95 protein-coding genes (1 of these 95 cut by a window edge) are annotated in these 107,755 nt (G+C 61.6%); 24 read left to right on the top strand and 71 right to left on the bottom strand.

Annotated features, from left to right (window positions below):
* Nucleotides 1–212, top strand: the 3' end of a protein-coding gene (locus EKH80_RS04045; RefSeq protein WP_158628740.1) for a sensor histidine kinase. It extends 610 nt beyond the left edge of the window; 212 of the gene's 822 nt are visible here — the last part of the coding sequence; its start codon lies beyond the left edge, outside the window; the stop codon is at nucleotides 210–212.
* An 88-nt stretch (nucleotides 213–300) separates the two neighbouring features.
* Here EKH80_RS04045 and EKH80_RS04050 read toward each other — a convergent pair whose 3' ends face one another.
* Genes EKH80_RS04050 through EKH80_RS04060 form a run of 3 tightly spaced genes read right to left on the bottom strand, consistent with a single transcriptional unit; the run spans nucleotide 301 to nucleotide 1,944 of the window.
* Complete coding sequence (locus EKH80_RS04050) at nucleotides 301–930, bottom strand: hydrolase (protein ID WP_126683436.1); 630 nt, start codon at nucleotides 928–930, stop codon at nucleotides 301–303.
* A gap of 47 nt (nucleotides 931–977) precedes the next feature.
* Nucleotides 978–1,409, bottom strand: coding sequence for an OsmC family protein (locus tag EKH80_RS04055; RefSeq protein WP_126683437.1), 432 nt, complete (start codon nucleotides 1,407–1,409; stop codon nucleotides 978–980).
* A 16-nt stretch (nucleotides 1,410–1,425) separates the two neighbouring features.
* A complete protein-coding gene (locus tag EKH80_RS04060) occupies nucleotides 1,426–1,944 on the bottom strand; it encodes a Dps family protein (RefSeq protein WP_126683438.1) in 519 nt (172 codons plus the stop codon).
* Between the two features lie 209 nt (nucleotides 1,945–2,153).
* Here EKH80_RS04060 and EKH80_RS04065 point away from each other — a divergent pair, with 209 nt between their 5' ends.
* From EKH80_RS04065 to EKH80_RS04085, 5 genes are read left to right on the top strand one after another with little or no spacing between them, the layout of a single operon-like run.
* A complete protein-coding gene (locus EKH80_RS04065) occupies nucleotides 2,154–4,304 on the top strand; it encodes an FUSC family protein (protein ID WP_126683439.1) in 2,151 nt (716 codons plus the stop codon).
* Nucleotides 4,301–5,794, top strand: a complete 1,494-nt coding sequence (locus EKH80_RS04070; protein WP_126683440.1) for an efflux transporter outer membrane subunit — start codon at nucleotides 4,301–4,303, stop codon at nucleotides 5,792–5,794. Before EKH80_RS04065 ends, EKH80_RS04070 begins: the two co-directional genes overlap by 4 nt.
* Nucleotides 5,784–5,990, top strand: a complete 207-nt coding sequence (locus EKH80_RS04075) for a DUF1656 domain-containing protein (RefSeq protein WP_126683441.1) — start codon at nucleotides 5,784–5,786, stop codon at nucleotides 5,988–5,990. The genes EKH80_RS04070 and EKH80_RS04075 overlap by 11 nt, the downstream gene beginning before the upstream one ends.
* Before the next feature lie 21 nt (nucleotides 5,991–6,011).
* A complete protein-coding gene (locus EKH80_RS04080; protein ID WP_126683442.1) occupies nucleotides 6,012–6,974 on the top strand; it encodes an HlyD family secretion protein in 963 nt (320 codons plus the stop codon).
* 19 nt (nucleotides 6,975–6,993) lie between these two features.
* Nucleotides 6,994–8,118, top strand: coding sequence for an XdhC family protein (locus EKH80_RS04085; protein WP_126683443.1), 1,125 nt, complete (start codon nucleotides 6,994–6,996; stop codon nucleotides 8,116–8,118).
* A gap of 1 nt (nucleotide 8,119) precedes the next feature.
* On the opposite strand, the gene EKH80_RS04090 is transcribed toward EKH80_RS04085, so the two are convergent.
* The 4 genes from EKH80_RS04090 to EKH80_RS04105 all read right to left on the bottom strand — a co-directional run bounded on the left by EKH80_RS04090 (nucleotide 8,120) and on the right by EKH80_RS04105 (nucleotide 12,981).
* The gene (locus EKH80_RS04090; protein ID WP_126683444.1) at nucleotides 8,120–10,360 is read right to left on the bottom strand and encodes a xanthine dehydrogenase family protein molybdopterin-binding subunit; all 2,241 of its coding nucleotides are present in this window, start codon (nucleotides 10,358–10,360) and stop codon (nucleotides 8,120–8,122) included.
* Nucleotides 10,357–10,845 carry a (2Fe-2S)-binding protein gene (locus EKH80_RS04095; protein WP_126683445.1) on the bottom strand — a complete coding sequence of 163 codons (489 nt, stop codon included), beginning with the start codon at nucleotides 10,843–10,845 and terminating at the stop codon, nucleotides 10,357–10,359. Before EKH80_RS04095 ends, EKH80_RS04090 begins: the two co-directional genes overlap by 4 nt.
* On the bottom strand, nucleotides 10,842–12,125 hold the full coding sequence (locus EKH80_RS04100) for a c-type cytochrome (protein WP_230473409.1): 1,284 nt from the start codon (nucleotides 12,123–12,125) through the stop codon (nucleotides 10,842–10,844). Before EKH80_RS04100 ends, EKH80_RS04095 begins: the two co-directional genes overlap by 4 nt.
* A 205-nt stretch (nucleotides 12,126–12,330) precedes the next feature.
* Nucleotides 12,331–12,981, bottom strand: a complete 651-nt coding sequence (locus tag EKH80_RS04105) for a DsbA family oxidoreductase (protein WP_126683446.1) — start codon at nucleotides 12,979–12,981, stop codon at nucleotides 12,331–12,333.
* 105 nt (nucleotides 12,982–13,086) lie between these two features.
* Between EKH80_RS04105 and EKH80_RS04110 the strand changes: the two genes are divergently transcribed.
* Nucleotides 13,087–13,998, top strand: coding sequence for a LysR family transcriptional regulator (locus tag EKH80_RS04110; RefSeq protein ID WP_126683447.1), 912 nt, complete (start codon nucleotides 13,087–13,089; stop codon nucleotides 13,996–13,998).
* 28 nt (nucleotides 13,999–14,026) lie between these two features.
* On the opposite strand, the gene EKH80_RS04115 is transcribed toward EKH80_RS04110, so the two are convergent.
* The 5 genes from EKH80_RS04115 to katG form a co-directional block, all read right to left on the bottom strand.
* Nucleotides 14,027–15,178 (bottom strand): FAD binding domain-containing protein, encoded by a 1,152-nt coding sequence (locus EKH80_RS04115; protein WP_126683448.1) that lies wholly within the window; start codon nucleotides 15,176–15,178, stop codon nucleotides 14,027–14,029.
* 27 nt (nucleotides 15,179–15,205) lie between these two features.
* Nucleotides 15,206–15,562 carry a TraR/DksA family transcriptional regulator gene (locus EKH80_RS04120; protein WP_126683449.1) on the bottom strand — a complete coding sequence of 119 codons (357 nt, stop codon included), beginning with the start codon at nucleotides 15,560–15,562 and terminating at the stop codon, nucleotides 15,206–15,208.
* Nucleotides 15,559–15,828 carry a hypothetical protein gene (locus EKH80_RS04125; protein WP_126683450.1) on the bottom strand — a complete coding sequence of 90 codons (270 nt, stop codon included), beginning with the start codon at nucleotides 15,826–15,828 and terminating at the stop codon, nucleotides 15,559–15,561. Before EKH80_RS04125 ends, EKH80_RS04120 begins: the two co-directional genes overlap by 4 nt.
* A gap of 89 nt (nucleotides 15,829–15,917) precedes the next feature.
* Nucleotides 15,918–16,214, bottom strand: a complete 297-nt coding sequence (locus EKH80_RS04130; RefSeq protein ID WP_126683451.1) for a hypothetical protein — start codon at nucleotides 16,212–16,214, stop codon at nucleotides 15,918–15,920.
* Between the two features lie 59 nt (nucleotides 16,215–16,273).
* A complete protein-coding gene (gene katG, locus EKH80_RS04135) occupies nucleotides 16,274–18,472 on the bottom strand; it encodes a catalase/peroxidase HPI (RefSeq protein ID WP_126683452.1) in 2,199 nt (732 codons plus the stop codon).
* A gap of 404 nt (nucleotides 18,473–18,876) precedes the next feature.
* Between katG and msrB the strand changes: the two genes are divergently transcribed.
* On the top strand, nucleotides 18,877–19,305 hold the full coding sequence (gene msrB, locus EKH80_RS04140) for a peptide-methionine (R)-S-oxide reductase MsrB (RefSeq protein ID WP_126683453.1): 429 nt from the start codon (nucleotides 18,877–18,879) through the stop codon (nucleotides 19,303–19,305).
* Between the two features lie 61 nt (nucleotides 19,306–19,366).
* Here the strand turns inward: msrB and EKH80_RS04145 are convergent, their stop codons facing one another.
* The 6 genes from EKH80_RS04145 to EKH80_RS04170 form a co-directional block, all read right to left on the bottom strand.
* Nucleotides 19,367–20,758: an alginate export family protein gene (locus EKH80_RS04145; protein WP_126683454.1), complete on the bottom strand. Its 1,392-nt coding sequence runs from the start codon at nucleotides 20,756–20,758 to the stop codon at nucleotides 19,367–19,369.
* A gap of 68 nt (nucleotides 20,759–20,826) precedes the next feature.
* Nucleotides 20,827–21,747 carry a glyoxalase gene (locus EKH80_RS04150; RefSeq protein ID WP_126683455.1) on the bottom strand — a complete coding sequence of 307 codons (921 nt, stop codon included), beginning with the start codon at nucleotides 21,745–21,747 and terminating at the stop codon, nucleotides 20,827–20,829.
* An 84-nt stretch (nucleotides 21,748–21,831) separates the two neighbouring features.
* Nucleotides 21,832–23,709, bottom strand: a complete 1,878-nt coding sequence (locus tag EKH80_RS04155) for an amidohydrolase (protein WP_126683456.1) — start codon at nucleotides 23,707–23,709, stop codon at nucleotides 21,832–21,834.
* 13 nt (nucleotides 23,710–23,722) lie between these two features.
* Entirely contained in the window at nucleotides 23,723–24,013 is a 291-nt protein-coding gene (locus EKH80_RS04160; protein WP_126683457.1) for a XapX domain-containing protein, read from the bottom strand.
* 62 nt (nucleotides 24,014–24,075) lie between these two features.
* Nucleotides 24,076–24,729, bottom strand: coding sequence for a hydrolase (locus EKH80_RS04165; RefSeq protein WP_126683458.1), 654 nt, complete (start codon nucleotides 24,727–24,729; stop codon nucleotides 24,076–24,078).
* A gap of 59 nt (nucleotides 24,730–24,788) precedes the next feature.
* A complete protein-coding gene (locus EKH80_RS04170) occupies nucleotides 24,789–25,613 on the bottom strand; it encodes an alpha/beta fold hydrolase (protein ID WP_230473421.1) in 825 nt (274 codons plus the stop codon).
* 428 nt (nucleotides 25,614–26,041) lie between these two features.
* Between EKH80_RS04170 and EKH80_RS04175 the strand changes: the two genes are divergently transcribed.
* The gene (locus EKH80_RS04175) at nucleotides 26,042–26,674 is read left to right on the top strand and encodes a response regulator (protein WP_126683460.1); all 633 of its coding nucleotides are present in this window, start codon (nucleotides 26,042–26,044) and stop codon (nucleotides 26,672–26,674) included.
* 33 nt (nucleotides 26,675–26,707) lie between these two features.
* Here EKH80_RS04175 and EKH80_RS04180 read toward each other — a convergent pair whose 3' ends face one another.
* The 5 genes from EKH80_RS04180 to EKH80_RS04200 all read right to left on the bottom strand — a co-directional run bounded on the left by EKH80_RS04180 (nucleotide 26,708) and on the right by EKH80_RS04200 (nucleotide 31,723).
* Nucleotides 26,708–27,736, bottom strand: a complete 1,029-nt coding sequence (locus tag EKH80_RS04180) for a sterol desaturase family protein (RefSeq protein WP_126683461.1) — start codon at nucleotides 27,734–27,736, stop codon at nucleotides 26,708–26,710.
* Between the two features lie 134 nt (nucleotides 27,737–27,870).
* Nucleotides 27,871–28,788, bottom strand: a complete 918-nt coding sequence (locus EKH80_RS04185) for an alpha/beta hydrolase (RefSeq protein WP_126683462.1) — start codon at nucleotides 28,786–28,788, stop codon at nucleotides 27,871–27,873.
* A complete protein-coding gene (locus tag EKH80_RS04190) occupies nucleotides 28,788–29,438 on the bottom strand; it encodes a 2OG-Fe(II) oxygenase family protein (RefSeq protein WP_126683463.1) in 651 nt (216 codons plus the stop codon). Before EKH80_RS04190 ends, EKH80_RS04185 begins: the two co-directional genes overlap by 1 nt.
* Nucleotides 29,439–29,522: 84 nt before the next feature.
* Nucleotides 29,523–30,446 carry a hypothetical protein gene (locus EKH80_RS04195; protein ID WP_126683464.1) on the bottom strand — a complete coding sequence of 308 codons (924 nt, stop codon included), beginning with the start codon at nucleotides 30,444–30,446 and terminating at the stop codon, nucleotides 29,523–29,525.
* Nucleotides 30,446–31,723 (bottom strand): SAM-dependent methyltransferase, encoded by a 1,278-nt coding sequence (locus EKH80_RS04200; protein WP_230473410.1) that lies wholly within the window; start codon nucleotides 31,721–31,723, stop codon nucleotides 30,446–30,448. Before EKH80_RS04200 ends, EKH80_RS04195 begins: the two co-directional genes overlap by 1 nt.
* Nucleotides 31,724–33,460: 1,737 nt before the next feature.
* Here EKH80_RS04200 and EKH80_RS04205 point away from each other — a divergent pair.
* The 3 genes from EKH80_RS04205 (at nucleotide 33,461) to EKH80_RS04215 (ending at nucleotide 38,879) form a co-directional block, all read left to right on the top strand.
* Complete coding sequence (locus EKH80_RS04205; RefSeq protein WP_126683466.1) at nucleotides 33,461–36,421, top strand: TonB-dependent receptor; 2,961 nt, start codon at nucleotides 33,461–33,463, stop codon at nucleotides 36,419–36,421.
* 65 nt (nucleotides 36,422–36,486) lie between these two features.
* Complete coding sequence (locus tag EKH80_RS04210) at nucleotides 36,487–37,617, top strand: phosphatidylinositol-specific phospholipase C1-like protein (protein ID WP_126683467.1); 1,131 nt, start codon at nucleotides 36,487–36,489, stop codon at nucleotides 37,615–37,617.
* A 5-nt stretch (nucleotides 37,618–37,622) separates the two neighbouring features.
* Nucleotides 37,623–38,879, top strand: coding sequence for a histidine-type phosphatase (locus EKH80_RS04215; protein WP_126683468.1), 1,257 nt, complete (start codon nucleotides 37,623–37,625; stop codon nucleotides 38,877–38,879).
* Between the two features lie 91 nt (nucleotides 38,880–38,970).
* Here EKH80_RS04215 and EKH80_RS04220 read toward each other — a convergent pair whose 3' ends face one another.
* From EKH80_RS04220 to EKH80_RS04330, 23 genes are all read right to left on the bottom strand, one after another.
* A complete protein-coding gene (locus tag EKH80_RS04220) occupies nucleotides 38,971–40,119 on the bottom strand; it encodes an eCIS core domain-containing protein (protein ID WP_126683469.1) in 1,149 nt (382 codons plus the stop codon).
* Between the two features lie 22 nt (nucleotides 40,120–40,141).
* Nucleotides 40,142–40,894: a hypothetical protein gene (locus tag EKH80_RS04225; RefSeq protein WP_126683470.1), complete on the bottom strand. Its 753-nt coding sequence runs from the start codon at nucleotides 40,892–40,894 to the stop codon at nucleotides 40,142–40,144.
* Nucleotides 40,895–40,974: 80 nt separating this feature from the next.
* Entirely contained in the window at nucleotides 40,975–41,646 is a 672-nt protein-coding gene (locus EKH80_RS04230) for a hypothetical protein (protein WP_126683471.1), read from the bottom strand.
* Between the two features lie 178 nt (nucleotides 41,647–41,824).
* Nucleotides 41,825–42,430 (bottom strand): class I SAM-dependent methyltransferase, encoded by a 606-nt coding sequence (locus EKH80_RS04235; RefSeq protein WP_126683472.1) that lies wholly within the window; start codon nucleotides 42,428–42,430, stop codon nucleotides 41,825–41,827.
* Between the two features lie 74 nt (nucleotides 42,431–42,504).
* Nucleotides 42,505–42,702 (bottom strand): hypothetical protein, encoded by a 198-nt coding sequence (locus tag EKH80_RS04240; protein WP_126683473.1) that lies wholly within the window; start codon nucleotides 42,700–42,702, stop codon nucleotides 42,505–42,507.
* Nucleotides 42,699–45,062 carry an Ig domain-containing protein gene (locus EKH80_RS04245; RefSeq protein WP_126683474.1) on the bottom strand — a complete coding sequence of 788 codons (2,364 nt, stop codon included), beginning with the start codon at nucleotides 45,060–45,062 and terminating at the stop codon, nucleotides 42,699–42,701. Before EKH80_RS04245 ends, EKH80_RS04240 begins: the two co-directional genes overlap by 4 nt.
* Entirely contained in the window at nucleotides 45,059–46,420 is a 1,362-nt protein-coding gene (locus tag EKH80_RS04250) for an ATP-binding protein (protein WP_126683475.1), read from the bottom strand. Before EKH80_RS04250 ends, EKH80_RS04245 begins: the two co-directional genes overlap by 4 nt.
* Entirely contained in the window at nucleotides 46,404–48,251 is a 1,848-nt protein-coding gene (locus tag EKH80_RS04255) for a contractile injection system tape measure protein (protein WP_126683476.1), read from the bottom strand. Before EKH80_RS04255 ends, EKH80_RS04250 begins: the two co-directional genes overlap by 17 nt.
* Nucleotides 48,248–50,800, bottom strand: a complete 2,553-nt coding sequence (locus tag EKH80_RS04260; RefSeq protein WP_126683477.1) for a hypothetical protein — start codon at nucleotides 50,798–50,800, stop codon at nucleotides 48,248–48,250. The genes EKH80_RS04255 and EKH80_RS04260 overlap by 4 nt, the downstream gene beginning before the upstream one ends.
* A complete protein-coding gene (locus EKH80_RS04265; protein WP_126683478.1) occupies nucleotides 50,797–51,603 on the bottom strand; it encodes a hypothetical protein in 807 nt (268 codons plus the stop codon). Before EKH80_RS04265 ends, EKH80_RS04260 begins: the two co-directional genes overlap by 4 nt.
* Nucleotides 51,600–55,631, bottom strand: a complete 4,032-nt coding sequence (locus tag EKH80_RS04270) for a baseplate J/gp47 family protein (protein ID WP_126683479.1) — start codon at nucleotides 55,629–55,631, stop codon at nucleotides 51,600–51,602. The genes EKH80_RS04265 and EKH80_RS04270 overlap by 4 nt, the downstream gene beginning before the upstream one ends.
* 13 nt (nucleotides 55,632–55,644) lie before the next feature.
* Nucleotides 55,645–56,055: a GPW/gp25 family protein gene (locus EKH80_RS04275; RefSeq protein ID WP_126683480.1), complete on the bottom strand. Its 411-nt coding sequence runs from the start codon at nucleotides 56,053–56,055 to the stop codon at nucleotides 55,645–55,647.
* A 2-nt stretch (nucleotides 56,056–56,057) separates the two neighbouring features.
* The gene (locus EKH80_RS04280; RefSeq protein ID WP_126683481.1) at nucleotides 56,058–56,357 is read right to left on the bottom strand and encodes a PAAR domain-containing protein; all 300 of its coding nucleotides are present in this window, start codon (nucleotides 56,355–56,357) and stop codon (nucleotides 56,058–56,060) included.
* An 8-nt stretch (nucleotides 56,358–56,365) separates the two neighbouring features.
* Complete coding sequence (gene vgrG / locus EKH80_RS04285) at nucleotides 56,366–58,153, bottom strand: type VI secretion system tip protein VgrG (protein ID WP_126683482.1); 1,788 nt, start codon at nucleotides 58,151–58,153, stop codon at nucleotides 56,366–56,368.
* 3 nt (nucleotides 58,154–58,156) lie between these two features.
* Nucleotides 58,157–58,846, bottom strand: a complete 690-nt coding sequence (locus EKH80_RS04290; protein WP_126683483.1) for a LysM peptidoglycan-binding domain-containing protein — start codon at nucleotides 58,844–58,846, stop codon at nucleotides 58,157–58,159.
* Entirely contained in the window at nucleotides 58,847–59,062 is a 216-nt protein-coding gene (locus EKH80_RS04295; RefSeq protein ID WP_126683484.1) for a DUF5908 family protein, read from the bottom strand.
* A 13-nt stretch (nucleotides 59,063–59,075) separates the two neighbouring features.
* Nucleotides 59,076–59,576, bottom strand: coding sequence for a phage tail protein (locus tag EKH80_RS04300; RefSeq protein ID WP_126683485.1), 501 nt, complete (start codon nucleotides 59,574–59,576; stop codon nucleotides 59,076–59,078).
* Complete coding sequence (locus EKH80_RS04305; protein WP_126683486.1) at nucleotides 59,569–60,027, bottom strand: phage tail protein; 459 nt, start codon at nucleotides 60,025–60,027, stop codon at nucleotides 59,569–59,571. Before EKH80_RS04305 ends, EKH80_RS04300 begins: the two co-directional genes overlap by 8 nt.
* A 65-nt stretch (nucleotides 60,028–60,092) precedes the next feature.
* Entirely contained in the window at nucleotides 60,093–61,664 is a 1,572-nt protein-coding gene (locus EKH80_RS04310; RefSeq protein WP_126683487.1) for a phage tail sheath family protein, read from the bottom strand.
* Nucleotides 61,665–61,685: 21 nt separating this feature from the next.
* Nucleotides 61,686–62,459: a hypothetical protein gene (locus EKH80_RS04315; RefSeq protein ID WP_126683488.1), complete on the bottom strand. Its 774-nt coding sequence runs from the start codon at nucleotides 62,457–62,459 to the stop codon at nucleotides 61,686–61,688.
* Nucleotides 62,460–62,502: 43 nt separating this feature from the next.
* The gene (locus tag EKH80_RS04320; RefSeq protein ID WP_126683489.1) at nucleotides 62,503–63,078 is read right to left on the bottom strand and encodes a Pvc16 family protein; all 576 of its coding nucleotides are present in this window, start codon (nucleotides 63,076–63,078) and stop codon (nucleotides 62,503–62,505) included.
* Nucleotides 63,079–63,433: 355 nt separating this feature from the next.
* Entirely contained in the window at nucleotides 63,434–64,084 is a 651-nt protein-coding gene (locus tag EKH80_RS04325; RefSeq protein ID WP_126683490.1) for a response regulator, read from the bottom strand.
* The gene (locus EKH80_RS04330) at nucleotides 64,081–64,833 is read right to left on the bottom strand and encodes a sensor histidine kinase (protein WP_126683491.1); all 753 of its coding nucleotides are present in this window, start codon (nucleotides 64,831–64,833) and stop codon (nucleotides 64,081–64,083) included. The genes EKH80_RS04325 and EKH80_RS04330 overlap by 4 nt, the downstream gene beginning before the upstream one ends.
* Before the next feature lie 845 nt (nucleotides 64,834–65,678).
* Here EKH80_RS04330 and EKH80_RS04335 point away from each other — a divergent pair.
* Nucleotides 65,679–66,809, top strand: coding sequence for a hypothetical protein (locus tag EKH80_RS04335; RefSeq protein WP_230473411.1), 1,131 nt, complete (start codon nucleotides 65,679–65,681; stop codon nucleotides 66,807–66,809).
* A gap of 166 nt (nucleotides 66,810–66,975) precedes the next feature.
* Here EKH80_RS04335 and EKH80_RS04340 read toward each other — a convergent pair whose 3' ends face one another.
* From EKH80_RS04340 to EKH80_RS04370, 7 genes are all read right to left on the bottom strand, one after another.
* The gene (locus tag EKH80_RS04340) at nucleotides 66,976–67,572 is read right to left on the bottom strand and encodes a chorismate mutase (protein WP_230473412.1); all 597 of its coding nucleotides are present in this window, start codon (nucleotides 67,570–67,572) and stop codon (nucleotides 66,976–66,978) included.
* 26 nt (nucleotides 67,573–67,598) lie between these two features.
* On the bottom strand, nucleotides 67,599–68,411 hold the full coding sequence (locus tag EKH80_RS04345) for a hypothetical protein (protein ID WP_158628741.1): 813 nt from the start codon (nucleotides 68,409–68,411) through the stop codon (nucleotides 67,599–67,601).
* An 85-nt stretch (nucleotides 68,412–68,496) separates the two neighbouring features.
* Nucleotides 68,497–68,763 carry a hypothetical protein gene (locus EKH80_RS04350; protein WP_126683493.1) on the bottom strand — a complete coding sequence of 89 codons (267 nt, stop codon included), beginning with the start codon at nucleotides 68,761–68,763 and terminating at the stop codon, nucleotides 68,497–68,499.
* A 262-nt stretch (nucleotides 68,764–69,025) separates the two neighbouring features.
* Nucleotides 69,026–69,376, bottom strand: a complete 351-nt coding sequence (locus EKH80_RS04355) for a hypothetical protein (RefSeq protein ID WP_126683494.1) — start codon at nucleotides 69,374–69,376, stop codon at nucleotides 69,026–69,028.
* A gap of 14 nt (nucleotides 69,377–69,390) precedes the next feature.
* The gene (locus EKH80_RS04360) at nucleotides 69,391–69,594 is read right to left on the bottom strand and encodes a hypothetical protein (RefSeq protein ID WP_126683495.1); all 204 of its coding nucleotides are present in this window, start codon (nucleotides 69,592–69,594) and stop codon (nucleotides 69,391–69,393) included.
* A gap of 167 nt (nucleotides 69,595–69,761) precedes the next feature.
* Nucleotides 69,762–70,112: a hypothetical protein gene (locus tag EKH80_RS04365; protein ID WP_126683496.1), complete on the bottom strand. Its 351-nt coding sequence runs from the start codon at nucleotides 70,110–70,112 to the stop codon at nucleotides 69,762–69,764.
* Nucleotides 70,113–70,389: 277 nt separating this feature from the next.
* Nucleotides 70,390–71,076, bottom strand: coding sequence for a DUF4410 domain-containing protein (locus EKH80_RS04370; protein ID WP_126683497.1), 687 nt, complete (start codon nucleotides 71,074–71,076; stop codon nucleotides 70,390–70,392).
* A 777-nt stretch (nucleotides 71,077–71,853) separates the two neighbouring features.
* On the opposite strand from EKH80_RS04370, the gene EKH80_RS04375 reads away from it, so the two are divergent.
* Genes EKH80_RS04375 through EKH80_RS04385 form a run of 3 tightly spaced genes read left to right on the top strand, consistent with a single transcriptional unit; the run spans nucleotide 71,854 to nucleotide 77,365 of the window.
* Nucleotides 71,854–73,149: a TolC family protein gene (locus tag EKH80_RS04375; RefSeq protein ID WP_126683498.1), complete on the top strand. Its 1,296-nt coding sequence runs from the start codon at nucleotides 71,854–71,856 to the stop codon at nucleotides 73,147–73,149.
* Nucleotides 73,146–74,234: an efflux RND transporter periplasmic adaptor subunit gene (locus tag EKH80_RS04380; RefSeq protein WP_126683499.1), complete on the top strand. Its 1,089-nt coding sequence runs from the start codon at nucleotides 73,146–73,148 to the stop codon at nucleotides 74,232–74,234. Before EKH80_RS04375 ends, EKH80_RS04380 begins: the two co-directional genes overlap by 4 nt.
* On the top strand, nucleotides 74,234–77,365 hold the full coding sequence (locus EKH80_RS04385) for an efflux RND transporter permease subunit (RefSeq protein ID WP_126683500.1): 3,132 nt from the start codon (nucleotides 74,234–74,236) through the stop codon (nucleotides 77,363–77,365). The genes EKH80_RS04380 and EKH80_RS04385 overlap by 1 nt, the downstream gene beginning before the upstream one ends.
* Nucleotides 77,366–77,594: 229 nt before the next feature.
* Here EKH80_RS04385 and EKH80_RS04390 read toward each other — a convergent pair whose 3' ends face one another.
* A complete protein-coding gene (locus EKH80_RS04390; RefSeq protein WP_126683501.1) occupies nucleotides 77,595–80,891 on the bottom strand; it encodes an ATP-binding protein in 3,297 nt (1,098 codons plus the stop codon).
* A 508-nt stretch (nucleotides 80,892–81,399) separates the two neighbouring features.
* Between EKH80_RS04390 and EKH80_RS04395 the strand changes: the two genes are divergently transcribed.
* Nucleotides 81,400–81,723: a hypothetical protein gene (locus tag EKH80_RS04395; protein WP_126683502.1), complete on the top strand. Its 324-nt coding sequence runs from the start codon at nucleotides 81,400–81,402 to the stop codon at nucleotides 81,721–81,723.
* A gap of 434 nt (nucleotides 81,724–82,157) precedes the next feature.
* On the opposite strand, the gene EKH80_RS04400 is transcribed toward EKH80_RS04395, so the two are convergent.
* The 4 genes from EKH80_RS04400 to EKH80_RS04415 all read right to left on the bottom strand — a co-directional run bounded on the left by EKH80_RS04400 (nucleotide 82,158) and on the right by EKH80_RS04415 (nucleotide 85,949).
* A complete protein-coding gene (locus EKH80_RS04400) occupies nucleotides 82,158–83,399 on the bottom strand; it encodes an ATP-binding protein (protein WP_158628742.1) in 1,242 nt (413 codons plus the stop codon).
* A gap of 76 nt (nucleotides 83,400–83,475) precedes the next feature.
* On the bottom strand, nucleotides 83,476–84,198 hold the full coding sequence (locus EKH80_RS04405) for a response regulator (RefSeq protein ID WP_230473413.1): 723 nt from the start codon (nucleotides 84,196–84,198) through the stop codon (nucleotides 83,476–83,478).
* Between the two features lie 171 nt (nucleotides 84,199–84,369).
* Entirely contained in the window at nucleotides 84,370–84,987 is a 618-nt protein-coding gene (locus EKH80_RS04410) for a LysE family translocator (RefSeq protein ID WP_126683504.1), read from the bottom strand.
* Nucleotides 84,988–85,151: 164 nt separating this feature from the next.
* Nucleotides 85,152–85,949, bottom strand: a complete 798-nt coding sequence (locus tag EKH80_RS04415; protein WP_126683505.1) for an AraC family transcriptional regulator — start codon at nucleotides 85,947–85,949, stop codon at nucleotides 85,152–85,154.
* A 411-nt stretch (nucleotides 85,950–86,360) separates the two neighbouring features.
* Between EKH80_RS04415 and EKH80_RS04420 the strand changes: the two genes are divergently transcribed.
* Nucleotides 86,361–89,390 (top strand): LysM peptidoglycan-binding domain-containing protein, encoded by a 3,030-nt coding sequence (locus EKH80_RS04420; protein WP_126683506.1) that lies wholly within the window; start codon nucleotides 86,361–86,363, stop codon nucleotides 89,388–89,390.
* A 128-nt stretch (nucleotides 89,391–89,518) separates the two neighbouring features.
* On the opposite strand, the gene EKH80_RS04425 is transcribed toward EKH80_RS04420, so the two are convergent.
* The 13 genes from EKH80_RS04425 to EKH80_RS04485 form a co-directional block, all read right to left on the bottom strand.
* Nucleotides 89,519–91,012, bottom strand: a complete 1,494-nt coding sequence (locus tag EKH80_RS04425; RefSeq protein WP_126683507.1) for a hypothetical protein — start codon at nucleotides 91,010–91,012, stop codon at nucleotides 89,519–89,521.
* A gap of 10 nt (nucleotides 91,013–91,022) precedes the next feature.
* The gene (locus tag EKH80_RS04430; protein ID WP_126683508.1) at nucleotides 91,023–91,805 is read right to left on the bottom strand and encodes a type III secretion HpaP family protein; all 783 of its coding nucleotides are present in this window, start codon (nucleotides 91,803–91,805) and stop codon (nucleotides 91,023–91,025) included.
* 13 nt (nucleotides 91,806–91,818) lie between these two features.
* Nucleotides 91,819–92,313, bottom strand: a complete 495-nt coding sequence (locus EKH80_RS04435) for a hypothetical protein (protein WP_126683509.1) — start codon at nucleotides 92,311–92,313, stop codon at nucleotides 91,819–91,821.
* Nucleotides 92,310–93,626: a FliI/YscN family ATPase gene (locus tag EKH80_RS04440; RefSeq protein ID WP_126683555.1), complete on the bottom strand. Its 1,317-nt coding sequence runs from the start codon at nucleotides 93,624–93,626 to the stop codon at nucleotides 92,310–92,312. The genes EKH80_RS04435 and EKH80_RS04440 overlap by 4 nt, the downstream gene beginning before the upstream one ends.
* Nucleotides 93,627–93,645: 19 nt before the next feature.
* Nucleotides 93,646–94,284, bottom strand: a complete 639-nt coding sequence (locus tag EKH80_RS04445) for a FliH/SctL family protein (RefSeq protein ID WP_158628743.1) — start codon at nucleotides 94,282–94,284, stop codon at nucleotides 93,646–93,648.
* Nucleotides 94,281–94,970, bottom strand: a complete 690-nt coding sequence (locus tag EKH80_RS04450; RefSeq protein ID WP_126683511.1) for a hypothetical protein — start codon at nucleotides 94,968–94,970, stop codon at nucleotides 94,281–94,283. The genes EKH80_RS04445 and EKH80_RS04450 overlap by 4 nt, the downstream gene beginning before the upstream one ends.
* The gene (gene sctJ, locus EKH80_RS04455) at nucleotides 94,960–95,745 is read right to left on the bottom strand and encodes a type III secretion system inner membrane ring lipoprotein SctJ (RefSeq protein WP_126683512.1); all 786 of its coding nucleotides are present in this window, start codon (nucleotides 95,743–95,745) and stop codon (nucleotides 94,960–94,962) included. Before sctJ ends, EKH80_RS04450 begins: the two co-directional genes overlap by 11 nt.
* Before the next feature lie 9 nt (nucleotides 95,746–95,754).
* A complete protein-coding gene (locus EKH80_RS04460; protein ID WP_126683513.1) occupies nucleotides 95,755–96,159 on the bottom strand; it encodes a hypothetical protein in 405 nt (134 codons plus the stop codon).
* A gap of 153 nt (nucleotides 96,160–96,312) precedes the next feature.
* Nucleotides 96,313–96,693: a hypothetical protein gene (locus EKH80_RS04465; protein WP_126683514.1), complete on the bottom strand. Its 381-nt coding sequence runs from the start codon at nucleotides 96,691–96,693 to the stop codon at nucleotides 96,313–96,315.
* Nucleotides 96,694–96,788: 95 nt separating this feature from the next.
* Entirely contained in the window at nucleotides 96,789–98,102 is a 1,314-nt protein-coding gene (locus tag EKH80_RS04470) for an FHA domain-containing protein (RefSeq protein WP_158628744.1), read from the bottom strand.
* Nucleotides 98,103–98,124: 22 nt separating this feature from the next.
* Nucleotides 98,125–100,128, bottom strand: coding sequence for a type III secretion system outer membrane ring subunit SctC (sctC, locus tag EKH80_RS04475; RefSeq protein ID WP_126683516.1), 2,004 nt, complete (start codon nucleotides 100,126–100,128; stop codon nucleotides 98,125–98,127).
* A gap of 32 nt (nucleotides 100,129–100,160) precedes the next feature.
* Nucleotides 100,161–102,227 carry a type III secretion system export apparatus subunit SctV gene (gene sctV, locus EKH80_RS04480; protein ID WP_126683517.1) on the bottom strand — a complete coding sequence of 689 codons (2,067 nt, stop codon included), beginning with the start codon at nucleotides 102,225–102,227 and terminating at the stop codon, nucleotides 100,161–100,163.
* A gap of 387 nt (nucleotides 102,228–102,614) precedes the next feature.
* A complete protein-coding gene (locus tag EKH80_RS04485; RefSeq protein WP_126683518.1) occupies nucleotides 102,615–102,953 on the bottom strand; it encodes a FliO/MopB family protein in 339 nt (112 codons plus the stop codon).
* Between the two features lie 208 nt (nucleotides 102,954–103,161).
* Between EKH80_RS04485 and EKH80_RS04490 the strand changes: the two genes are divergently transcribed.
* The 6 genes from EKH80_RS04490 to sctT are packed head-to-tail and all read left to right on the top strand — an operon-like array spanning nucleotide 103,162 to nucleotide 107,593.
* Complete coding sequence (locus EKH80_RS04490) at nucleotides 103,162–104,253, top strand: sensor histidine kinase (protein WP_126683519.1); 1,092 nt, start codon at nucleotides 103,162–103,164, stop codon at nucleotides 104,251–104,253.
* Nucleotides 104,253–104,849, top strand: a complete 597-nt coding sequence (locus tag EKH80_RS04495; RefSeq protein ID WP_126683520.1) for a response regulator transcription factor — start codon at nucleotides 104,253–104,255, stop codon at nucleotides 104,847–104,849. The genes EKH80_RS04490 and EKH80_RS04495 overlap by 1 nt, the downstream gene beginning before the upstream one ends.
* Nucleotides 104,850–104,870: 21 nt before the next feature.
* Nucleotides 104,871–105,863: a hypothetical protein gene (locus EKH80_RS04500; protein ID WP_126683521.1), complete on the top strand. Its 993-nt coding sequence runs from the start codon at nucleotides 104,871–104,873 to the stop codon at nucleotides 105,861–105,863.
* Nucleotides 105,850–106,515 carry a type III secretion system export apparatus subunit SctR gene (gene sctR, locus EKH80_RS04505; RefSeq protein ID WP_126683522.1) on the top strand — a complete coding sequence of 222 codons (666 nt, stop codon included), beginning with the start codon at nucleotides 105,850–105,852 and terminating at the stop codon, nucleotides 106,513–106,515. Before EKH80_RS04500 ends, sctR begins: the two co-directional genes overlap by 14 nt.
* Before the next feature lie 9 nt (nucleotides 106,516–106,524).
* The gene (sctS, locus tag EKH80_RS04510) at nucleotides 106,525–106,791 is read left to right on the top strand and encodes a type III secretion system export apparatus subunit SctS (protein ID WP_126683523.1); all 267 of its coding nucleotides are present in this window, start codon (nucleotides 106,525–106,527) and stop codon (nucleotides 106,789–106,791) included.
* Nucleotides 106,792–106,801: 10 nt separating this feature from the next.
* Nucleotides 106,802–107,593, top strand: coding sequence for a type III secretion system export apparatus subunit SctT (gene sctT, locus EKH80_RS04515; protein ID WP_126683524.1), 792 nt, complete (start codon nucleotides 106,802–106,804; stop codon nucleotides 107,591–107,593).
* Nucleotides 107,594–107,755 lie beyond the last annotated feature (162 nt).

Raw genomic sequence — 107,755 nt, forward strand, 5'->3', positions numbered from 1 at the left:
TGCGGATCCATGTTCGCGACGACGGGCTTGGCATGAGCCGCGCGCCCGCGGATGGGTTCGGCGGGACGATGAATTGGGATATTGCCGGCATGCGGGAGCGTGCCGAGCACATCGGCGCCGAGCTGACAATCGCGTCCGCCGTGGAGTGCGGCACCGAAGTGGTGTTGTCGGTGCCCTCCAGCATCGCTTACCTAAGGAGGCAATGTACCTGACATATCGCCAGGTTTTCTGCCGTATCCGCTCCCTTTGCCTCACCGTCATTCCAGCGAAGGCCGGAACGACCAACAAAGCGAAGTACCGCTAATTCGGCTTGATCATGTCCCGCGCATAAGCCAGGCCGATGCCATACCCGCCGCCGTGCGCCTCGACGATCGCGCGCGCGCCATCGTAGGTCTCGCGCCGAGTCCAGTCGCGCTGCAATTCCAGCAGGACTTGAATCCACGAAGTGAGCGTGGCGCCCGCCGCCTCCATACGCCGCAGGGCCAGCTCGTGGCTCGTCGAGGTCAAGCCTCCGCACGCATCCGCCACCACGAAGACTTCGTACCCGTCCGCTAGGGCGGAGAGTGCGCAAAACGAAACGCAGGCCTCGCTCAGCAACCCCGAAATGAGCAATCGCCGCCGGCCCGTAGCGATGACTGCCTCCTTCGCGGCCGCGTCTTCCCAGACATTCATGTTGCGCCGCTCGATCGGCTTGAGGTCGGGAAGAACCTTTTGTATCGCCGGCATGAGCGGCCCGCTGTACACCTTCGAAGCGGAAGTCGATGCCACTACCGGCAACCCGAATACACCGGCCGTCTTGGCCAGCGCAACGGTGTTTCCCAGCAGCACCTGGCGATCCGCAGAACCGACGCCAAAGGCGAGCCCGGCCTGCTGATCAACCAGTAGCAGCGCGCAATCCTGGGGGGTTAGCAAGGTAGTTGAATGCGGCATGTCTGTTTCTCCTGGTCATGAGGTCTGGTTGGCGCGCCGACGACGCCCTATGCGTCCTGCCTGGACGGCTCGTTCACGCTATTGCCGCGCGCACTGGTGATCTCGACACCTTCGCGCATGGTTCTCGTGACCGGCGTATTGGCCACGATCTCAAGCAGGCGCCGCCATTGGTCATCGCTCAACGACTGGTCGGAATAAAGCAGGCGATGGATGCGCATCCTTCCGGATTCGTCCCGGCTCAAGGATAGATCGGCGCGGAATTCACCCAGCTCCCATCCTTTTTTTTCGGCATACATGCGCAGCGTAATGGCCGTGCAGGAAGCCAGGGCGGCAAGGTAGTAGTCATACGGAGCGGGCCCTTCGCCCTGCCCGCCGCGAGTGACGGGCTCATCCGTCACAAGCTCGAAGGGACCCGTGCGAATGTGGTGCTTGTAGTTCGTGCCGGTCGAAACAATGCTGGCTTTTGCAACGCGGGTCATGGCGCTCCCCTGACTTTCAAGCCGAACGTCCGGATTCGAACAGGAACCATACGCGGCGCTCGGCCTCGTCGATCCAGGTTTCCAGGAGACTGGCCGTGGCGACATCGTGGTATTCGTCGCATAGCGCATGGGTCTCGCGCATGAGCGATGCTACGCGGCCATTATCCTCGCGCAGCTCCGCGAGCATGTCCTCAGGCGTTACAAACTCCGCATCATTGTCGAGCAGGCGTTGCAGCCGGGTGATATGGCCAACCGAACGGATCGTATTGCCGCCCAGCTTGCGAACGCGTTCGGCGATCGGATCCAGCGTCGCGTAGACCTGGTCGGACTGCTCGTCCAGCAACAGATGGTAGTCCCTGAAATAAGGGCCGGACATATGCCAGTGGAAGTTCTTGGTCTTCACATACAGCGCGAAGAAGTCGGCCAGCAGTGCATTGAGCTCGGCAGAAATGTCGCGGCGGGCATCCTCCCCCAGCGAATTGGGGGTCCTGAGCGAAGCCGATAGGCGTTCCTTGGCGTTATTGGATTTTGGCATGGGGTTACCTGGTTCCCGTTGAGAATGGGCGGACTCGGCGACAGGTTAGCGAATACGAACTTTCACCGTCTCCCTCGGCGGAGGGATGGAGATATCGTCCAAAGGCGGGTTTCATCTTCCTTCCGCAGCCGCGACTTTTTTGAACCGACTTCCGTGGATACACAGAGCCGGCATCGGCAAGGCGTGGGCACCCGCAGGATTCCGATTCGATGCAATCGCAAGCACCCATAGCGGTCACCAGGCCATGGCTGGAATACATTCGGCAGTTCCGAGTGGATGGTGGCGCGCGCCTGCTCCACGCCTTCAAGACGGCCATCGCAGTGATCATTGGAACGGGCCTCTGCATGCGGTTGGAATTTCCGCTGCCAAGAACGGCGATGGTGTCCATTGTGATCCTGATGATGCATCAGCAGTCGGGCATGGTGATCGCACGCGGCTTCTACCGCTTCGTCGGCATGGCCGCAGGAAGCGCGTTCGGATTGCTGCTGGTTGCATGCTTTGCGCAGCAGCCATTGCCGTTCTATTTGGCCCTGGCCGGCTGGATTGGCGTCTGCGTCTGGGGGGCTTCCTATTACCGCAATTTCCAATCCTACGGCTACGTACTGGCCGGATACGCCGCAGCCATCATTGTGGCTCCCGCCTGGAGCGACCCCTACGGCAGCTTTGACAACGTCGTCTGCCGATTGAGCGAAGTGATGGTGGGCGTGATCTGTGCCAGCGCCGTCAGTGCACTAGTATTCCCACAGCAGGTTGGCACCGCCCTGCTCAGTGCCGGGGCACAACACGCCAGCGATTTGATCGTCTTCGCACGGCGCATGCTCGGTGAAAAGCTCGCCGAGGAAGATTTGTATGCGCTGCATCTGAAGCTCGTTTCAGACCGGGCTCAAATCGAGGCTTTGCGAAGTGCCGCGGTGTTCGAGGATCCTTCGTTGCGCCTCAGCAACCCGTTGATGGTGCAACTCAATCGGGACTTTCTGGATACGGCGGCAAGCCTCCACTCGCTTCGGCGCGCCCTGCAGCGCAGCGACGAGCAAATACTTTCGAAGGCCGCCGCGCTGGCTTCCGAGGCCGCGGCGCTGCTTTCCGAAAAAAAAGCAGCGGATCCGCTGACTATCGACGAAGCCCGCACCATGCATGGACGCATCGTGCATTTCCTCAAGACAGCATTGCGGAACTTCAGCGGTCTGGCCCATACCCTGCCGGAAGACGGCTCGACCGAAGGGCGGGAGCGCAGCGCCGTGCTGATGCTTTGTTTTGCCATGGAGGACCTTTCGTCCTATCTGCAGGACTTTGTAGCGCTGCATACGTTTTCGTATGCGATGCCGGAACGCAGGAGTGGCGTCCCCAAGGTTGACCGCATTGTCAGCACAGCCAATCACCTGGCGGCCCGCGCGGCGGGCTTGCGCGCGTTTGCTGCCGTCGCGCTGGTGGCGGCGTTCTGGATTGCTTCGGGCTGGACGAGCGGCGCCACCGCCGTAGTGGCGGTGTCCATCACCAGCGCGCTTTTTGCGATCGCTCCCCATCCCGTCATGGCGAGCAGGCAAACCTTGCTTGGCTGCTTGCTCGGTGCAGCGGCTGCATTCGTGTGCAAGTTCCTGCTGCTGCCCGGGATGGACGGTTTTCCACTGCTGGCTTGTACCCTGATGCCGTTCATCATGCTCGGCAGCTATCTGGGCACCCTGCAAAAAACGGCCGTACTTGGCGTCGCGTTCAATATCTATTTCTGTTTTGTCGGCGACTTCACCAATCCCATCACTTATTCGCCTGCCGCCTTCCTGGACCAGGCCTTTTCGCTGCTACTAGGGATCGGAGCCGCTGCGCTGGCGTTTGCCGTGGTCGCCCCCAGCGGCAATGCCTGGGTGAATCGCAGCTACCGCCAACAGATCAGCCGCTTTGCTGCCGGTTTTGTCCTGGGCCGGTCGGGCGAGCGCGATGCCCTGCTCCGCTTTGAAAGCGGCCTGCGCGATTTCGTCCTGCAAATTGCGTCGCAACCGGCACAAGGCGTGGCGGAACGCAAAGACCTTTTGAATTGGACTTTCGCTGTGCTGGAAATGGGTCGGACCGCGATCCAGGTGCGTAGCGCCGCCGACGTTGCATTGCCGTCGCAAGCCTGGCGGATCGATCAGGCCGCATGGCAGCAAGCCATGGCAGCTCTATTCGAACAGGTTACGTCTGCACGACATGCCGCTGCGCTTACCGCGACTCGACAAGCATTGAACGGCATACCGCCCACCGACCCCACCGACAATTCGCCGAGCGCACGGGCCAACCTGCGCATAAGCACATGGTTATGCGCCACGGAATTGCTGCTAATGGATGACACCCAGCCTTTTCATCCTGTCGCACGAGGCGCCGCATGAGGCCTCAGGCGGTGCTCGCGCAGATTTTGAGAGCATGGCTGATCGCAGGCGCGACGGCCATGGCTGCCTGCGCCAATACCGGCGGCATCAGGCCGCAGGCGCGCCTGCTCGATCCTGCCAAAATCGATCAGGGTCTCGCCATCAAGGGAGCCGAGACGAATGCCGCATGGCCTGCGTCGAATTGGTGGCTGGCCTGGCAAGACCCACCATTGGATGCGCTGATCCACCAGGCCCTGGACGACCAACCCGATTTGCAGGCAGCTCAAGCGCGGGTCGACTTGCTGGTGGCGCAGGCCCGAGTTGCCGGCGCAACACAGTTCCCCCAACTGGGCGCACATTCCAATCTGGGGCGTGAACGTTATCCGCGCTACGCCACCCCCTCCCCTCCCGGAGGCTATGCGGTTTGGAGCAATAGCATCGGGGCCTCCCTCAGCTATGACCTGGACCTGTGGGGAGCCGACCGTGCGACGTGGGAAGCTGCGCTGGATGCCGCACAGGCGTCGGTCGCCGATTTGCGCAATGTGCAGCTGACGCTGGAAACGGCCATCGTGCGCAGCTACATCGCACTTTCATTGCAGAGGCAATGGAACGAGATCGATCGCGCCATCCTGGACCAGGCGTTGCGAGCCGAAGACATCGTAAAGCAACGCCTACAAGCCGGCTTGAGCAATCAACGGGAACTCAGCCAGGCCAGGACGCAGGTGGAGATCATTTCGGACGAGCTGGAGCAGACCAACCAGGAGGCGGAGCTGGCGCGCCACGAACTGGCCATCCTGGCCGGAGCCGGGCCTGGGTTCGGCGATACGCTTACGCCCAAGCCAGGAATGCTGGAGACCCGCGTAAAGCTGCCTCCCGCTTTGCCGGCTGAATGGATCGGGCATCGCCCCGACGTCGTGGCACAACGCTGGCGTGTCGAATCAGCTTCGAAGGGCATCAAGGTCGCACGGGCCGCGTTTTACCCCAACATCGATTTGCTGGCGACTGCACAACTTGCGTCGGCTACACGCTTCGGCGGGTTCTTCAACTTTGCGGCCGACAATGCAGCCGGACATCGCTACGGCGTCGCGATTTCGTTGCCGCTGTTTACCGGCGGCAGGCTGCAGGGACAATACGCAGCAGCTGTGGCGCGCTACGACGCAGCGGTGGACGACTACAACCATACTGTCCTCGCCGCGATGCAACAGGTTGCCGACCAGGTGACTTCGATCCAGTCCCTGGAGCAACAGGAGCAGCACGTGAGTCAAGCCGTACTGGAAGCGGAACAGGCGCATCGCCTGGCTGAGCGCGGATACCGCAGCGGCATCACCGAATTCATGGACGTGTTGGCTACGCAAACGACGTTGCTCCGTCAGCAGCAACAACTGGCTCAGATCAAAGCCCGGCATCTGGCGGCATGGGCGTTGCTGATGCAGGCACTGGGCGGCATGGAACGGAACATGGCCATGGCATCGCCTGACCTGCCACCGGAGGAGGCGAGCCGTGCGCGCTGAGCTTTCCTTCCATTCGCTGTTCATTCCTGCTCTGTTGCCGCTTTTTATCGCCAGCAGCCTGCTGTTCGTAGGGATCGACCTGGCTCTGTCGCGACTGGGCTGCTACCGGCTGGTCTGGCATCCGGCCCTGTTTCGGGCGGCTCTTTTCTGCATCGTCTTTTGCGCAGGCAGTCTGCTCTTACGGCCCTGGCATTGACGATACCTACGGAATCCATTCATGACTGCGCACCCCCTGCTCCGCGTCGCCGCAACCCTGGCCACGCTCCTGATCGCAATCACGCTGGGCCATTACCTGTGGCGCGACTACATGGAATCACCTTGGACCCGCGACGGCCGGGTCAAGGCCAATGTGATCAAGGTGGCATCCGATGTCTCGGGACTGGTGACGCAGGTTTTGGTCGCCGACAACCAGCATGTCCACAAGGGCGATACCTTGTTCGTCATCGATCCTGTGCGGTTCCGTGACGCGCTGCTTCAAGCCCAAGCGCAGGTAGCTCGGACGCAGGCGCAAATCGAGCAAGCCAAGGCCCAGCTGGAGCAGCGGCAATCGGAATGGAACATGCGAAAGGAACAGGCCTTGCGCCGCCAGGGGCTGGGCGGTGATGTAATTACGAACGAGGCACGCACGGACTACAACGAGCAGGCCCATCAAGCGTTGGCCGCCTATCATGCAGCCCAAGCTACGCTGCAAGCGGCCAATGCGGACAACCAGGCTGCCGTTGCGGCGCTGCAGACTGCGCAGCTCAACCTGGAACGCAGCCTCGTTCGCGCCCCGGCGGACGGATTCATCACCAATCTCAATCTTTATCCGGGCGACTATACGTCGGCAGGCGCAGCACGCATCGCGATGATCGACGAGCACTCCTTCTGGGTCTATGGCTATTTCGAGGAAACCAAGCTGCCCGGCGTGCGCATCGGTGACCGCGCGCAAATAGAAATGATGGCGGGGCATCTGTCCCTGCAGGGACACGTCGAAAGCATCGCCAGCGGCATCACCGACCGCGACAATCCGGATGGCGCCAACTTGCTGGCTGACGTGAATCCGATCTTTACCTGGGTCCGGCTGGCCCAGCGTGTCCCGGTTCGCATTGCACTGGATGGCGTACCTGAAGGGCTTCATCTGGCAGCAGGTATGACCTGCACCGTCATTCTGCATCCCGCCTCGAAGCATTCGTCTTGAGGCGAACGGATCATTCCCGATGACCACAGCCCAGGAATTCGACGAACTTCACGCCGCGGCCCGTTGCGCCTTGGAATCGCCCCTTGCAAGGCGGGCAGCCATCGCAACCATCACCCGCACCCGCGGATCGACCTTTCGCCGCGCCGGCACGAGCATGCTGGTGGATGAAGACGGCCGCGTCGTTTGTGCGCTGGCCGGCGGTTGCCCGCAACGCGATCTGCTCGTCCGGGCCGAAAGGGTGATGGCGAGCAAACAGGCGGATCTCGTCCACTACAACAAGGACAGCAATCTGGACCTGATGATGGAGGTGGGATGCGGCGGCGAGCTGGAGGTGCTGATCGAACCTTTGACGCAGCGCGACGATATCCGCTTTCTTGCCGAGATCCAGCAGGTGCGCGCATCCCGTTCCAGCGGCGTCATGGCTACCATCTTCACCCATGACGGCACGCCGATCGTGCCAAGACCCTGCCGCTTGATATGGAGCAGTGATCGACTGGTCTGGCGCGATGCTTTGCCGAGCAGGCATCTTGATCCCGTCATCGAGCAAATCGCTGTTGTCGAATCATCGCGCACTGCAGTGCACGAAATTTCCACCCCCGACGGCCGTTTCGACGTCCTGCTGCAGCCGCTGGTTCCACAGCATCGATTGGCCATCATCGGCGTCAACGACGAATCCATCCTGCTGGCCAGGCTCGCCCGCCAGCTGGGCTGGGAGGCCATGCTCGTCGACCACTTGCCCGAACCGCATGATGATCACCTCATTCCCGACAACATCCAGCGGCTGTTTGCCGTTCCGGAAGGGCTATCTTCGATGCTCAGGCCGGACAGGTTTACTTCAGTGGTATTGATGACGCACGCCATCGAACGCGACATCGCCTATTTGCAAGCGCTCGCGCATGAACCCCTGTGCTACCTGGGGGCCCTGGGTTCGCGCCAGCGTGCCGAACGCATGCGCTCTGCCGTCCCCGCAGCGGCAGAGCGCCTGAAGGCGCCGGCCGGCCTGGACATTGGCTCGGAAACACCGCTGGAAATCGCCATGGCCATTGCCAGCGAAATCATCGCCACGCTCAACGCGCGCAAGGGCGGCAGCTTGGCCAGTTCGCAGGGGGAGATTCACACTACGTCCCCTGCTTTGCCGGCCTGAATCACCCGGCAAAAGGCGGATAACGCATCAAAGGCAGACGATGCGATCGCACGCCGGTTGCACGCGCCATGGCATTGACCAGCGCGGCGGCAGTGGGAGCCTGTGCGATTTCCGCAGCCCCGAGAAACGAATCGCCCGGTTGGTCGATGAGAAAGGTCTCGATGACGGCAGGAACCTGGTTGAACCTGAGAATGGGGTACGTGGCCCAATCGACGCTCTTCACGCCGTCCTTGTCGAACAGCACCTCTTCGTGCAGCGTCCAGCTGATCGACTGCACGATGCCGCCCTCAAGCTGGTTGCGCAAGCCATCGGGGTTGACGACCTGCCCGCAGTCGGCCACCGCGACTATGTGCGGAAAACGCACCTCCCGGGTTTCCTCGTCGAAGTGCAGTTCCATCGCCACCGCACAGTAGCCCATGATGTTCTTGTAGCGGGAAAAGGCAAAGCCCACACCGCTGCCCCGCGGAAGGTTTCGCAGGCGCGCGGCCCAGTCGAATTGGTCCCTGGCAAGGGCAATGACGGCTTTCGCCCGCGGATCCTCCAGATGTTGCAGGCGAAAGTCGGTAGCATCTTTGCCGGCAGCCGCGGCAAATTCGTCCATCGCGCTTTCCATCGCCACCACGTTCACGTGGGCCCCCAGCGAGCGCTGGGCCGAGGTACGGAACGGCATCTGCGTGACGAAATGCATGGTGACCTTGAGGCCGGGAATCCGGTACGGCGGAATCGCATTGCGGTCGGCATCACCTTCCGGTTGCGGAATGGGCACGGAGGGCGCCGGCACCATCGGCTTGGCCAATAGCCAGGTCGGCATCAATCGTCCGGGATTGGTGATGCGTTCGTTGTGCGCTGTGCTCCACAGTTCGTAGCGCCAATTGGCCAGGCGCCCGGAGGAGTCGAGCGAAGCATCCAGTTCGGTGACCATCGCCGCGCCGAACGGCTCCCACATCTGTTCCTGATCGCGCATCCACTGCACTCGAACCGGCCTGCCGGGGACATGCGCCGCGATGAGGGCAGCATCTGCCGCGGCATCATCCGCGCCATTGTGCCCGTAGCAACCCGCGCCTTCCACATGGATGCAGCGCACTTTTTCAATCGGCATATCGAGCATGCCCGCCAGACCGGCGCGCAAGGGAAAGACGCCTTGCGTATGCGTCCACACCGTAAGCGTATCGCCGTCCAGATGGGCAATAGCACAGGACGGCCCGATCGAGCCGTGTTGCAGATACTGCTTGGTGGTCGTTGCCTTCACGCGTGGCCCGGTCGCATCCACCACCATCGGCTGATCGGCGTCGAGGAAATCCTGATGCGGAAGCTCCTTCAGGACCTGGTGCAGCTCGTCCGGCGTAAACCATGTGCGTGTGGGGTGCCACTTCGCGCTCTGTTGCAAATCACGCATCGCCAGGATGGCCTGCCATTCGCTGCTTGCGGCCACCGCGAGGTAATTTCCGTCTCGAACCACCGCAACAACACCGGGCATCCTGCGCGTGCCGTCGATGTCAGCTTCTTCGAGCACCGCGCCCCGGCTTGGAGGACGAACAACCCTTGCGTGCAGCATGCCGGGCAGCCGCATGTCCTGCACGTAGGCAGGCCCGCCGGTGACTTTGGCGGGAATATCGACGCGAGGAATGGACTTGCCGATATAGCGGTACCGGGCAGGATCGCTGGGCGGCGAAACAGGGTCGGCATACCGGTGAAGATTGATCCCTTCAACCGCCTGCGCGTAAGTCAGTGTGCGGCCGTCCTGCGCGACGATCGTGCCGTCTTTCAAAGACAGCCGTTCCGCGCTTGTCCCCAGCTTTTTTGCGGCAGCGTCCAGCAGCATTTTCCTTACTTGCGCGGAGGCGTTATAAATCGCCGTGCCGCCATCGGCCATGGTATGACTGCCTGCGGTATAGCCTTCGTTCGGGGTCAATCCCGTATCGGCGGTAACGAAATGAACCGCCTGCAGAGGAACCGCCAGCTGATCGGCTGCAATCTGCCAAAGCGCCGTGCGAACGCCGGTGCCCAGCTCCACCTTGCCGCTATAGACGCTGATTCCCTGCGCGTCGATGCGGATCCACGCGTCCAGCATCGGGTTGGACTTGAGGCTGCCGGGCAGGTTGGGGGCGAGGATCTCGGTGCCCAGGGTGTCCTTCTTGGCAAAAAGCCGGCTCGGCGCGAACAGCGCAAAGGATACGACCAGCACCCCTGTCCGCAGGAACGACCGGCGGCTTTCATCCACGGATTCGTCCGGCAGCTTCATGCGCCTTGCACCTTTTGTCGTGGGGTGATCCGGCCGGATGCCGCCGCGCTGCGAATGGCCGCCAAAATGCGCATATGCGTGCCGCATCGACAAAGGTTCGGGTTCATATGGGCGCGAATTTGCGCTTCGGTAGGCTGCGCGATCTCTTCCAGCAGCGCTTGCGCGCGCATGATCATGCCGGCAATGCAATAGCCGCATTGCACGGCCTGGTGGTCGATGAAGGCCTGCTGCAGCGGCCCGGGCGATTCGGCCGTGCCCAGGCCTTCCACCGTCCTGACATCGCGATCACCCACCGAAGCAATCGGATACAGGCAGGAAAACACCGTGCGATCGCCCACGATCACCGTGCACGCACCACACTGCCCCATGCCGCAGCCGAACTTGGCTGCATTCATTTGCAACTCGTTGCGCAGCACATAAAGCAGCGGAGTGTCAGGCGTTACATCGACCTGATGCAGCTTGCCGTTCACCGTCAGGTTGATCATGGCGAGGATTCCTTACGCAGATTGGCCACGGTCTTGTTTACGTCCGGCCATGCAGGACGCCCTGCTGCGGACACGCGCAAATAGGTCACGACGTCGGCGATTTGCGCATCGGTCAGAACGTCGGCGAACGCGGGCATGTAGGTGGTGACACCGGGTTCGGACGGCCACGGCAGGCCTTGCAGTACGGTCAATACCGCGTTGTGCTCCGAACTGCCATTGAACGCAGAACTGAGAGCGAGGGGTGGCCGCTGCTCATAGGCGGACATCGCCGATCCCGAGCCATGGCACGTCGCACAAGCTGCTTCAAAAACGGTTTTCCCATTGCTCACATGGTTGGCCAGCGCTGCGCTCGCCTCAGGCTGAGCGGCTGCGTTGTGAACGGCCTTGTTCTGAATGGAAAACAAGTAGGCAGCGATGGCTTCGACGTCTTCCCGCGGAACCCGCGACAGGTTCTCAACGACCGGCCGCATCGGACCTGCCGCGGCACCATGCTCGGTGGCGAGCCCGGTGCTCAGATAGGCAACCAATTGCTCCTGTGTCCATGGCTGGGGTGCCCCGAGCAATGCATCGAGCGGTGGCGCACTCCATCCGTCCACTTCGCCTCCGCCCAGATAGTCGCCGCCCTTTTCACCGCCGATCAGGTTCAACGGCGTATGGCAGGAAGAGCAATGCCCGAGTCCTTCGACCAGGTAGCGCCCTCGCTCGACCGGGGAGGCGCCCATGGATGGACGCGGCCCTTCATGCACATAGAGCAGATTCCAGAATGCCAGCATGGGCCGGAATCGCAGGGGAAGCAGCAGCTCGTTGGAGCGCGCCGGCGCGTGGACCGCCCCCCTCGTCATCAGGAACGCGTAGAGCGCTTTCAGATCGTCATCGGTGACATGGGTGTAATGGATGTACGGAAAGGCGGGATAAAGCAATTGCCCATCGCGAGCGACGCCCTCGCGCATGGCACGACGGAACGCCTGCAGCGACCAGTTGCCGATGCCAGTCTCGCGGTCGGGTGTGATGTTGGTGGTATAGAGGGTGCCAAACGGTGTCCTGAGCGGAAGCCCGCCCGCATAACGGGCGCCGGCGGGGCCGGTATGGCACACCACACAGTCCCCCAGCTCAGCTATCCGCTGCCCCTGCGACACCACACCGGCAGTAAGGGGAACATCCGGCTGACTCACCGGCGCCATGGCGGGGTGCCATGCCAGCGCGAAGTACAGGATGGCGCCAAGTACGACGATGCCGGCACTGGCTCCCGCGATTCTTCGTTTCGAGAACATCGACGCCATGCTCTTCACCTGGTTCTGGACGCAGTCGCGGGTAACCGTTCTGGAGTTCCCGCGTCGGATAGCGAGCAGCGCGGGCGGTTACACGCAGAATGGACGCTGCGCGCTCGCGTCATGTTAGGTCCGCGAAGGAGGAGCGTCCTCCCTCATATTTGGTATCGGATGGAACAGCACCCCGCAGTAGGCACCCAAGCGGGCGAAGCTGGCTTTACGGCTCGACCGCTCCGGCGGCTTCGATCGCTTCGCGTAATACGTCGGCAGGCTGCGCTCCGGAGATGCCGATGTCGCCAATGCGAATGCTCGGCACGGAACGCACTCCGTCGGCCATCGCCTGCCGTTGCGCGCGAACCACCTCGTGCTCTCCAGCGTTCGCCTGCAAGTAATGACGCGCTTGCTCGCCGTTGAAGCCGGTCTCGATCGCCAACTCCACCAGCACTTCCAGCGAACCTATATCCCGGCCTTCCGAAAAATAGGCGGCGAAGATCGCCTCGTACAAGGCGTCCACCTGCCTGCTTTCGCCATGCTCTTTCGCATAGGCCATCAGCTGGTGGGCAAGGCGTGTGTTGGGCGTCAGCGCCACGCGGTCGTAGTGAAAGTCCAGGCCGACCAAGCACCCGGCCTGCGTGACCTGGGCATCCATCAGCAGCGACCGATCCCAGCTGCCGAATTTGGCAGTACGGTATTGCTTACGGCTGGTTCCGGACTTGGGCATATGCGGATTGAGTTCGTAGGGAACATAGGCCGTGTTGATCGCTCCGTCGGCGCCGGCCTTTTCAATCGCCATGCGCAGGTGGCGATGGGCTATCCAGCACCAAGGACAGATAAAGTCATAAGTGACGTCAACCTTGATGGAGTGCATGCGGGTATCCTTGAAATGAAGATGACGCCAGCCTAGTCGTCCCGCCGCTACCGTTGAATACGGAAAAAATGCAAGACTTCGTTGCTTTTCCCGCAAAAGGCACCCATGGACAAATTGCTTGCATTGAGAGCGTTCGTGGACGTCGCCGAAACCGGCGGATTTTCCAAGGCGGCACGTCGCATGGGCGTGGCGACCTCCTCGGTGACCCGGCTCCTGGATGCGCTTGAGGAGTCGCTCGGCAGTGCGCTGCTTACTCGCACCACGCGTCAGGTGACGCTCACGGACGCAGGCGTCGCCTATCTCGAGCACGTCGCCCGCATCCTGGACGAGCTGGAGGAAGCCGACGGCAGTGTCACTGACGCGGGCGGCGAGCCCACCGGGCCGTTGCGTGTTTCCTTGCCCGTGACATTCGGCCGCCTTCTGCTCGGGCCGCATATCGCCAGCTTCATGACATCCTACCCACGCGTGTCGCTGGATTTGCTGATGACGGACACCTACGTCGACTTCGTGGCCGACCGCATCGATATCGCCGTTCGCATCGGCCAGCCGGCGAATCAGCCGCAACTCATCGTCAAGCCGCTGACCGAACACCATCGGTTCGTCGTCGCCAGCCACGAATACCTTTCAAGCCACGGCGTACCCAGCGTGCCGGCCGATTTGTCTCGGCATGAATGCCTGCGGTTCTCCTATCAGAAAGGCCGGCAGCACTGGTCGTTCACGGACAAGCGCGGCACGGCACGGGTGGCCGTGAACGGGCGCTTGGCGGTCAATAGCTCGGATATGCTGCGCGAAGCGACATTGAGTGGATTCGGCGTGGCCCTGCTGCCGGAATGGCTGGTCGACGAAGATGTCAGGACCGGTCGCCTACGGCGCATTTTCGAGGCGTATTCGGTCAATCCTTCCGAGCACGTGACCAGCATTTATGCGGCTTACCTCCCCAATCGCCGGCATTCGCGCAAGGTCCAGGTTTTCATCGAGTTCCTGCGCCAGCACCTGAGCCGGCCAGCATTGGCCTGAATCCTTGACGGCGCCTGTTTTGCTGCCGCTATGGATGATGCAACGCGCTTCGGGAAGAGGAGATGTCCATGATCTTGTCACCCATGGCGATGCCCCATTCGGTCATGCGTGTGCCGAGCTGAAGCTGCTCGGCTTCCCATTCGGCAAGGCACTGCTCAATTGTTGCGGCACGCTTGTCCAGCGCCCTCGCCAGCGCTATGGCATTGGTGGCCGCCTTGGCCGTGCTTCCCGCGGTATGCGGCCGCGGGATGAAGGCCGCGTCGCCCAGCAGCACGGCACGGCCGAACACCATCTGCGGAACCTGCAGGTCCAGGATCGCCTGCGCAAAAGGATCCACGGTCCGTTCCAGCAGTTCCTGGAAAGTCGGCGCCAAAAGTTCGCGCGCAGCGGTGCGCAGGGCATGGATGTCGCTGTCTTTCATGGCGCCGGGGGGTAGCGAGAAGGTTCGCTGGCGGCCGTGCCGATCCCGCATGAGCGAGGTCAGTCCCTCCCCCGCGGCTACTTTGCGATACCAGACCCAGTTCCAGCGGCGATGTCCCGGCAGCGTGGATTCGTCCAGTCCCGGGACCAGGTATTCCAGCAGCAGATGATCCGCCCCCTGCTGGAACGCGAAGACCTCCATCAGTTTGTCGCTCGCTGACCCGGATAGCTCCTGCTCCGGCAGCAGGCCCCTGAAGGCTACGTAGCCCGCATACCTGGGGTGGATGTTGTCGATCAGCAGAGCACGCAAGCTGGAACCCGGACCATCGGCGCCAACCAACAGATCGCCCTCTTCCATCCGTCCGCTGGAGAAATGAGCTCGCACCTTTGTGCCGTCCTGCTCAAGCCGCACGAACTCCTCTGAGCGATGTACAACCCCATCGGGCAGGCTGCGGGACATGGTGGCATACAGCATGTTCCACGAAGTCTGTGTCTGCGGCATGTACGAGCGATGGGTGACACGGTCTTCGCGATCGAGGTAGATCCGGTCTCCCGAACGGACGCCCAGCATGTGGCCATGCTCGACTCCCGCAAAGCGGAATGCCGCAATGACGTCGGGCTGAAGCACGATGCCGCCGCCGCGGCTGCTGAGTTCACTGGGTGACCGCTCGAAAACCTGCACTTCCCAGCCAATTGCACGCAATGCAATAGCCGTGAACAGGCCGCCGAGGGAGCCGCCGATGATCAATGCGCGCGGCATGGGAATGCGCCCCCGTCGGAATTCAGTTTACGCTTCGTGCGCGGCATAGATGGCCTCCGGCATCGCCAACAGCCTAGCCCGCGTAATCGGCTCGCCACTCCTGTCCGAAATTCCATAGCTTCCCGTGTCGATCTTTTCGATCGCGCGCTTGATCTTCGCCAGCCGCCTGGTCAAGGCGCTGAGCTGGGCTTCGTTGTTTTCCTCGATGGCGAGGCGTTCCGCACTATCGGCGTCATCGTGTGCTTCGCCGCCCGCTTCCCGCTGCAGATCGGACTGTTCATGGCTCGCGAAATTTGCCATCGACAAAAGCTCATCGCGCATGCCAATCAGTCGATGGCGCTGCGTAGCCAGAAACGCTTTATCGAAATCAGGGTGTTCTTTCATGGACCGGACTCCTTGCGTCCTTTGAACGACGAATGACGGATTCGCCGGCTGGTGGCCACGGGGATGTCTACGCCGAACGAGCGCGCTATTTCGTCCCAAACCAGATCGTCGTGGCCTTCGATCAGGATGTCATAGGCGTTTTTTCCGTCGAATGCCCGTTGATGCAGACACATCCAGCGCGCTGCCTTGCGGCCGTCCCCGAGATGTTCGATGAGCGCCTGCGCGAGCGCGGGATGGCGTTTCTGGAACGCATCGAAGGCATCCATGATCGCCGCATCGCGTTGTAACGTAGCCGCTCGTATGGCAAAGCATGCCTGCTTGATGCCCAACATTGCGTTTCCCATGCGTGACCCCTTCAACCCTGCTCGCGTTCGCTTATGGATCTCAAGAATTCGAGCACTTCCGCAGTTCTCCCCATGGACACCAGCATTTCTGCAGTCAGGTTACCGAGCTGGCAAATCCTGACTTGCCGGTACCAGTTCATCAGCTCATCGGGGCGCGGCTCGATTTCCGCAGCCACCCGCAAAACGGCGGATTCGCCCACCATGCTTGCGCGGAACGGCTCTAGACGGCCGCCGGCAAGAGAGTGCGCGACCTGCTTTTGGAGAAAAAAACCAATGTGCTTCACCAACTCATCTGTTCGAAACGTCATTGCCATATATCCGTTGCGGACCCGTCGGGACGGCCTCCCTGACGGGTCCGCCTAAGCGATCACTCGGTCTCGAATCGATCGAGGTTCATCACCTTCACCCAAGCCACGATGAAATCGCGGATGAATTTCTCATGCGCGTCGTCGCTGGCATAGACTTCGCACAGCGCACGCAACTGCGCATTTGAGCCGAAGATCAAGTCGACCCGCGTGCCGGTCCATTTCCATTCGCCGGTATTACGGTCACGCCCTTCGAACACATCTCCCGCCGCGGACTGCGGCTTCCACACGATGCCCATGTCGAGCAGATGGCGGAAGAAATCATGAGTCAGCGTTTCCGGCACGTGGGTGAAGACACTGCGGGCGTCCCGGCCGGCATCGACATTCAGTACGCGCAGGCCACCGACGAGCACCGTCATCTCCGGCGCAGTCAAGGTCAGCAATTGCGCTTTGTCGATCAACAGCGCCTCGGCCGGGATGGCGCACCCGTCCTTGGTGTAGTTACGGAAGCCGTCGGCAACCGGCTCGAGGGCCGCAAAGGAAGGCACGTCGGTCTGGTCTTGCGAGGCATCCATGCGTCCTGGCTTGAAAGGTACCGTTACGCGATGGCCCGCCTTTGCTGCCGCATGCTCGATAGCGGCGCCGCCCGCCAGCACGATCAAGTCGGCAAGAGAGAGCCCCTTGTTGCCGGACTGCGCGTGATTGAACTCCTCCTGGATCCCTTCGAGGACTTTCAGCACCTTCGCCAACTGTGCGGGCCGGTTGACTGCCCAGTCCTTCTGCGGCGCCAGACGGATGCGCGCGCCGTTGGCGCCGCCGCGTTTGTCCGATCCGCGGAACGTCGAGGCAGACGCCCACGCAGTACCCACCAACTCGGACACGGACAGACCCGAAGCGAGGATCTTCTGCTTGAGCAAGCCAATATCGTTGCCGTCGACGACGAGATGATCGAGCTTCGGGATCGGGTCCTGCCAGATCAATTCTTCAGCCGGCACTTCCGGACCCAGGTAACGCGCGCGCGGCCCCATGTCGCGATGGGTCAACTTGAACCAGGCGCGAGCGAACGCATCGGCGAACTGCTCCGGATGCCGCATGAAATGCTGCGAGATCTTTGCGTAAGCGGGGTCGAAACGCAGCGACAGGTCGGTGGTGAGCATGCTTGGCCGCAGCTTTTTTGAAGGATCGTGAGCGTGCGGAATGGTCGGATCTGCATGTTTGGCGACCCACTGGTGGGCACCGGCGGGACTCTTGCTCAGTTCCCATTCGTTGCCGAACAGGCTCTCGAAAAAGCCCATGCCCCACTTCGTCGGCGTGCCGGTCCAGGTGACCTCCAGGCCGCTGGTGATGGTGTCGGCGCCATTACCGCGGCCGAAACGGTTGTTCCAGCCCAGGCCCTGCTGCGACAGCTGCGCGGCTTCGGGTTCGAGACCCAGGTTGTCGGCGGGACCCGCGCCATGCGTCTTGCCGAAGGTATGACCCCCGGCGATCAGGGCCACGGTTTCCTCGTCGTTCATGGCCATGCGCCCGAAGGTCTCACGAATGTCGTGCGCCGCGGCGATCGGATCCGGATGGCCTTCAGGACCTTCCGGATTGACGTAGATCAGCCCCATTTGCACCGCGGCCAGTGGATTTTCGAGGTTACGCTCACCACTGTGGGTGGTTCCACCCTTGCCGTAGCGTAGGTCGCCGCCGAGCCAAGTCTTCTCGTTGCCCCAATAGACGTCCTGGTCCGGCTCCCACGTATCCTCACGCCCACCGGCGAAGCCAAAGGTCTTCAAACCCATCGTCTCCAGCGCGACGTTGCCGGTGAGGATGAACAAGTCGGCCCAGGAAATCTTCTGGCCGTACTTCTGCTTGATCGGCCAGAGCAGGCGGCGGGCCTTGTCGAGGTTGACGTTGTCCGGCCAGCTATTGAGCGGTGCGAAACGCTGTTGCCCTCGACCGGCTCCACCACGGCCATCGCCGATGCGGTAGGTGCCGGCGCTATGCCAAGCCATGCGTACGAACAAAGGGCCGTAATGGCCGAAGTCCGCGGGCCACCAATCCTGCGAATCCGTCATCAGGTCCGCAAGATCCCTCTTCAGGGCGGACAGATCCAGGCTCTTGAAGGCATCGGCGTAATGGAAACCCTGGTCCATCGGATTGGATTTGCCGGAGTGCTGACTGAGCAGATCCAGGCGCAACTGTTGCGGCCACCAGTCACGGTTGCCCGTGCCGCCGCCGGCGGCATGGCTGAACGGGCACTTTGCTTCGTTTGACATACGCTCTCTTTTGGACATGAACCCATTGCATGACTTGGTGCGCATCAACTGGTCGCAGGGACGATCGGTTCGATTCGCCGAGGCATGACTCGCCATGCTTCGTAGAAGCGCGGTGACTATGGATAGCCGCGCTCATCATCGCAGCAACGAAAATGATGCATTCGTACGCCGCTCCATTCACAGTCATCTGCACGATGCGCGGCCATAGGAGCGTCCGCGTTATCCTCCCACGACAATCCGAACACGGATTCCCCCGTTTGGGTGGAAACGATCTACCCGATTCGGGGAGCAACTTAGGCAGGCTTTGGGGCATCATCAGCCATAGCTGCGAGTAATTTCTGACCGGTTTTGATGCACTCGTAGGGCAACCCCATCTCCCACTGGTTCGTCGCAGAGTTCCCGCCATGACCAAGCTTCGAAAAAACGCGCAAAAGTCTTCGCAGCCCTTTGCCGTCATCCATACCGATGAAGAGTGGCGTGAACGGCTCACTCCGGAGCAATACGAAGTGCTCAGAGGACACGGCACGGAACTGCCTGGCTCATGCGCCCTGCTCTACGAGACGCGACCCGGAGCCTTTACTTGCGCAGGCTGCGGCCAAAAGATTTTCATCGGGGGCAGCAAATTCAACAGCAGAACCGGCTGGCCCAGCTTCAACGAACCGGTTGCCGGCTCGATTGGCACATCGCAGGACCAAAGTTTCGGCATGGAGCGAACCGAGGTCCACTGCAGCCGCTGCGGCGGTCACCTTGGGCATGTTTTCCCCGACGGCCCGCCGCCAACGGGGCTTCGCTACTGCATCAACGGGGTGGCGATGAACTTTGTGCCCGACTAAGGATGGTCCGAAAAAGCCCGTCCCGGTACACACCAGGACTTAAGCTACGCCAGGTCAGGCATCACCAGCCCCAGCGCATTTCGACGCCCAGATAATTCGAATCCTTGCCTCCCGCGCGCCGCAAGACCGGCGCCACGAAGTAGCGGTCGGCTTCCAGGCTGAAGGCCAGATTGCGTGCCGCATTCCAGTTGACCTGCAGCTCCGCGTAGATGCTGCTGCGCCGGCCGGGCTTGCCCGCCGTTCCTGGAACGGGAATATCCGGCTGAACATAGATCGCGTCCTGGAGGGTCTGTCGCCACAACATGCCGAACGAGGCCGTCAGTTTCACGCCATCCCGCGGCACCAGCGCTAGCGACGGCTTGAAGTGGACGAAGTTGGTGTAGCCGGTGTAACCGGACATCGTGACGTAATAGCCGTTCGGGAACAGCGGATTGAAGGTTTCGACCACCCGGCCCGTCAGATTGTGATTGCCCGAGGCCGCATCCAATTGCATACCGATGCGCGGAGTCCAGCCCCATTGCTTGAACGTCCATCCGGCCAGCGACCCGAACGCCCAGGCGTCGACGTTCTTGGCATCGATGCTGCCGCCCTGCTTCACTCCTTCGACATCCCAGTCCAAGGCCTGCGCATTGCCTTTGTAGTGCACGTCCCAGCTCTGTCGTTCCTCATTGCCGGAAGCCGCCAGGAAATGGACGCGATCCTGCCGGAAATCGGAAAAACTGACGCTCACTTCACTGCCGGCCGTGAGGCGCCGCTGCACGCGCACACCACCGAACAACAGGTGTCGATTGCTGAAATCATCGAAAGCCGAAAGGTTCCGGTATTGCACCGGCTGGCTGACGAAGCCCGAGATACGCCATGCACCACGCTCGTAATCGGCCCAGATCGCATCGTAGGCCTGACGGACATTGGGTCCATCGCGCACCGAAATGAAGCGCTGCAGATCGAAGCCCATTTCCTGGCGGCCTATGCGCAGCTTGAACAGGCCGTCACCGAGCTTGCGCTGCGTATCCACAAACGCAAGCCGCAGGTCGAGCCGGTTGGCGTCCACGGACTTGGGGTGATCGAGCCACGGCGCCAGCGCATTTTCCAACTGCACGAACAGCCGGGTGTTGTCGGTGAGATGTGCATCGGCATGTACTTGCAAACGATGCAGGAGGTAATTCTGATGGCCGCCACCCGCAGCACCGAACAAAGGGGGATCAACGCTGACGACACGCTCACGCAGCGTTACGCCAAGCGAGAGATAGCGTTTCGGGTCATGCTTGGAAAAAGCAAGATACTTGAGGGCGTCACCGGGCATCCGGGGCACGCGGGGATCGGCCAGCACCGACCAGTCTTCCTGCCAGCGGAAGAAATCGATGGCGGGTCGTGCGGGTGACGTTTGATTCGCGGCGTCATCCGCCCACGTGGAGAGCGGCCAGCCGGCGGCGCACGCGAGAGCCAAAGGCATGAAGCGTTTCCACTTAGATAAGCTGCGATGCCGATTCATGCCTTTGGTTCACCGAGGATGGTTCGTGCTCAGTGCGCGCCAGGCGCATGAATTTCCGCGATGTAGCCGCCGGGAAATTGCACGATCGCCGCGGACCGCTTATCCGCGGTGTAGGGGGCGACCAGGATCGAAACGCCGGCCGCCTTGGCCTTGCTCAGGGTTTCGTCCAAGTTGGCGACCTCGTAGCCGGTCATTTCACGGCCATACGGGTACGGCAGATGGCCGTCGGTGACCAGTAAGGTGAGCTTGCCGAACCCCGATTCGATGCGAACCCGGCGATAGGTGTCGTTCGGACGCCCGATCTCGACGCCGGGTGCCTGGGCGTCGTCGGAAATCACCTTGCCGTGCGAAAAGGTCAGGAAGCTATGCACCAGCGCGTCGGCACGATTGCGCGACACATAGAGGCGATTTTCCGGCACAGTCTGCAGCGGCTTGTACGATGGCGGCGTGGTGTGCCAGTAGAGCTGCATGTTGACGCCGCCCGGCCATTGAATGACCACGTCGCGACCGATGGGATCGGGGAAGGTGTCGACCAGCACGTCCGCGCCCGCCGCCTGTGCCGAGGCCACGGCAGCGTCGATATCCGTCACCAGGTAACCGGTACGCTCTGCCCCGAACGGATAAGGAACCGGCGTCTTGAAACCGAACACCGACAAGCTGCCGGCGGGCGTCAGCACCAGCTGGGACATGGTCTTGCTCGGTGTGGGCGTCACGGTGAACACGCCCTGCTTGGTCGTCGTCCCGCCAAACGTGGCGACCAGACTGGAAACGAAGCGGTCGAAATCTTCAGCTGCCACGTAAACATGGGTGGTGTCGTACTGCGGAGCCACGGCCACGTTGGCTGAGGGCGTCTCGCCCGCCACCACGGACGTGGCCTGCAGGGTGCACAGACCACCGCCCGCGAAGGCGAGCAGTGCGGCGGAAAAAGCCCATGATGAAAAATTGCGCATGATGATTGGTGTTCCTTGATTCGATACGGGTGCGTGTTGCAATCTGAAAACGATCACGTCGGTCTGCTGGCACTCGCAGCCATGTCATACCGCCCAGCAAGAGCATCCGAGCGCACCCCAGAACGACTTCAGGTCCGACTCGGAAAGCGGCAGCTTGGCCGACCAGGCGCTGATGTGATCATGGTTATGTACGGCGCATCCGCTGCAGCTGCATGCTTGCACCAGGTTCGCTGCAGGTTTCGCATCCTGCCATGCGCCATAGCCGCCGAAGGTACGCACGGGCGACCAGTCGGGCATAGCGGGTGGCACCGAGGTTTGATCGAAGTCCCGGAAGCCGTTGGCGCCGTAGACGACCTTGCCGCCAACGATGGTCATGTCGGAGGTGATGTCGGCGATGTCCTGCTCGGCGCACGCGAAATAGTCGAGGCTCGGCACGATCAGATCCGCCAGCTGGCCGATCTTGATCTGCCCTTTGTTGCCTTCTTCGTTCGAGAACCACGTGACGTACTGGGTCCACATGCGCAAGGCGGTTTCGCGGTCCACGCAATTGTGCTGCGGATACAGCCGCAGGCCGCCGACGGTGCGCCCGGTCACCAGCCAGGACAGCGACACCCACGGGTTATACGACGCCACGCGCGTCGCGTCCGTGCCCGCCGATACCTTTACGCCTTTTTCGAGCATGCGCGCCACCGGCGGAGTCGCCGCCGCCGCGGCCGCACCGTAGCGCTCGACGAAATATTCGCCCTGGTAGGCCATGCGATGTTGCACGGCGATGCCGCCGCCGAGCGCAGCAATGCGATCGATCGAGCGCTCGGAAATGGTTTCGGCGTGATCGAAGAACCAATTGAGGCCTTGCAAGGGAATGTCGCGGTTGACGCGCTCGAATACATTCAACGCGCGATGGATGGTTTCTTCGTAGGTCGCGTGCAGCCGCCAAGGCCAGCGGTTTTCCGCCAGGATGCGCACCACGTCTTCCAGCTCGCCTTCCATCGAACTGGGCAGGTCGGGGCGTGGCTGACGGAAGTCCTCGAAGTCGGCGGCCGAGAACACCAGCATTTCACCGGCGCCATTGTGGCGGAAGTAGTCGTCGCCCTGCTTGTACCTGGAGGTCTTGGTCCAGTTGAGGAAGTCTTCTTTCTCGCCCTTCGGTTTCTGCGTGAACAGGTTGTAGGCGAGCCGAATGGTGAGCTGGCCGTCTTCGGACAGCTTGCGGATCACGGCGTAGTCTTCCGGATAATTCTGGAAGCCGCCGCCCGCGTCGATGGCCCCGGTGACACCCAGGCGATTCAATTCGCGCATGAAGTGCCGGGTGGAGTTGAGCTGGTATTCGAACGGAAGCCGGGGCCCCTTGGCCAGGGTCGAATACAGGATGGCGGCGTTCGGCTTGGCCAGCAGCAAGCCCATGGGATTGCCTGCGCCATCGCGAACGATCTGACCGCCCGGCGGTTCGGGGGTGTCTTTGGTGTAGCCGACGGCGCGCAGCGCCGCTCCATTGAGCAATGCTCGGTCGTACAGATGCAACAGGAACACCGGCGTGTCCGGCGCAACGGCATTCAACTCCTCGATCGTCGGCAAGCGTTTCTCGACGAATTGATGTTCGGTAAAACCGCCCACCACGCGCACCCATTGGGGTGCAGGCGTGATCGCAACCTGCCGGCGCAACATGTCCATCGCATCCGCCAGGGAGCGCACGCCGTCCCAGCGCAGCTCCATATTGAAATTGAGGCCGCCGCGGATGATGTGCAGATGGTTGTCGATCAGCCCGGGAAGCGCACAGCGCCCTTTCAGATCGATCACCCGCGTAGCGGAATCCGCCAGCGGAAGGACCTCGTTGTCGTGGCCGACCGCACTGAAACGGCCGCCCTTGATGGCTACCGCACTGGCAACGGGATTGGCTTTATCAAGCGTAGTGAAACGTCCCCCGCACAGAATCAGGTCGGGAGCTTGGGTGGACGGACTCATGACATCTCCTTTTTTATCCGCGGGTGGCATCTGCGGGCGGCACTTCGAGGCGCGGCGCACTCGGAAGTTTTCCGCTCGGCAGTTCGCCGAACACATGCGGCTTGACCTGCTGGCCTACCCACACCGCTGCGCTGGTTCGTTTGGCCAACGCCTCCTTCAGTAACGGAGGAATCTGTTCGCCGACCAGAATTCCGAGCAGGCCGACCAAGGCGATCACCGGGGGAGCCGGTGATCGCACATGGATAAGGCCGTAAATCACGCCCACCAGCAAACCGGCGGCGAGCGACAAAAGATAGAGCTTCATCAATGCCTCTTCGAATCTGGCCTGACTTGACGGTTCATTCCATCTGTTCCATGCAGCAGGGCTCAACCGCCCTGGGCATGGAACATGGTCTTGGCGTAAGTGATGCCCAAGCCATAGGAGCCGCCATACACTCTGGCGATGCCGGTCGTGCTCTCGTAGGTATCGGTGCGCGCCCAGTCGCGCTGCAGTTCCAGCAGGTATTGCAGCGAGGTCATCGGCCGTGCGCCGGCCTGCACCATGCGGTCCATCGCGCGATCGTGAGCTTCGGCGGAGACGTCACCGCAGGCGTCGGCCACTACGTAGACTTCGAAGCCCTGCTCGATCGCGGACAAGGCCGGCCCTACGATGCAAACCGACGTCCACAAGCCGCCGAGGACCAGGCGTGTCTTGCCGATGGCGTTGACCTGCTTGATCACGGCCTCGTCTTCCCAGGTATTCATGCTGGTGCGGTCGAGCAGCGGCTGACCGGGGAATGCGTCAGTGATTTCCTGGTACATCGGCCCCGAAAAGCTGTTTGCCGCCACGGTGGTAAGTATGGTCGGTACCTTGAAGCCGGCTGCCGCGCGGGCGACCAGGGCAGCGTTGTTGCGCAGCGTGATCGCGTCGATCGAATGCGTGGCGAACGACATCTGCGACTGGTAGTCGATCATGATCAGCGCATGGTCGGCAGGGGTCAGCAGCTTGGAACCGGGAACGGCTTTTGCAGTAATGGTCATGGCAATATCTCGTTGGCGTGGGGAAAATCGCTGGGCGCACTTCAATGCGCCCGCTCGGCTCAAGCTTTGATGAAGGCAAGCAGGTCGTCGTTGAATTGCTGCTGGTGCGTGGCCGTCAGCCCGTGCGAGGCGCCCGGATAAACCTTTAGCGTGGCCTGCTTGACGAGCTTGGCGGTCAGGCGCGAGGAATCGTCGATCGGCACGATCTGGTCGTCGTCGCCGTGCACGACCAGGGTGGGCACTTCGATCTTCTTCAGGTCTTCCGTGAAATCGGTCTCGGAGAACTGCTTGATGCACTCGTACTGCCCCTGGATGCCGCCCATCATTCCCTGCAGCCAGAAGGAGTCGCGAATGCCTTGGGAGACCTTCGCATCGGGACGGTTGGCGCCATAGAACGGTGCAGTCAGATCCTTGTAGAACTGCGAACGGTCGGTGGCGACGCTTTGACGGATACCGTCGAATACGGACATCGGCAGGCCACCGGGGTTGCTCGCCGTCTTCAGCATGATGGGCGGCACCGCCCCGACCAGCACAGCCTTGGCCACACGCCTGTTGCCGTGCCGGCCGATGTAGCGCGCCACCTCGCCACCGCCGGTGGAGTGCCCGACCATGATCATGTCCTTCAGATCGAGCTTTTCGATCAGTTCCGCCAGGTCGTCGGCGTAAGTGTCCATGTCATTGCCGTTCGAAGGCTGACCCGAGCGGCCGTGCCCGCGGCGGTCATGTGCAATCGCGCGATAGCCATGCTGGCTGAGGAACAGCATCTGCCCGTCCCAGGCGTCCGCGCTGAGCGGCCAGCCGTGAGAAAACACCACCGGTTGGCCGGTACCCCAGTCCTTGTAGTAGATCTCGGTTCCGTCTTTGGTCTTGATGTAGTCGTTCATCGGCTGATTCCGGGGCTGAGTAGAAGAAAGTGTCGGGTGGACGGATGACTTGGCTCGCACGGCGGGCGACAATGCCAAGGCCGCGGCCGTCACGGCTGCACCAATGAGCAACGCGCGGCGCCGCTGATCGATATCCAAAGGCGGCTGATCGGTATTCATGTCGAGCTTCGTTTGTTCCCAGGTAGAACTCTTGCCTTGCCCGAAACCGGATGCTGATGCCTGCATGCTCCGCCCCGGACGTCATTGGCGCTTGGTCGTTAGCATTCCATGCGCAAGCAGGTTCACAAACCCTTCGACAAGGTAATAACCACTCACTCCAAAGAGTGAGTGGCATGAAAAGTTGCCCGTGCTGCGTGACTGTGTTTGACTAGTGCCGATTGTGTACACGTCGGAACGGATGCCGACACGACTCTTGGGGTTACGCAGCCATGCTTGAAGAATCGCCTCGCATCCGCGTACTGATGGTCGACGACCATCCTTTGCTGCGTGAGGGCGTGGCCGCTGTACTAGGCTCGCAAGGCGACATGGAATTGGTGGCCGAGGCGGTTAACGGCGATGAAGCCATTGCCCTTTTTCGCAAGCATCAGCCCGACATCACCCTGATGGACCTGCAGATGCAGGGCATGAACGGCTTGGAAGCCATTCGCACGATACTCGGCGAGTTTCCGCATGCGCGGATCATCGTGCTGACGACCTACCAGGGTGACATGCAGGCCACTCGCGCGCTAAAGGCGGGGGCCGTCGGCTATCTGCTCAAGAGCACGGTGCGCAAGGAGCTGCTGGCCACCATTCGCCAGGTTCATGGCGGGCACCGCCACGTACCCAACGAAGTGGCGCGGGTGATTGCCGAGCACGTGGCCGATGACACGCTGAGCATGCGCGAGCTGCAGGTGCTGGGGCATGTCGCAGGCGGTTTTTCGAACAAGCGCATCGCCATGCACATGGGTATTTCGATCGAAACCGTGAAGACCCATGTGAAGAGCATTCTTGCGAAAGTCAACGCCAGGCATCGCACCGAAGCCGTCATCATCGCCATGCGTCGCGGCATCATCGACGCATAAGGCGATGACAAGGTAACCGCGACTGACGGTGAGCTACCTTGTTTGCGGCTGAATGCCAACCTCGGCATGCGCATCCGATTCCTGCTGCATCTGCAACGCCTGTTTAGCCGCTTTGGCGGTGTGATGATTGCCGTCGTGGTTCCAGCCTGGCGGCATGAGCAGGTACAGCAGCTTGTTGCGTAATCCCGGTGCACGCCATACGTCGCGCCCCAGCAACCAGAATTCGCCCAGGTAGGCATCCAGCACGCTGTAGGGCTTTACCGGCCGGGTGATGCCGTATTCGATCCGGACATCCTCGTGCACTTCCATATAGGTGCCGAAGAGACGGTCCCAGATCGGCAGCAGGTTGCAGAAGTTGGTGTCCATGTAGAGCACGTTGCGCGCATGATGAACACGGTGGTGCGAAGGCGTCAGCACGACACGGTAAAACAGGCCCAGCTGCCCCTTCGGCAATACGTTCTCGCCGAGGTGGATCAGCGACCCCCAGAAACTGTCGATGATCACGATCAGCACCAACAGTGGCGGACTCACTCCCAGCAGCATGCAAAGGCTGGTGCGCACGAAGTCGGCATAGACGCCTTCGAGGAAAATGTGCGCAAAGTTCACCGACAGGTTCATCGCCACCGGCGCATGGTGGGTGGAATGCAAGCACCACAGCAAGCGCACCTTGTGCGCAAGGAAGTGATACACGAAGTGAGCCAGCTCCCATACCACGTAGCCATACAACAGTCCGTACCAGGTGAGCCCAGCCTGGAACGGGGCAAAGCGGTTGAACAGGCCGATGCACAAGCCGACCATGGCAATGCTGAGAAAGGAGCCGATGAAACGGTTCAGCACCATCGTCAGCAGCGGAACCTGGTAATCCTCGCGCTTGATACGGCGCAGCACGATGCCGCGCGCGAATTCGAAGACCAGCAACAGCGGGACGATCGGCGCGATCAGGCTGCCGAAGCCGTCTACCGTGGACAGCCGGTGGTAATCGCCGGAGGCGAACATCTGCAGCAAAGGCCCCAGGCCAAAAAAACCCATCAGCTGATCACGGATCCAACCCAAGATATCCACGGCTGCCCTCCCCGGCGGCGCTACTAGGATTGCCTTGTCGGCACGGGGATACTCATCCCCACACCAATTTGTCACGATCTAAATGCGAGTGCAAGTGCAATTGGGCGAGACGGCCAGAGCGCGGCGAAAAGCTGCTAGGGCGCGCCTGCGCGCTCAGCGGGAAAACAGTTGCGCAAGAAGCTGTACCAGGATGGCGCCAACGCCGTCGCATGCGACTCGTGCTCGATGACGCGGCTTGAAAAAAGAAGTCCGTGCAGCGGCTTGCCAGAGGCCAGGCTGATGAACTCGCCAGCCCCCAGCCCCACGAGATTGCGGTAGTAGGAATCGGCGCTGAGCTCGGACTCGCAGACGGTCAAATGCAACCGGCGACCGGAGTGATCGGCCTGGGCGCGCCATTGGGCCTCGTACTGCTCGAAGACCCTTGAAGTGCCGGATCGGATGGCCGGACTGCCCGCACCGATCCGCTGAAAAAGTTCAGAGCGATCGAGCGCTGCATAGATGGAAAAAAGACCGGCGTAGGAATAGCCAAATAGCCCCGCCGTACGGGCCTTGATCCGGTAGCGCCTGGTCAGCTGTGGATGCAGCTCTTTCGTCAGGAAGGCAAGAAACCGGTCAGCCGCGGGATGCTTGAGGTATTGCAGATAAAGCTCAAGCCCGGCTTGATCAAGCATGCCCTGCTCGACCAGGGCTGACATGGCCGCCTCACTGGCGCCTGGCGGGAGCGGCTCGCCGGGAGGAATCAGATCGCGCGCGCGGACGGCAAGTTGGCGACGGGCGTCTTCCCCCACGTAGCCCACACCTACATGTAGGAATGCCTCGATCGGATGGATGGGATCGAATTCCAGCAGGTGAAACACCGCCGTCTGGGGAACGCTTACGTTTCCATCCAGGACATAGATCGCCGGAAAATCGGCATCTGGATGGACCGTGTAGCTCGCCGGAGTGGTTACCCATACGGCGTGACGCGCCCCCGTGTATTTTGAATCCAGCTCAAAATAACGCGTAAAGGGCAGCGAGGCGGTAAACGGCGGTGAAAACTCCAGTAGCTCCATTACCGCTGTTTGAACCTGAATCGGATATCGAATGAGATCCGGGTAGACCCGCTGTCGTTGTCCATGGTGCCGTGCATGAGTTCGCCGCCGCGGAAAATGCACGCCTGGCCATAGGCCATTTGCAGGGGCGCATAATCGCCCCGCCCCACTTCCGATTCGAGATACATGCTGTTGCTACCGGCGACCGCTGTAACCGGCAACCACAGATTGACAAGCTCAGCGCGTTGCCCGTATTCGGAATCGACGTGAAAGCGCAAGATGGATTTTGATCCATGAAAATTGACGCGTGCCGCCGGGGATGGCTGATACCCCTCGATGGGATAGAGCATTTCCTGGACCGGGCCATACAGCAAGCCGCCGAACAAAGCGTGCGCTGCGACTGACAGCGCGTCTTTGAGTTTCTTACTGATCTCCCAGCTGTTTTTCGTGGCTTCATAGTTCGGCACGGGAAGGGTGCCGCCACCGGGATTGAATTGCGGCAGCAAATGCAAGGTCTCCAACTCGTCCGTGCCCAGGTACTCGGACACCAGGGCGCGAAAATCCCACCGCGAGGTGTCGTAGCTGAAAATAAGCCGATTGGGCAAAGTGCATGACCCGATCGCGTAGGTTTCGGCACTTGTAAACAAAACGGTATCGGCCAGCCTGTCCATGCCTGTCCCCCACACTGAAAAAGCTTGGTGAACGATCCGAAGGAACGGGCGCCAGCGCCCGTTCCTTCGCCGGAGCATGCCCTCTCACCGGGTTTCAGAAAGGATGGTGACTTTCTTGACGAGGTCATCGGCAGCCAGCGCGTCCGCCTCCGGATCGCAAGCAATGGTAGAACCTGGCGATGCCACCGCGTGGGCAACGGCGGCAACGATGGCCTCGACCACTTCAACCACCACTTCGGTCACCACTTCCGTAGTCACCTCTGTCGTCACTTCGGTGGTCACTTCCGTCGTGACTTCGGTAGTGACTTCCGTGGTCACTTCAGTGGTGGTCGATGATTGCATCATCATCACCAGCAGCACTTGAATAGTGGGCGGGGTGGGTATGGTGGAGGTGGTTCCCGTGACATTGATCTCCGGCGGCTGGTTGCCTCCTGTCCAGGTCGTGCCGTAGAACGTGAGATCTCCCGAGCTGTCCTTGCTGAATTGCAGGATCATGTTTTGCGGGTTGCCGCCGGTGGTAAACCATGCCAATTGATCGATCTCGGAGCCCTGGGGCGGTGTCTCGCCGGTATAGTCGTAATTGGAGATCGACGAACCCAGGTAGGTCACGCTGGTTCCATTCACGACCATGGTGCCGATCGACTGGGTCCCAGGATTGGGATACACGTTGTAAGTACCGTTCCAAGTCGACAGGCTCTGCGTTGCCGTGCTTGCCGAGCCAAAAAGGTTATTGCTGGTGGGCAAGGGGTCTCCCCCCTGCGCGTAAGTTCCAAGGAAACCGTTCACGCCCGAGCTCTGATAAAAATTCAGGCTGGCGGAACTGGGATTGCCGGACGAAGCGCTCCAACTGACGTTGTTTGCGGTGAACTGCGGCGAGTTGATCGCTATGCCATTGACCGTCACCGATTGGGTGGAGACATCGACGACCACTGGCCCCGGCACGTACGTCGTGCCATCCGGTTGCAGCCAGCTCGTCATGTAGGTTCCGGAATAGTCGATAGTAGCCATTACACGTATACCTCCTTGGTGGCTTGCCGAACGGCCGATGGCGTCGTGGCGTAGCCCTTGTCGATGAGCCATTCCGAAATGTCGCACTCGTAGGCGGCTGGCGACACGTTCCCCTCGTCAAAGGATTGCTTGACGGCGTTGAGCTTGTCCCGATAGTCATGGGCAAGCCTGGGGTCAAGCAGGGCGGCGCCTACAAAGCGAGTCGCTTCCTGCAGCGGATCGCGCTTGAACATCATGCGCGTGACGCCGTGATGCTGAATCAGAAGCTTCCGGCGTTCCTCGGCGCTAAGTCCCGGCCGCGCGTGCACGAAGCCGTTCGGATCGGCGCGGAAAGCGCGTAAGGCATCCGGGGAAAGCATGAGGTCGAGCAGAGTCTGGTAAAGCGCCTCTGATGCGTGACTGTATTTGTAGCCAGGTGGCGCTTGATGTTTCCAGTTGCTGGATCTGGCGCGGGTAGCCAGTTCGGGGTAATTGGCTACATGGCAGATAAGCGGAGAGTTGCGTCCGGGCCCCACCGACTTCAGGCCAAGCTTCTCGCTCATTTCGGGGTCCGCCGCCTCGGTTCTCGCCGCTTCGATGAAAAAGGTCGAAACGCCCGTCACCTTGCGTGCGATGTCCGGATTCCTGTATTCGGCCAGCGTGTGGCGATCGATCACCGGATCTCCTGCGAACACATTGGCAACATAGTTGACGACGATGTGATCGGGGCCGTAGATGTCTTCCAGGTAGTCGAGCAGGACGTTGAACTTGTCATTGACATACCCGCCAAACTTGAAGCCCAGCTCGCCGACGCAACCGACCTGGAAGAGCACGAGGTTGACCGAGGTATCCACGTTTCGGCGACGGATAAGAAAGTCGGTCGCTTCGTAGATCTGCAGCCCGGGGACGCTGGGGTCGACGCCGAGGTCGGCATAGAGGCAGTCTTCCGCCGAAACGGCCGGAAGCATTACCGCATCGTAGCCCTCATCCCGCGCAATCTTTATCGCGTTGTGAGATGGGGTGACGAAGACTCCAGGGTGGCCGTAGAACAGCGCGCAAACATGCTTGCCCGCTCGAACCTCGTCCATGATCCGTTCAATCATCTGGACGTAGGTCATGAGCCGCGCTTTATCGTCGGCGTAATACTGGTAGAGATCGAATGAGTTGGGGTTTTGCTGCCGTATCCAGATGTCCGTCACCGGATCGGACGCGGCATAAAGCACGATGTCCGCCTGACGGATATGTGCCTGCGCCTGCAGGGTGAACTGCCCGACCGCTTTGATGCCGGAACCGATCACGACTAAGCTGCCTTTTTTCTCTGTCATGCCACCGTGCTCCTTGTCGTAGGTGTACAGATCCCCATCGAAGCCGGGGGCACCCAGCTTCGCCTGGTCGAATCGTTCGCTTTCCGCGTCCGGTTAGGGACGTACTCACACCATTGCCACGCTGGCAACCGAATTTTCTTTGCGGGCACTGATGTGCTTAGGCGTGACTGCACATCAAACGTCCGTCCATGATCTTGCATGCCTTCCAGCGCGCCAACTCCCGCAATGGCGCCCTAGGCGCCCCTGCGAGCTTGCCGCACTGCACGTGCTCGCGCCGCTTCGGTTATCCACCACGCGGTATTGCTATCCCAACTTTGTGCCGCCAAGGCTTCAATACGCTTGCATCGTGCATCCTCGACCCCCTCCCGGAGATGTCGGATGAGCACGATCGATTCATGGATCGAACCTTGCACAGCCCACCGGCAACACCGGTGGATTGGCTCGGTGATTCAGGCGATCACAGCTTGAAAGCCACGTCTGCGGATAGGGATCCCCTGTTTGATCCACCACTGTTGCGCCACATCGCTTACCGGGGGCCTAGCCGCGCTGCCGAAAGCAACGCTGTGTCTGGCCGAGCCCGCATATACGCGCTACGCCGCGGGTTCTCCCGCGGCCACGACTGTGCGACTCCTGACCCGCTTGACTCCTCGCCCAAGATTAAGGGCTTGACGCAGGGGGGCTTGCGCTCGTTTGTGACGAATCGATTTTCTCGTATCTGCTCGTTAGTCTTGCGTGAAGGCGGAATGAATGCCCCGACAAATATAGGCATGCATGGGCGTCCGCTTGAACCTTCTTTTCCAAAGCTCGATTCATGGAGCGCGTAGGTAATAAACCCAGCTTTGCGCACGACATCCCAAACCTACGCGCTCGACGCGAAAGCAACGGATGTCGTTTTCATCTGGCTACTCGATACCTTTGTTGCGTGCAACAGGTTGGCCCCTGCGGCCACAGCGACTATCCATGTCACATTCCGATCACATCCTGCTGTCAGCATCTGGGTCGCGCCCCCGAGAGGCCTGACGGCCCTTCGCGCCTTATTGACTTCAATTCAGACGGCGGGCTATGAGCCGTTCGTTGATGAATTCCAAGTCAGTGGGGAAGTTCATCTCACTGGACTTAATGGGCGCAAGTGGGGACTTTAGTAGCAGCCGCGACGAGGTGAGCCAGGCTAAGTGCCATCGCCGTCATGGTTTTTTTTGGAATTTGGGTCGCTTCGCTCGCATGAATGGGAACTGCCGTATCCCAACTCAAGGTTCGATCAACCGCACGCGTGTGAGGATGAGTCTTGCCTGCCCCGCAAAGGGTCAGTGCCCGTCGATCTCGGTAAGGGATCAAGCCAAGAAAAGCGCTTTGCGCGCCCGTGGCAAATGCATTGCCGGCTATTCGCCGCCCGCCTTCGCCGGATACTGATGCACTGAGGGCCACCTCTGCGGCTTCTCAATCAAGCCGGGGCGTGCCTTGACCCGATCCTTTCGCGAACGACCTGCATGCCAGGTCGCGGGTTGGCGTACCCGTCCAGGCCGTCGCCGTCGTTGCATCAGTCTCTGCGTCATCCATGTCTGCAGGGCAGTCCTGCCGGATGGCCGCGCCCTCACCGGATCTACCGAGTGAATCGAGCCGGGCCGATCCGAAGGGATGGCTCGGTCCTGCGCGCACCCATTCCAAAAAACCACGCTTCAAATTTCTTTCAAGATTAGGGAGAACCTCAAGATGTTTCGTGCGAAGAAGTCCCTGTTGTCCTGTTCGATATTCGCTGCCCTGGGCACGCTTGCCATGACGTCGACCGCTTGCGCTGGCGACATCACCGGCGTCATTACCGATCCGGCAAACGGCAAACCCGCGGCCGGCATCGCAGTGCTCAATACGGTCACCGGCCAATCGGTTGAGACCGATGCCTCAGGCCGTTTCCTGATGAACGATCTCCCTGCGGGCCATTACCTGCTGACCGCAACAACCGCCTCCTCGCACGCACTATCGGCCAGCGTCGATGTTCCCAAGCTAGGGACAGTCACCCCTGCTTTCAGCGCCGTGGCTACGCTCAACAAAATTTCGGTGGCCGCCAACCGCTACGACGCCAGCCAGATCCAAATGAATGCGGTCAACACCGTCAACGTCCTGTCGGCCGATGACCTGAAATACACCGCCGTACACAACGTGGCCGAGGCGCTGGCGCTGCTGCCGGGCGTGAATACCTTCAATTCCGGGCAATCGTATTTCGGCGGTATCGACGGCGCGTCGCGCGGCGAAGGCATGTTCACTTCCGTGCGCGGCCTGAATGCCGAATACAACGTCAACCTGATCAACGGCGTGAGCGTGGCGCAAGGCATGCCCTACAGCCGTGGCGTGCAGCTGAGCCTGCTGCCGCCATCGGGCATGCAGACCATCGTGCTCAACAAGACCTCCACGGCCGACATGGATGGTGATGCGATCGGCGGCACCATCGATTTCCGCACTCCCACCGCCTTCGATTTCTCCGCGCCGAGCAGCGGCAGCATCACGGCCAGCGGGCGTATCGAAAGCCGTGCGCGCGACTATGGCGACAACGGCCTGGGCGGCGGCCTGGCCGGCGAATTCCAGACCAAGTTCGGCGACCAGCACCAGGTCGGCCTCTACGCCAGCGCGTATTACCAAAGTCGCAACTACGTCAACAGCGAGGCCGCCGGCGCCACCGCGGCATCCGGCGATGGCGCCTGGGCGTTCGCGCATGCCACCGCTGCCGGCGCCAACGCCGCGGGCTTCGACCCGCAGCGGAACCTGGAAAGCACGGGCATGTACCTGGGCACTTCCTCCGGCTATACCCACCAGTACGGTGGCAATGTCTCGCTGGACTGGAAGCTGGACGATACCCTCACCGCCTATGCGCGCGCCACTTACGCCTACGCGAAGACCGAGCAGAACACCACTTACCTGCAAATCATTCCAAAAAACATTTCGTACGCGCAAATTGGCAATACCGGCGTCTACCAGCCCGTCATCGGCCGTATCCCGATGCGCTTCTGGTACGAGACCAATCCGGAAAAGGCCGATCTGGCCACCTTCCAGGTCGGCGCCGACAAGGTCGTGGGCAGCTGGACCCTTTCGCCCAACCTCTTCTACAGCTTCGGCGACAACGATCGCCCGGATCACGTGGAAATCTCCGCGCGCAACGACGAGTACTCATCCGCCGATTTCCCGTATGGCGCCAGCTCGGTGATGATCTACGGCTCCAACGGGTTCGCCTATCCGCAACTGACGCCGGCCATGAGCGCACAACTGAGCAGCGTTGCCACCATGTACGCACGGCGTGCCGGCGAACTGACCGAAATCTACAGCGGCCAGGAAAAGGGCGGCATCAAGTTCGACGCTCGTGACGATTTTGACTCCGGCGCGCTGGCCTCGGTGCAGATGGGCGTGAAATATTCCACCAGCCATCGCGACTTCAGCAACCGCGACTGGACCACCAGCAAGTACACCGATGGACGCAGCTTCGGTTCGCTGGGCTTGATCGATGGCTATTACTCGTCGGTTTTCCCGGGCATTTACCCCTACCCTTCGCCGAAGATGAGCCAGTCGGCGCTCAAGCGCCTGATTGCCGCCAATGTCGTTCCTGGCGACCTTGACACCTGCAGCAATCTCTACGTCAACAACTGGAATTGCGATACGCAGCGCGCCAACGAAACGGTAAGCGCGGCCTACGCCATGGCGACGTTCAAGTGGGGCAACCTGGAGGTGATACCCGGCATGCGCTTCGAGCATACCGATATCCGCAACACGTTCTGGGTCATCCCCCAGGATGCGCAGGGCAACGAGATTCCCGGCTATTTCGCCAAGAATTACACGCACTACAACGAACCGCTGCCGAGCGTCTTCGTCAATTACCGGCCGAGCGACAACACGGTGTATCGCGGCGGCATCTGGACCAGCTACACGCGCCCGGCCTTCATCCAGCTCGGCGGCGGCTCGCAGATCAGCATCTCGTCCGATGGCGTGACGACGATCAGCGAAGGCAACCCCAACCTCAAGTCGATCTATTCGCTGAACATCGACTTCTCGGGCGAGTGGAGCAACCAGCAGGGCGGCCACGCCATGCTGTCGGGCTTCTACAAGAAGCTGTCCCACTACATCTTTGAATCGGGCGGCAATCCGGTCAACCCGGCAACGGTGGATGCAGGGGCGATTCAGTACGTGCAGCCGAGGAATGGCGGCGATGGCAAGGTCTACGGCGTCGAAGCGGCTGTGCGCCAGAAATTCCAGAACTTGCCCACGCCGTTTGATGGCCTCGGCGTTGCCTTCAATGCCACCGGACAAAGGACCTCCGTGAACCTGGGCATGCCCGGCTTCGAGCACGAGCGCATCCAGAACGCTCCCAATCTGATGGCCAATGCGGAGCTGTTCTATGAAAAGAACGGGCTCTCGATCAACCTCAGCTATCACTACGCCGGCGCCTACATCTCCACTTACGATTATCTTGGCCAAAATGCTGCCTGGGACGATTTGTGGATCCGGCCGGTCACGCGCCTCGACCTGCATGCCGGTTACGCCGTCAACGATCACCTGCAGGTCGACATGTCCATCACCAACCTCACGCAGAACTACTCGTATTGGTCGCATATCGGCAAGAACAGCCTGGTCGCTTCGGATATCGTCGACTCAGGGATGACCACGCTGCTGACGGCGAAGTATTCGTTCTGATCAAAGGTGGAAGGCATGCCCTGCGCGTCGTCGCGCGCGGGGCTTCGATAGCGAGTGACTGGCTCATGCGAACGAATCAACGCTTTGGCGGTGCGAAATCCATTCTGCTGGCATGCCTGCTTGGCTTCTCAGGCTCGGTGCCCGCAGCGGCGACGAGCGAATTGCGGCTAAACCAGCTGCAATACCTGGGCAGCCACAACAGTTATCACGCGGGGCTCGCCCCCAGCGAGGCCGTGATCTGGCAGCGCAAGCACTTCGAGAAGCTGGCGATAGTTGATTACGCGCACCCATCGCTCACCCAACAGCTCGATGACGGCGTGCGGCAAATCGAGCTGGACGTTTATGGCGACAGCAAGGGTGGGCGCTATGCACATCCCGCCATCACGGAGCTGGTTAGCGAGGCGGGATTGCCGTCCGATCCGCCCTTCGCCGATCCGGCCACCATGCTGCGGCCGGGCTACAAGGTGATGCACATCCAGGACCTGGACCAGCGCAGTAATTGCCAACCCTTTACGGCTTGCCTGGCGGAAGTGCGGTCATGGTCGCAGGCGCACCCGACTCATCTGCCGGTCTTCATCCTGGTCGAAACGGTGCGTTCGAGCCTCGACCAGCCCTTCCCCACGGTCAAGACCGAAGCCTATGACGGCCCCGCCCTGGATGCGCTGGATGCGGAAATCCGTTCGGTGTTCAAGCGCAAGGAATACATCAGCCCGGACGACGTGCGCGGTCGCTACGCCACCCTGAACCGGGCCATCCGTGCGCAGGGCTGGCCGACGCTGGCCAGTGTCCGCGGCAAAGTGATCTTTCTGCTGGACCAGCGCTGGGTGGGTCCTGGCTATCTGCAAGGACATTCATCCTTGCGCGGAAGAGTGCTGTTTACCAATGCGGCTCCAGGCAGCGACGACGCGGCCTTTACCGAATTGAACGGCGGCGATGCCGCAAGCATCACACAGCTGGTCAAACAGGGTTATCTCGTTCGCACACGCACGGATGCCGACCTGCAAGAGCCCAGGCGCAACGATACTCGACGTCGCGACAGCATGATGGAAAGCGGCGCGCAGCTGCTCAGCACCGACTACCCTGCTGGAGAGCCGGCGACTTCCGGCTATGCGGTAGGTTTTTCCAATCACCTGCCCGCACGCTGCAATCCGCAAACGGCGCCGGCAGCCTGTCAGAACAGCGAGCTTTCACCGTGAGTCCCATGGCCACTCTACCGATTTCAGGGCGACCGCTTGCTCGTGCCGCCAGCCGATGGCTCGTGCTGATAGCGATGATCCTGCCTGTGTTCCCCGCACAAGCCGATATGCCGTTGCAGCTTGAGCGCGTGGTGCTGCTCTATCGCCATGGCGTGCGCACTCCCTTGCCGGGGGAAATCCAGTTGGACGAGGTGTCCGGCAAGCCATGGCCGACCTGGCGGCAAGCACCCAGTGAATTGACCCCGCACGGCGCAGCCGGCGCACGCTTGATGGGGCAGTATGACCGCCAGCGTCTCGCCGCAGCCGGCTTGTTTTCCGTACACGGCTGCCCTACGCCGTCACAGCTGTCGTTCTGGGCCAACACCGACCAGCGCACCATCGCCAGTGCGCAAGCGCTTGCGCAGGGGTTCGCGCCAGGCTGCCCCATCCAGGTCGGCCATTTGCCGCAGGGAAGCGAAGATCCCTTGTTCCATCCCATGGAGGCAGGCGCCACGGCATGGAACGCGCACGATGCGGTCACTTCCATCCTGGCCAGCACCGGCGAGCCGGATGCCTTGACGGAACCGCATGCCGATGCGCTCCAGTTCATGATGACCGTAATGGGTTGCGATCAACGCCACCATCCGGATTGGTGCGAACCGAGCCATTGGCATGGAACATTGGCGGCACCCACGTCTTCCGAGCGTATGACGCTGAGCGGACCGATTGCCACGACATCCGGCACGGCCGAATCCATCCTCATGGCCTATGCCGAAGGATTCCCCAACCGCGCGGTGGGCTGGGGCCGGATCAAGCCCGGACAGCTTGAATCCCTTTCGCAGCTCCATGCGCTGCTGTTCGATCTCTACGCGCGACCTGACTACATGGCCGAGCGTACCGCCTCGGTGCTCAGCCATCGCATCCTTGGCGTGCTGCAGGACGAGCAAGCGCCACGACTGAACGTATTCGTGGGCAGCGACAACAACATCGTCGCCCTTGCCTCGGTCCTGCATCTGCATTTCAAAATGCCAAGCTACGCGCAAGATGATCCGCCCATTGGCGGAGCGCTGGGCATCGAACTGTGGCGAGAGCCTGGCGGTTCGCAGCGCTACGTGCGCGTCTTTTATCAAGCGCAGAGCCTTCCGCAATTGCGCGCCCTGTCCCACTCACCACCGGCCACGGTGAGCCTGCTTCCTCCGGCGTGCGTCTCGAACAAAAATGGGCTATGCCGGTTTGCGGATATTCTCCCTCTTCTTCAGCGCGCCGAGGCTCGCGCGCGTTAGCAGCGCGTAGGCTGGGATGGCAATCCCAGCATCAGGATGCTGCATGGAAAGCTGGGATTGGCATTCCAGCCTACGTGCTCCCGTATTCCCATCAATCCAGTTTGATCCACCACACGCCGTAGCCGCTGGTTTTCACCCCATCGTGGAAATCGTCCTCATGCTGTCGCCAGGCAGGCCGGGTCTCCTCCACGTCAGACATATTTTTGCTGTTCCCTTGGTTGAAGGCGGGATTCTGGGGAAAAACCCAGTCGTTGTCGTTACCCAGTCCGCCGTTTTGCCGACCAAGCTTGTGTCCGGCATCCCATAGCTTGCCCGAAGCATAGGAGAAATCGGCTTCGGGATTCTCCACTTCAAAGGCGCCTTTGTTTCCTTTTACCGTTTGACTGACTATCTTGGCGCTTTTTCCAGTGGCGTAGTCGAAACGAATGCTGTCAGGCTTGTTAGTACTCGCAGCATTGACGTATTCACGAGTCCCCTGACTTGTTCCCGTTCCGGTATTCAAGTCACTCTTGACCACAAAAAACATATCGCCGCCTAGGAACGATTCTTTTTTTGGCTTTTGCTGGACCACGGCGCCTTGCTCATTCACCACGGGATTATTCAAGCGGCCTTTCTTGAACGAATCGACCAAGTGTTTTTGCGCGTCAGCCTCGGGTAGTTGCTCCAACGAAACCTCCCTCAGCCTCCCGCCTTCCTTTAGCTGAGCAGCGCAAGCCATCGGCCACGCCGTTACTTCCCGCCGCTGCACAGCGCTCCGAGAGGAGGCCAACACACGCGCACCCATGACATCCGCCTCTCGCTCCAGACCGGCGTTGTCATTGAGCGCAACTCCCGCAAGCTGGGCCGTGGGTTTTACCCGCCCCTGCCGCTGCTGCACAACGTGCCAGGCCTCATGCGGCAGGTGCTTTTCCTGCCCCGCCCCAAGATGAATTTCGTTTCCCTGAGCGTAGGCCAAGGCATTCAATTGCGCCGGCTTGGCGGAATTACGATGCACGACGACATCGCCCATATCCATCCCCGACGCAGCCTCGATGCCGGCCCGCAATGGCGAGGGCAAGCCATTTGGCTTGTGCTCCGCTGAGCGATCGGCGCGCAATTGCGCCAGCTGGCGCTGCTGTGCCACCTGGCGGGAGCTTGCATCCACCCGTCGTTGCAGGGGTGAAGTGGCGTGAGAGTCTGCGAAAGATGCCGGTGTTGAATTGGCCATTGTCTGCCGTACAGGCGCCGCTAACTTGCTCATTGCCTTCCCCTTGTCGTGCGCGTCAGTTCAGTCTGATCCACCATGCCCCGCCACCGCTCTCCGCCACGCCTTCGTAGAACGAATCCTCATGCGCCCGCCATAAGGGATGCCTCTTTTCCTCATTGTTCATGTTCTTGTTGTTTCCCTGATTGATGGCCGGATTCTGCGGAAAAACCCAGTCCTTGGCATTGCCAAGCCCACCGTTTTGCCGCCCCAACTTGTGCCCCGCATCCCAATAGTTGCCATTGTCGTAGGCCTTATCGGCTTGGGGATTATCTACGTCGTCTATAACATCGTCGCGCTGTGTCACCGTCGTTTTGGCCACTTTGCCACTCTTACCGGTGGCGTAGTCGAAACTGATGCTTTCGGGTTTCGGGGTGTTGGGCTCGTTGACATACTTGCGCGTCGCCTTGCTGGTGTCCGTTCCGGTATCGAGGTCTTTCTTGGTCACCGTAAAAAGATCGCCATTCGAATACGATTCCTTGTGGGGGCGGCGCTGAACCAAGGCCCCCGCGGCGTTCACCACGGGGTTCTTGACCTGGCCTTTCTTGAACGAATCCGCCAAGTGCTTGTGCTTTTCCTCTTCCGACAGGGTGTCAAGCGGCACCTCCGCAACACCCTCGCCATTGGCCGGCGGGATAGCACCCGCAAGCTGTTGCTGCCCGTCTGGTGGAAGCATGTTGCCCTGCATCTGCGAAAGCTTCTGTCGCTGCGCCACTTGCCTGGCGCTCCCATCGATCCGGCGCTGCATGGGATGCGAGGCACCGCTGCCCATGGCGAATGACGCAGGCTCGGCGCTTGCCTCATGGTGATCGGCGCAGACGCTTTGCTTCATGACGATGCCCTCCCGATGCCCTAGTAGCCCGCCAGCCAGCCAAGCCCACCCAACACGGCGCCTCCGACTAGCGCCCCCGCCGCGACGGGAGCGAGGGCCAAGCCGCCCAGGCCAAGCCCCACCGCGGCTCCCGCGAGGGCGCCAATACCACCGATGGCTCCCAAGGCCTTTGAGCCGGCTCCAGGAAAGCTGCCGGCCGAATTTATTTTCTCTTCGTCATTGACTTCACCCTTGACGGACAGCGGAATCTTCTTGATCCGCTCCTTGTGGACATTTTTGTCGCCACTCAACGACTTCACGATCTCGGCCGCTGCATCATCGCCCATGTCCTGCGTTTCAACTTTGTAGGTCACGTCTTCGCCTACGTTGGCATCTTCCATTTCCTGATTGAAGCCCTGCTCCATCTTTTCCTCCCACTCCCCTTGTTCGAATGCCACGCTCCACGGCCGAACATTGCTGTTATTGCCTACGCCGCCGATCCTTTTCGGGATCATGTGAGCGCTCATGCAGCGCCACGACCAGCCCAGTTCATCCAGGGTTTCATTCACGTCGCTTGCAATCTTGCTGTTGGCATCCTTTCCCCCAGCGCTGAGACTTTTGGGCCAGCTGTGCGCGTCGAATCCGGCCGGCCTTTTCACCGTTTTCGTATAGGTCAGGCATTGAATCGGAGCATCTGCATTGGCGCTGGGCAACGAAGCGGATTTTTGCAGTTGCCTGACGTGCGCCTGTTGTGCCGTCTGCCGGGAGCTTGCGTCCACCCGCCGCTGCAGCAGCGGCGCGGCTTGCACGCCGGCACGTGACGCCGGTGCCGAATGGGGCGTCTCTCGTCTGGTCGGCATGGCTTGCATGGTCATCGCCATTTGGCCCTCCTCAGGCACTTGGGCGCCGCATCAGGATGGAGAAATCATCCGCCACATAACCGGCCACGAGCTCCGCCGCCGGATCGAGCGTTCGGCAAAAAGCCAGAATGTCCAGGGGATCCCGGCCGCACAGCACGTGGGTGGCTTCGAACACATTCGCGTCCAGCAGGTTGAAGGCGATGCCGCGTGTGGCAGCCTCCCACATCTGCCGGATCAGGTTGTAGGGATAGAGCGCATTGCTGTTGCGATAGCTCATCGCACCCGATGCGAGTACATAGTCCACTTCCGGCAGCACCGCATTGAGCATGTCGGCCTGCACGAATCCGGTGCGAGGCAAGTGTCCATGGCGCCGGCGCGCCTCCTCGATGAACTCCGGCATATGATCGACCCCGAGGTAGGCAAGCTCGGTAAATCGCGAATCCAGGAAAGGCTTCAGATCGCCGTAGCCGCAGCCCAGATCCAGCACCTTGCAGCCGCTCATGTCACCGACGCGGCACAGCACGTCGAAACGCAGACGCTGGCTTTCGGGCGTGCGCCAACCCAACGCGCATCGCTTGGGGTCACCGATGCGGCGGCGGTGGAATTGCAGGACAGCAGCCTTTTCAAACAATTCCATCACGCTTGTAGCCCCTCGTGCGATTTGCGACACGCACCCGCGACGGCGTCATGGCCACGCCCGGCCGAATCCCGTTACTTGTCCTTGCCCTTCTTCGGCGGCGGCGTTTTTCCTTTCGGCTTGGCGTCACCCTTGAGCTGCGCGATATGCGCCGCTTCGCTCGCCTGCCTGGGCGTTGCGGCCAGCTTTCGCTGCACCGCGCCCGCACCCTCGCCCTGTCCCGCCGCCGGTTCGGCGGCCATCTTGGTTTGCGTCGGTTTGTTCGTCTTCATGGATTCTCCACCCTTGGTTTGAGCATGTGATAGGCAATCGTGGCGATCAGCGCCACCAACAGCACGCCCAGCAGCGCATTGCCCCGGCGAACCTGCACCAGGGCCGGGTCACCCACCAGCAGCAAGGCCCCCAACCCCAGGAAGGCGATGGCGCCCAGCAACAGACCCAACTGGTAAGGCAGGCCGACCTGCCGGATGCGACAGCTGGACCGGTAGAACGCGAACGCGATCAGCCACAGCAACAACAGCCCTTCGGCGGCCATGCGCAACGGCCAGCGGTAATCGCAGATCCATGCGTTCAACTTTTCCGTGCGCAGGTGGCGCGCCAGGAACATGGCGCGGATGCGCCCCGCGATCATGGGACCGGACTTCTGCCCCATGTCCGGTGCGGCCCAGAAGCCGGTGCCGCCGAAGTTGTCGGAAGCGTAAGCCAGGTTTTCGGTCAGTTCGTATTCGCTGTGGGCGCCGCTGGAAACAATCGGAACCACGCGGTGCAGCAGCATGCGGGTATCCACCTCTTCAAGGCTCTGGTCCTTGTCGATGGTGGAAATCACATCGCGCATGCTGCGTTCGGTGGGCTGCGTCAGCAGCAGCAAATAACGCACCGTAAGATTGGTGTTGCTGAGGTAGCGGGCACTGTCGCCGGCGGCATACTGGCCGCGCGAAGAGGGGGCTTCGGCCTGGCGCACGAATTGGTTCATTTCGGCGACTTGCCAACTCGCATCGGGGGCGGTCAGGTCCGCATCGCGCAGCACGATGTTGAGCACGTATGGGCGGCTACGCTGGCGCAATTCCTTGATCAGCGCCTGGATCTGCTGATCGCGATAGCGAATGAACGCCGGACGCAGCGGATCTTTCGCGTCCGGGATCCGGTCCAGGTAGAGCGTCAGGCCGTTGCCGTAACGCTCGACGCGGGCAAAGCCCGGCACCCAGGCATGGCTGCGCGAGGCCAGGTCGGGAAGCGGCGTGTCGATGAAATCGGCCGCCTCCGTAGCCAATCGCGTGGTGCTGCGCGCAATGTCGTCGTCACCGGCGGTTTTCAGGAATTGCCAATCGTTGTGGTAAATCGTGAAGTCCAGGGCGGTGCGGTGTTGTTGCGCCTCGACGATGAAATCGGTTTGCGGGGAAGCATTCCAGGCCGGCTCGACCAGGTCGCCATTGTCCTTATACCAAAGCGCAAACACGCTGATGCGCGAGAGCAGGCTGAAATCCAGCCGCACCGGCTGGTCCTGGTTGTGCCAGAACGGATAGAAGCCGTAGACCTCGCCGGTGAGCTCGCGTACGCAGCCGCAGCCCTTGCCACTCCATTTGGGTGCCGCCGGATTCAACAGCGAATGCGACTCCATGGCCTTGTCGATCAGCAGGTTGCGCAAGGCCGGACTCATCAGCCATTGCGGCAGCTGTTTCCATGGCAGCGGGTCGCGTGGCAGGTAGTCGTCCTGCTTGGCCAGCTTCGCCCAGTCGGGCGGGCAATCGCTTGCATTGATGGTCGGCGCCGGGCGCCCCTGCTTGCTGGCGGCCGCAACGATCAGTGCCTCGGAGAAGCGGCACAATCGCGTATCGAGCGCTGCAGCGAACAGCTCACGCCCGGGATACTCCACGCCGAGCAAGGGTTCCAGCATGCGTTGGAACTGCGCCTTGGCGTCGTCCTCGATCGCGGCATCGCCTTGCGGGGCGGTGTCGTCGTTCGGATCGCCCTGCCCGTTGTCATCCGCTTCGTCGGCCGGCGCCTCGCCGCCAGCCTTGGCGGCATCCGCGGACATCTGCTTCAGCTCATCGAGGACGTCTTTGTCCTTGAAGATGGCGTCGGAGAGCATGTACGTGTCCATCTCGGACTCCGGTGAAGACGGCGCCGCCAAGGTGTCGGCGAGCGGCAACGTACTCAACGGTTTGGGCGGCAGCGGCGGCTTGGGCGGCGCCGGCTTGGGAGGTACCGGCGGGACTGGACGCACCGGCGGCGCGGGCTGCCAGGGCGCGATGATCGTCAGCCGATAGGTCTGCTGCGCCGTGCAGCCATGGTGATCGCGCACGCTGGCCATGAATACCGCGATATACGGCAAGGAACTCGGCGCTCCGGCCAAGGTGCCGTCGGTGCTGAGCGTAATGCCGGGCGGAAGGCTGCCGGAGTGATAGCTGTATGGCGGCACGCCACCGGTAGCGCGTATGACGTAGTGATACGGCTGGCCGATCGTGCCATCCGGCAATGTCGTCACGCTGCTGCCCAGTTGCAACGGGTCTACGTTGGTGCAGGAAACAGCTCTTGCCGCGCCCGGCGCCATGGCAAGCATCATCAACACTATGCCGCAGCAACGCAGAACGAGTTTACGTAAGCTGCTGCCAGAGAACAGGAACGGCATCATGCTACCGTCCTCCCTTCCTTGCTCAATTCCTTGGCCAGCGCCATGCGCAAATGGGCTGCGCCGACTTGCGCCGTACCGCTGCGCGCGGCCTGCAGCACAGCGAAGCGCAACACGTTTACGATCGCACCGCCCGACAGTACGTGCTGTTCGGCGATCGCCTCGAGGTCGACGTCCGGCGCGAGACGCCCATTCTGCGGCAGCAGGCCGCGCCATAGCCGAAGGCGTTGGTCGGCGTCGGGCATCGGGAAATACACCATCGACTGGAAGCGGCGCGAAAACGCCTCGTCGATGTTGCCGCGCAAATTGCTGGCCAGAATCACCACCCCGGGAAAGTCCTCCACTCGTTGCAACAAATAGGCGATTTCCTGGTTGGCATGCCGGTCGTTGCTGTTCTGCACGGCACTGCGCTTGCCGAACAACGCATCGGCTTCGTCGAAGAACAGCACCCAATGCCGGCTCTGCGCCTGGTCGAACACGCGCGCCAGGTTTTTCTCGGTCTCGCCGATGTACTTGGACACCACCATCGACAGGTCGATGCGATAGACGTCCACGCCGGCGCTTTGGCCCAGCAGTGTCGCGGTCAGCGTCTTGCCCGTTCCTGGCGGTCCATAGAACAGACTGCGATAGCCGGGCTTGACCGCGCGGCCCAGGCCCCAGTCGCGCATCAGTTCGGGCCCTCGATGCATCCAGGTCTGGATCACGCTGATTTCGTCGAACACGTCCGCGGTCAGCACCAGGTCCGACCAGTCGAGGTCGGTGGTGATGCGCTTGGCCGGGAACTGGATGTTGTAGTCGGGCTTGTGCCATACACCGGTCTGCAGGCGTTGCAATGTTTCAGCGCTGACGCTCAGCGCACCGCTGAGTTGCGGCTCGTTGCTGGCGCCTTCGCAGTCCAGGCGCAGGATGTCGCGAGCCATGAAGGGACGCTGCGGATCGAACAGGTCGAACAGCGCGATGCGCCGCGCGAGATCGTCGCCGGCCACCAGGAACGCCGCGGTCTCGCCGGTGGGCAGGAAACCGCCATGGCGCTGCGCCTTCCAGCCGCCGAATTCGGTGAAGCCGCGATCGAGGTTCTGGTTGCGCACGAACAGTAGATCGAGCACGCCGGGCCGCAGGTGCGGCGCCAGGGCCAGCGCCAGCACGGCGCGTTCGGCCGCAAGCAGGCCCTGCTCGTCAATCAGTTGGGCCAGCGCGCTGCCGGGTGGCAAAGACGGCGGCGGCGGCGCTGCGTCAAATCCTTGTGCCTGCTGCTGAAAATGCTGTTCCAGGCGCAGGTTGAGCACCGCTTCCAGCCAGTCGAGCTCCAGGCTCAGAGCCGCTGCATGCAGCGCGTAGCGATCGTCAACGCCAGTCGACATGGATCGCTCCTTTCATCCACGGCAGCTTGATCGTTGCGTAGCTCCAGGGCAGCCGGTCCAGCAGCACGTCGAACGGACCGGGCTGGACTTTCAGGCGCCAGTGTTCGCCCTCGTGCGCTTCGTGCTCGACCAGCCGGCCGATACGCTGCATGAAGGTCTGGCGCAATCCTCGCGCCGTGGTGCTGCCCAGGGCCTTCCAGTGCGCGACCACGGCGGACAGCAGGCTGTCGAGCGTGGGCATGATGTGATCCAGCGGCAGCGCCGGCGGCACCGCTTCGTCGATCGGCACGCCGCACAACAATTTGTTGAGCACCCATTCGTGCTCTTCGCTATCGGCATGGCCGTCGCTGAGATACGCCAGGCAATGCACAGCGCGGTATTGCGCCTCTTCATCCACGAATGCATCGCCTTCGAGCAGGCCAAGCATGCCGAACAATCGCGGCGCGTAATTGGCCAGCAGCACCAGGCCCGCGTTGGCGATGTAGATCGCTTCGTTGTCCGGATGGTCGTCGGCGGGCGATATGGTGCCGTCGCCATTGCGGCTTGTGCGAATGCGCGGTGGTTCAGCCTGCTCGGCCGATACGCGCGAGGGCGACGATGAGGGCCGGCCGCCCGCAAGCAGCGGATCGACCGCAGCCGGTTCTTCGGCCAAGGCTTGCAGGGCCTTTTGCCATACGCCCTGCCAGGCAACATGGTCCTGCGGCACGCGATCGGTTTCACCCAGGTAGGCCAGGCTGTAGTCGAGCAGATAGGTCTGCAAGGGCGAAAGCCCCAGGCCCGCCTCGCGCACGCGAGGATCCATCTGATGCGCAAGGGCGAACTGGCGCAGAGATTCATGCCAGATCGCGCTGAGGATCACTTCTTCCATGGGTTTGCTGGCCGCCGCTTCGCGATGAGCGCTGTCGGCCTCATCGCGCAGTGCCTGCCAGTGCAAGTCGGGTTGCGGGCCCAGCAGGCGCGACTGCACGCCGCGCAGCAAACTGCGCCGCAAGCCCGACGCTCCCCATGCCGGCGCAGCCGCATCCATCAAGATGCCGATCCGGAAGGCCTCGCTTTCACCCAATTGCGCGAGCAGCGTGCCACCCAAGGCAGCCATCAAACGCTGTACACGTGCAATGCCTAAGATACTTCCGCCCTGCCCCCACAAAGCATGCAAGCCAGCTACGCGCCAGGCTTGCCGCACTTGCCCAAGCTGATAGGTGCTGAGGCGTCCTTGCGCGCGCAGCGGTTCCAGCACGCTGCTGTCCAGATCTTCCAGCGCATGCGCCAGCTCGGCATGGCGCAAGGCCAGCAAGGCCTGCAAACCGTGGCATGGCGTGATGTGTCCGAGCCGGCGCAGCGTACGGTCGGCGTGCGGCAAGCGTAGTAGCGCCGGCCAGAGCCGCGGACCCAGGCGCCGCGTCAGGCTGGTCAGCCAATCGGCCATGGCGCCTGCGGCCTGCGGCGCCATCGACCAGTGCAGCCGGCCATGTTCAAGGTAATACAGGAAATGCACCAGCTCCCGATCATCGACGTGGCTTGCCGATGCTCTGGCACGGCCATCGGCCAGATCCTGCTGTTGCAGGCGCTGCAAGGCGATGTCGACCGCCTCCTCCAATCGTCGCCCCCATGCATCGGTGTCGGCGGTCGTAGTCAGATCCCCCAACTCGATCTCCAGTTGATCGATACGCCACACTTCACCGCGTGCGGACAAACGCTCGAACAGCGCATCCAGCACCCGCGCGCCCGGGCCGCGCAGAAACTCGCTCAATCGCTGCTGTTGCGCCAGACCGGCATGGCGGTCATGGCTGCGGCACGACCACTGCAGGGTTTCGATCACATGGCGGCTCATGCGGCGCCCCTCGCGTCATCGGGCCTGACCGCTTCCAGGTGCCGCCACAGCAGCCAGCGCAGCAGGCGCGTCCAGTCCTCCAGGCGGCGCTCTGCCGCGTCGCGCTCGCCGCTCGAGGAAAGCATCGCCGCACAATGCGCCTGCTTGGCATCCAGCCACGCCGCATAGCTGCGTTCGAATCGCAGCAGCGCCGCAGCGTCCAGCCATAAAGTCTGCAAGCGCAAATGGGCGGGCGCGTTCAACGCCAGCGTTTCCATCGCAACGCGGCGGAACGATGCACTGTTTCCGCGCGCGGTCCATGCCGGAAACACGGCCGTCACGCGATAACGGTAGAAGTCATCCGGTATGTCCGGGTCGCTACCACTGAGTGGACGCAGCAAGACATGCTCGACCAGGTGAAAGCCTTCGCATTCGAGCTGCAGCCGGCAGGCGAATTCATGCAGGCAGATCGCTGCCGCTTCCGGCGAAAGGCGCGCAGAGCGTAGCTGCAGGCGCCAGCAAGGCCCCTTGTCGTCACTGGCGAGCCAGACGGCACCCGCATCCATGTGCTTATAACGCTCTGCATGAACTGCACTACGCAACAGCGCGGGAGGCAATGCGCGCAGGTCCAGCTCGGGAAAGTGCAAGGCAAGGACCCGTGCGGCGCCGGCCAAATCCTTGCCCATGCTATCCAGCACCCGCTGGCGGCGTGGACTGAACAGCACGGGCGGCTGCGTTTTCGCCGGGAGCGCGTCTGTGGCGGCAGCAGCATCCGCTTCCGCCGTCAATCCGATTTGCGCCTCGCTCATGGCGGGCAGCAGCAGGCGGCTGTGGTGATATTTGAACGCCAGCAACAGACTTGCCCGCTGCTGCAGTGCCGAGGTATTGCCGCGTCGGCCGAGCGAACGGCGGCTGTAGTCGATAGCGCCATGCCGGTCGCGCGTAAGCGTGGCGATACGTAGCAGCATCAGGCGTTTCTGTTCGAACAGATGCCGGCGCCACGCCTCGGCGCCGAAATACCAGCCGAACGGGCGAATGCTGCCCTGCCAGCACCCCTCGCCGTACAGCGCGAGCAAGTGGTCGAGCACACGCCCGCGCCGCTCCAGCACATCGTCGGCGGAGGCGAACACGTTTTCGCGAATCTGCTCGCGATCCATCGTGTAGAGCACATCGAGCCCGGCGATGTGCTCGTCGCCGAGCACTTGCCAGGCGTAGCTCGCCATCGGTTTGCCGACCATCGTATAGAGCTTGCGCAGATGGTGGGTTTGCGCATCGCCGTGCGCCAGCCATTGCTCCAGTAGCGCCAGGTAGGCATGAAATTGCGCGGCTTCCGCCGCATGGATGGGCGCACCGGTCAGATCGACGCGCTCGCGATAAATGGGCGGCAACTGATGTTGCAGCGATACGTACGCCTCAGGCGGCAGATACTCACCTTGTGGCCGCGCCAACGGCGAGCCGGTCGCGGTGGGCGCGCTGTCGGCGGCGGCGCGGCCATCGGCATTGCGGCGCAGGTCGTCCAGGCGCTGCAGCAAAGCATCCTGCGCGATCCCGATCGGCACGCCGCGTCGCTTGATCTGCCACGCCGCCACCGCTTCCGGCTGGTCCGGCCAGCGCAGGCGCAATACCCAATCATCCCCATGGCGTGGCAAGGCGCCGCCGGAACCATCCAGTCCATGCGCGTCCAGGCTGATGTCGCTGACTTCGAGCACGCCATCGACGCCCAGCGCAATGCGTGCCAGATCACCGAAATACACCCGACTCTCCAGGTCGCGTTCGAGGCTGTCGGTATCGATCCAACCCTGTCGCATGCGTGGGCCGTCCAACGCGTCGGCCAACGATACCGCGCCATCCTGCGCAACCAGGCGAGCCATCAGCGACAGGCGCCGCGGAGCCGCGTCGATGTGCTCGGCGCAGCGCGCCACCAACTCGGCCAGAATCTCCTCCGGCGTGCGCGCACCCTCGATGCTCAAGTTCAATTGCAGCGTGCACCAGCGCGGCTTGAGTACGCTGGGCAAGGCCGCCAGGTCTTCGCCGAGACTGCGCTGCGCCCAATATGCACGCGCCGCCGCAGCGGTAGCCGTTTCCGCGTGCGTGGTAAGCGCTTCCAGGTCCATGCGCCACAGGCCATTGCTGTCCGGCAAGGAGGCATGCACCTGCAGCGCGCCCGGCACGCGGTCGAGCAGCCAGCGCATGTAGTCCATGCTTGTGCAGGGCCGGCACGGCAGGATTTCTTCCGCCGCGCGCAGGCCCAGCCGACGGTAATGGATGCGACCGTCCGGGGCCGCCAGCAGATCCACCAGCGGCTGCTGCGCGCCGAATAGATTCTCGGTCAGCGCATAGCACAGCGCATCCAGCAGGGTGACGCCGGGGTCGTGGTAGTTGAAGTCGGTCCACTGCTCGCCGCTGAGCGCCTGCAGGAAGGTCAGCGCCCGATCGCGCAGGGCCTCGTAGGCAAACGGATCATCGCCGCGATGCCGCGCGATCAGCGCGGGCGAAGGCCCCACTGACGGTTTGGCGGGGTCCGTAGCGGGAGTTGCAATACCCGTGCTGGCATCGATCCGCGCGTTCACCGCTGCCCCTCGTCCATGTGCGGGTCGAACCACAGCTGCGTGACGTGCGCCTTGATCACGATGCCACGGCCATAATCGCAACCGGTGCGTATCTGCAATCGGTACGCGGCATTGCGGCCGCTGCTGCCGCGCCAACGCAATTGCAGGCGGTCGCAGCGACGCGCGTAAAACGCATTGGTGCTGCGGATGCCGCGCTTGCGATTGAGAAAATCGAGTATGCCCAGCGTGGGGTTGTAGGTATTGAGCGCGACTGCGTGCATCAGGGCGAACCTTCCCTTGCCCTGGTGACCGGCACCGGCCGTCAGCTCGAACGCCTGGCAGCCCTCCAGGTCGTCGGTCAGGTCATGCCATTCGCCGTCCGCCGGCAAAGGCTTGGGCGTCGCGCGCGCATAACTGCCGCGCCGCCCCTTGCTGCGCAGCACGCCGTCGACATCGAGGGTGGCTTCGGGTGCGGCAGTGCGGACGCCGATGCGCCCGGCCGGATCGAGACACCACAATGGCGTGGCGGCTTCCGCTTGGGCTTCCTGTGACGGTTCGGTGTTGCTGCGGATCAGCAACTGCCCTTGCGCTCCGCCGAAACCTACCGACCACAAGGGCTGGTCCGGATCCTGGTCGCGAAAGAAACTCAGCAAGGCTTCGTAACCCGCAGCGGCGGACACTTCGAAGCCACGCTCGACCGACTTGCGGAATCCCTCGTCGCTCATGTTGAGCATCGAGTCGATCAGGTCGGCAAAATGCTCCTGCGTCGGCAGCGCGCCGTCGCTGAAGTAGCCTCGCAGCGACTCTCGGTTGCGAATGGTCATGGCGTCCCCTGCCCGGTGGCCGGCGGCGCGCTGCCCAGGATGAAAGTTCCGCCGATTTCAAGCTTGCCCACGCCGGTGGCCTGTACGCCGCGCGTAGATGGCACGCCGATCAATTCGATCAGGTGGCGCGGCGTCGGCAAGACCAGGCTCCAGGGTTGCACGGGGCGAACCTGTCTCACCGCGGCGCCGTCGCGGGCACGCGCCGTATCCAGCAACTGATAAGTGTTGCTGTCGCTACGCACGATATGCAGCAGCGACATGGCACCCACCACTTCGACTTCGTCCAGTTCGCGTAAGCGTGCTTCGATCGCCTCGGCGCGCACGTCCCAATCGAAGTTGGCGCGGCAGCCGTCGGCATGCCATGGCGAGAGGAATTCGACGATGACCTGGTTGATGCGGATCAGCGCCGCGCCCGGGTGCACACCGCGAGCAAGACGCAAAGCGCAGCGCACCTGGATGCGCTCATAGACCGCGTTGCGCACCACGATACGTATGCCGGGCGCGCTGCGTTCGCGCAGATGGGAAGCCATTTCCTCCAGCACCGCCGCGTCGAAACGCGGCGCCTCGGTGCTGTGGAACAACGCGCCCTGGCGCGGCGCGGGCACCACTACCACCAGCGCCCCTCCGGGCTGGCCGGACAGGGCCGCGGTCGGCGCCTCGCCATTGGCGAAGCATTTCACTTTGTACACGGTGGGGAATGCGTCCAGCAGCAGACGTTCGTAATCCCATGGCGTGCTGGCCCGGTTCTTGTGGCGCAAACGCTCGGCACTGCGTACCCGCAGCATGTCGGCCGCTTCCGGCTGGCCCAGCCCGAATGACGGTCCCACCTGCTGGATCGTGCGCAAGCCGCCGATCGGGTGCAGCGGAGTGCGAATGGTGCCCGGCGGCAGCGATGTGCACGGCTCGTTGGCGCGCCGCGGATGCACCCGCCGCGCCGTCACCGCCTGGGTATACACACCGTACAAACCAGCCAGGCGCTCAAGCACGCCATCGGCACTCAGGCGCAGCCAATAGCAACTGCCGGGCAATTGCGGGCAATCGCAGCTCATGCCATCCGGCAGGTCGAGCAAGACGATGCCGCTGCGCAGGAAGCCCAGCGTGCCGTCCGCCAGCGTGCGATCGGTTTCCAGCGTGCGCCAGCCCTTTTCACGCCATACTGCCCACGATAGCTGTGGCAATGCCGCCTGCCAGCATTCCTCTGCACTTTCCGCACGCAGATGGAAATACAAGCTGAGCGCGCCAGCAGGGTTTGAGCCGGACAGCCCCAGGTACAAGTTGCCGTCGTTGAAATAGCGGGGCAGCAACGGCACTCCGTCCATGCCTGGCCGCGCGCGTGGGATGTCGTGGCCGAACGGATGCAGGTGGAACAGTCGCCCCGGTGCTGACGCCTGCGCCATCTGATTGAGCGAAATGCGCTGGCTGGCGAAGTAGTCGAGCGAGATCTGCTCCACCGCAGGAGTGTAGGGTTCCTGCGGCAACGGCACCTTCAGTTTGGCGCGCTTCAAGCGTGCGTTGACGGTCAGCGCTTCCGACAGCAGGCGCGGATACAAGGCATGGCCGAAAGCTGCGCCCGGCGCGCACAGTTCCAGCCTGAAAAAACCGTTGCGGGTGGTGGTGCCGTAGACGAATGGCTCGGGAACGCGCGTCTGGGGACGGTGATAGAGCGCCAGGTCCGTTTCCGGCAACGACAGGGTGACGGTGTCTTGCACGTGGCGCTCGCCGCGGAACAGGCTCATGGAGTCGCCGCTGCCGCCACGCCACTGGCCATCGCGCAGCAGCTCCGGGCGGACCTGGAAGGCCGCCGCCGACCACTCGCCCGGATAGCCGTGATAGCGCGTAGCAAAACCGCCTTCTTCAGCCGGCAGTTGCCCCCAACGCAGGTTTACCCGCAGCGCCCGCAACGGCTTGGCGGCGAGTTCTTCGTTGCCGAACAGGCAATAGGCACCCAAGCCCGGAATCGGTCCGAACGGCATGAACGGCTTGCCCGCATCCAGCCGGCCCAGCTGGTTGTACAGCACTATGTCGCGCACGCCGGTGACCTGGGTGGACAGCACGATGTCATGCAGGATCAACTGCTGCAGCAGGCTATAGGCATACAGCCGCGTGCGGTTCTGCAGAGTAAGCCTCAGCGCCGGCTGCGCCGGCCACATATCGCCGTGAACGGCAGCCTTGCATGGCACGATCGGCGGTTGCTCCTGGCCCACGTGCATCAGCAGTTCGATCGAGCCGCCGAAGCCAAACCCGGCGTCGCTGCGCCGCCGCGCCAACACGTCACCCGGTACCAGCCAGCCGCCGACCACGCTGAACTCGGCGCGCCAGACGCCGCGAAAGACCCGCTCGAAAATCAATCCGCGATCGGGCAAGCCATGGCCTGCCGCATCGCCATCGGCGTGTTCATGCGGATGGATCAGGATCAATGGATCATCGATTTCGACCACCGCCAGGCCATCGTTGCCGAGCAAGCCGGCCGCATGCTTGCGCAAGGCCTCCACATCCAGCGGATGCAATTCCTCGCGGCCGGCAATCAGCCATACCGCGAACAGACGGCCCAGGTTTTGATGGAACTGCCGTATGTCATCTGTTGCCAGGCAACACGCAAGCAGATAACACAAGCGCACATCGCCTGCCGGACGCGGCGCGCGCGACCAGGCGGCATTCGCCCGTTGCTCGACGCTGGCCAAGTCCGATGACAGGCGACGGCTGGGATGATGGCGCGCTTCGCTGCGATCAAGCGCCGCGAACACCCGTCCCAGCCACGCCGCATCGCGTTGCTGTTCATTGCAGCGAAGCAAGCTCGCCAACGCTTCGTCATCGTTGGCAGGGTGCGACAGGCGCAACAAGACTTGCACGCGACGATCGCCTTCCTTCAGCGCCAACATCGGCGAGGCCAGCGCAAAGCCCAGCGTCGCATTCTGCGCATTCGCCGCGGAACCTTTCGCATGGCCGCCGAGCAGCGGCCACCAGGGCGGGTTTTCCGCGTAGGCCGCATCCGGCGGCATCAGCGCAATCGCCTGCGCCATCACCCTGGTCGCATAAGCGAAATCCTTCTCGGGCGAGATCAGTGCATCACGCTCCAGCCTTACGCTGTAAAGTGCCGCCACTGCGCTATCGGTAACCTCCAGCGCCTGCTCGGCGGCAAATTCGATCGCCTTGCCGTCGATGTCCTTGCCGCCGACAAAACAGGCGCCACGCGATACCTGCACCGGCGCGGCAAAACGCGGATCGCGTTCGAAACGCAAATATACCCGCTCATGCGTCGGCGGCCGCGAACGCATGCGCAGCAAGTCGAGGTAATAGAAATCGGTGACGCGCTCGGGAAAGCGGTTGATCACCGTTCGCGATTCCTGATACAGCTGCAATGCAGCCAGCAACAGCCCGGCCGCCGGTTCATGCTTGCCGTTGAGCAGGCTTTGAGGCAATTGCGCCAGAGCCAACGGACGCAGGCGAGAAATCGCCACGCACAAAGCCCCCCACAGACGACGCAACACTTGCGTGCGTTGACTGGCATCCCCTTCGGCGACGACCGCGCCTGCATTGCCTGCATCCACGCGCCATACCGGATGCAACCGCCTGGTTTCTACCTGCTCCATGCCGTAGCAGCGCACTGCTTCCTGCAAGCCATCGCGCAAACCGCTGCCGACGGCCGCCATCATCGCCTGCAGCAGCTGCGTCGCCGTTGGCGTATCGTGCCGGGCAAGCCATTGGCACCAGTCGTCGAAACGGAACAGCAACTGGCGCACTCGCCACCACAGATGGCGTTCGCCGGCCCATGGCCATGCCTGCGCAAAGCCTTCCTGTACGCTCGCCAGCGGGAACGACGCGATTTCGGCCAGCAAGACGCTTTCATCGCGCTTGAGCGCATCGTCCCAACAGCCGGCATCGCTGCCGTCGCGTGTGGCAAAACGCAACTGCGCCGCAAGCCCGAGCGTGAGGCGAATTCGCTCGGCCAGCGTAATCTCGTCCGGCACGATATAGCCGGGCCGGAGTGCGGCGGAGAGGCGTTGATCCTGTTGCGTACCTGCGCTCATGGCATGACCGGATTCAGGCTCGCACCGGATTGGTGGCCTGGTGCAGGTAGAACGGATAGACCAGGTTGTGCCGCGTGTTGGTGCTGCGAATGGTGTAGTCGATCAGGATCTGAAGTCTTCCGTTCATCGCGTCGACCAAGGGGGCATCAATCCGGTTCAGGCTGATGCGCGGCTCATAGAACAGGATCGCCTTGCGGATCGCCTCCTTGATCTGGGTGACGGTCTGCTCGCTGGCTTCCTCGAACACCATGCGCCGCAAGTCGCTGCCGTACTTGGGCAGCATCACCCGTTCGCCCGGGTGCGTAGCCAGCAGGATGCGCAGGCTTTCGGCGATGTCGTCCGCGTCGGCCACCATCACCACCTCTTTGGTCCGCGGGTCGAACCGCGGCGGGAAACTCCACCCACGCCCCAGGAAGCCGGCCATGTTCAACCTCCGATCATGACCGTGGGACAGCCGAGCACGATGCTGCCGCCGTGCGCCGTGGTGTCGCCAATACGCGCGGCCGGCCGCCCGCTGATCATCACCGTGGCCGAGCCTTTGACGATCGAATCCGGCGGGCCGACGCAGGTGGCCATGTCGCCCACCACGGCCGCCGGCAGCTTGCCGATCATCACGGTGGGTACGCACGGCCCGCTGATCGGGCCGCCAACGTGCGGCACCGGCGGTACGCCCGGCGTCACCATCGGGCAAGTGTGCATATCGGTCAGGCGGGCGGCAGGCGGCATCGGATACCTCAATTGATCATGACCATCGCGCCCTTGACCGTGGTCTGTCCGGCGGCGGAAAGCTCGGCGGTGGCCGAGCCCTTGCCGGTGAACCCCACCTGGGCTTCGCATGTGACGTTGAGCCCGGTCGCCTTCAGCTCGGCCTGGGCATTGATGTTGATCGCCGCATTCGCGGTGATCGTTACCCCGCCCTGCGCGGTGAGCTTGATGTCGGACTGGCTGTTCAAGGCTATGCCCGCACTGGACAGCTTGATGCTGTTGTTGTGCTGGTCCTGCACGGTGATGGACTGGTTCTTGTCGTCGAGCACCACCTGGTTCTTGCCCGGCGTGATTACAGTGATGATCTTGTCCTGCTCGTTGAACTCGATCTTGTGCAGGCAGCGTGTGACGATCGCCTTGGTGTTGTTCTGCGCTTCGAGTGTGTAGGGCGGCTTGCGCGAACTGCTGTACAGCGACCCGAGCACCACCGGATGACTGGGATCGCCGTTGAGGTAGGCCAGCAGGACTTCATCGCCGACTTCCGGCAGGAAGAACGCGCCAAACGCATTGGAAGCATAGAACTGCAGCAGCCGCGCCCAGACACCCTGGGTCTGCGCCTGCAGCACCGGCACGTTGACCTGGATGCGCTGCTCACCTTCCGGATCACCGTCGAGCTTGAGCACCACGCCGATCTGCAAGCCGCTCACGCCGGGCAGCAAACCACCGTTGAGCGGCGCAGTGACGTCTTCGCGTTCCACGTGCCAGAACGGCCGCAGGCCGAATTCCACTTCCGTGGTCCAGCTGCCGTTACTGAGGTTGTGCTCAACTGTCGACACGTAGACTGATCCGCTGAAACGCGCGCCGACGCCTTTCGCCTCGATCAGGCTGTCGGGCACCGCACTGGCGTTGCCGCGAAAGCGCATGCGCCCCCGAATGCGCGCCAGGGCGGCCTTCTGTTGCGCGGCCTTGGCCCAGTCGGTCAGGGTCGCCATCGGCTGGGTGGCGCCGGTTTGCAGGATGTAAGTAGCGGGACTGGCTACCTGCGCCAAGGTCGCGCCGCTAAGATTGCCCTGCGCGTTGAGGCTGACGGGGCTGGCCGAACTGCCCTGCACTACCGCCTGTTGCTTGGGATCCCAGGATACCGCCTGCACCGCGGTGTACTGGGTACGTGCATCGATGTCCGCCTCGAACGACATCAAGTCGATACCCCAGGTCGTCGACAGCACCGCCGAGCCGGAGGTCTTGGGCGCTTTCACGCTCACCTTTCCCGCGTCGACGTTGACCAGCAGGCCGTTGGCGTCGGCGCGCGCCAGCATGAAATCCCAGTCGCTGCAGTAGAACTGCACCAGTTCGTCGTACTGGGTGCTGGTGCTGGCCACGTCCGCCGAGAGGCCATGGTTGCCGATCAGGCTGCTGATGATGTCGCTGTCTTTTTGCTGCAAGTAGTTGGCATTGCTGCGTCCGATGGTCATCTTGGCGGCCGCGTCGCGGCATTCGATCACCAGGCGCGAACTGCCATTGCCTTCGATCTTCACGCTATGGCGCACCACGATACCGGTGAACAGCGGCGCCTCGCTGTTGCCGTAACCGGCGTTGATGGTCAGCTCGACGCCAGGCGCAAAGGTGGCCGCGTCACTCAGCTTGAACTGGCCGGTGGGCATGTCGCCGTCGGCGAGCACGATCTCGGCCCAGGAGATGCGGTTGATCGCACGGCGCACGGTAACGGCTACGACTGGCAACGTGGTAAGCGCTGCACCGCCAGCGATGACGCTGACGCGGACGGGACCGTCGGTATTGGCGTTGGGAGAATCGGCCATCGCTCAACCCAGCGGCGGAAAGTGCAGCAACAGGCCCGGCCTGAGCGCGCGGAACGCGTGCAGGCCGTTGAAGCGGGCCACGTCCACGTAATAGCTGCTGTCGCCGTAGATTCGATGGCACAGCAAGGGCAGCGTATCGCCGTCCCTTACCACCACCGCGTGACTCAGGTCCGGCGACGACTGGTTGGCCTCCAGCGCCGCTTCCTGCGTGGATTTATAGCCCTGGAACGACATCGTCGCCTTGGCGCGCAGCGGCGTGCCGTTGGGGCGGAACAAGCTGTATTCGATGTTGAAGGTGGTGAGCCGCCCGAAAAACAGCAGCGTTCCCCACAGAATCTGCACCACATTCGGCTCGTGCTGCTGGCCGTTATAGGTGTACACGACCGCATTCAACAGGTCGAGCTGGTCCTGGACTTCCGCCAGGCTGACGCTGTCCGGAAGCGGCACCACGCCGGTGCCGTCGAATACCGTGGAAAAATCCAGGTTGCCCGGCTGCATGCGCGCGAAGTTTCGTCCGCTGCCGGTATCGCCCATCGGCACGCAGCCGCCGTAGTCAGTCTTACGCGCCATGCTCAGCTCGGATGGGTTGATCAGCAGCGAGATCGATGCGCCATCCGGTGTGGGCGTATCACCGCCGCTGCTGCACGCGGTGATCTTCAGCTGGGATTTGGCGGCGGAAAGGCTGTTTGGCATTCATCGCTCCCGCATCCGCTCGAACTCCGCCGCGATCAACGCTCGCGTGCGCTGGCGTTCCTCGCTGCCGCCCAGCTCGCCTTCGCAGTTGCCGCAATCCTCGCAGTCTTCGTCCTTCGCGGAGGCGGCTTTCGGGTCCTTTTTCTGCAGCACGGACTGCCCGGCATCGTTGTCGATGCTCGACTTGATCACCATCTGGCGAATTTCGATAGTCACGAATCGTATCCCGCTATAGGTCTTGCCTGGTCACCGTCTGATAGGCCAGTTCGATCGTCTCCAACGCCACCTCGTTCTTGGTGGAGTTGAACGTGTCGATCTCCCAGCGCACCGGATAGACGTTGCTGAACGACCAGCCGCGCAAGGGATTGGCCTTTTCATCCAGCAGTTTCACTTCCAGCGTCGCCAACTGGATCTGCACCGACAGGCCGCCCCCCAGCGTGCGCTGGCACCAACCCACCAGGGCGGACTCTTTCGACGCGACCCCCCGCTTGAGCGTAAGTCGCTTTTGCTTCACGCCGGTGGGCAGCTGATGCACGAAGCGGTTTTCGCCGCCTTCGCGCAATTCGTCCACCTCCATGTTCATCTCGATGCCGGCCACTTCCTGGAACGAACTGTCCGGACCCGACGAAGCATCCCCCAGCTTCACGCTGAAGCGGAACGCCGCCGGCAGCGCTGGTGCATAGGGATCGACGTAATTCGGGTCGTCGGGCGGAAACCCCGGATTAGCCATTGGCGATGGTCAGGCCTTCGTGAACGATCTCGATGGTCTCGATCGCCACCTCGTTGCCCTGCGCCTTGAGGTCGGTGCCGGTGATCTTGCTCGGCCAGGCGTTGGCCAGCGTCCACACCATGGTCGGCTTGCCGGATTCGTCCAGCAGGCTGATCGTTACCGGCAGGCGCTTGATCGTGTTCATCTTGATCTTGTTGAACCAGTCCCAGAACTTGTTGTCGCCCTTGAACACGCCCTTCTTCATGGTGACGTTGCTGTATTTCTTCAGCCCCGGCATCTTGATCGTCGAGTAGACCGGGCTGTTGCCGTGGCGATACTCGATCGGCTGCGCCTCGACATCGAGCCCGGACACTTCCTCGAACGACATCACCGCCGAATCCCACTTCACCTCGAAGTAGAACTTGGGCATCGGCCATACGTTTGTTGACTGCTGCGAACCATCGTCTGCCATACGAATACTCCGTCAATGCAAAGGTGGGGCGATACGCGGCGGGCGTCATGCGACGCCCGCGCCGATCACGATTTCTGCATCTGCTGCTGGAAGGTGATCTCGATGAACTCGGCCGGGCGCACCATCGCCACCAGCACGGTGACGCGCAGGATGCCTTCGAGGATGTCGTCCGGGGTCATCGTTTCGCCCAGGCCGCAATGCACGCTGAAGGCGTCGTCCGGCACCGCTCCGGCGAGACCGCCGCGCTTCCAGATGCTGGTGAGGAAGTTCTGGATCATGCTCTTGATGGTGACCCAGGTGTTGGCCACGTTCGGTTCGAACACCAGCGCCTTGGCCGCCAGCTTGCAGGATTCCTCCAGCATGATCATGGTGCGGCGCACGTTGATGTAGCGCCAGTCCAGGCTGTTGCCATCGAGCGTTCTCGCGCCCCAGACCAGCACGCCTTCGCCGATGAAGGTGCGGATCGCGTTGATCGATTTACCCTGCGTGGTGACGTTGAGGTCTTCCTGGTCCACCGCGGAGATGGTCACGGCCGGCGACACCACGCCGGACAGGCTGACGTTGGCCGGAGCCTTCCAAACGCCGCGACTGTTGTCCACCATGGTGTAGATGCCGGCCATCGCGGGACTGGGCACCATCAGGTTGAGCTTGCCCTTGACCAGGTCCATCACCGTGTTGAACAGCGGGCTGATGGTGCTGAGCGTCTTGTTGAGCAGGGCCTTGTTGGCGAGGATCACATCGTCGGTGGGCGCCGGCTGCACCTTGGTCCAATCCTTGGCAATGTCAGCAATCGCCTGGATTTGTTCCTTGTCCTTGAGCGTAGCGCCATCCGGCGCGGTCTCAGGCAGGCCCAGCTCATTACGTAGCAGCAACTGCAGCACGTCGGCGGAGGCGATGTTTTCGTAGCTCAGTTCCTTGTCGCCCACCACGGTGGTATTGAGCCACGGATAATAGGCCGCCGCGAAATTCAGGAAATTGATGCCCAGGCTGTTGCGGAACAGGTCGACCGGATCGCCGCCCGGATCGTTGCGCGGCTTGTCGCCGCCCCAGACATCCAGGATCGCCACGCGATTCTTCATTTTTTCGCCGCAGTGCTGCAGCATGCTCTGCTGCAAGGTATTGCAGTCCGGCTGCTTGAGCAGCACCGCTTCGGGAATCAGCACCATCGTCGGCTCTTGCTCCTTGAGCAGTTCGTCGATGCCGCGGTTGAACTTGTCCGGATCCAGGTCCGACTCGTAGTCCCCGACCGAAACGATGTAGCAAGGTCCTCCCCCGTTCTGGAAGAAATGACGCATGGCGTTGTAAAGCGTGTAGCGACCGCCGTCCTTGCCTGCCGGCTGTTCCAGCACATATTCGGTAGGCTTTTTGTCCTTGCCCGCGGCCTTGAAATCCGCCAGTACCGACGGATCGGTCTTTTCCACGATGTTGAAGTGCGGATTGGGACCGAAGCCGAAGTACTGGTGGTACTCGGCCATCGAGCTGATGCGCCAGGGTTTGAAGGAAAGTGGCTTGCTGCGATTGTCGGCCATCTGAGTATGGCCGATGAATGCGGGTACGGCGGTCGCCACTTCCACCACCGAGTTGGGAAACGCATTCTTCTCGACGATATAGACACCCGGTGTCTTCATTGCACCCATCGCGGGGCTCCTGTCAGTGGATTAACTATGGACAAAAATTTCCGACACGCTGGTCGGTTCGCCGCGCACCGTTTCGCGCCACAAGCGCTGCGGCGTAGCGCCCGGCAATCTCGAAATCAGGACTCGTTCCGGCGCCTCGGTCACGTCGCGCAGCTGAAAGCGCTGTGGCGGCCGCTCACGCAAGGCAATCGGCGTAGTGGAATGCACGGCGAGCGCGGACTGTCCGTTCGGCAGGCGCTCCTCGGCAGGTGCAGTAAATGCCACCTCGCCGCGCTGGTCGACGATCGACAGCGCCCGGCCACGCCAGTCGCCGGTCAGCAGGTATTTCCAGATCGTGCTGCGGCTGTGCATGCACAGTCGATAGGTGCCACCCAGTGACGACGTCCAGGCTTCAAAATCGCCATTGGCGTCGAGCGGCAACGCGATGATGGCCCAGGGGGCGGAGGCGCCGGCAGGTACGGCCAACAATGGTGCAGGCAGCGCGCCGTCATCCTCTACGCCAGCTGGCGAGCTGACCATGCCAGTGTAGAAGGCACACACTGCATCGGTCGATCGCACGTCGAAGCGCAGCTGGCGCGGCTCGTCGCCGTCCATTCGCTCGCTCCAGATTCCCTGCCACTGCGATTCAGGCGCGCTGATCGCCAGGCTGCGCCCATCCGCGCGCAGCAACATGTCGAAGCGTCGCAGAAAAGCCGCGGTTTCAGCATGCGGCTGGAACACCAAATGGTGCGCACCGCCATCGGCAAAATAGTCGTGGCGGACGTCGACGCTAGCAAAGGGGCGATACCGCTGCATGGTCAGCCGCTCCGCTGCATCGTTGCGCGATCCACGGCGATCATCACGGCATGGCCTCGGTTTCAGTCTGGCTGATCACCGGGTCGCGGCTGTGGACGATGTTGCTGTCGAGCGTGATCAGACGCACGCGGAACAGCGCAGACGGCAGGTAACGCCCGCCATGGATGCTCCAGAGACTGTGCATCTCCTGGCTGCTCAGGTTCTCCATGTTCAAGGCCAGGCGTTCCAGGCGCGAGTCCATGCCCGGCGTGTTCTGGTGATCGAACACTACGTTGCCCTGGAAGAAAGCGATCGCCCCGGCAAGAAACTTTAACGCCTCCGGGTAATGACTGCCGCTGAAATTGGCCGCGCACATCACCAGCAGGTTCAGGTAAACCGGCGCTGCGTTCTGGACGTGGCTGTTCGAGGACGCCTGCAGCGCCTTCGCGGAGCGGTGCGCCAGGGTGTCGCGCTCGACCCCGCTGAGAAACAGCACCAGCTTGCCCGTCGCGAGCACCACCGGCGCGCCACCGAGCTCCAGCAGGTTGGACACGACCACGACATCCTCCGCCACATGGAAATTTCTCCGAAAGTGGTCGTTGAGGTGTGCCGCAAGATGCTCAAGTGCCCGATCGATCACTACCCGCCCCTGTCCGTCTCCATGCCCCTGCGCCGCCGTCCCGCTCGCGCCCTGGAAGGCCCAGCAGGCTCAAAGCAGATCCGGAACATTCCGAAGAGGTTCGGTTAGGTTACGCCGCCCCGCCCCCACCCCCTATCAGCAATTTGCTGATATTGACCTCCGCTTTGCTGAGCCGCACAGGCGCAGGCCAAGGCGGCGACAAGGCCGCCGGGATTCATGGCTGTCCAGGGGAAATCCGCGCAAGTGGGTAGGCTGGGATGCCAATCCCAGCATCGCGCGGTTTGCATGCATGGCAATGCTGGGTTTCGCAACCCAGCCTACGCGCAACCGGTTGCCGGTGCGCGACATGCCGCACTCAATCGAGCGCGGCCATGCCCTCTTTGACGGCGTAGCGGGTCAACTCGGCAACGCTACGGATATTGAGCTTGCGAAAGACATGTGACCGGTGTGTTGCAACCGTCTTGGCGCTGATGTGCAGCCGATTGGCTACCTGTTGGGTGGAACAGCCTTCGGCCAGCAGCCGGGTGATTTCCCGCTCGCGCCAGGTCAGCGGCGGAGGCGCCCAGGCCGGATCGCTTCTGCTGGACTCGCGGTACGCGCTCATGATGGGCGCAACCAATTCGGCGCTGAAAAAAATCTGTCCGTTGTACGTATGGCGGATCGCACGCACCAGTTCGTCGTAACAGTTTTCCTTCAGTACATAGCCCGACGCACCCGCTTCCATCGCCATCAACACCTGTCGCGGCTGGGCGCTGGCCGAAAGGCACAGCACTTTGCAAGGCAGCAATTCACTGCGCACGCGCCGGGCCATCTCGATGCCATTCATCAACGGCATGGAGACGTCGGCAATGACCACGTCGGGTGAATATGCCCGGGCAAGGCGCAGCAAGTCCACGCCATGACCGGCATGCCCAAGCAGCTCAATGTCGGGCTCACGCTGCAGCAGCGCCGCCAGCCCCTCGCGCAGCATGAGGTGATCGTCGCCAAGCACCACCCGCACCTTCATCGCGCCGCTTCCCGGCCGGACAGCCGCACGACGCGCCTGCCCGGCCAGCCCTGTTCCGCGAAATGGCCCGGCCAACGCATACACACGTGCACCCCAGCACCCGGGCTGGTGTTCAAAAGGAAGGTCGCATCGACCCGGGCCAGGCGTTCGGGCATCGCGCCAAGGCCAAGGCTGCCGCTGACGCTGTGCCGCTGATAGACCGCCACCGGATCGAAGCCAGGACCGTTATCGCTCACCGTCAGCTCGAAGCCGTTGGCCAGCGCGGTCAAGGCAAGCTCCACGTTCGCACCTGGCGCATGCTTGCAGGTGTTGAGCAACAGTTCCTGCACCGCTTGCAACACCACCATGGCAACCGGCGGCGGCGGCTCGCTGACCGGATCATCGCAATCGATGCCCAGCGCCAGGCCGGTAAAGGAAGAAAGCCGGTGCCCCAGGTGGATCAGCGAGGTACTGAACGACATGGTCTTTTCCACCGCAACGGCGCTACCCCACTCGTCCAGCAGCTGCCGCGTGCCGCGCAACGCCTCGCTCGCCAACGCACGAATGCTGTCGAGCAGACCGGCGTCTGCGCCACCCTGGGCATGCCTGGCCTGATCCAGTTCCAGCAGCGCCAAGGCCATCAATTGCGCAGGACCATCATGCAGCCGCTGCATCAGTCGCGTGGCGATTTGCGCAGTCATCCCTGACGGTGATGCCCGGCGCAAGGGCACAGCTCCCTCGCCGTCGACCATCTTTTGCGTTAGTGACATTCCCCATACCCCCTGTGCCACTGCTGATCTCAACCAGATCGGCGTCTAACCGGGCGCGCTACGCCAGCGCACGCTTTCGCGAGACGAAACGCCACACTGGCACGCCAAGGTATGCAAAACAGGCATGCAAGCATGGGCGTGCCAACCGGCAACGCTTTACATCAGCACAATGACGGCAACCGGCATGCGCACACCGCATTCCATTCGGGCGAACGAGCCGTCGATAACAAAGAAGTGTTGGCCTGCATCCATCGTCCTGGCGTCGAGCGTCGAGCGTTCGGCAATTCCCCCCGGAGATACCGGCGCCCATGTTCGCATTGATGCTCGTCGTGCAGCAACAAAACTTGTGGCACAAATGCGCTACAAGCTTGATGCATCGCAAGTCCATACGGAAAGGAAGGCTTCTTCACAAAGTCATCACGCGAATCCACCTTTGTCCCGCACACCACAGCCGAGGCTACGTTTGATGACGGCGGCCGTTCTTCCGCCATGGTTGCGATGACGGAAGAAGCTCTCTCGCTCGCGGCACAAGAAGTTCGACGTGCGCGCCATTCCCGACGTTTCGCTCTGTCCAGGTAGGGATTGCTGTCGGCATCGCGTCGTCTTGAATGACAGGTAATCCATGCACGGGTGGCACGTGGCTGCACGCATATTGCAAGCGTGCTTCGCCCATCCATGGCGCTGGCATTGCGTGATCGGATTTATCTGCCTGGGGAGACTTGCCAAAACGCGCCGGCGATGGCCAAGGCACCAACGGTGCCCCAGCGTCATCGCCCTGATGCTGGCGACGATGAATTCGGGTAGTCCCCAAGAAAACCAAACGCTAACCATCCAAGGAGAGATGTATGCCATCAAGAATGAGGTTTCGCGTCCGCCACCTGGCCCTCGCCGCTACCGTCTCCGGTCTTTTGACCGCGGCAACCGCATCGCCCACCGTTGCCGCAACTTCGACCAACAACGTCAATGCATGGGCAGCCAAAGCATCGCTGGCTCGTTGGCACGAAACGATCAAGCATCTGCCGCCACCTGCCGAAGGCTGTTTCCATGCCGCCTACCCCAGCGTCATCTGGAGGAAAATCGGCTGCGGCGCAAAGCCCACTTATCGCTCCACCACGCGATGGAAGCGCGTATACACGGCCGACGGGATGAAGATGATTCCCGACACGGCCGGTGGCGGCAACGACTACGCCGCCCAGACCGCCAACACCACCATCTCGGCCGTAGGGAGTTTCCCCCAGGTACAGGGAGTGACGTCCGAGAGCGGAGTCAACGTACCTTTCGGCGGCAGTGAAAGCAACGGCATCATCGGTCTCAACCAATACACGTTGCAATTGAATACCGACATCAACGCATCCTCGGCGGCTTGCGCCAATTTCGGCTATCAAAGCTGCCAGGTGTGGGTGCAATTCATCTATTCCACCAACAACAACGGCAACATCACGCCGGCACAGCCCCAGGTATTCATTCAGAACTGGGTGTTTCCGTCGCAAAACGACTATGCGGCCAGCGGCTGCCCCAATGGCTGGATCGACGCAAGCAATGCCAATGCGGGACAGTATCAATGCTTCGTCAATAGCCAAGGCACCAACGTGCCCGCGGTCGACGCCACCCAGCTTGGCAGCCTGAAACTGTCCGGCACCTCGTCGGCCAACGGAAACGATACGGCCACCTTCACCTACGGTACGGACGCCTATTCCGCGAGCGAACCGGACAGCACCAATGATCTTTCTGCCTGGTGGAGCCAGTCGGAGTTCAACGTCGTCGGCAATGCTGGCGGATCGGAAGCGCAGTTCAACAGTGGATCATCCATCACGGTCAATGTTGCCGTGGAAGATGGCACCACCAACGCACCAAGCTGCCTCTCCAGCGCTGGCACCACGGGAGAAACCAACAACTTGAGTCTCGGCTCGTGCGCAGCGTCACAGGGCTCATCCGACGGTACCGCGCCGTCCATTCAGTTCACGGAATCGAACTGATTGACGAGGATCAATGCAAGGATGACGGGTCGCAAAGTCGGGCAAGAGCCCGGCTTTGCGGCCAGGTAGGCTGGGACGGCAATCCCAACACCAGGATGCCGGGTGGAAGCTGGGATTATCATCCCAGCCTACGCGGAGCCAGACGCGCATAGATACGTGGAATCGATCAAGGCCTGGCAGTAGCACGGCAGAAATCGCCAAAACTGCGCATCAATGCCAGATGATGCAACCCATCGAGCCGGTCGTTGTGTGCAGCCTCGTCGACAGCCTGGGCTATGGCAGCTTTACAGTAAGGGGAGTCCGGCACCTCTTTACTCGACGCAAGAGCTTGCAAAAGCCGCTTTTGGAGATCGTCAAGCTGTTTTCTGAGTCGTGCAAGGTCCGGCGGAGGAAGATCAGGTGCGCGGCCTTGCAATTGCCAGACAGAAAGCAACGCATACTGCACCAGCTTGTTCGATTCGATTTGTGCCGCAAAGAAGCGCTCTGCATCGTCCGGATTCAAACCATAGGTGGGCGCCTGCCTGCGCACCTCGTCAATAACTTCCTTTTCGCGCTGCGCATCCTCAACGGCTTTGCCGCTATACCATTTGCTCAGTGCCACCTGATCCCCTATGGCATTGCGCTCAACGACAAGTGCAGGCAGCTCCATCATGTTGGGAGAGACCCATGTCGTGGATGTCGTCGTCGCGCCGACCGTGAGGGGCAGAGTAGCCATCATGGCTGCTTCAACCAGCAGTGCGACGGCGCGTATCTTCATGTCCATGCTTCAAAACCCTTCTTGCCTACCCGTCATTCGAACAAATGGAGATTGATGGCACTGGCCGCTCTATTGCGGAGCATGGGCTTGCAATAGGCATTGTAATCAGGCTCCGTATTCGCGCGTGTCAGCGAAGTATTCGGCCGGCTCATGCAGGCGCAGGCCCCCAAAAAGGTCGCCGCTATCGTTACCGATGTGCCGGCCTGCGGCGGGCGAGGCGTAACAGCGACAGGAAACGCAATCCTCGCATCCAGCGGATCCGGATTGGCGTGAGTCTGCGGAACGCCATCATAGCTATTATTCTGCTGACGGCTGCCCGGCACTTCCTCGTAGCTTCGGCTCGAAGCATTCCACCTATATCTGGTCGCTTCCCGGATCAGAGAGCGATTTATTCCACCCAACGCGACGTACTCACCTTCCGTCGTCATGGCCGGCCCCGTAGCTAACATGGATAAACCAGCACGGCCACTTATCCATCGGTCCGGATTGACCAAGGCGGCACGGTGCGTAGCGAGGGCATCATGGAAATCAAGGGTTGCCCTAATCGTATAGATCCAGACATCCTGACGAGTCTCGGAGAACGAACGCGCCGCAAATTGGCGTGCTCGCTCGAATTGGTCCGCAACGCTTACATAGGCGGAGTCGGATGTTCCTGCAAGCAGCAGATCTCCCGTACCACATGATAGTCCCATTTCGTGATTAGCTAAATCACGATTGCCACCCCAGGATGGGAAACCCGTGGTGAATAGGCCGTTCGGTCCAAGCGGCGGCCTGGAGTCGGCTCGATAGACGAAATCGGGTGGTACGGCATACGCGAGCATCGAGATCAACATCAACAAAAACATCAATATGCTTCTGCCAATCATCGGCAACACCCTCCATCAAAGAAACCGTAGAACCTGCCGCCCAGGCCCACCGCTACCGGCTCGGCTACGATGACGGCTGACGCTTTACGTCCAGCTCGTCAAAATCATCGCAGCGAGTCCCATTGTTATCGATGACATCGACCTTGTAGGCCATGTTCATGGCGTACATGGCCAAATCGAATAAAGCTTTGCCGCGAGGCGTTCCAAGGTCTACCCGCCGACCTTTGTCGGTGCGCTGAAACTCAGCCCCGCTGTCGAAATAAGGCTTGTCACTCACCAGAATGGACCAACCCGCACTGTTCGTCTCTTCAAATTGACGAAGGGAACTCATGCCAACGATATACACACCCTGCTTGCAAGGGGTGCCTCGGGCACCGACGGGAGCGCCGGCCAGTATGAACATTCCCACCCAAAAGGCCATTACCGGAATGCCACGGTTGCGGAAACTCCGAATTAGTTCAGAGCTTCCGCGGACCAGAGAAGGCTCGTCGCAGATCGGGTACGCAAATGCTCGATCTGGCGCAGCCGAGTCTTGGCATGCACTGGACTTAAGCGCGTCCGAAAAATTCGTGACGGACTTTTTCAGACCATTCTTAAGAATTGGATTCTTCGAGTCTCTGAAAATCGTCACAAAACATGCTTCCGTAAATATCGTCGACATCGACCGGGTGCCCCATGTTCATGGCGTTCATGGCCATTGAAAAGGTAAATCTCCCCCAATCCTTATTGAGATCGAGCCTTCCACCTATATCGCTTGAATACCTATGCGCCGTACCATCAAAGTAAGGTTTGCTGCTGACCCAGACAGCCCACCCATTGGCGTTGTCAGCACGTGATGATTCGATCCCGACCAGATATCCCTCTGCGCAATTAGGGCCAGCGCCAGCCGAGACGCCAGTGCACGCCACGCTTAAAAACACTGCAAGACCAGCCTTCTTGATCATCGTCCAAACCCCATTCATGGAACACGAAAAATGTCTATTTCGTCGATGCTTTCGCAGTTCGTACTAAAATTATCCACCAGCCTGACCTGGTAGTTGTTGTTCATGGCGTTTATGGCAAGCGCATAGAGCGCCCGCCCACGCTCGTCCGTATTGCTCGCCCTGTCCTTGTTGATCTTTATCGACGAGCCAGCCGCCCCGGTAAACGGCGAATCGCCCACAGCGATAATCCACCCCTTCGATAGATACCCGCCAACGATCATGCTGTTACTGACATATCTTATATACTTTTTGTCATAACAGACTCTTGAATTAGCCATAGGCGGCCATAGCAGGACCATAGAAATAAAACACAGCGCGCATTTCATGCAATGTCTACCATTGAATGCTATTCCACGGTAATGCTGTCAAACCCAAAGGCACCAGCCTCAGCCTGACATGCCGCACTATTGTTAAGCCTGAAAGTCACAAGGTCATTGTGCCGCCTCGCCTCCTTGAGAAGGTCCAGCATCGCTTCACCCTCGGCGGTACGCAAAGGCAGATTGGCGGCCATGCTTTTGACATTTCCGTCGTTATCGACAATCGAAACACCCCATCCATTCGCACCACTGCCATAGGCGCCGACTTGTATGGTCTTGACGGCTACTCTTTCGGCGCAAATGGCATCGGCCGCCACTACAGGCCTGGCACCAACCAGCGCAATGCCAACCATTGTAAAAATGGACGTCAAAGGATTCATGATATTTAGCCGCACGCTCCGTCAAAACTCATGCCCGATATCTGATTGCCCGGAAGACCCTTGGATGAGTGGATCTTGCCGCAGAATCCGGTGCTAACTTTTTGAACAATCGCCATGCATTCTAGAGACGATTTGTTTGTGAGGCATTTCATCCGCGGCGGTAATTGTTGCGTGGCATTGCCAAATTGGCCGCAAGGATCAAGCTTGCCATGACCTGCCATGCAACCTCATGGTGGCGTCCATCGCACTACACCGATCCCGTGCTTTTCCGACATCTTCAAGAGGCCGTGTGCGAAACGGCAGGCTCCGAAACGTTGGGCTGCACGCATCGCACGATGGTATCGGCAATCTGCTTCGCCGCGTTTTTGACGGCTTTTTCCTGATCACGCCCGGCAAGCACTACCTTCGCCGCAATCGCATAAGGATTGAGCATGATGATGGCCCCGGGCATATGCCCTCCGCTGCCCTCGGCTACGCTCTGCAGCGATTGTCCCGGTTTGGCGAGATCATCGATGGCCACCGCGACCTGCAAGCTGCTATGGCCGGCGCCAAAGCCGATCATGGCGCGCCGCGCGACATTGCCCTGGTCGACGGAAAGAAATACGCCATGGACATTCCAGCCGGTTTTCGGCAATTCGGCACCAGGCTGCGTGCGGCGCGCATCGATACCGGCTTTTTTGAGATCTTTGGTCAGCGTTTCCGCCATCAGTGCGCTTATTTCCTGCGCTTGCGCCTGCGGGTCCTTGTGCCGCCGCAGCAAACCGCCCTGAAGCGCTCCGCCGAGCAAACCACGAGAGGCATTACCGTCCTGTTCCGGCAATGCATCGAGTTCGAAGTTCGAAACATACACGACAGGCGCATCCGGCCTGGGCAGCGACGCACTGTCCGTTGCCACGGAGCACGTGCACGCAGCGAATGCGGACCACGCGGCCAGGATGGATAGATGGCGGAACCGGATCTTCATGGCTTGCTCCATGCGAAGATGGGACGAGCACCTGACCAGACGCCATCCATCCTGGATGGCTCCCAGATCATTTACTCGTGCAGATCATTTATTCGTGCTCATGACTTACTTGGTCCGAGGCTCGACTTAGCAGCATACACCGCACCGCTGGAGCTTTTACTTGAGTAGACACCTAAATGAGACAAAGCCACGGACCAGTCCGTCGTCCATGTGAATCCCTCGACACGATGACACTGGCATGCTGCGTGTTGACGCCAACTAGGAAGAGCGTGACAGCGAAGCAAATGAGATTGTCTAACACTTGGCAGTCGACGTAGCATCCCATTTGATGAAGCACGCTTACCCGTCCCTACTGCCTCGCTTGCGCCGCCACCGCGGTCTGTGGACAGTGGCCGTGATCGTGTTGCTTTTCAAGCTGGTCACCAGTTCCATTTGCCTTGCCGATGCGCCGACGTCTCCATCATTTCGGGAACCTGCATCAGTCGTACGAGCGTCGATGACCCAGGCGTCCGTGCCGGCGCACGAAGAATGCCTGCTCGGTGAAGCAGGCGAATGTCACTGCGCATGCGCGGACAATATGCCCATACCTGTCAGCATGGCCTGGCTACTGCCTTCCACTGACGTGTCGTTCACACCTGCTGCAATTTCTCCAGGGACGGCTCCGGACCGCACCTGGTCGCTGCTGCGGCCACCTATCTTCGCCTGAAGACACCGACTTGCCGTGACGCGGCCTGACGCCGCGCCACGCTTCGTTTCTGGTTTCAGGAGATGGTTTTCATGGCCTTCTTACGCCGGGCACCTACAGGTGCCGTCTGTTTGCTGTGTGTGTTATTGCCGGTTGTCACGTCCGCGCCCGCGTGCTTTGCATCGACGTCATCGGCGGCGAGCGGTATCGACACCGCTGCTGCATGGCGAGAACCCGTCCGTGCGCTATGGATGACCAGCCCGGATGTGCAGGCAGCTCGCGCCGACCTGGAGGCTGCGCGCGCACGCGCTCGTGCGGCAGACCAGCCACTTTACAACCCGGTGTTGGCCATCGATGCGGAAAACGCCGACGTGAACCGGCGTACGGCACAGCTGAGCCTCACGCTGGATGTGTCAGGCAAGCGTCGCGCACGCACCTCGCGTGACCTGGCGGAATTGCATGTTGCGCAAGCAGCTTACGATATGCAACGTCAATCAGTAGCCCAACGTTGGCTCAAAGCCTGTTCTGCCGTGTCATTGGCCACTCGCCAACGCGAGCTTGGCCAGCAGCGAGTTGCACTCATGCAACGCTTCGACGACCTGGCTGCCGAACGGCTGAGGTTGGGCGATATCAGCAGCCCTGAACGGGATTTGGCGGGGCTGGCGTTGGGGGAGGCGCAAGTGCATCAAGCTACCCTTGCCGGCAACGAGGCCGCGAACCGTGCCGCATTGCTTGCTCTCGCCGTCAACACCCAAGCAATTGCTTCGCCACCCTGGCTGCGCGGCCTTCCGCCCAGCGAAGCGGACGTGGTGGCTCACGCCGTGGAAGATCTACCCCAGACAGTGCAGGCGCAATCGCGCGCAGCAAGCGCCGAGGCAGCCATTCAGATCGCGCAGCGCAATCAGATTCCCGATCCCACCGTCAGCCTGACCGGCGGGCGCGTTCGTGCGGGCCCTGTTACCGACCACGTCATCGGCGTCAGCGTGAGCATCCCTTTGCCCGTGCTCAATAATGGGCGCGCCGAAGTGGATGCTGCCCGCGCGGATGCAGACGCTGCCATCGCCAGCCTGCAAGCCGAACGCCTGCGTGCGCGAGCCACGCTGCAAGAAGCGCAGGCACGCTACGAAGCGCTACGCCACGCGGCCGCATCGTTCCAGCGCAGCCGTGCCGCGGCATTCCAGCAGCGCACCGTTTTATTGGAAAAACTTTGGCGCGCGGGCGAAATCAGCACCTCCGATTACCTCGTGCAACTCAAGCAGAGCCTGGATACCGCACTCTCCGGTTTCGAGCTGGAAAACCAGACCTGGCAGGCCTGGTTCGATTACCTCACTGCCGCGGGCCGTCTGAACGACTGGATCGATGGCCGCGCTCAGGAGACCGCTCCATGAAGACATGGCTTTTTTCGCTTGGCGCCGGTTTATATCTCACGTCGGGCACGTTCGCCTTCGCCAGCGCGCAGTTGGCGCCCTCCACCCTGAAGCTCGACGCAGCAGCCGTCCAACAAGCCGGCATCGTCATGGCGAAAGCGCAGTTGCGGCCTTTTTCCGACGAGCTGAAGGCACCGGGCGAAGTAAAGATCGACGCCTATACCACTGTACTGGTATCGCCTCGCATCGACTCGCAAGTCGTGGCACGCAAGACCAGGCTTGGTGATCTCGTCAAAGCCGGCGAGCCGCTCGTCACTCTCTCCAGCGTAGACGTTGCCGAAACGGAAAGCGCCTTGATCATGGCCGAGCAGGATTGGCAACGCATCGCCGCACTCGGACCGCAAGCGGTTTCGGCGCGCCGCTATAACGAGGCCAAGGTGCAACGCGACCAGGCACGCGCCAAGCTGCTCGCCTATGGTTTGTCCGAGGGACAAATCCAGGCGGTGCTGCGCGGCGGGTCGGCCAGGGCGGACGGCAGCTATGCGTTGTTGTCGCCCGTCGCCGGCCGCATCACGTCGGATGATTTTATCGTCGGCGAACGTATCCAGCCCGGTCGCCCGCTCTTCACCATCGTCGATGAAGACACCGTCTGGGTGGACGCGCAATTGCCTCCGGCCGATGCCGGGCAGGTTTCAGCGGGCGACGCGGCGCGCATCCTCGCGCACGACACGGCCTTCCCCGGCACCGTATTGCAGCGCTCCCATCAGACCAACGAACGTACCCGTACCTCGTTGGTGCGCATCAAGGTCAACAATGCCAGGGATGCCCTGCATCCGGGTGAGCTCGTCGACGTGCGTATCGCCGTCGCCGTCGGCAATCAGGTGCTGGCCGTGCCCAGCGAGGCCATCGTGCTGCTGCAAAACCAGCCCACGGTGTTTGTCGACCAGGGACAGGGGCAGTTCGAACCCGCTCCGGTCGTCACCGGCGAGACGCGCCAGGGGTGGATCGAGATCAAGGATGGCCTGAAGGTCGGCACGCCGTATGTTCGCGATGGCGCCTTCACCCTCAAGGCACGCTTGTTGCGCTCGCTGCTGGGGGAAGAGTGATGCTGGAACGCCTGGTTGAACTCTCTCTTCGTTACAAGCTGCTGGTGCTGATCGCCTTTGCAGTAACGGGTTTCCTCGGGCTCAAGGCCTTGCGCCAGCTGCCCATCGACGCCTTTCCAGACGTAACGCCGGTCCAGGTCAATGTCTACACCGAAGCCCCGGGGCTGGCCGCAGAAGACGTGGAGCAATTGCTGAGCACACCGGTGGAGTCGGCCTTGGCAGGCTTGCCCAAAGTGCAGGAAATCCGCTCGGTAAGCCTGTTCGGCTTGTCGTACGTGTCGATCTACTTCGACGACGGCATGGATATCTATTTCGCGCGCCAGCTGGTCAACGAGCGCCTGCAGCAAGTGGGCGACCGCCTGCCGCAAGGCTACGGAAAACCCGAGATGGGACCGAATACCTCCGGCCTGGGCCAGGTGTTCTGGTATACCGTGGAGCGTACCGACAACACGCTCAAATCGGTCGAGGGCGAGGCACCCAGCGACAGGGATCTGCGCACCCTGCAAGACTGGACAGTACGCATGATCCTGCGCACGGCACCGGGGGTGGACGATGTAACGTCCTGGGGCGGCCAGGAAAAGCAATATCAGCTGCGTATCGATCCGATCAAGCTGATCGCCTACCAGCTCGGCTTCAAGGATGTGATCGAGGCCCTGCAGAAGAACAATGCCCAGGTGGGTGGCAGTTTCGTCGATATCGGACGCGAGCAATATCTGGTGCGCGGCCTGGGCCTGGTACGGAACGCTGCCGACATCGGCGCTATCGTGCTGAAGAGCGAAGGCGGTACACCGATCCATATCCGCGATGTCGCTGCGGTCACCGAGGCCGACGCCCCGCGCACGGGGGCCATTACTCGTGACGGCAAGGAAGTGGTGCTGGGCCAGGCCTTGGCCCGGATTGGCGAAAATGCGAAGAACGTGGTCGATGCGGTGAAGGCGAAGCTGGCGACGGTCAAGCAAGCGCTGCCTGTCGGCGCGGTGATCAAGCCGGTGTATGAGCGCACCGATCTGGTCAACGCCGCCGTGACGACCGCCGTGCGCGCGCTGGTGGAAGGATCCATCCTGGTGACGCTGATCCTGTTGCTGTTCCTGGGCGAATTGCGCAGTGCCATGGTGGTGGTAGCCGCCTTGCCGCTGGCGATGCTGATCGCCTTCCTCTGCATGGAGCAGGCCGGCCTTTCGGCCAACTTGATGTCACTGGCCGGCTTGGCGATCGGCATTGGCATGATGGTGGATGGCGCCGTGGTGATGGTGGAGAACGCATTTCGCATCATGGCCGAACGCAAGGCGCATGGCTTGCCGGAAGACCGCACCTCGGCCGTGCTGGCCGCGGCACGCGAAGTCGCCAATCCGATCGCCTTTGCTGTCCTGATCATCATCGTGGTGTTTCTGCCGCTGTTCAGCCTGCAAGGACTGGAAGGCAAGATGTTCAAGCCCATGGCCTTCAACATCAGCTTTGCCATGGCCGGCTCGCTGGTGTTGGCGCTGACCTTGGTGCCGGTACTGGCGGCACTGCTGCTCAAGCCGAAGGAAGAGACCGACACCCGCTTGATGGCTTTTCTCAAGCGCCGCTATGCCATCGCACTGACCTGGTCGCTGGCGCGGCGCAAGACGGTACTCGCGATTACCGCAGCCACAGGGTTGGCGAGCCTTGCGCTGTTCCCCTTTCTTGGCAAGGAATTCATGCCAACGCTTCAGGAAGGAGCGATCATGTGGCGCATCACCTCCATCCCTTCGGCCTCGCTGGAAGAGTCCGTCGACCTTTCCAAGCGCGTGGAAGCGCTGATCAAGCAGGACTTTCCTGAAGTGGATACCACGCTCGCCATGATCGGCCGCGCCGAGAAGGGCGAAACGGCGGACGTCAACTACATGGAGGTCTACACGCCGCTCAAACCGGACGATCAATGGCGCGCGGGACAAACCCTGGACACCATCCGCGTCTCGATGCAAAAGGCATTGAGCGAAGCGCTTCCCACTGCCGTCGTGAGCTACACCCAGCCCATCCAGATGCGGATCGAGGAACTGATCTCCGGCGTGCGCGCCACCCTCGCACTCAAGCTCTACGGCAACGACCTGAGTGAACTCGACCAGCTCAGCAGCCGCATCAACCAAGTGCTCGCCCAGGTGCCAGGCGTCACCGGGCTGTCGCTGGAAGCGAATATCGGCAAACCGCAGATCCGTATCCAGGTCGACCGCGATGCACTCGCCCGCTACGGGCTCAACGCTGACGACGTACTCACCGTCGTCAAAAACGGCATCGGTGGCGAACCAGTGTCGAGCCTGCTGGATGGCGTACGGCGTTTCGATATCGCCGTACGGCTGGATGAGGCGGACAAGGATTCCCTGCAGGCGATCAGGCGCATCCCGATTCGGACGCCCGATGGATCTGTGCTCCAGTTGTCGCAGATCGCCGAAATCACTCAGGCAGACGGTTATTCTTTCATCCGCCGCGAACAGCTACAGCGCTACGCCGTCATCCAGATGGACGTGCGCGGTCGCGACATCGACGGATTTGTCCGCGACGCCAACGCAGCCATCGCTCAAAAGGTGAAATTGCCGGCGGGCTACTACACCCAATGGGGTGGTGCTTTCGAAAACCAGCAACGCGCCTTGAAGCGGCTGTCGCTGATCATTCCCGCAACGATCCTGTTCATTTTTGTCCTGCTTTACACCGCTTTCCGTTCGGTTAGGCACGCCACGTTGATCCTCGCCAACGTGCCATTTGCCAGCATGGGCGGCATAGTCGGGCTGGCCATTACAGGCCAGTATCTTTCGGTTCCTTCAGCCATCGGCTTCATCGCGGTATTTGGCGTTGCGATGCTCAACGGCATCGTACTCATAAGCTTTCTGAACAAGCAGCGTGAACAAGGGCTTTCGGTTCGCGAGGCCGTCGTCCGTGGCACTGCCCTGCGTTTGCGCCCGGTCTTGATGACCGCGAGCGTTGCCATTCTTGGCTTGGTGCCGATGCTGCTGTCCACCGGCGTAGGGGCGGAAACCCAGCGCCCGCTCGCCACGGTGGTGGTTGGCGGCCTGATCACTTCGACGGTGCTCACGCTGATTTTGCTGCCGATGCTCTACGACTGGATGGAGCAGCACGACCTGAATCGGCGCATTACAGAACGCTCACCATGAGCAAGATCTGGGTCACCATACTTCGTAGTACGCATTGGTCCCATGTGGATTCCGCGCCGGCCTCCAATGAGGCCGTCCTCTCGTTTCTTTCCAACCAGGGCAAAAGTGTCCCTGAGAAGGTCGCCACGCCATGCGCGTATGAAAACAGGCCGGCCAAGCCAAGCCCATTTCGCTGCGACGAATTTTGCGACGCCCCTTTGCACGCCGTGCGGCTCGCGGCTGGAGCGTCTCAATGGCTGGAGCGTGTGGCTGCTGTCAATGCCGAGATCGCTTCCTCCAGCGGCTTCATGACGATTTTCGACGTATCTTGCTGCTCCAATTGCGCTTGAATTGCCGTCGCCAACGACACAATGCCCGAAAGCTTGAACAGTCTGGCAACACCGAGAATGCGGTGCACGGCATTCCAGGCACGCCTCCAGTCCTGGCCATTCATCGCCCGCACCGCCACGTCCAGTTCCTGCTCAAGATCCGTCAGGATGCGGTCGCGCAACCATGGCCACTCTTCCGCGGGAATGCTCGCCGGTGGCAGTATGGGAGGCGTCGAAAGTTCGGGCGCACCGAATACTTGCTGCAAAAGCGCGCGAAGCCGGTCGATCTCCATCGGCTTCAACAGCACCGTATCCGCACCGGCATCCAGGCATGCCTGCTGTTGTGGCTCCATGGCGTTGGCGGTGAGTGCGACCAGACAGACCCGCCGTGCCGTGCCCGCTTCACGCGCACGGATGTGGCGGATCAAGGTTTCACCATCCATTTCCGGCATGGCGCAATCGGTGATCACCAGCTGGTAAGCATGTTTTTCGTAGGCCTTCCAGGCTTGCATACCATCGTCGGCGGTATCGAATGCCTGCACGCCGAGCGCCTGGAGCTGGCGGGTCAGCAACTCCAGGTTGAGGGACTGGTCTTCCACCAGAAGGATCGAATGGGCCGGAACGTCCCATGCTTGCCGGGAACCGGATGCTGCCGATGCGACGTGGGTGATCGACCGCCTGGAGTCACTGTCCGTCGACATTTCCGTGGCGCCGTTCGCGCTCTTGTCGACCGGCAACTCAAGCGTTACTTCCATGCTGGTCCCCTTGCCGACTGCGCTGTGCAGACTGATGCTTCCACCCATCGCTTCAACCAGCCGCTTGCAGATGGCCAGCCCAAGGCCGGTCCCGCCGTGATGACGAACACCGGCCTGCACAAAAGGCTCGAACAGGCGTGCCTGTTCTGCCTCATCGATACCGACGCCGGTATCTCGCACGGCGACGGTCAGTCTCTGAGTCAGGGTCAGCGGATCAACGGACAGCGCTTCCACCGCCACCTCGATGCTGCCGCTATCCGTGAACTTCAGCGCGTTGCCTACGAGGTTCAGCAGCACCTGGGCGAGGCGTTGCCCATCGCCGACATGGCCGGCCGCCACCAGCGAGCTGACCAGTATGTCGAAACGCAGGCCCTTGCGGCGCATTTCCGGTGCAAACAAGCCAACAACACTGTCAATGACTTCGCGCAGTGAAAACGGACTGTGCTCGATAGTCAGGCGGCTGGATTGACTCTTCGAAAAATCCAGCACGTCGTTGAGTATCCGCAGCAGCGTAGCCGCGGCGCCGCGGGCCATGTCGAGCAAGTGCTGGTCATCCGCGTGCATGCGCGATCGGTCCATCAACTCCAGGACGCCGATGACACCGCTCATGGGCGTGCGAATTTCATGACTCATGGTGGCCAGGAACACGTCTTTCACGCGTGCAGCCCGTTCGGCTTCCTGCTTGGCGCGGGCCAGCGACTCTGCCTGTAGCTTGAGCTGGGTCACATCGCCCAGATAACCGGTATAGATGCAGCCTTCTTCCGTACTCTGATGGCATACGGCTTCGAGTCGAACCCACACTTGGGAACCGTCTTCACGAGCAAGTACCAGCTCCTGCTCGACGCAGGTGTGATGTCGCCGGGCGTGAAGCAGCGCCCGCCAAAGACGCCAGCGCGCCGATGGAGACACCGAAGGCAACCAGCGCGGCGAATTCGACATCAGCTCGTCTTGCGAAAATCCAGTCAGTGTCTCGGCATAAGGGTTGATAAAGACCGGTAAAAAGCCTTTCCCAGGCACATAGCGCACCTGAAACAGCACGGCCGGCAGCATGTCGGTCAATTCGATCAGCTGCCGTTTCAGCGCGCGCTGCTGCCGCTCCATGGCGCGCAAAGGGGAAACGTCGACTAGGATGCCCAGCACGGCGCGAGGCCGCTCCTTTTCCTCGCGCACCATCTGCAACCAGTAGATAACGTCATGCAGATCTCCCGAATGGGACCGGTACTGCAGCTCGCCATGAGCCAGCTTTCCGGTCGAAAGGACTTCTCGCGTGAGCGCTTCCAGCCGGTCGTTACTGGCCGTCTGCATGGGATGGACTTCGCTTGCGGTTCGGCCGATCAGATCCTTGGCCTGGCGGCCCACGATCTGCTGGAAGGCGGAATTGACCATGACGTAGCGGCCCTGCAGGTCCTTCACGAACACTGGCGTGGGCAACGTAGCCATCATCGACTCAAGAAAGCGGAGCTGGAATTGAAGCTCTTGCTGCGCCTGGCGGCGCCGATAAATCTCCCTGCGCAGATAGACGATGATCAGCCCCAGGACGATGATCGAGACGAAGATCACCAGGCCGATCGGCGTCAATACTTCCCATAAAGTGCGGCGCGGTACGCCATATTCCAGCGACGTCGGCAGCCAGGTATTTTGAACGCGCTCGCGTTCTTCTTCGGGAATGGCCTTCAGTACCCTGTCCATCAATACGCGCAAGGGTTCGTATTGAGGCGCCAGGCCAAAGCTCAGCGAGCGGCTATAACCGGTCGCCCCGGATACATAAAGGACGCCAGCATGGCTCTGGCGGATCAGACGCTGTGCAACACCGAGATTGCCGACGAACGCATCAACCTGGCCGCGGGCGACCAGCTGCAGACCATCCTGCACGGACTTGACCAGCACGCGCTGGAAGGCGATCGACGTATTCAAGCCAGGAGACGGCCCGGTTCCGCCGTTGTCGACCTGGGCTACGCGCAGGCCGTCAAGATCATGGATATCCTCGAGCCGGCGTCCGTTTTTGGCCACGATCACTTCGGGATAGTTGATATAGGCTTGCGTCAGGACAAACGCAGCCGTGAGCTGGCTGGTGTTCGACACCGCCACCAGCACCTCGATCTGCCCATTGTTGGCCATCCCTACCGTGTCGACCCAGGACGGGCTGTCCACGCGCTGCACCTTGATATGCAGACTCTGGACGATGTATTGGAGGTAGTTCGCCGAAATGCCATCCAATTGGCCTTTACGGTTCACGAAGGCATAGGGCGCCCAATTGGGGTCCATGCCCAGCCGCAACGTCGGCAGTCCGGCCAGATAGGCGCGCTCGTGGGCCGTCAACGGAATATGCAGATCATAACTGGCCGCATTGCGGGGGCCCTCCACGAACTGCGCATCAGCAAACGCGGAGCCTGCCAGCGCCCACGCGCAGAACGCCAAAATCCGCGCCAGGCGCAGGCGCCTCATCACCTCTTGGAGCCTCATAGCCCTACCTTTCGCCGGTGCCAGAGCCCAGATCGACGGGGCGATCCGGGTCCAGCCATTCCTGATGGGTGGTCACCCGCCACGGCTATTCTGCCATGGGTTTCCACTGCCTCGCGCTGGCGGACGCCACGACGAAAAATGGGGCATTCATCGGCCACAACAAGCCGGGGAATGATGATTTTTCCACTAATCCTGACGCCGTCTTAGCACAATGGCCAAGCTCAGACTTCAAATAGCCCGGCAAGTTGCATCCGGGATGTCACGAATGGCGGTCATGCCGCGTTGCCATCAGGCTCCCAATAGTCCACCCATCTGCGCGCGACGTGGAAGATTTCTGCTCCAGACGCATGGCTGCGCGCGCTGTGAAAGAGAAGCCATTGATCAGTCAATCCAGTGGCCGCGCATGCCACATCGGCCGCTCCGATGGACAGCGGCCAAAAGCCAGCGCAGAGGATTTCAACTCGAGCACAATCCACGGGCATCCCATTCATGAGTACCGCTATAGTCGATGGCGAGTAGCGCATTTCAAACAAAGATTTTCATCGAATATGAAATCTATGGCGTAATTCAAAGGTTCGCCGACGCAAATATCATTGGCGCAAAATGGCATCCAATATTCCACTACATGGTATCGCCATCGAAGATCACCGCCCCCGCTTTCGATGACATCCGGCTGACCAAGACGCATTTCGACGTGCTTGCATTTTGTCATAGCGGGAGGAAACTCCCTGGCGAAGGTGGCATCATCACATCTTATCCAGCCAGCCAGTCGAATGGGCGAGCAAGAAGTATCAAACTTGAACAGAGCCATCCATTTATCGACCAGCCTTGACCTAGGCATATCTCATTCCTCCTTGATAGATCAACCACTCCGTGATTCCCAAGACGGATCGGCATCCTGCTAACCGACATTGATGCAAAACGATCCATCACAAATGAATATGAACAACACAACGATGGCAAACAACAAAAGGCAATCCAGCCAACATTTCTTTACGATGTCCATATACCCCCTTCCTTATACTTACCGTGAATTACCATCACCCAAATCAACGATCAAAAGCCAGATCATCAATGTAACCACCCCTGCGCGACAGGTGCCTTTTGCCGTTCTTTTTCGCGACGGAAACGCTGACTTACGTACGTCATACCCCTGCTCGCCACATCGAGACGAGGGATATACGACACACGATTCACAATCCGCATGAGGATAAAGTGAACCTATTTTTCAAATATTACTATGCGCTATAAATGGGTTTCAGACGATTACAAGCTCACCGCACGCTTGACTGTCACGCCACCCCGCTTCAGCACCAGCAATGCTTCGGTTCCACCACCATTCCGATTCTTCAATTGAAAACTTCCTCCATGCAAGCGCACCAGCCGGTCCACGATCGCCAAGCCCAGGCCAGTCCCGGCAGCACTCGAACGACCGACGTCCGCACGAACGAAAGGACGTATCAAATACCTGGGGTCTTGATCGAGCGGCAATCCAGGTCCACGGTCCAATACAGCCAGATGGACCCGTCCATGGGCACACCAGGTCTTGACCTCGAGGTCGGCGCCACCATATTTGCAGGCGTTATCCATCAGATTGGTGATGATTCGCGACATCGCCACGGGCCTGAATCGCAACATGAGCGGCCCGCCCAGATTCAAGTGAAAAGCGTGTCCGCTTTCACTGAATAATTCCGCCAGTTGCCGAATCAGGGCGTTCAAATCGCCTTCGAGCGGCGCTTCCAGATGATTGTTTCTTATGTAATCGATGAACTGGCTGATAATGGCGTCGATCTGGTTGATGTAGCGAACATGGGTTTCCTCTCCCGCATGCCCATCCATGGCCAGCGCCAGCCGTAGTTTGGTCAGTGGCGTACGAATATCATGGGAAACGCCCGCCAGCATCACCGCGCGCGTCGACTCCATTTCCTCCAGGCTGGCCATCATCATGTTGAATTGCTCGGCAACGTCCGCCAGCTCGCTCGTACTGTATTCGCCAAGTCGTTCCGGACGTGCGCCATCCCGCACCTTTCTCGCTGCCGCTGCAATATCCTGTAGCGGCTTGCTAAGCCGTTGCTGAATCAGGAACGCCGCAGTCATGGCGAGCGAGGTGATGAGCACCGAAATCATCACTCTTGATAAGGTGATTCGCCACTGCAGCGGCGGCCCTACGCGGGACGCGATCCAGTAATAGCGCCCGCCAACATTGATATGGGCCAGCAATTGCGGATGCGGCTGATTACGCCAGCGAATGGCTATGCCTGGCTTCACGTTGCGCTGAATGGTGTCGAAGAACAAGGCAGCAAGCATGCTCTTGGGGCGAGGCTCCTCTGCCGGAGGATCACCCGTCAGGATCTTCATCTGACCGCTTTGGTTGATGCTGTCGATGTATTTGTCCCGCTGCGCCAGATCCTGGTCCGCGCTGACTGCATCCAGGACATTCAGCTGCGAAGCGACCAGCACCCCCAGCTCGATGACCCGGGGGCGTTGCATGAAATCGAAGACGAGCATGCTGGACACGTGCACCGTCACTGCCAGGGATACGAGCAAAACCAGGTTTCTTCCCAGCAGGGTCCGAGGCCAGAACTTAAGCTGGGTCACAGTCGGGTACAAAGACATAGCCGATGCCCCAGACGGTGCGGATATAGCGTGGCTTGCGTGGTTCTTCCTCGATCTTCCGGCGCAGGCGCAACACTTGTACATCCAGGCTTCGGTCCATGGATTCGTGGTCACGTCCGTGGATCTTTTCCAGCAGATGGTCGCGACTCAGCGGCCGGTGCGGATTGGAAGCAAAGACCCGCAACAACTGAAACTCCATGCTTGACAGGGTGATCGCCTCAGCGCCCCGCGTCAGCCGCATTTTCGATACGTTCAAGGCGAACGGCCCGAAAGCCTTGATCTCGTCGTCGTCCCACGTGGAGTCGGTATGCAGCATGCGTTGGCGCCGGAACATGGCGCGCAAGCGCGCGACCAGTTCACGCGGGTCGAAGGGTTTGGACAGGTAGTCGTCAGCGCCCATTTCGAGACCGAGGATGCGATCGATCGGGTCGCCCCGTGCGGTCAGCATCAGCACCGGAATGGTTTGCCCCGCGGCACGCAGGCGCCGGCAAACGGACAAACCGTCCTCGCCCGGCATCATCAGATCCAGTACCAGTGCATCGTAGGGTTCGCGTTGCAGATACCGATCGAGCTGCTCAGGATTTTCCACGGCGCGCACGTCAAAGCCGTGATCTCCCAGGTAGCGGCGAAGCATGCTACGCAGTTCGGCATCATCGTCCAGTACCAAGACTCGGGGGGGCCCGTCATTCACAGCTAACTCCTTGCTGATCGATCTGACGGACACCTGTTTCATGGCCGAAAGATCAAGCACCATTCTGGCCCATCCACACACCGCCTTCCTATGCCTGTAAGAGTTTGTAACAACTTCCCGCGGCACGCGGCATAATTCTCATCCTAACACGTGACTGAGTTCAGCCATCCCTTACGCACGGCTGGAGGAAAGAACCAGCTTCAGGCCCAGCGCGCAAAAGCCGGCGGCAAAGCTGCGCCGCAACCATGCTGTGACCTGGGGCCGTGCAAGCACGTATGTCCGCATGAACGACGCAAACACACCGTAGATCGCAAAGGTCACCAGTGTCATCAGCATGAAGACCGCACCGAGCGCCAAAAGCCGCAGCATGGGCGACGGATCGTCCCTGGCGATGAACTGGGGCAGAAAGGCCAGGAAGAAGATCGGCAGCTTCGGATTGAGCAGATTGAGCAGGACGGCCGAGCCGATCATCTGCAAAGGCGGGCGCGCCGCATCGTCCTGGCGCGGATCAAGCGCACTGCGGTCGCGCAGCGTGCGCCAGGCCATATATAGCAGATAGGCGGCGCCGAGGTATTTCAATAGCCCGAAGGCGAACTCACTGGTGCGGAAGAGAGCTGCCAGTCCAAGTACGGCAACCGCCATATGCGGTAGGATGCCGAGGGTGCAGCCGATGGCCGCCAACAGGCTGGCGCGTGCGCCGCGCGACAACCCGATCGACACCGTATAAAGCACCCCCGTTCCTGGGGATGCCACGACCAGGAATGACGTGAGAAGAAATTCGGCGTTCATACGCCGACATCCGCGACTTCGTTCGTTCGTATGGAACCAGCCGGAACTCTACTGCCCGTGACCATGCGTGTCTCTCCTCGTGAAAGCGGGAAAGACGTCACGATCGCAAACCCGGCCGCATGCCGTCTTGAAGAATATTGCAGCCGCGGATGCCTCGAGATGCACTAAGCCAGGGCGGCGTGGTAGCGCGCCGGCGTAATGCCGAGCTGGCGAACGAAAGCGCGGGTCAAATGGCTCTGGTCGGCAAATCCGCTAAGCGCAGCTGCCTCGGCAGCACAATGCCCTTGCGCCAGACATCGCCTGGCCAAGCGAACCCGCTGCTGGATACGGTACGCGTGCGGAGTGGTGCCCATGTCGCGCATGAAGCCCCGGATCAGTTGAAAGCGGCTCATGCCACAGGCCGCTGCCAACTCGCACAAAGGAGTGGCCGCATCCGGCTCGGCGTCGATCCATTCAACCGCTCGCGCGATCGCCGGTGATGTACGCGGCAGCCGCGGCCCACTCATGCGATATCGCTGCATGATACGCACTAGGCAGGCAAGCAGCTGCTCTTGGGCGTCATCGCAGCTTGCGCCGACAGATTCCAGCGAGCCCAGCAGCTTTATCACCTCCGCTGCCAAGGAACGGTCTCGCGCGACGGGCCGAAACTCCACGTCGCCACCGCCCAGTTCATCGGCCAGCTCGCGCAGCACCAGGCTGGGTTCGAGATAAAGAATATGCCACTCACGCGCGCCGCCGATCGGTGATCCATCGTGCATCTCGCCAGGATTCACCATGATCACATCGCCCACGGCGGATTCCACCGTACCTGCCCCGCTCCAGGATTTCTGGGCGCCGGCGGTGATCACGCCGATGCCGAACTGATCGTGCGCATGGCGGGGAAACGCATGCTCGCTGAACAGAGACCAGGCTTCCACGCCAGGCAGGCGGGATCGGTGCGGAATGATCTGATGGGTTTTCATCGAGGCTGACAACTGCGAGTGCTCGGCCGTTTCGTCCGCCAAGATACGCCAAACGGGCCTGTCTCGCACAGCGTGCAGGCAGTATGCATGACACAAATCAGAGCATCCCTAGGAAAGCTCTGGATTTATTCAGAGCTTCCGCGGTGCAAGGATGCACCGCCCACGAATCAAGCACGTAAGTGCTTGATTCGTGGTAGTGGCGTGCGGACAAATCCGCAGGGAGCGGATTTGGCCAGCCCATGGCTGGCCCGTAGGGCTTGCTCCAGGAATGGAGCAAGCACATGCGTCGCGCGACGCGTCTGAAAAAAACCAGGACGGATTTTTTGACCATCCCTAGGGATGGCCCCAATGGACGCTGTTGAGCGTTTGCTTCCCAATAGGGGTCTTTCCCCACTGATACAAAGGCAGCACATGATCCCGCGCGACTTTGATGCCTCCGCCGCCGTCACCGCACAAACCACGCAATCGCAACAGCCATCGCAGCAGCCGCAACAATATCGCGTGCAACGCACTGATACATCCGTGGATGACATCGCAAAGCATTTTGCGGTCACAACAGATGCCATAGTGCATGCCAACCCGGGCAAGTTCGACCAATCTTTGAAGGTCATGCCCGGCGATGTACTGACGATTCCGGCGAGCGATCCCTCCAGCTCATCCCCCCGCGATGCGACCGCGCCCGCCACGACACCGCAACAACAGGTGGACAAGGCGTTGGCGGACTTGCATGCGGCAGAGCAGACCAGCCCGCACAATCGCATGGAGGCTCAGGCTCTGGCTGACTCGCGCGCCCAACTGCAGGATAAGCTCAACCAAGCAGTGGACGCCGAGGTCCAGGCACGCCTCAGCGAGAAACCTCCCGTCGACACTTCGCTCACGCCGCAGCAACGCAAGGAACTGGGCGAGACCGCTCCCAGTGAAGCCGACCGCGCAGCGGGCATCCGCCAGGACATCGTCGATCACTACAAGGGTGACGCCGATGTGCAGCAAGCGGTGGATACGCAGGAGGCGAATACGATCCTGCGCAATGTCGACCAGGCAACCTGGTACACCAATCCCAAGGAAAAGCTGCAAGCGCTGGATGCGGAGCTGCAATCGGCCTCCTCCGACCAGGTGCGTTCGATTGCAGGCCGGCAGAGCACCTATCTCGGCATCGTGAAAGCTGCCTCCGACTGGGCCGCGCAGCCGTTCAACGGCAATACCCAGTTCCAAAACGACGGTCAGTTCGCGAAGGCTGCGCAGGGCGCGGACGATGCCTCCGCCCGCTACGTGGATATGCTGTCCGGCATTTCGTCGCAGCAAATGCGTGCCGACCTGATCGCGAACGCAACGCCACAGCTCGACCAGCTGGCTCATTTCGCCTCTTATTACCTCGGCGCGGACCAGAACCAGCACGTGAGCAACGCCATGACGAATCTTTCGTCCGTGGTCGGCATCCTGGGGCAACAGGACCGGGCCGCTGCGCAATCGCTGGCCGGCGACCTGGTCGACCACATGACCATCGGACGCGCCTGGACCGGGGGGGACAGCAAAATAGAATTGCTCACCGACGCGGTGAAACAGTCCAGCGATCCGACGCTGGCCTTGAGCATCATCGATCACGTACGCGGCAATGGCAAAGACCCCATCGCGAACAACTGGGCCGACAACGCACGCGGCCAAGTGTTTCAGGCGGTCGCCGATTCGCGCAACAAGGTGGGTGCGGACCTGCAGGGCTACGTCAGCCTGACCGGCGAATTGGGCAGCCTGATCGCCAAGGAAGGCCAATCGATGACGGCGGATCAGCTGAACCAGGCCATCGACGCCTACAGTAAACACAAGGGCGCACAGTGGGAACAGAACGTGGCTCAGTCACAGCAGCAGCTGGCGGCTGACGGCAAGTCGCTGTTATCGCAGGAGGCGGCCTTGGGTGCCTGGTTTGCCAACCACCCTGACGACGCCGATGCTGCAGGCAACAACATAAAATCGCTGGTGAACGATCAGAGTGCCCAGGCCGCCATAAAGCTTGCAGTGCAATTCGATCCGACGCTTATGCAAGGCGAACAGGGTCAGAACATGATTACCTTCATGGCGCAGGCCGGCAAGGTCGCCGACCAGGGAGGTCGCAAGATGATCCAGGAGCTAGGCACTAATTACGTCAAGGGGCGCATGAGTCAGATCAGCAGCGAGCTGGCCGCGAACAATGACATTGCCACTCGCTCAAAGGCGCTCGACGAACTGACCGAACTGGGTAACAACAAATCGCTCGCCGCCATGCTGGGCTTGAGCGACGCCAAGGTGGTCGACCTGAAATCCGCCACCGACTTGCTCAAGAAGAACATCAATGATTACAGCGCGCTGTCCGACGCAGCCAAGAGCCCCGATACGCTCAAGGCGGCCCTGCAGAGCAATCTTGATGACACCAAAAACGCGCTTTCAGGGATCAAGGGGTTTGCCAGCGGCACGCCGATCAGCAACGTATTTCGCGCGTTCAGTGTCGCCGCGGCGGGCTTCAGCATGGTCAACGCCTACGACAAGGCAGGCACGCCCAATCAGAATCCGAACGGGTGGGTTCAAGCGCGCAACGATCTGTCGGCCTTCGCAAGCACCGTCGGCTTCTCCCAGAAGACGGTGGGACTGGCAACCAGTATGGGCTTGGTCGGTCGTGACAGCCTGATAGGCAAACTTGGCGCGCGCGGGGTGGACCACTTCGCCAATTATCTGTCGGGCGGCATCGACGTATGGAAGGCCGGCGAAGATTTCAACAAGGGCGACAACACCGAGGGCGGGCTGTATGCGATGACAGGCGTTGGTTCGATCATGTGGGCGGCAGGCAATGCAGCTGCCGGCGGCGAGGGCATGTTTGCCGGCGCCCTCGCCGGCGGCGCCGAGGCGGGCAGTTGGGCCGGTCCGATCGGCATCGGCCTCGTCGCGCTGGGCACCATGGGACTGATGGCGTACCAGGACAAGAAAGCCAACGATCAGGCAGTGCCGGGCCGCGATGCGTTCCTGCAAGGACTTGGCTACAACAAGAGTGCGGCCAATGCTCTTGCAGCGTGGCATAGCAACGACGATGCTGCGCCTACAAGCATGCTGATGCGCTACGGCGAACTGCATGGCCTGAATCCGCAGCAGACCATGACCTGGTTCAATGGCCTCAACGCGGACCAGCAGAAAACGTTTGCCGGCGCCATGCTGTCTGCGCTGGACACCGTGGGCGGCGATGCGAGCAAGTTCCAGGCGACGTCCAAGAACGACCACAATTGGGACGACATGGCCCAACACAACGAGTTGCTCACCGGCAACGTCGACCATGGTATTTTCGGCAGCGGCCCCGGGGTTTTGCTGGACGGAAGTTTCATGGCCTCAACCGGCTTTCCGGTGAATACCGAAGAGCAACCTGATTCGGCACATCAGCTCGACATAACGCTACAGGACCTGCTCGGGGCGAATCCGGCTTGAGCCTCTGCTCCCTCCCCTACGTGTAGTGGGGGAGGGAACGTAGGCTAGGATGACAATCCCAGCATCGTGAAGGTTGCATGTAGGGCGACGCTGGGTTTGACAACCCAGCTTACGATTGACACTCCCGCCTACGCGCCTACGCTCCACATGTACCGCGGCGGCTGGCGGCGGCGAAACTCGGCGAAATCCACCTGTTTCGGATAAGTCGCCGCACGTGCTGTACGCAAATCACGGCGATCACCGCGCCAATAGCGGCAGCGGCGGCTACGCGGCCGGCGCCGGCGACGCATTGCGGCGATGGCGGCACGGCGGCGGCGACCCTGCTCGCGCTGTTCATCGGTCTGTTCCGTTTGCTCGCCGTAAGTGCTGCTGATGCGCAGCTCCTGCAATCCTTCGCCGCTACGTCGCGAGGCGGCACGCTGCTCCTGCCCGATCGGATCGATCCGCTGCAGCCGATCATGCACCAGCGAAAAGGCCATGCTGCGCCCTGCCCCGAGGTCGATCACCTTGGTGTCACGCTGGCTTGCGGCAAGGGCGGCGAGCGCCTGCGGATCGACCAAGGGTGACGACGCAGCTGTCCCGGCGTTCGAACCACCCGATTGCGCCAACCACAACGCCATCAGCTGCAACATCATCGGATGGCCGTCCGCATGCAGGTCCATGGCGTTCATCGCGGTAGCGGGCGCGACGAATGCGATGCCTCCATTCGCCGGCTGCACTCTCGCGAGAGGCCCCGCAAACCGGCTGTCATCCATGGGCGGAGGCGGCGCAATGCCCGCGCCCGGATTGCGCTGGCGATCCTGTCCGGCCGGCAAACCTACATTGGCAGCCCGCCCAAAGCCAAAAACGCCTTCGCTCCCATACAGGCTCGATGCAGCGGCGGCGGACTTGACTGGCTCCATGTTCGATGCAGGCATTGCCGGTACCGCTGTCGTTGCCGGCGTGGCGACCTGCCCTGAAGTCGTTGTCTGGTTCGATAGCGCCGCCGACGGCTGTGCCGAAATCGGCAGCACGAGGGCCGGCGCAACGAGTGCCCTGCTCGGGTTTACTGTCAGGTTCAGTGTGGGCGCCGCCAGCACCACGTTGACCGATGCATCACTGGATTTGCCGGGGCTTGGCGTGGACATGTCTGGGCTGACGCCAACGACCCAGTGATCCGGCTTTTTCTCTACCGGCGAAGGGAGCGGCGTATTCTGCTGTGCAAGATCGAGCGAACCGAAAGCGGCCGCTATCTGTCGAGGGGTAGGCATGACCCTACTCACGCCATCGCTTGACCCATCGACAACGTAATGATCGGAGGGAACGCTTGACGAAGACGCCGCATCCGGCGGCGGCGTTACAAAAGCCTGGCTTCCGGCAAGATTTACACTGCGCATGATCTGATCGATATGGTCGTCAGGCAAATCGACGACCTGGCTCACATTGAGCGGGCTGTCCGCTCTCAGACCCGGATTCACGGCAAGAATCGCCTCGACCGGAAGATGCAGCGCATTCGCCAGATCATTCACCGTACCGCCCAAGGACAACGGAAACAGCAGGGTCAAACCGCCATCGTTCGCGCCCAGACCGGGCAGGTTCAGCGGATTACCGCCTATGATGGCATGCAACAAGGAGTCGGACATGACTGCAGACTCATGTAAGCAGGGTTGGAGTGACTTCCAAGGCGCCGAGCTTGCTCTGCGCGAAGCGTTCGATCAGTTGCGGCGCCCCTTCGACCAGGCTGCGATACGCTGACTCTGAGCGCGTATCGGCACGCAGCTGCCAGCCGTTGCTGGTGCGGCTCAGCCACAGCTCGGTGCCGGGCAGCAGGCCATTCTTCAGCGTGATCATGATCTCGCGCGCTTGCGCTGCGCTACGACTGCTCGTGTCAGGCACCAGCAACTGTTTCACATGCCGCTCGATCAGCTCGGCCAGGGCGGGGGCCAGGGCAGCCTGGCCGGCTGCCGGCTGCTCCGCATTCGCGCGTACCGCTTGTTGCACCAGATGCAGGGCTTGCAAGCCGATAGTGGCGGCAGCCGGATCACCGTCGCGACGCTCGTCCTGCTGATCGCTGCCGCCGTCATCGCCCTGATCGCGTGAAGCCAGGACAGGCGACTGCGCCCTGCCCTCACCCAGCTGCCGTTGCAGCAGATCGCGCAGGGCTTGCTCCTGGTCAAGTGACAACTCGTTTTCAGCCGCACCGGCACTTTCATCGGCTTGCGGATGGGCACCCAGGTCGACATCAAGCGTGTCTTCTTCGTCCGGACCGCTTGGTGTTGAACCGTCCGTCGGCTGTTGTCTGCTACGCATCAAGCTACGAAAGCGCTGCACGTTTTCATGCTCGCCATGGAGCGCAGCCTTTGCATGGGTTACGCGCATGCCACGGGGACCGGCCACGCCGGGCGGGGTGGATGACGGTGGGCTTGCCGGCGGCATATGCATATCGACCTCAACGTGACGTTATCTGGCGTAGCGCCAGCTCTTCCAAACCATGCTCCTCGCGCAACGCTTCCTGGCTGCGCGTTTGCCGCAACCAATCCTGCTTCATTTCACCCAGGGCCTCGACTTTGCCATGCGCTCGCCGCCAGGCGGCGCTGGCCAGATCCAGCGCGGCAGCCGCCTCGCTGGATGCACGCGTACGCTGTTCCAGCTCGGCATGCTTATGCACGATAAGCTGATCCAGCCACGCAAGATGGCACTCATGCCGGTTCATCGCCTCTCCCGTAGGCGCTCCCTGGTCGAACAGTTCGCGCCACGATGTCTCGGCAAAGCCCTCGCGCTGGCGCACCGATTGTTCCCATTGCTGCGTGGCCTCGATGCGCTGGCGCTCGGCATCGCTCCAATGCTCGCGGCAAGCTTTCATTTCCGTCTCAAGCTTGCGCAGGCGTATCCCTCTGACCCTGCACAAGGGTTCCAACGGGAATTTATCGGGGCCGGCGCTCATGTGCAGACTCCGATCAGCCGGTTGCGTGTGCCGCTGAACTCCGCGTGCTCGTGGGTATCCTGGCGCAGCAATTGATGAATGGCGTCGATTCGCGCGATGGCCGTATCCGCATCGGCATCTCCGCCTGGCTTGTATTCACCCAGTTGCAGCAACATCTCGATCTCGCGGTACTTGGCCAGGTAGCGCCGCAGCGCGCCGGCCGCGCGCTGATGGGTCTGCGGCGTCACCCGCGGCATCAGGCGGCTGGCGCTGGCGAGCACGTCGATGGCAGGGTAGTGGCTGGCTTGCGCCAGCCGGCGTGAAAGATAGATGTGCCCATCCAGGATCGAGCGGACCTCCTCGGCAATCGGATCGCTGCCGTCCTCGTCCTCCATCAGCACGGTATAGAACGCGGTGATCGACCCCTTGTCATTGGTGCCCGCGCGTTCGAACAGGCGCGGCAAGGCGGAAAACACCGACGGCGTAAAACCGCGCCGCGCAGGCGGCTCGCCCATCGCCAAGCCGACGTCGCGCAGCGCACGCGCAAAGCGTGTCACCGAATCCATCATCAACAGGACATTCATGCCGCCATCGCGGAAGTATTCGGCGATGGCGGTACCCAGCCACGCCACGCGGCTGCGCTCCAGGGCCGGACGATCCGAGGTGGCGACCACCAGCACGCTGCGCTTCAAGCCCTCCTCGCCCAGGCTGTCGTGCAGGAATTCACCCACCTCGCGGCCGCGCTCGCCGACCAGCACGATCACATTGACATCCGATTGGGCGTTGCGCGCGAGCATGCCGAGCAAGGTGCTCTTGCCACCGCCGGCTACCGCGAAGATGCCGGTGCGCTGGCCACGGCCGATCGTCAACGCCGCATCGATCGCGCGCACGCCGGTCGGCAGCGGCTCATCGATCGCTTGCCGGGTGAATGGATTGGGTGAATCGGCATACAGCGGCACCCGCTCGACATTCAGCAACGGACCCAGCCCATCCAGCGGCTCGCCATGCGCATCGATTACGCGGCCCAGCAAACTATGGCCTGCCGGCGCGGTGGCCTGCTTGCCGGTGGCGGTCACCGTAGTGGCGGTGGAAATGCCTTCCAGCGGCCCAAGCGGAGTAAGCAAGGTCTGCTGCTGCGACACACCGACCACTTCGGCCAGCAGGCTGAAGCCGGAGTCGCCCTGCTCCAGCAGGCAAAGTTCGCCGATCGCCGCGCGCACGCCGGTAGCGCGCACCAAGGTGCCATAGGCTTCGGCGACGCGGCCCACGTGCTGCAAAGTGTCGCGCCGGCTAAGGGCACGCAGCAGCGGATCATCGCTGTCCTGCGACGACAGCTGGCCCGGTATCCGCTCGTCAGACGTCCGTACGTTCACGTCGCCCTCCGGCCGTCTTTTCCGCGGCGGCAAGGATCACTCTCGCCTGTTCGAGCTGTTCGTTGAAGCCAGCGCGCACGATTCCGCCCGCCGACTCGATGATGCAATCGAAACGGTCGAGGTTCGGATCGCCGATGATTTCGATATCCGGTGCGGCGGCAGCGCCCAGCGCGGCAACCTCGCTGCGCGCCCGCTCCACGATATCTGGATGGATGCGCACCAGCAGATGGGGCTCGAACACCAGCTTTTGCATGGCTTCGGCCACCAGCGATGCGACCAGTCGCTCGGCGCCGATCACCGGCGCAATGTGTTTCACCACGCCGATCGCGACCTCCGCCGCGCGCTTGCGCAATTCCGCGGTAGCGGCGAAGCGCGCATCGGTTAGCGCCTGCAACGCCTCGGCGCACTCGCGCAAGCCGGTTTCACGTCCCTCGACCCGGCCTTCGCGCCGGGCCTGGGCAAAGATCTGCTCGCGCTCGGCCTGGGCCTCACGCAGCAAGGCATTGGCCTGTTCGACGATGCGCTGCGCTTCGGCTAGCGGTGTCCAGGCTTCAGCCGGAATCACGCCGGCCGTGACATACAACAGAAAACGCTCGCGATCGGCGACCAGGGCGTTCATTCGATTCGTCCTTGCGTGGCGATGGGCGCGGACGCGGCTTCTTCGTCCAGGGTCTGTTGCTCGACCAGCAGCGCGGGAACAGCGGCTGTCGGCAGCCAGCACTCCCCCTTGCATGGCCGTGCAGGCACTTGCGCATAAGCCAACGCGAGTCGCGCCGCAAGGTGCTCATGCCGGCGTTCGGCGTGGGCAAGGAATTCGATCTTGCCGCGCTCCTGCAGCGCCTCGCTCAAAGCCTGTGCGTCATGGCTGCACTGTTGCAGGACGGCGCTGCCCATCTGTCGTACCACTTCCGGCACGGAACCCGCCCACGGATTCGCATGCTGGGCACGCCGCCAGTTTTCCAGGCCCAGCACACTGCGCACGAACAGCACGGCATCACGCTCGACCAGCATGCGCAATGCCGGCCCGAGGGCGAGCGTCCCCAGCTCCTGCGTGAAGGCCTGCAGACGCGCATGCGGCCATTGCAGCCAGGGTTCGTCGTCTCGCCACGCCTGCCATCGCTCCTGATCGGGGGCGAACACATCCGGTGCCTGGCGCAACGCAGCGCGGACCAGGTGCCGTCGGCCGAGCGGGGAATGCCGCGCCCGCTGCAGCAGCGATTCGGGAAGATCTCCGCAGCGCGCCGGATGCACGGCATCGAGCAATGCCCGCGCGTATTGCTGGCGCACACTGCACTCAGCGTTCATGCGGCACACCCGAGCGAGCCAGTGAACGCGGCCGCCCGCCCATAAACGCGCCGCGATTGCGCCACAGCAACACGCCTGCAAGCAACAGCACCAACGCCGCCAGCCCGATCATCGCCAGCGAAGTCACATCGCTGCGCAGCAAGCTGCTGTTGGCGGCAGCTTGCGGCAATTCGGTGGGCGCGCGCTGGAAGAATTGCACGGTGACACGGCTCGCATCGGTCAGGCCCTCGGTACCGTTCATGACGGCCGACTTGATATCCGGCGCGCGGCCTTCGATGCCTGCGTTCGGGCGCGTGATGACGACCACCGAGGCGGAGCCGCTAGGTGGCTTGTCCTCGATCGGACTCTTGTCCGGAATCGACAAATACACATAGGCGTCCACCACCCCATCGAATTGCCGCAGCGTATGACCCAGCTGCTGCTCGCGGGCATAGATGAAGCGTTGCTTGTCTTCCAGCGGCGAGGAAACGAAGCCATCTTTCTTGAAGACCTGGCCGATGCTGTCGATACTCTGGTGTGGAAGCCCCTGGTCTCGCAGCACCGCCACGGCGGCCGGCATGTCGTGGCGATCCAGCACGACCTGCCAGCCCTCGCCTCGCTCGGCCGCGCGCTTGTCCGCATCGATGCCGTTGTTCAGCAATGCGGCAATCACTTCGTTGGCTTGCTGCTCGTCGAGCTTGTTGTACAAAACCTCGCGCGAACAGCCGGCCAGCAGCCCCAATGCGAACATCAGGGCCACTACCCGTCCGGCCTTTTGGGTGGTCCACTTCGGCATCACGCCACCTCAGGACTGTTGGCGGAACAGCTGCTGCACGCCGTCGGAACTCCGATTGGCGACGTTCGAGGTCATCTCGGCCTGGAACACCATTTCCTGGCAGCGCATCGTCATGTCGATGATCTGGCTTGGCGCCAGGTCGCGGCCGCTGCTGCGCATGGCATTGGCCAACTGGCCCAGCCGGCTGGCCTGGCCGTTGAGCGAATCGAACTGGTTCAGCACCGCCTTGATGCTGGCCGAAAGCTCCTGCGGCACCGGCGCCACCGCCTGGGTCTGATTGACATTGGCCGGCGCGGCGTCGGCGAAGGTCTGGCGGAACCTTGCAATGTCGTCGACATGCGCCGGCGCGGTGGCCGAGCCAGGCGTAGCGGCAAAATCAGCGACGTTGACCATTTGAGTCGGAAGCACGTTCATGTGAAAACCTCCTGCGGCTAAAGCAGTTTTTCGTTTAAACATTGGCCCATTCGCCCCTGCCCCACATTCCCTGCCGTCATTCCTGCGGATGCGGGAATGACGGCCGTGTGGGAAAACATCTGTATAGGCATCGACGAAAGGCGCTCCAGCCGATTAGCCCTGCTTTTGACCCAGGGTGCTCAAGGCCTGGCCGACGGCATTGGTCGAGGTGGACGCACTGGTCGACAGGAACTGCATCTTCAGGCTCTCTGCCGTGAGCTGGGTGAGCACCGAAGGGTTGTCCGACCCGCCATTCATGCCGCCGGCCTGGCCGTTGGCGTTGGCACCAGAGCCGCCGCCACCGACCTGGTCCGACAAGCTGGTGACCTTGTTGGCCTGCTGGTCGAGCGCATTGCCCCACGCCTTGGCCAAGGCTTCGAACCAGCTGTTGGATTGATCGTTGCTGACGGTCTGACCCGCCGACGCTGCGCCGTTGGCGATCACGGTGTTGAGGAACTGGCTGTTGTTGCTGGAACTGATCGTGTTGCTGCTCATTGTCGTCTCCTGCCTGGTGGGGGGCTCACTGATGGGCGGGCTCCGGGGAAAAAAAGAAACAGTCGGTGTCGACCGCTTCGCATGGGGTTTGCCACTCAACGATGGTTCGACGCCGGCGCCTCCTTCGCGGGTACGGCTTTGGCAACCGATTGCGTTACCGCGGCGGGCGCTGCAGCGGCCGCACTACTGCCTGGCGCTGCCGGCATCAAGCGCTCCATGTCGATCGAATTCATGTCGCCCAGCGGCTGCGGCGTCATGTATTTGTCGTCCTTGTTCAGTTGCATATAGGTGTTGTCGCGCATGCGCAGCAAGATGTTCTGGTCGCTGGTCACGCCGACAAAGATGCCGCCCTGCGGCAAGCTGCTGCCCGGGTAATAGCGCGACTGATCGCGTGTCACCACGTAGCTGTCCGCGCCGCTGCTGACGTGCTGGATGAGTTTGCCTTCATCGAGCTTGGGGGCCTCGGGCTTGCGCTCGTCGTAATTGCGCAGCGCCAGGTTGAGGCCTACATCGCTATTGAGGTTTTGCATGTCGGCCGAACCGAGCACTTCCCTCTTCACGCGCTCGGTGTTGTCCGGGTCGCCAAAATGACCATCCACTTCGATCAGTCCTTGATCCAGCAACCGCGTTTCCACCGTGTAGCCGTGCATGCCGAAGATGTCCTTCACCTGCTTGGCGACACTCGGCCAGTCACGCACCGCCAGCTCGGTGGTCAGGCCGGCTGCCGAGAGCTTGCGCTTGAGTTCGGGCAGCTGCGCGACATTACCCACCACACCGTGCACGACCAGCCGATCGCCGCCGTCGATGTTGGCGACGACATGCTGCAGCGACATCTGATGAAGGATGCCCTGGGTTGCCTCCAGCTGTTCGCTGGCGCTGCGCGGATGAATATTCGCAGGATGGCTCACCTTCCAGCTGCCCAACAGTACGACCAACGCGAACGCCAGCAGCGCAGTGGCGATCGCCAGCACTCCGCGCCGCCGGCCGGCGAGCTGCTTTTCCGCTACGCGGACAGCGGCATGATCGATGGCGTTGTCCAGGCTCAGCCAGCGTTCGCTCCAGTGCGGCCCAATCGCGAACCACACCTTGCCCAGGCGTACCATCGTGAAGGGTTCGAGCGCGACGTTTTCGCCGTCCGCGACACGCCGCTCCTGGATTTCCACCTCGCCGTTGAGCGCGCGTAACAGCACCTGATCGCCCACCACGGTGAGCACGCAATGATGATCCCGGATCTCGGCATCGCCCAGAATCAGGTCGCAGTCGTCCGCCTGGCCGACCATCAGGATGCCGCGTTCGGGCAGACGGAATTCCGCACCGGCGTGCACGCCGCTGAACACGCGCAAGCGCAACTGCACGCGCGACGACGGCCGTTCCCTGCTATGCGTACGATGAGCGACTTGGCTGTTCATGGTGTGGGGAAAATCGGCTCCGTCAGTGGATACGTGGCGCGGCTGTGTTGGCCGCAGGCACCGGCGGCTGCGGCGGAATCGGCGCGATTGACGGCTGCGGCTGCGAGGCCGGTGCCGGTGCCGGATTGTCGAACCGCCACCAGCCGGTCTTCTTCGCGTCCCGCTCATCGATCTGCTGCTGCGACTCGATCGTAACCTTCGACGAGCTCGGGGTTTCCTGGCCGGTGACTTGATTGAGCGCGATCAGGCGCGGCGTGATCAGAAACAGCCGTTCGATGTGTGCCCGCTGCTTTTGCACCGTCTTGAACAAATAGCCCAGCACCGGGATGTTGCCTAGCACCGGAATCTTTTGCGTGGCATTGCTGCCGGAATCCTGGATCAGGCCGCCGAGCAGCAGGCCCTGGCCATCCTCGATCACCGCCTGCGTGTTCACCGCATTGTTGCTGACGATCGGATAGGCCACGCCTTGGGAATCGGCCGTCGTATAGGTGATGTTGCCGTCGTCGATCTGCACCGCCATGCGGATGTGCAGCCTGCCGTTATCCTCGACGAGGTGTGGAGTCACGCGCAGCGTGGTGCCGGCCACGACGTTGTACAAATCGGAGTTATAAGCGCCGGACACCGGCACGTAGACGGTCTGGTTGCTCTGGATCACCGCCTCCGCATCGTTCATGGTGATGACCTGCGGATGCGTCACGACGTGCGTCACACCATCCGCCTCCAGTGCATCCACGTTCGCAACGAAATGCGCCGGATCACCCAGGATGGCGCCGATCTGGCCACCGCCGCCAAACAAACTGGCCAGGGCCGCCAGGGCCGAGCCATTCTTTCCCCCCAGCAAGGCGGCCGCCAAGGCCTTTTTGGCATCATCGGCGATTGGCACATTGTTGGGACCGTTGCTGGTGAAGCCCCCCGTGATGCCCTTGTTCCGATAGAACCAATTGACACCCAGCGAGCGCGCCTTCTGCTTGTTCACATCGATGATGGTCGCTTCGATCTCCACCATTTGCGGCGCCACGTCCAGCTGGCGGATCAGTTCGTCATACATGGGCATGCGATCGGCGGTATCGCGCACGATGATCGCGTTGCGAAAGCTGTCGGCAACGATACGGCTGTCGCCTTGACCATTGACGGCCTGCAGGGTGTTCTGCTGGGCGGACTGCGAAGATGCCGAATTCGACAGCGCCGTCTCGTTGTCGTCATTGTTCTGCGCCGGCACGGTGTAGTTGCCCAGCGGCGGAGGCGGCTGCTGCCCCATGCCGGCCAGCCCTTGGCCACGCAGGCCGGGCTGGCGTGCCGAGATCAGGCGCTCGTGTGCACCACCGAACTGATCGCCACCGGCAACCCCCACCAATTGGCGCAGCACCGAGGCAACCCCGGGGACGTTGACCTGGCGATTGCCGATGGTGATCGTCGTATCCGAGGCCCAGGCGTACTTCAGCGGATACATCTTGAAGCGCAGGCTGGGATTCTGGCCAAGACCGGCGATGGTCTGCGCCATCTGCTTCACCTGTTCAATGAACCGCCTACTGCCGGTGATCATGACCAGCCCGGTGCTCGGCTCCAGCCGCCAGATGTCGCCGCTGGCGGCGTCCGACCAATTCACGCTGGCCATGGCGGCGAGGAACTGCTGTTCCACCGGCAGCGGCACGCTGGTGTAGTCGGTCTGGCGTTCGGTATTGAGATAAACGTAGACAGCCGAACCGTCCCAGTACCCGAACAGGCCATTGCTGTCGGCGAGTTTGCGCCACACTTGCGCATAGCCGCCCTTGAAGTCGCCATTGAGCGTACCGGACCTTGCCGCCACCTGCGGGCTCATGACCACCTCCAGCCCCTGGTCATGGAAGAAATCCGGCAAAAATTCGTGCAGGCTCTTGTCAGCATGAATTTCAACCACGCCTTTCTTGAACGGGATGGGTGTTGCCGACAACGTCGTTGCGCATAGCGTCAAGCCCAGGACCAACAGCGAACCTCCCATCCTTGCACCCAGCTTCCTGCTCCATCCGCCCCTGATTTTTTTCGTCATGAATGATTCCGATTCCAAGCAAATCCGTAGCTTCAAGCCACAAGTTGTCCAACCGGCACCAGACGCAGGTCCGGTACCAGCTCCTGATAAGAAAGCACGGGTATATCGGCGTATTCCGCCTCGGTGAGCTTGCGCAGATGGCGGCGCACGTCGGTCGAGCTGATCATCACGAGCGAAGCGCCGTGCTCGCCACCGACGTAGTCGCCGATCTGCGCCAGCAGTTTCGCGGCCAGATCCGGCTCTACCGCCAACTGTGCTCCGGCCGGACCGTTGTGCACCGAACGGCGCAAACGCTCCTCCAGTTCGGGACGCGTGACCAGCACGCGCAATACGTGATCATTGTCGGCGTAGCGATAGCTGATATGGCGACGCAACGACATGCGCACGTATTCGGCGACCAGCACGATGTCTTTCTCGCGGCTGGCCGCGTCGGTGATCGCCTCGAAGACATCGCGCAGCTGGCGGATCGGCACACGCTCTTCCACCAGCCGCTTGAGTACGTCAGCGACGCGCTGCGGCGAAACCACCCGAAGCATCTCGCGCACCAGGTCGGGATAGTCGCGGCTCAGGCCATTGGAGAGATTCGACGTCTCCTGGATGCCGACGAACAGCGACAGATGCCGCGCCAGCGCGAGGCGGATATGCTCACGCAACATATGCGGCGGTTCGAGCGCGCGTGCGCCATGGCCGCTGTCGCGCGCCACCCAGCGGCCAGGAAAGCCAACCACACCCTCCTTGACCGGCGCGCCATCGCCCTGCGTTTGGGCCGGCAGCGCAACTCGCCCCGGCAAAAACACTGCTTCGGGTTTCAGTACCCCATAGCCGATGCGCACGCCGTAGGCGTATAGCGCATAGCCTTGCTCGGGCAAGTTCAGTCCGGCGCGCAGCGCAGGCTTGGGCAGCGGCACACCGTATTCCTCGCGCAAGCTGCCGACTACTTGGCGGAACAGATTGCGCACCTGGGCGCTGCCCAGCGCCTGCAACGCCGCCATGTTCACTTCCAGCAGCAATGCCGGTGGCGGCATCAGCGCATCAGTGTCGGCTACGTCGGGCGGCAGCAGCTCGGCCTGGCTTTCCGGCACCTTGAACAGCTTGCGCAGCAGGCCGACGCGTTCACGCATGCGCCATGAAGCCACTCCCACCATGATGACGCCGATTGGAAGAAAGACCAGCACCGGAAAGCCCGGAACCAGCATCATGCCCAGCGCAATGCAGCCGAGGATCATCATGACACGCGGCTCGCCGGAAATTTGCTTGGCGATGATCGCGCCGAGATTGCGTTCCTCCTCGTCGCCGGCGGTGCGCGTGACGATCAAGCCCGCCGAAATCGAAGCCAGCAAGGCGGGGATCTGCGCTACCAGGCCATCGCCGATGGTGAGTACGCTGTACGTATGCATGGCATCGTCCAGGCTCATGCCGTGCATCAGCACGCCCACGCCCAGACCACCGAGCAAGTTGATGACGATGATGACCATGCCGGCGATCGCGTCGCCCTTGACGAACTTCATCGCACCGTCGAGCGATCCGTGCAGCTGGCTTTCCACTTCCAGCAGGCGACGGCGCCGGCGCGCCTCTTCCTTTTCGAGCAGACCCGAGCGAAGGTCGGAGTCGATCGACAGTTGTTTGCCGGGCATCGCGTCGAGCGAGAAGCGCGCAGCCACCTCGGCGACGCGTTCGGCGCCTTTGGCAACCACGATGAACTGCACCACCGTGATGATGAGGAAAACCACCAGGCCGACGATCAGGTTGCCCCCCACCACCATGTTGCCGAAGGCATCGATGATGTGACCGCCGTCGGCATTGAGCAGGATCGAGCGGGTGATCGCAATCGACAGCGCCAAGCGGAACAGCGTGGTCAGCAACAGCACGCTAGGGAAGCTGGAAAACGCCACCGGCGCGGGAATATAGATGGCGACCAATAGCAAGCCCACGCCAATGAGCATATTCAACGCGACCAGCGCATCGATGGCCACCATCGGCAGCGGCAGGATCATCAAACCGATGATTGCCACCACCCCGGCGACAAGCACCAGGTCGCTATAGTTGCGCGCCCCGCCTCTGCTTGAGGCCAGCCGCGAAAGAATCGATTCGAGCGCCATTACGCAGCGACCTTGCCGGTGTCGCGCAAGCGCCCGGCCCGCCGTCGCAACGGCGCGCTGGAATGCATGTGAAGGGGAACGTGGTTGGGGAACACGTACAGCTCCAGCAGGCGGTAACACATAAACCGAGCGGCATACGCCACTCGTCGATTTTTCCCTGCCGCCGCCAGTGCATCAGCACTTCACTACGCATGGCCAATGCCCCCTGTCGGCATCAGTGGTGGCGAACCTACCAGTGTTTCCAAAAAGCGAAACCTAGGGGTGACCCTAGGTTTCATTGTCCAAAAAATAGTGGCGCAAAAATTTCGGAAGAAATGGTCTGCAATTGGCTATTGCATTCCAGTTTGCGCGTGATTTCCATCGCAATTGCGCGTCATCACAAAAAATTCATCCCGTCTTCGTAGTCTCATCGGTAGCGTGCAATTCAGCCAGCAGTTCGATTTTGCCGGGCGTGACGCCGATCACTAACCTGCGCCCCTGTGCGTCAAGCACCACGACGCGTTCGCGTGTGCCCACCGCCACTGCCTGAACGACCTTGAGCGGGCCGTTGCCGCTTAGCGCCTTGCCCCGTTTGAACCACCAGAGCATCGCGAGTATCCCCATGGCCACTGCAATGAGCGGCACCAGCAGACCCAAGAACGAACCATCGTGCTCCGCAGCATCCGCTGCGAAGGCAGCACTTGGCAAAAATAGGCCGACCAGCACGTTGCATAGTAACTTCTTCATGGCATTATCCCGCTCCGCTGAACTTCAGCTCGATGATTCATCTTTTTGAAACATATCATCGCAAGCTGTTCGATTATCTTTGTGGACTGTTGCGCAAGGTAGTGGTGCAAGTAACAAGACGGCCGCGATAGAGGCCGCATAGGTCAAATAGCTAATGCCGCGCCGCCACCACCGGTGCGATCACCAAGTTATTCAAGGATAGGTGACTATGCCTTTGGCGCAAATCGACCGCAAAGAAATCCAGGCAGAGCAAGCGTCCGGCCCAGCAGGACCGGGCTATGCGCTGATCGACGCACTGCCGTGGCCATGCATCGTATTTGGGCGTGAACCTGACACTACGCTGACAAGCAACGCCGCCTTCCGCGCAGAATTTCCCCGGCTCGCCGGCACGCAAACGCGCGAGGCGTTCGAGAACGGCTTTGAAATGACCGGCGGCAAGCATGGCGCGCGCATCTACTTCGCGCCGGATACCCGTCGCTGGTATCGCATGGAGCACCGCGAGCTTGTGCTTGGCGATCGCGCCGACGCGCTGTTCCTGATCAACATCAGCGAATGCGTTGAGGTACTGCGCCGGCACCGCGAGCAGCACGAGCAGTTGCTTTCCACCTCGCGCATGATGAGCGTAGGTGAAATGGCGACCACGCTGGCGCATGAACTCAACCAGCCGCTGTCTGCGGCGATCAACTATTTGTCCAGTTGCGAACAGATCGTCAACGGTGAATCGCAAGACCATCGCCTGCGCCAGGGCATCCATCTGGCGAAGCGCCAGGCCGAGCGCGCCGCGCAGATCATCGGCAGCATTCGCGAGTTCGTGCGCAGCCGCGAACCGCACCGGCAGCACCTGGATACCCGCAAGCTGATCCGCAACGTCATCGAAATGCTGCGCCTGGAGGCCGAGCAGTACCAGGTCCAGATCATCAGCAGCATTGCCCAGGACCTGCCGCCGATCTTCGCCGACCGCGTAATGATCGAGCAGGTTCTGTTGAATCTGATCAAGAACGCCATCGAGGCGATGCACGGAACACCGCCCGCGCGCCGGCGCATCCACCTCGCGGCGCGGCTGGACGATGACGACATGGTCGAAATACGCGTCATCGATCAGGGCTGCGGCATCGATGAGAACGGTATGCAGCAGTTGTTCACGCCCATGTACACCACCAAGCCGGATGGCCTGGGGATCGGGCTGGCGATCTGCCGCTCCATCATCGAGTACCACGAAGGCCGGCTGTTCGCCGAGCCGAACCATGAGGACGGGCAAGGCGCCGCGCTGGTGTTCACCGTGCCGCGAGGACTGGCTTGATGACGACAGCGATCGATACGCGCATCTACCTGGTCGACGACCATCAGGAGTTCCGTCAATCCTGCACCTGGATACTTGAGCAAGCCTGCTTCCAGGTACGCGATTTCCCGAGCGCGCTGGCGCTGCTGAAAGACCTGACGAGGGAGCCCCCGCCATCCAGAAGCTGCATCGTCAGCGACATCCGCATGCCGGGCATGAGCGGCCTGGAATTGCAGGGTGAGCTGGCCCACCGCGGCCTGTCGATACCGTTGATTTTCGTCACCGGTCACGGCGATGTGCCGCTTGCCGTGGACGCGATGCGCCACGGCGCCGCCAATTTCATCGAAAAGCCGTTCGACGCACCGCTGTTGATCGACGCCATCCATACCGCGCTGGCCAATCATGCGCCGCAGGCGGCTTCCACCGCCCTGGCCAAGCTCACCCGCCGTGAACGGCAGGTGCTGGACGGCATCATGGGCGGCAAGCTCAACAAGGTGATTGCCGACGAGTTGAATATCAGCCCCAAGACCGTGGAGCTGCACCGCGCCAATATGATGGCCAAGCTTGGAGCCCATAACGTGGTGGAGCTAACCCGCGTCGTGTTGGGCCACAACTGAATGCTGCGCGACACGCCCCTCATGACGATGGATCGCGGCCAGGCAGTCGGTGAAGCCGGTGAAGCGCTGAGCGAAGCCGCCCGCGCCTTGCTTGCGCGCGGCAACGTGCTGAAGGACCAGAGCGCACTGGAATTGCGTGCTGGCGTGGGCCAGCGCCACGCCGCAACGCTGGCATGTGTTTGTCTCGACGGCGCGCAGGGACGACTGCTCGTCGCGCTGGAACGCGAGCAGATCGCCAATCCATTGGGTGACGCGCAGTGGCAGGACTATACCGGCGACGCGCGCCTGCTCGCCTGGTCGCTGGCCCATGAGCCGATGCTCGACGCACTCGGCCGCGTGTTCGGCGGCGGCTTCGTCGCCAGCCGCTTCATGGCTGCCGGCTCGCCTGACGCATGCTTGTGGCTAGCGCTCAGTTGGCACGGCGAGCATGGCCAGTCGCTGCAAGGCTGGCTGGGCCTTGGTGTGGCCGAGACCCGACTGCTGAGCGCGTGCGCCGATTGGAAGCGTGATCCATCGAAACTGTCGATGCTGGGCGACGCGGCGGTGCTGACATTCGAATTGATGCTGCAAGGCCGGGCGGTCAATCCCGAGACGGCGGCTCAACTGATGCCTGGGGACGTCCTGCTCGTCAGTGAAGGGGCGGACTGCGACGCCTGTTTGCAGCCCGACCGGGAAACTTTGCACAGCATGTTCGGTCTCCCCGCCGGCTGGATGGTACAGCGTCGGCACGGGCAATGGACAATCGCCGCCCGCCCGCTGTCGTCGACCGCCATCGATCCCCATCGCCCACGCTTTCGCCTGGCCCAGCTCAGTCTCAGCCCCGAACAAGTAGGTGCCTTGCAAGCGGGAAGCGTGCTGAGTTACGACAGCTCACTGCTCGGCAACGCGGTCGACATTCTGTTCGGAGAGCACCGCTACGGCGAAGGCGTGATCGTCGCACTGGGCGAATGGCTGGGCGTGCGTGTAAGCCATCACGGAAACTCCCAGAAGGGTACGATTTGTGGATTTCAGTAGCTTCTCCCCTGCCCTGATCATCACCGTCGTCGTAGCCCTGGCACTGGCGCCGTTCGTGGCAGTGATGGTCACCTCGTTCACCAAGATCGTGGTCGTGCTTAGCCTGTTGCGCAACGCGCTGGGACTGCAGCAAGTGCCGCCCAATGTGGTGCTCAACGGCCTCGCAATCATTCTTTCGGTGTACGTGATGAACCCGGTAATCATGGACACCTACCAGAGCGTGCAGACACAAATGGGCACGCAGCCGGCTGGCCCCATGAACATGGACAAACTGAGCGCGGTGGTGCAGTCAGGCAAGGAGCCGTTGCGGCAATTCCTGATCAAGCATAGCCATCTGACCGAACGCAATTTCTTCCTGCAAAGTGCGAAGCGGCTGTTGCCGCCGGAGCGGCAGAAGGAACTGAGCGCCGACGACTTCATCGTGATCATGCCGGCGTTCACCGTGAGCGAATTGACGCAGGCGTTCCAGATCGGCTTCCTGCTGTTCCTGCCGTTTCTGGTGATCGACCTGGTGGTGGCCAACATCCTGTTGGCGATGGGCATGATGATGCTCTCGCCCACCATGGTGTCGCTGCCCTTCAAGCTGCTGCTGTTCGTCCTGCTCAGCGGCTGGGCCAAGCTGATCCATGGCCTCGTGCTCACCTACCAATAGAGGCGGCGCATGTACGATCAGGAAGTCCAGCTGGCACGCGAAGCTCTTTGGCTGGTGCTGGCCTTGTCGGCACCACCCATTTTTGCAGCCGCCATCGCCGGCCTGATCGTCGCGTTCCTGCAGGCGGCCACGCAGATCCAGGAGCAGACCCTGCCCTATGCGGTGAAATTCATCGTGGTGGTGCTGGCCTTGCTGGCGACGGCGGCGATGCTCGGCGGCACCTTGTACAAGTTTGCCGACCGGCTGTTTACCGACTTTCCCGGCATGCTGCGCTGAGCGCCCGCCGATGGCTCCTTTCCCGGTCGAGTATCTGGGCAATCAGCTCAATGGCATCGCGCTGACCTTGCCGCGCATCGTCGCGGCGTTCCTGGTGCTGCCGTTGATGACCTCGGAGACGATGCCGTCCCTGGTGCGCAACAGCTTCTACGTAAGCCTGGCCATCCTGGTCTATCCGCTGGCGGCAGCCGCCAATCCAAGCGCCACGATCATGCAGGGAGCCACCTGGGTGATGGTGCTCGGCAAGGAAATCTTCGTAGGTCTGCTGATCGGCTTCTGCTACGGCACGGTGTTCTGGGCGCTGGGCGCCGCCGGCAGCGTGATCGACACCAAGGCAGGCACGTCGATGTCGATGGAAATGGACCCGCTCGCCGGCCAGCAGAACACCCTTACCGGCGTCTTCCTGATGCAGGTGGCGACCTGGCTGTTCATGGTCAGCGGCGCCTTCATGGTATTTCTGGATCTGCTGATGTCCAGCTATGCGATCTGGCCGGTGGCCAGTCTGCTGCCGCCCTTGCGTCCGGGCGGCATGGCGTTTTTCGTCGGGCAGTTCAACTATTTGATGACGGCGGTGCTGGTGTTCTCGGCGCCGGCCCTGGTCGTGATGTCCCTGGTCGATATTGCCTTGGGCCTGGTCAACCGTTATGCGCAACAGCTGAATGTTTTTTCGCTGGCGATGCCGATCAAGTCGTGGCTGTCCAGCTGGGTATTGCTGCTGGCGCTGGGGGCGATGATCGAGGTGGTGATGCGCAAGCTGTATGAGAACCGCGATTTGCTGGTAGCGCTGAAGCGCATTTTGTAGGTTTGGGTGCAAACCCCAACGGCACCGTTTTTCGTCTTCGCACGGTTGCTACATGTCGCTGATGGATGCATTGCCTGCGGCGCTTTCGGTCCCTAAAGGGCCCGAGTCACTTTTCTTTGCTGGCCCAAAGAAAAGTAACGGCGGTCTCTAAACTCAAGTGCA

Origin of the sequence: Dyella choica, from assembly GCF_003977665.1 — a bacterium.
GTDB lineage: Bacteria > Pseudomonadota > Gammaproteobacteria > Xanthomonadales > Rhodanobacteraceae > Dyella_B > Dyella_B choica.

Bases quoted from the DNA above. Each gene is read 5' to 3' on its own strand.
- EKH80_RS04050 (WP_126683436.1), bottom strand. From the start codon at position 930: ATGCCGCATTCAACTACCTTGCTAACCCCCCAGGATTGCGCGCTGCTA.
- EKH80_RS04055 (WP_126683437.1), bottom strand. From the start codon at position 1,409: ATGACCCGCGTTGCAAAAGCCAGCATTGTTTCGACCGGCACGAACTAC.
- EKH80_RS04060 (WP_126683438.1), bottom strand. From the start codon at position 1,944: ATGCCAAAATCCAATAACGCCAAGGAACGCCTATCGGCTTCGCTCAGG.
- EKH80_RS04065 (WP_126683439.1), top strand. From the start codon at position 2,154: ATGCAATCGCAAGCACCCATAGCGGTCACCAGGCCATGGCTGGAATAC.
- EKH80_RS04070 (WP_126683440.1), top strand. From the start codon at position 4,301: ATGAGGCCTCAGGCGGTGCTCGCGCAGATTTTGAGAGCATGGCTGATC.
- EKH80_RS04080 (WP_126683442.1), top strand. From the start codon at position 6,012: ATGACTGCGCACCCCCTGCTCCGCGTCGCCGCAACCCTGGCCACGCTC.
- EKH80_RS04085 (WP_126683443.1), top strand. From the start codon at position 6,994: ATGACCACAGCCCAGGAATTCGACGAACTTCACGCCGCGGCCCGTTGC.
- EKH80_RS04090 (WP_126683444.1), bottom strand. From the start codon at position 10,360: ATGAAGCTGCCGGACGAATCCGTGGATGAAAGCCGCCGGTCGTTCCTG.
- EKH80_RS04095 (WP_126683445.1), bottom strand. From the start codon at position 10,845: ATGATCAACCTGACGGTGAACGGCAAGCTGCATCAGGTCGATGTAACG.
- EKH80_RS04100 (WP_230473409.1), bottom strand. From the start codon at position 12,125: ATGGCGTCGATGTTCTCGAAACGAAGAATCGCGGGAGCCAGTGCCGGC.
- EKH80_RS04105 (WP_126683446.1), bottom strand. From the start codon at position 12,981: ATGCACTCCATCAAGGTTGACGTCACTTATGACTTTATCTGTCCTTGG.
- EKH80_RS04110 (WP_126683447.1), top strand. From the start codon at position 13,087: ATGGACAAATTGCTTGCATTGAGAGCGTTCGTGGACGTCGCCGAAACC.
- EKH80_RS04115 (WP_126683448.1), bottom strand. From the start codon at position 15,178: ATGCCGCGCGCATTGATCATCGGCGGCTCCCTCGGCGGCCTGTTCACG.
- EKH80_RS04120 (WP_126683449.1), bottom strand. From the start codon at position 15,562: ATGAAAGAACACCCTGATTTCGATAAAGCGTTTCTGGCTACGCAGCGC.
- EKH80_RS04125 (WP_126683450.1), bottom strand. From the start codon at position 15,828: ATGGATGCCTTCGATGCGTTCCAGAAACGCCATCCCGCGCTCGCGCAG.
- EKH80_RS04130 (WP_126683451.1), bottom strand. From the start codon at position 16,214: ATGACGTTTCGAACAGATGAGTTGGTGAAGCACATTGGTTTTTTTCTC.
- katG (WP_126683452.1), bottom strand. From the start codon at position 18,472: ATGTCAAACGAAGCAAAGTGCCCGTTCAGCCATGCCGCCGGCGGCGGC.
- msrB (WP_126683453.1), top strand. From the start codon at position 18,877: ATGACCAAGCTTCGAAAAAACGCGCAAAAGTCTTCGCAGCCCTTTGCC.
- EKH80_RS04145 (WP_126683454.1), bottom strand. From the start codon at position 20,758: ATGCCTTTGGCTCTCGCGTGCGCCGCCGGCTGGCCGCTCTCCACGTGG.
- EKH80_RS04150 (WP_126683455.1), bottom strand. From the start codon at position 21,747: ATGCGCAATTTTTCATCATGGGCTTTTTCCGCCGCACTGCTCGCCTTC.
- EKH80_RS04155 (WP_126683456.1), bottom strand. From the start codon at position 23,709: ATGAGTCCGTCCACCCAAGCTCCCGACCTGATTCTGTGCGGGGGACGT.
- EKH80_RS04160 (WP_126683457.1), bottom strand. From the start codon at position 24,013: ATGAAGCTCTATCTTTTGTCGCTCGCCGCCGGTTTGCTGGTGGGCGTG.
- EKH80_RS04165 (WP_126683458.1), bottom strand. From the start codon at position 24,729: ATGACCATTACTGCAAAAGCCGTTCCCGGTTCCAAGCTGCTGACCCCT.
- EKH80_RS04170 (WP_230473421.1), bottom strand. From the start codon at position 25,613: ATGAACGACTACATCAAGACCAAAGACGGAACCGAGATCTACTACAAG.
- EKH80_RS04175 (WP_126683460.1), top strand. From the start codon at position 26,042: ATGCTTGAAGAATCGCCTCGCATCCGCGTACTGATGGTCGACGACCAT.
- EKH80_RS04185 (WP_126683462.1), bottom strand. From the start codon at position 28,788: ATGGAGCTACTGGAGTTTTCACCGCCGTTTACCGCCTCGCTGCCCTTT.
- EKH80_RS04190 (WP_126683463.1), bottom strand. From the start codon at position 29,438: ATGGACAGGCTGGCCGATACCGTTTTGTTTACAAGTGCCGAAACCTAC.
- EKH80_RS04195 (WP_126683464.1), bottom strand. From the start codon at position 30,446: ATGGCTACTATCGACTATTCCGGAACCTACATGACGAGCTGGCTGCAA.
- EKH80_RS04205 (WP_126683466.1), top strand. From the start codon at position 33,461: ATGTTTCGTGCGAAGAAGTCCCTGTTGTCCTGTTCGATATTCGCTGCC.
- EKH80_RS04210 (WP_126683467.1), top strand. From the start codon at position 36,487: ATGCGAACGAATCAACGCTTTGGCGGTGCGAAATCCATTCTGCTGGCA.
- EKH80_RS04215 (WP_126683468.1), top strand. From the start codon at position 37,623: ATGGCCACTCTACCGATTTCAGGGCGACCGCTTGCTCGTGCCGCCAGC.
- EKH80_RS04220 (WP_126683469.1), bottom strand. From the start codon at position 40,119: ATGAGCAAGTTAGCGGCGCCTGTACGGCAGACAATGGCCAATTCAACA.
- EKH80_RS04225 (WP_126683470.1), bottom strand. From the start codon at position 40,894: ATGGGCAGCGGTGCCTCGCATCCCATGCAGCGCCGGATCGATGGGAGC.
- EKH80_RS04235 (WP_126683472.1), bottom strand. From the start codon at position 42,430: ATGGAATTGTTTGAAAAGGCTGCTGTCCTGCAATTCCACCGCCGCCGC.
- EKH80_RS04240 (WP_126683473.1), bottom strand. From the start codon at position 42,702: ATGAAGACGAACAAACCGACGCAAACCAAGATGGCCGCCGAACCGGCG.
- EKH80_RS04245 (WP_126683474.1), bottom strand. From the start codon at position 45,062: ATGATGCCGTTCCTGTTCTCTGGCAGCAGCTTACGTAAACTCGTTCTG.
- EKH80_RS04250 (WP_126683475.1), bottom strand. From the start codon at position 46,420: ATGTCGACTGGCGTTGACGATCGCTACGCGCTGCATGCAGCGGCTCTG.
- EKH80_RS04255 (WP_126683476.1), bottom strand. From the start codon at position 48,251: ATGAGCCGCCATGTGATCGAAACCCTGCAGTGGTCGTGCCGCAGCCAT.
- EKH80_RS04265 (WP_126683478.1), bottom strand. From the start codon at position 51,603: ATGACCATTCGCAACCGAGAGTCGCTGCGAGGCTACTTCAGCGACGGC.
- EKH80_RS04270 (WP_126683479.1), bottom strand. From the start codon at position 55,631: ATGAGCGCAGGTACGCAACAGGATCAACGCCTCTCCGCCGCACTCCGG.
- EKH80_RS04275 (WP_126683480.1), bottom strand. From the start codon at position 56,055: ATGGCCGGCTTCCTGGGGCGTGGGTGGAGTTTCCCGCCGCGGTTCGAC.
- EKH80_RS04280 (WP_126683481.1), bottom strand. From the start codon at position 56,357: ATGCCGCCTGCCGCCCGCCTGACCGATATGCACACTTGCCCGATGGTG.
- vgrG (WP_126683482.1), bottom strand. From the start codon at position 58,153: ATGGCCGATTCTCCCAACGCCAATACCGACGGTCCCGTCCGCGTCAGC.
- EKH80_RS04290 (WP_126683483.1), bottom strand. From the start codon at position 58,846: ATGCCAAACAGCCTTTCCGCCGCCAAATCCCAGCTGAAGATCACCGCG.
- EKH80_RS04300 (WP_126683485.1), bottom strand. From the start codon at position 59,576: ATGGCTAATCCGGGGTTTCCGCCCGACGACCCGAATTACGTCGATCCC.
- EKH80_RS04305 (WP_126683486.1), bottom strand. From the start codon at position 60,027: ATGGCAGACGATGGTTCGCAGCAGTCAACAAACGTATGGCCGATGCCC.
- EKH80_RS04310 (WP_126683487.1), bottom strand. From the start codon at position 61,664: ATGGGTGCAATGAAGACACCGGGTGTCTATATCGTCGAGAAGAATGCG.
- EKH80_RS04315 (WP_126683488.1), bottom strand. From the start codon at position 62,459: ATGCAGCGGTATCGCCCCTTTGCTAGCGTCGACGTCCGCCACGACTAT.
- EKH80_RS04325 (WP_126683490.1), bottom strand. From the start codon at position 64,084: ATGAAGGTGCGGGTGGTGCTTGGCGACGATCACCTCATGCTGCGCGAG.
- EKH80_RS04330 (WP_126683491.1), bottom strand. From the start codon at position 64,833: ATGTCACTAACGCAAAAGATGGTCGACGGCGAGGGAGCTGTGCCCTTG.
- EKH80_RS04335 (WP_230473411.1), top strand. From the start codon at position 65,679: ATGCCATCAAGAATGAGGTTTCGCGTCCGCCACCTGGCCCTCGCCGCT.
- EKH80_RS04340 (WP_230473412.1), bottom strand. From the start codon at position 67,572: ATGGACATGAAGATACGCGCCGTCGCACTGCTGGTTGAAGCAGCCATG.
- EKH80_RS04345 (WP_158628741.1), bottom strand. From the start codon at position 68,411: ATGTTTTTGTTGATGTTGATCTCGATGCTCGCGTATGCCGTACCACCC.
- EKH80_RS04350 (WP_126683493.1), bottom strand. From the start codon at position 68,763: ATGAGTTCCCTTCGTCAATTTGAAGAGACGAACAGTGCGGGTTGGTCC.
- EKH80_RS04355 (WP_126683494.1), bottom strand. From the start codon at position 69,376: ATGATCAAGAAGGCTGGTCTTGCAGTGTTTTTAAGCGTGGCGTGCACT.
- EKH80_RS04365 (WP_126683496.1), bottom strand. From the start codon at position 70,112: ATGAATCCTTTGACGTCCATTTTTACAATGGTTGGCATTGCGCTGGTT.
- EKH80_RS04370 (WP_126683497.1), bottom strand. From the start codon at position 71,076: ATGAAGATCCGGTTCCGCCATCTATCCATCCTGGCCGCGTGGTCCGCA.
- EKH80_RS04375 (WP_126683498.1), top strand. From the start codon at position 71,854: ATGGCCTTCTTACGCCGGGCACCTACAGGTGCCGTCTGTTTGCTGTGT.
- EKH80_RS04380 (WP_126683499.1), top strand. From the start codon at position 73,146: ATGAAGACATGGCTTTTTTCGCTTGGCGCCGGTTTATATCTCACGTCG.
- EKH80_RS04385 (WP_126683500.1), top strand. From the start codon at position 74,234: ATGCTGGAACGCCTGGTTGAACTCTCTCTTCGTTACAAGCTGCTGGTG.
- EKH80_RS04390 (WP_126683501.1), bottom strand. From the start codon at position 80,891: ATGAGGCTCCAAGAGGTGATGAGGCGCCTGCGCCTGGCGCGGATTTTG.
- EKH80_RS04395 (WP_126683502.1), top strand. From the start codon at position 81,400: ATGGCGAGTAGCGCATTTCAAACAAAGATTTTCATCGAATATGAAATC.
- EKH80_RS04400 (WP_158628742.1), bottom strand. From the start codon at position 83,399: ATGCTCGTCTTCGATTTCATGCAACGCCCCCGGGTCATCGAGCTGGGG.
- EKH80_RS04410 (WP_126683504.1), bottom strand. From the start codon at position 84,987: ATGAACGCCGAATTTCTTCTCACGTCATTCCTGGTCGTGGCATCCCCA.
- EKH80_RS04415 (WP_126683505.1), bottom strand. From the start codon at position 85,949: ATGAAAACCCATCAGATCATTCCGCACCGATCCCGCCTGCCTGGCGTG.
- EKH80_RS04420 (WP_126683506.1), top strand. From the start codon at position 86,361: ATGATCCCGCGCGACTTTGATGCCTCCGCCGCCGTCACCGCACAAACC.
- EKH80_RS04425 (WP_126683507.1), bottom strand. From the start codon at position 91,012: ATGTCCGACTCCTTGTTGCATGCCATCATAGGCGGTAATCCGCTGAAC.
- EKH80_RS04430 (WP_126683508.1), bottom strand. From the start codon at position 91,805: ATGCCGCCGGCAAGCCCACCGTCATCCACCCCGCCCGGCGTGGCCGGT.
- EKH80_RS04435 (WP_126683509.1), bottom strand. From the start codon at position 92,313: ATGAGCGCCGGCCCCGATAAATTCCCGTTGGAACCCTTGTGCAGGGTC.
- EKH80_RS04445 (WP_158628743.1), bottom strand. From the start codon at position 94,284: ATGAACGCCCTGGTCGCCGATCGCGAGCGTTTTCTGTTGTATGTCACG.
- EKH80_RS04450 (WP_126683511.1), bottom strand. From the start codon at position 94,970: ATGAACGCTGAGTGCAGTGTGCGCCAGCAATACGCGCGGGCATTGCTC.
- sctJ (WP_126683512.1), bottom strand. From the start codon at position 95,745: ATGCCGAAGTGGACCACCCAAAAGGCCGGACGGGTAGTGGCCCTGATG.
- EKH80_RS04460 (WP_126683513.1), bottom strand. From the start codon at position 96,159: ATGAACGTGCTTCCGACTCAAATGGTCAACGTCGCTGATTTTGCCGCT.
- EKH80_RS04465 (WP_126683514.1), bottom strand. From the start codon at position 96,693: ATGAGCAGCAACACGATCAGTTCCAGCAACAACAGCCAGTTCCTCAAC.
- EKH80_RS04470 (WP_158628744.1), bottom strand. From the start codon at position 98,102: ATGAACAGCCAAGTCGCTCATCGTACGCATAGCAGGGAACGGCCGTCG.
- sctC (WP_126683516.1), bottom strand. From the start codon at position 100,128: ATGACGAAAAAAATCAGGGGCGGATGGAGCAGGAAGCTGGGTGCAAGG.
- sctV (WP_126683517.1), bottom strand. From the start codon at position 102,227: ATGGCGCTCGAATCGATTCTTTCGCGGCTGGCCTCAAGCAGAGGCGGG.
- EKH80_RS04485 (WP_126683518.1), bottom strand. From the start codon at position 102,953: ATGAAGAAGTTACTATGCAACGTGCTGGTCGGCCTATTTTTGCCAAGT.
- EKH80_RS04490 (WP_126683519.1), top strand. From the start codon at position 103,162: ATGCCTTTGGCGCAAATCGACCGCAAAGAAATCCAGGCAGAGCAAGCG.
- EKH80_RS04495 (WP_126683520.1), top strand. From the start codon at position 104,253: ATGACGACAGCGATCGATACGCGCATCTACCTGGTCGACGACCATCAG.
- EKH80_RS04500 (WP_126683521.1), top strand. From the start codon at position 104,871: ATGACGATGGATCGCGGCCAGGCAGTCGGTGAAGCCGGTGAAGCGCTG.
- sctS (WP_126683523.1), top strand. From the start codon at position 106,525: ATGTACGATCAGGAAGTCCAGCTGGCACGCGAAGCTCTTTGGCTGGTG.
- sctT (WP_126683524.1), top strand. From the start codon at position 106,802: ATGGCTCCTTTCCCGGTCGAGTATCTGGGCAATCAGCTCAATGGCATC.